72 protein-coding genes and 2 pseudogenes are annotated in these 82,446 nt (G+C 71.8%); 43 read left to right on the top strand and 31 right to left on the bottom strand.

Features of this window, described 5'->3' with window-relative positions; all coding sequences use genetic code 11:
- Together ACILQ5_RS17680 and ACILQ5_RS17675 are read right to left on the bottom strand one after the other, a co-directional pair.
- Nucleotides 1-257, bottom strand: a pseudogene (locus ACILQ5_RS17680) (hypothetical protein); the annotation flags it as partial.
- A gap of 1 nt (nt 258) precedes the next feature.
- A complete protein-coding gene (locus ACILQ5_RS17675) occupies nt 259-672 on the bottom strand; it encodes a RidA family protein (protein ID WP_395659343.1) in 414 nt (137 codons plus the stop codon).
- A 134-nt stretch (nt 673-806) separates the two neighbouring features.
- Here ACILQ5_RS17675 and ACILQ5_RS17670 point away from each other — a divergent pair, with 134 nt between their 5' ends.
- Nucleotides 807-1,901: a response regulator transcription factor gene (locus tag ACILQ5_RS17670; protein ID WP_395659342.1), complete on the top strand. Its 1,095-nt coding sequence runs from the start codon at nt 807-809 to the stop codon at nt 1,899-1,901.
- 45 nt (nt 1,902-1,946) lie between these two features.
- Here the strand turns inward: ACILQ5_RS17670 and ACILQ5_RS17665 are convergent.
- Nucleotides 1,947-2,345: pseudogene (locus ACILQ5_RS17665) on the bottom strand (peptide-methionine (R)-S-oxide reductase).
- Nucleotides 2,346-2,588: 243 nt separating this feature from the next.
- On the opposite strand from ACILQ5_RS17665, the gene ACILQ5_RS17660 reads away from it, so the two are divergent.
- The 8 genes from ACILQ5_RS17660 to ACILQ5_RS17625 all read left to right on the top strand — a co-directional run bounded on the left by ACILQ5_RS17660 (nt 2,589) and on the right by ACILQ5_RS17625 (nt 9,096).
- Complete coding sequence (locus tag ACILQ5_RS17660; RefSeq protein ID WP_395659341.1) at nt 2,589-3,509, top strand: ferredoxin reductase; 921 nt, start codon at nt 2,589-2,591, stop codon at nt 3,507-3,509.
- A gap of 452 nt (nt 3,510-3,961) precedes the next feature.
- Nucleotides 3,962-4,879, top strand: a complete 918-nt coding sequence (locus ACILQ5_RS17655) for a fatty acid desaturase family protein (RefSeq protein WP_395659340.1) — start codon at nt 3,962-3,964, stop codon at nt 4,877-4,879.
- On the top strand, nt 4,858-5,145 hold the full coding sequence (locus tag ACILQ5_RS17650; protein ID WP_395659339.1) for a hypothetical protein: 288 nt from the start codon (nt 4,858-4,860) through the stop codon (nt 5,143-5,145). Before ACILQ5_RS17655 ends, ACILQ5_RS17650 begins: the two co-directional genes overlap by 22 nt.
- 135 nt (nt 5,146-5,280) lie before the next feature.
- A complete protein-coding gene (locus ACILQ5_RS17645; protein ID WP_395659338.1) occupies nt 5,281-6,360 on the top strand; it encodes a DNA polymerase domain-containing protein in 1,080 nt (359 codons plus the stop codon).
- 98 nt (nt 6,361-6,458) lie between these two features.
- Nucleotides 6,459-7,100, top strand: coding sequence for a response regulator transcription factor (locus ACILQ5_RS17640; RefSeq protein WP_395659337.1), 642 nt, complete (start codon nt 6,459-6,461; stop codon nt 7,098-7,100).
- The gene (locus ACILQ5_RS17635) at nt 7,097-7,648 is read left to right on the top strand and encodes a DUF664 domain-containing protein (RefSeq protein WP_395659336.1); all 552 of its coding nucleotides are present in this window, start codon (nt 7,097-7,099) and stop codon (nt 7,646-7,648) included. Before ACILQ5_RS17640 ends, ACILQ5_RS17635 begins: the two co-directional genes overlap by 4 nt.
- Before the next feature lie 318 nt (nt 7,649-7,966).
- A complete protein-coding gene (gene tsaB, locus ACILQ5_RS17630; protein ID WP_395659335.1) occupies nt 7,967-8,605 on the top strand; it encodes a tRNA (adenosine(37)-N6)-threonylcarbamoyltransferase complex dimerization subunit type 1 TsaB in 639 nt (212 codons plus the stop codon).
- Nucleotides 8,602-9,096 carry a GNAT family N-acetyltransferase gene (locus tag ACILQ5_RS17625; RefSeq protein WP_395659334.1) on the top strand — a complete coding sequence of 165 codons (495 nt, stop codon included), beginning with the start codon at nt 8,602-8,604 and terminating at the stop codon, nt 9,094-9,096. The genes tsaB and ACILQ5_RS17625 overlap by 4 nt, the downstream gene beginning before the upstream one ends.
- On the opposite strand, the gene ACILQ5_RS17620 is transcribed toward ACILQ5_RS17625, so the two are convergent.
- Entirely contained in the window at nt 9,084-10,739 is a 1,656-nt protein-coding gene (locus ACILQ5_RS17620; protein WP_395659333.1) for an HAD family acid phosphatase, read from the bottom strand. The genes ACILQ5_RS17625 and ACILQ5_RS17620 overlap by 13 nt on opposite strands.
- Before the next feature lie 83 nt (nt 10,740-10,822).
- On the opposite strand from ACILQ5_RS17620, the gene tsaD reads away from it, so the two are divergent.
- A complete protein-coding gene (gene tsaD / locus ACILQ5_RS17615) occupies nt 10,823-11,866 on the top strand; it encodes a tRNA (adenosine(37)-N6)-threonylcarbamoyltransferase complex transferase subunit TsaD (RefSeq protein ID WP_395659332.1) in 1,044 nt (347 codons plus the stop codon).
- A gap of 81 nt (nt 11,867-11,947) precedes the next feature.
- Complete coding sequence (locus ACILQ5_RS17610; RefSeq protein ID WP_395659345.1) at nt 11,948-12,334, top strand: VOC family protein; 387 nt, start codon at nt 11,948-11,950, stop codon at nt 12,332-12,334.
- A gap of 3 nt (nt 12,335-12,337) precedes the next feature.
- On the opposite strand, the gene ACILQ5_RS17605 is transcribed toward ACILQ5_RS17610, so the two are convergent.
- Together ACILQ5_RS17605 and ACILQ5_RS17600 are read right to left on the bottom strand one after the other, a co-directional pair.
- Entirely contained in the window at nt 12,338-13,480 is a 1,143-nt protein-coding gene (locus ACILQ5_RS17605; protein ID WP_395659331.1) for a hypothetical protein, read from the bottom strand.
- A complete protein-coding gene (locus ACILQ5_RS17600) occupies nt 13,480-14,004 on the bottom strand; it encodes a SigE family RNA polymerase sigma factor (RefSeq protein ID WP_395659330.1) in 525 nt (174 codons plus the stop codon). The genes ACILQ5_RS17605 and ACILQ5_RS17600 overlap by 1 nt, the downstream gene beginning before the upstream one ends.
- A gap of 94 nt (nt 14,005-14,098) precedes the next feature.
- On the opposite strand from ACILQ5_RS17600, the gene ACILQ5_RS17595 reads away from it, so the two are divergent.
- The 3 genes from ACILQ5_RS17595 (at nt 14,099) to ACILQ5_RS17585 (ending at nt 16,637) form a co-directional block, all read left to right on the top strand.
- A complete protein-coding gene (locus tag ACILQ5_RS17595) occupies nt 14,099-15,196 on the top strand; it encodes an S-(hydroxymethyl)mycothiol dehydrogenase (RefSeq protein WP_395659329.1) in 1,098 nt (365 codons plus the stop codon).
- Nucleotides 15,196-15,834, top strand: a complete 639-nt coding sequence (locus ACILQ5_RS17590) for an MBL fold metallo-hydrolase (RefSeq protein WP_395659328.1) — start codon at nt 15,196-15,198, stop codon at nt 15,832-15,834. The genes ACILQ5_RS17595 and ACILQ5_RS17590 overlap by 1 nt, the downstream gene beginning before the upstream one ends.
- Nucleotides 15,835-16,022: 188 nt before the next feature.
- Nucleotides 16,023-16,637, top strand: a complete 615-nt coding sequence (locus ACILQ5_RS17585; protein ID WP_395659327.1) for a hypothetical protein — start codon at nt 16,023-16,025, stop codon at nt 16,635-16,637.
- Between the two features lie 84 nt (nt 16,638-16,721).
- Here the strand turns inward: ACILQ5_RS17585 and ACILQ5_RS17580 are convergent, their stop codons facing one another.
- Nucleotides 16,722-17,906, bottom strand: a complete 1,185-nt coding sequence (locus ACILQ5_RS17580) for a THUMP-like domain-containing protein (protein ID WP_395659326.1) — start codon at nt 17,904-17,906, stop codon at nt 16,722-16,724.
- 198 nt (nt 17,907-18,104) lie between these two features.
- Between ACILQ5_RS17580 and groES the strand changes: the two genes are divergently transcribed.
- From groES to ACILQ5_RS17555, 5 genes are all read left to right on the top strand, one after another.
- Nucleotides 18,105-18,398 (top strand): co-chaperone GroES, encoded by a 294-nt coding sequence (groES, locus tag ACILQ5_RS17575; protein ID WP_183592203.1) that lies wholly within the window; start codon nt 18,105-18,107, stop codon nt 18,396-18,398.
- 85 nt (nt 18,399-18,483) lie between these two features.
- Nucleotides 18,484-20,106 carry a chaperonin GroEL gene (gene groL / locus ACILQ5_RS17570; protein ID WP_395659325.1) on the top strand — a complete coding sequence of 541 codons (1,623 nt, stop codon included), beginning with the start codon at nt 18,484-18,486 and terminating at the stop codon, nt 20,104-20,106.
- Nucleotides 20,107-20,390: 284 nt separating this feature from the next.
- Nucleotides 20,391-21,278 (top strand): GNAT family N-acetyltransferase, encoded by an 888-nt coding sequence (locus tag ACILQ5_RS17565; protein WP_395659324.1) that lies wholly within the window; start codon nt 20,391-20,393, stop codon nt 21,276-21,278.
- Nucleotides 21,279-21,298: 20 nt separating this feature from the next.
- A complete protein-coding gene (gene guaB, locus ACILQ5_RS17560; RefSeq protein ID WP_395659323.1) occupies nt 21,299-22,801 on the top strand; it encodes an IMP dehydrogenase in 1,503 nt (500 codons plus the stop codon).
- 19 nt (nt 22,802-22,820) lie between these two features.
- Nucleotides 22,821-23,927 carry a GuaB3 family IMP dehydrogenase-related protein gene (locus ACILQ5_RS17555; protein WP_395659322.1) on the top strand — a complete coding sequence of 369 codons (1,107 nt, stop codon included), beginning with the start codon at nt 22,821-22,823 and terminating at the stop codon, nt 23,925-23,927.
- Here ACILQ5_RS17555 and ACILQ5_RS17550 read toward each other — a convergent pair.
- Complete coding sequence (locus ACILQ5_RS17550; RefSeq protein WP_395659321.1) at nt 23,917-25,095, bottom strand: CapA family protein; 1,179 nt, start codon at nt 25,093-25,095, stop codon at nt 23,917-23,919. The two genes, ACILQ5_RS17555 and ACILQ5_RS17550, sit on opposite strands and share 11 nt — an antisense overlap.
- A gap of 81 nt (nt 25,096-25,176) precedes the next feature.
- Between ACILQ5_RS17550 and ACILQ5_RS17545 the strand changes: the two genes are divergently transcribed.
- Nucleotides 25,177-26,904, top strand: a complete 1,728-nt coding sequence (locus tag ACILQ5_RS17545) for a glycerol-3-phosphate dehydrogenase/oxidase (protein WP_395659320.1) — start codon at nt 25,177-25,179, stop codon at nt 26,902-26,904.
- 10 nt (nt 26,905-26,914) lie between these two features.
- On the opposite strand, the gene ACILQ5_RS17540 is transcribed toward ACILQ5_RS17545, so the two are convergent.
- Together ACILQ5_RS17540 and ACILQ5_RS17535 are read right to left on the bottom strand one after the other, a co-directional pair.
- Entirely contained in the window at nt 26,915-28,147 is a 1,233-nt protein-coding gene (locus ACILQ5_RS17540; protein ID WP_395659319.1) for an RNA polymerase sigma factor, read from the bottom strand.
- Nucleotides 28,144-28,491 carry a YciI family protein gene (locus tag ACILQ5_RS17535; protein WP_395659318.1) on the bottom strand — a complete coding sequence of 116 codons (348 nt, stop codon included), beginning with the start codon at nt 28,489-28,491 and terminating at the stop codon, nt 28,144-28,146. Before ACILQ5_RS17535 ends, ACILQ5_RS17540 begins: the two co-directional genes overlap by 4 nt.
- Nucleotides 28,492-28,660: 169 nt before the next feature.
- Here ACILQ5_RS17535 and ACILQ5_RS17530 point away from each other — a divergent pair, with 169 nt between their 5' ends.
- From ACILQ5_RS17530 to ACILQ5_RS17520, 3 genes are read left to right on the top strand one after another with little or no spacing between them, the layout of a single operon-like run.
- Entirely contained in the window at nt 28,661-29,788 is a 1,128-nt protein-coding gene (locus tag ACILQ5_RS17530) for a phosphotransferase family protein (RefSeq protein ID WP_395659317.1), read from the top strand.
- Nucleotides 29,788-30,894: a hypothetical protein gene (locus ACILQ5_RS17525; protein ID WP_395659316.1), complete on the top strand. Its 1,107-nt coding sequence runs from the start codon at nt 29,788-29,790 to the stop codon at nt 30,892-30,894. Before ACILQ5_RS17530 ends, ACILQ5_RS17525 begins: the two co-directional genes overlap by 1 nt.
- A gap of 16 nt (nt 30,895-30,910) precedes the next feature.
- On the top strand, nt 30,911-32,353 hold the full coding sequence (locus ACILQ5_RS17520) for an aldehyde dehydrogenase (protein ID WP_395659315.1): 1,443 nt from the start codon (nt 30,911-30,913) through the stop codon (nt 32,351-32,353).
- A 21-nt stretch (nt 32,354-32,374) separates the two neighbouring features.
- On the opposite strand, the gene ACILQ5_RS17515 is transcribed toward ACILQ5_RS17520, so the two are convergent.
- Entirely contained in the window at nt 32,375-33,139 is a 765-nt protein-coding gene (locus tag ACILQ5_RS17515) for a methyltransferase (RefSeq protein WP_395659314.1), read from the bottom strand.
- Between the two features lie 95 nt (nt 33,140-33,234).
- On the opposite strand from ACILQ5_RS17515, the gene ACILQ5_RS17510 reads away from it, so the two are divergent.
- From ACILQ5_RS17510 to ACILQ5_RS17495, 4 genes are all read left to right on the top strand, one after another.
- Complete coding sequence (locus ACILQ5_RS17510) at nt 33,235-34,854, top strand: succinic semialdehyde dehydrogenase (RefSeq protein ID WP_395659313.1); 1,620 nt, start codon at nt 33,235-33,237, stop codon at nt 34,852-34,854.
- Nucleotides 34,851-36,581 carry a GMC family oxidoreductase N-terminal domain-containing protein gene (locus tag ACILQ5_RS17505; RefSeq protein WP_395659312.1) on the top strand — a complete coding sequence of 577 codons (1,731 nt, stop codon included), beginning with the start codon at nt 34,851-34,853 and terminating at the stop codon, nt 36,579-36,581. The genes ACILQ5_RS17510 and ACILQ5_RS17505 overlap by 4 nt, the downstream gene beginning before the upstream one ends.
- Before the next feature lie 304 nt (nt 36,582-36,885).
- Nucleotides 36,886-38,484, top strand: a complete 1,599-nt coding sequence (guaA, locus tag ACILQ5_RS17500; RefSeq protein WP_395659311.1) for a glutamine-hydrolyzing GMP synthase — start codon at nt 36,886-36,888, stop codon at nt 38,482-38,484.
- 148 nt (nt 38,485-38,632) lie between these two features.
- Nucleotides 38,633-39,085 (top strand): SRPBCC domain-containing protein, encoded by a 453-nt coding sequence (locus ACILQ5_RS17495; RefSeq protein WP_395659310.1) that lies wholly within the window; start codon nt 38,633-38,635, stop codon nt 39,083-39,085.
- On the opposite strand, the gene ACILQ5_RS17490 is transcribed toward ACILQ5_RS17495, so the two are convergent.
- The 3 genes from ACILQ5_RS17490 to ACILQ5_RS17480 form a co-directional block, all read right to left on the bottom strand.
- Nucleotides 39,082-39,951, bottom strand: coding sequence for a TIGR03619 family F420-dependent LLM class oxidoreductase (locus tag ACILQ5_RS17490; RefSeq protein WP_395659309.1), 870 nt, complete (start codon nt 39,949-39,951; stop codon nt 39,082-39,084). The two genes, ACILQ5_RS17495 and ACILQ5_RS17490, sit on opposite strands and share 4 nt — an antisense overlap.
- Nucleotides 39,952-40,070: 119 nt before the next feature.
- On the bottom strand, nt 40,071-40,217 hold the full coding sequence (locus ACILQ5_RS17485; RefSeq protein ID WP_395659308.1) for a GPGG-motif small membrane protein: 147 nt from the start codon (nt 40,215-40,217) through the stop codon (nt 40,071-40,073).
- A 53-nt stretch (nt 40,218-40,270) separates the two neighbouring features.
- A complete protein-coding gene (locus ACILQ5_RS17480; protein WP_395659307.1) occupies nt 40,271-40,708 on the bottom strand; it encodes a DUF5709 domain-containing protein in 438 nt (145 codons plus the stop codon).
- Between the two features lie 143 nt (nt 40,709-40,851).
- Between ACILQ5_RS17480 and ACILQ5_RS17475 the strand changes: the two genes are divergently transcribed.
- Genes ACILQ5_RS17475 through ACILQ5_RS17465 form a run of 3 tightly spaced genes read left to right on the top strand, consistent with a single transcriptional unit; the run spans nt 40,852 to nt 45,421 of the window.
- Nucleotides 40,852-43,275 (top strand): phosphoketolase, encoded by a 2,424-nt coding sequence (locus ACILQ5_RS17475; RefSeq protein WP_395659306.1) that lies wholly within the window; start codon nt 40,852-40,854, stop codon nt 43,273-43,275.
- A 1-nt stretch (nt 43,276) separates the two neighbouring features.
- Nucleotides 43,277-44,293: an acetate/propionate family kinase gene (locus ACILQ5_RS17470; protein ID WP_395659305.1), complete on the top strand. Its 1,017-nt coding sequence runs from the start codon at nt 43,277-43,279 to the stop codon at nt 44,291-44,293.
- A gap of 9 nt (nt 44,294-44,302) precedes the next feature.
- Entirely contained in the window at nt 44,303-45,421 is a 1,119-nt protein-coding gene (locus ACILQ5_RS17465) for a substrate-binding domain-containing protein (RefSeq protein ID WP_395659304.1), read from the top strand.
- Nucleotide 45,422: 1 nt separating this feature from the next.
- Here the strand turns inward: ACILQ5_RS17465 and ACILQ5_RS17460 are convergent, their stop codons facing one another.
- The 3 genes from ACILQ5_RS17460 to ACILQ5_RS17450 are packed head-to-tail and all read right to left on the bottom strand — an operon-like array spanning nt 45,423 to nt 52,258.
- Nucleotides 45,423-47,945: a bifunctional FO biosynthesis protein CofGH gene (locus tag ACILQ5_RS17460; protein WP_395659303.1), complete on the bottom strand. Its 2,523-nt coding sequence runs from the start codon at nt 47,943-47,945 to the stop codon at nt 45,423-45,425.
- Between the two features lie 2 nt (nt 47,946-47,947).
- Nucleotides 47,948-50,053: an MMPL family transporter gene (locus ACILQ5_RS17455; RefSeq protein ID WP_395659302.1), complete on the bottom strand. Its 2,106-nt coding sequence runs from the start codon at nt 50,051-50,053 to the stop codon at nt 47,948-47,950.
- 45 nt (nt 50,054-50,098) lie between these two features.
- Nucleotides 50,099-52,258 carry an MMPL family transporter gene (locus ACILQ5_RS17450; RefSeq protein ID WP_395659301.1) on the bottom strand — a complete coding sequence of 720 codons (2,160 nt, stop codon included), beginning with the start codon at nt 52,256-52,258 and terminating at the stop codon, nt 50,099-50,101.
- 728 nt (nt 52,259-52,986) lie between these two features.
- On the opposite strand from ACILQ5_RS17450, the gene ACILQ5_RS17445 reads away from it, so the two are divergent.
- Together ACILQ5_RS17445 and ACILQ5_RS17440 are read left to right on the top strand one after the other, a co-directional pair.
- The gene (locus ACILQ5_RS17445) at nt 52,987-54,225 is read left to right on the top strand and encodes an HNH endonuclease (RefSeq protein ID WP_395659300.1); all 1,239 of its coding nucleotides are present in this window, start codon (nt 52,987-52,989) and stop codon (nt 54,223-54,225) included.
- Between the two features lie 149 nt (nt 54,226-54,374).
- A complete protein-coding gene (locus ACILQ5_RS17440) occupies nt 54,375-55,895 on the top strand; it encodes an acyl-CoA synthetase (RefSeq protein WP_395659299.1) in 1,521 nt (506 codons plus the stop codon).
- Here ACILQ5_RS17440 and ACILQ5_RS17435 read toward each other — a convergent pair.
- From ACILQ5_RS17435 to ACILQ5_RS17385, 11 genes are all read right to left on the bottom strand, one after another.
- Nucleotides 55,886-57,724 (bottom strand): AMP-dependent synthetase/ligase, encoded by a 1,839-nt coding sequence (locus ACILQ5_RS17435; RefSeq protein WP_395659298.1) that lies wholly within the window; start codon nt 57,722-57,724, stop codon nt 55,886-55,888. The two genes, ACILQ5_RS17440 and ACILQ5_RS17435, sit on opposite strands and share 10 nt — an antisense overlap.
- A 23-nt stretch (nt 57,725-57,747) precedes the next feature.
- Complete coding sequence (locus ACILQ5_RS17430) at nt 57,748-58,896, bottom strand: acyl-CoA dehydrogenase family protein (protein WP_395659297.1); 1,149 nt, start codon at nt 58,894-58,896, stop codon at nt 57,748-57,750.
- Nucleotides 58,896-59,930, bottom strand: a complete 1,035-nt coding sequence (locus ACILQ5_RS17425; protein ID WP_395659296.1) for an LLM class F420-dependent oxidoreductase — start codon at nt 59,928-59,930, stop codon at nt 58,896-58,898. The genes ACILQ5_RS17430 and ACILQ5_RS17425 overlap by 1 nt, the downstream gene beginning before the upstream one ends.
- 45 nt (nt 59,931-59,975) lie before the next feature.
- A complete protein-coding gene (locus ACILQ5_RS17420; protein WP_395659295.1) occupies nt 59,976-61,724 on the bottom strand; it encodes an ABC transporter ATP-binding protein in 1,749 nt (582 codons plus the stop codon).
- Nucleotides 61,721-63,445: an ABC transporter ATP-binding protein gene (locus ACILQ5_RS17415; protein WP_395659294.1), complete on the bottom strand. Its 1,725-nt coding sequence runs from the start codon at nt 63,443-63,445 to the stop codon at nt 61,721-61,723. Before ACILQ5_RS17415 ends, ACILQ5_RS17420 begins: the two co-directional genes overlap by 4 nt.
- 80 nt (nt 63,446-63,525) lie before the next feature.
- Nucleotides 63,526-64,446: a hypothetical protein gene (locus ACILQ5_RS17410; protein ID WP_395659293.1), complete on the bottom strand. Its 921-nt coding sequence runs from the start codon at nt 64,444-64,446 to the stop codon at nt 63,526-63,528.
- A complete protein-coding gene (locus ACILQ5_RS17405) occupies nt 64,436-64,573 on the bottom strand; it encodes a hypothetical protein (protein ID WP_395659292.1) in 138 nt (45 codons plus the stop codon). Before ACILQ5_RS17405 ends, ACILQ5_RS17410 begins: the two co-directional genes overlap by 11 nt.
- Nucleotides 64,570-65,121: a YbaK/EbsC family protein gene (locus ACILQ5_RS17400; RefSeq protein WP_395659291.1), complete on the bottom strand. Its 552-nt coding sequence runs from the start codon at nt 65,119-65,121 to the stop codon at nt 64,570-64,572. Before ACILQ5_RS17400 ends, ACILQ5_RS17405 begins: the two co-directional genes overlap by 4 nt.
- Before the next feature lie 54 nt (nt 65,122-65,175).
- Nucleotides 65,176-65,379, bottom strand: a complete 204-nt coding sequence (locus tag ACILQ5_RS17395) for a PspC domain-containing protein (protein ID WP_395659290.1) — start codon at nt 65,377-65,379, stop codon at nt 65,176-65,178.
- The gene (locus ACILQ5_RS17390) at nt 65,376-65,816 is read right to left on the bottom strand and encodes a hypothetical protein (protein WP_395659289.1); all 441 of its coding nucleotides are present in this window, start codon (nt 65,814-65,816) and stop codon (nt 65,376-65,378) included. The genes ACILQ5_RS17395 and ACILQ5_RS17390 overlap by 4 nt, the downstream gene beginning before the upstream one ends.
- Complete coding sequence (locus ACILQ5_RS17385; protein ID WP_395659288.1) at nt 65,813-67,141, bottom strand: PspC domain-containing protein; 1,329 nt, start codon at nt 67,139-67,141, stop codon at nt 65,813-65,815. The genes ACILQ5_RS17390 and ACILQ5_RS17385 overlap by 4 nt, the downstream gene beginning before the upstream one ends.
- 143 nt (nt 67,142-67,284) lie before the next feature.
- Between ACILQ5_RS17385 and ACILQ5_RS17380 the strand changes: the two genes are divergently transcribed.
- The 5 genes from ACILQ5_RS17380 to pcrA are packed head-to-tail and all read left to right on the top strand — an operon-like array spanning nt 67,285 to nt 73,546.
- Nucleotides 67,285-68,592, top strand: coding sequence for a PspC domain-containing protein (locus tag ACILQ5_RS17380; protein ID WP_395659287.1), 1,308 nt, complete (start codon nt 67,285-67,287; stop codon nt 68,590-68,592).
- A complete protein-coding gene (locus ACILQ5_RS17375; RefSeq protein ID WP_395659286.1) occupies nt 68,585-69,247 on the top strand; it encodes a LuxR C-terminal-related transcriptional regulator in 663 nt (220 codons plus the stop codon). The genes ACILQ5_RS17380 and ACILQ5_RS17375 overlap by 8 nt, the downstream gene beginning before the upstream one ends.
- Before the next feature lie 51 nt (nt 69,248-69,298).
- A complete protein-coding gene (locus ACILQ5_RS17370) occupies nt 69,299-70,726 on the top strand; it encodes an APC family permease (RefSeq protein ID WP_395659285.1) in 1,428 nt (475 codons plus the stop codon).
- A gap of 11 nt (nt 70,727-70,737) precedes the next feature.
- Nucleotides 70,738-71,082 (top strand): hypothetical protein, encoded by a 345-nt coding sequence (locus ACILQ5_RS17365; protein ID WP_395659284.1) that lies wholly within the window; start codon nt 70,738-70,740, stop codon nt 71,080-71,082.
- Nucleotides 71,083-71,116: 34 nt separating this feature from the next.
- Nucleotides 71,117-73,546 carry a DNA helicase PcrA gene (gene pcrA, locus ACILQ5_RS17360; RefSeq protein WP_395659283.1) on the top strand — a complete coding sequence of 810 codons (2,430 nt, stop codon included), beginning with the start codon at nt 71,117-71,119 and terminating at the stop codon, nt 73,544-73,546.
- A gap of 90 nt (nt 73,547-73,636) precedes the next feature.
- On the opposite strand, the gene ACILQ5_RS17355 is transcribed toward pcrA, so the two are convergent.
- The gene (locus ACILQ5_RS17355) at nt 73,637-74,695 is read right to left on the bottom strand and encodes a M23 family metallopeptidase (RefSeq protein ID WP_395659282.1); all 1,059 of its coding nucleotides are present in this window, start codon (nt 74,693-74,695) and stop codon (nt 73,637-73,639) included.
- 257 nt (nt 74,696-74,952) lie between these two features.
- Between ACILQ5_RS17355 and ACILQ5_RS17350 the strand changes: the two genes are divergently transcribed.
- The 6 genes from ACILQ5_RS17350 (at nt 74,953) to ACILQ5_RS17325 (ending at nt 81,610) form a co-directional block, all read left to right on the top strand.
- Complete coding sequence (locus ACILQ5_RS17350) at nt 74,953-75,363, top strand: cobalamin B12-binding domain-containing protein (protein WP_395659281.1); 411 nt, start codon at nt 74,953-74,955, stop codon at nt 75,361-75,363.
- 194 nt (nt 75,364-75,557) lie between these two features.
- Complete coding sequence (gene sucC / locus ACILQ5_RS17345; protein WP_395659280.1) at nt 75,558-76,718, top strand: ADP-forming succinate--CoA ligase subunit beta; 1,161 nt, start codon at nt 75,558-75,560, stop codon at nt 76,716-76,718.
- 19 nt (nt 76,719-76,737) lie between these two features.
- Nucleotides 76,738-77,631: a succinate--CoA ligase subunit alpha gene (gene sucD / locus ACILQ5_RS17340; RefSeq protein WP_395659279.1), complete on the top strand. Its 894-nt coding sequence runs from the start codon at nt 76,738-76,740 to the stop codon at nt 77,629-77,631.
- Between the two features lie 195 nt (nt 77,632-77,826).
- Complete coding sequence (locus tag ACILQ5_RS17335; protein WP_395659278.1) at nt 77,827-78,078, top strand: hypothetical protein; 252 nt, start codon at nt 77,827-77,829, stop codon at nt 78,076-78,078.
- Between the two features lie 46 nt (nt 78,079-78,124).
- Nucleotides 78,125-80,788 (top strand): class I SAM-dependent DNA methyltransferase, encoded by a 2,664-nt coding sequence (locus ACILQ5_RS17330; RefSeq protein ID WP_395659277.1) that lies wholly within the window; start codon nt 78,125-78,127, stop codon nt 80,786-80,788.
- Between the two features lie 462 nt (nt 80,789-81,250).
- The gene (locus tag ACILQ5_RS17325; protein WP_395659276.1) at nt 81,251-81,610 is read left to right on the top strand and encodes a DUF2200 domain-containing protein; all 360 of its coding nucleotides are present in this window, start codon (nt 81,251-81,253) and stop codon (nt 81,608-81,610) included.
- An 11-nt stretch (nt 81,611-81,621) separates the two neighbouring features.
- On the opposite strand, the gene ACILQ5_RS17320 is transcribed toward ACILQ5_RS17325, so the two are convergent.
- Nucleotides 81,622-82,317: a hypothetical protein gene (locus ACILQ5_RS17320; protein ID WP_395659275.1), complete on the bottom strand. Its 696-nt coding sequence runs from the start codon at nt 82,315-82,317 to the stop codon at nt 81,622-81,624.
- Between the two features lie 17 nt (nt 82,318-82,334).
- A partial coding sequence (locus ACILQ5_RS17315; protein WP_395659344.1) for an IS3 family transposase occupies nt 82,335-82,446 on the bottom strand: 112 nt, incomplete at its 5' end.

The following is an 82,446-nucleotide window of genomic DNA, read 5'->3' as shown; positions in this document are numbered from 1 at the left end:
GAGGACCGCGCGGTGCGGGCGCCCGCGTCGACGGTGACGCCAGTGAAACCGTGCAGCCGGATCAGGACGACGTCGCCGAGGTCGCGCCCCATGAAGGGGCCGGCGCCGTGGCCGCTGCTCGAAGGGCGACGGAGGCCAGCGGCCGCCGCGGCGCGGACGACCTCGCCGACCTCCTCGGCGGGAGGTGGGACCCGGCGACGGCGCTGCGGGCCGCTGGTCGACCGCGGGGTTCCAGAGTGCCAGGCGGCGTCGTACAAGTCACCAGGCCGTGGACGCGCCCTGCACAGGTCGCGGAGGCTCTCGGCGGAGGAGACGGGGGTGGTGGTCATCGGGCTTCCTGGGTGATGGGGTGATGGGGTGGTGGGGGTGATGGTTCCCGCCGAGGGCGACGAGCGTGCCGGGTGGAGGCAGCTCGGGACCCTCGACGACGGTGGTGACCGGGTGCGCCTGCACGGCGTCGAGCCACTCCTCGAGCACGTCCCGGGCGGCCGAGAACGCCCGGGCGTCGGTCGTGGAGACGCGGAGCTCGACGAGGTCGCGGGGGCTCCGGCCCGCGCGGGCCAGGGTGGCCTCGAGGCGGGCGAGGGCGAGCTCGAGCTGCGCCGGGTAGTCGTCCTCGTGGAGGAGGCGACCCCGGTCGTCGAGCGGCGCGTGCTCGGGGACGGTGGTCATGGGGCAAACCCTTCCGCCGGAACGATGGCGCGCCGATCCCGGGCGTGCAGGGACTTCCGCTGGCGCCCAGGGTGGAGCTGGACCACCCTGAATCTGGATGGGCCGGATGGGTCCTGGAGGGAGGATCTGGTCTCGTGGCGACGAGACTGACGGCGGAGCGGGTGCGCAGCGACGTCGACGTGCTGTCGCGTGCCGGCCTCGACCTCGAGGAGTTCCTCGCCGAGGCCACCGACTCGGTCGGCCGGGCGGTCCCCTGGGTGGCGGCCTGCCTGGGCACGCACGACCCGGACTCCCACCTGCTCACCAGTGCCCGGAAGTACGGCTACCTCAGCGAGGTCAACAGCCACGACCACGAGTTCGGGCTGGTCGAGTACGGCGGCGTCGAGCCGACCGCGTTCACCGAGCTGGCCGCGTCGCCGGTCCCGGCCGCCGGCGTCCACCTGGCCCACGACGGCGACGTCGAGCGGTCGACCCGGATGGACACCTTCATGCGCCCGTTCTTCGGGTTCGGCGACGAGGCGCGCGTGGTCTTCCGCGACGACGGGCGGACCTGGGGCGGGATGGCGCTGTTCCGCGGGCCGGACGACGCGCCGTTCGCCGCCGAGGACGTCGCGTTCCTCGCGACCCTCTCGACGCCGTTCGCACGCGGGGTGCGCGTCGGCATGCTCGCCCGGGTCGCCCGGACGGCGCCGGTCGCCGGTCCGACCGGGCCGGCGGTCGTCATCGTCGGCGCCGACGACCAGGTCCTCCAGATGACGGCCGGCGCGCAGGAGTGGATCGGCCGGATGGCGGTGGTCCCCGCCAGCGCGGACCCCTACAGCCCCGTCTCCGGGCTGGTCGGTGCCGCCCGGCGCTACGCCCGCGGCGAGACGACCACGCCGCCGCGCGCCCGGGTGCGCACCGCGGACGGCCTGTGGCTGGTCCTGCACGCGTCGGCGCTCACCGGGCTCGGTGACCGCGCGGGTGAGGTGGTCGTGACGATCGAGGAGGCGCGACCGCCCGAGATCGTCGCCCTGGTGGTGGCCGCCTTCGGGCTGACCCCGCGCGAGCGCGACGTCACCCAGCTCGTCCTCCAGGGCGTCGACACCAAGGAGATCGGGTCGACGCTCCACCTGTCGGCGTACACCGTCCAGGACCACCTGAGGTCGGTGTTCGAAGAAACCGGCGTCGGTCCCATCGCGGTACTCGCCTCGCCCGGGTCTACTTCGACCAGTACGTGCCGCGGATGAACTCCGAGCTCGGCCCGTCCGGGTGGTTCGCGGGCTGACGGCTGGCTACGGCCGGTCGACGGGCTCCAGCGTCAGGCTGATCGAGTTGATGCAGTAGCGGTCGCCGGTGGGCGTGCCGTAGCCGTCGAAGAACACGTAGCCGAGGTGGAGAGCTGGCGCAGCAGCACCTCCGCCGCTTCATGCCGTGCGGGTGTCCTCGATGTACTCGATCGTGTCGAAGTGATCGGCTGGAGTAGGGCGACGGCCAGCCGCGCGGAGTGGAACTTGTGTCGGACTCGAAGGCTTCGCCTGGCAGATACCTGCGCGGTAGATGCCGGTGTCCTCGGTGTCGGTGTACTCGCCGGTGAACGCGCGCTCGGTGCCCGCCTGGCGCAGGACGGCGTACTCCTCGGGCGAGAGCTGCTCACGCCACTCGGCGTCGGTCTTCTCCACGTCGTAGGCCATGCCCCGATTCTAGGGACGGGGCGAAGGTCACACCCCTTCGGGCGTTGACCGGTTGGGAGAACACGTGTTCACTGACGTGAATGGCCGCCACCATCTCGTGGGAGCGGCTCCGCGGCGCCAGGCAATGACGACCCCCTGCACCCCGGCGAGCTACTACGCCTGGTCAACCCGCTGTGGAGCCAGCGCGAGCTCCGCGGCCGGGTCGAGGAGGTCCGCCCCGAGACCGACGACGCCGCGACGCTCGTGATCCGCCCCGGGTGGGGGTGGCGCTACGACCACCGGCCCGGGCAGTACGTCGGGATCGGCGTGCAGGTCGACGGGCGGTTCCAGTGGCGCTCGTACTCCGTGAGCTCGGCGCCGCGCCGCAGTGGCCGGACGATCGCGATCACGGTGCGGGCCATGCCCGAGGGGAAGCTCTCGTCCCACCTGGTCAACGGGCTCGCCCCCGGCACCATCGTCCGGCTCGCGCTGCCCGAGGGCGACTTCGTCCTGCCCGAGCCCCCGCCGGCGAAGATGCTGTTCCTGGTCGGGGGCAGCGGGGTGACGCCCGTGATGGCGATGCTCCGCACGATGGACCGGCGCTCCCGAGCGGACGGCGGAGCGATGCCCGACGTCGTCATGCACTACTCCTCGCCGACGCCGGAGCGGATGATCTTCCGTGACGAGCTCGACCGGCTCGAGCGCGAGCACGACAGCCTGACCATCCACCGGCTGCACACCGACACCGACGGCATGCTCGACCTCGCCGACCTCGACCACATCTGCCCGGACTGGCGCGAGCGCGAGACCTACGCGTGCGGACCGTCGCCGATGCTGGACGCGATCACCGGGCACTTCGAGCAGGCCGGTCTCGAGGACCACCTGCACCTCGAGCGCTTCTCGCTCGAGCTCGGCGGAGACGGCGGCGAGGGCGGCACCATCACCTTCCGCACCTCCGGCAAGAACATCGAGGTCGACGGTGCGACGACCGTCCTCGAGGCGGGTGAGGAGGCGGGCGTGGGCATGCCCTACGGCTGCCGGATGGGCATCTGCCACACCTGCACGCTGACGCTGGTGAGCGGCAAGGTCCGCGACCTGCGCAACGGCGAGGAGTTCAGCCAGCCCAACGAGCAGGTGCAGACCTGCGTCACCGCCGCCGTCGGCGAGTGCACCCTCGACATCTGACCACCCGGCGGTCGAGGTGCGAGGCCGCCCGCGGCCGAGCCCCGAAACCCCGCAACCAGGAGGAGACCACGACATGGCGATCTCGGACGTCCAGGAGTACACCCACCTCACCGACGAGGAGGTGGAGCAGCTCGGCCGCGAGCTCGACGCGATCCGCGCGGAGATCGAGGAGTCGCGCGGCGACAAGGACGCGGCGTACATCAACCGGTTGATCCGGATCCAGCGGTACCTGGCCGTGGCGGGCCGGATCACCCTCATGGTCGGGACCCAGTCGAGGCGGACGCGCGTGCCCGCAGCGGTCGCCGGCGCCACGCTCCTCGGGCTCCACAAGATCCTCGAGAACATGGAGATCGGCCACAACGTCATGCACGGGCAGTGGGACTGGATGAACGACCCGGAGATCCACTCCTCCAGCTGGGAGTGGGACAGCCCAGCCGGCCGAGCACGCAATCATGAACGACCCGGCGTGGGACTGGATGAACGACCCGGAGATCCACTCCTCCAACTGGGAGTGGGACACCGCCCAGCCGGCCGAGCAGTGGAAGCACAGCCACAACTACGTGCACCACCAGTTCACCAACGTGCTCGGCTACGACAACGACATCGGGTACGGCATCCTCCGCATGGCCCGCGAGCAGAAGTGGTCGCCGGTCAACATCGGGCAGCCCGTCTACAACGCCCTGCTCGCGACCCTGTTCCAGTGGGGCGTCGCCCTGCACGACCTGGACATCGAGCGGATCCGCAAGGGCGAGAAGGACCCGAAGGAGATGAAGCGCCAGCTGCGCCAGATCTTCCGCAAGGGCCGCAACCAGGTGCTCAAGGACTACGTCGTCTACCCGGCGCTGGCCGGCAAGCAGTGGAAGACCGTCATGGTCGCCAACGCGACCGCCAACCTGACCCGGAACCTGTGGTCCTACGTCATCATCTTCTGCGGCCACTTCCCCGACGGCGCGATGCACTTCACCGAGGAGGAGATCGAGGACGAGACCCGGGCGGAGTGGTACCTGCGCCAGATGCTGGGCTCGGCCAACTTCGACGGCGGACCGCTGCTGCACGTCATGTCCGGCAACCTCGGCTTCCAGATCGAGCACCACCTCTTCCCGGACCTGCCGAGCAACCGCTACTCCGAGATCGCGGTCCGGGTGCGGCAGCTGTGCGAGAAGTACGACATCCCGTACACCACCGGACCGCTGCACCGGCAGTACGGCCAGGCGCTGCGCACGATCATCAAGCTGTCGCTGCCCAACGGGATGACCTCGAGCGACCAGCCCGAGCCGCCGTCGCCGGAGCGGTCCCGCCGACGCAGGACCGACGCCGAGCGGCCGCCGCGCCGGAAGGAGCTGGGTGGATGGATGCGCAGCGCCTCCTGACCCGACGGTGGGTCACCCAGTGCGCGCTCAGCCGGATCTGCGGGGTGTGCGGCGAGGCCCTGGGCCGGCCGATCGCGTTCCGTGGCACGCCCCAGGAGGTGGGCCGCAACGCCTTCCACCTCCCGCCGATGCACGTCGCGTGCGCGGCCTCGTTGCGCGACCGTCCGGAGTCGGAGCTGGTGACCACCGCGGGCTTCGAGTTCGTGCGCGCCGCGCGTGAGGACGACGACCGGCGACCTACCTTCCAGCCGAACTCGCTGCTCTGACTGAGTGCTTCCCTCTCCGCCGTCCGGCGACCGCGGGAGACCGCCGTGGTCGTCCTCGAGCCGGTGCCGGTGCCCTGACGTCGTCCCCGGCTGCGGCTAGCGTGGCGCCATGGACGGATCCGGGAGCCTCTGACCATGGCCAAGGCTGCAGCCGCCGAGGTCGACGCAGGCGGGCGCGCGGTGCGCGTCTCGAGCCCGGACCGGGTGATCTACGAGGCCACCGACAGCACGCCCGAGGTCACCAAGCTGATGGTCGCGGAGTACTTCGCGAGCGTGGGCGACGGCCTGATGCGAGCCCTCCGCGACCGCCCGACCGCGCTGGAGCGGTGGACCTCCGGGGTCCGCCCCGGGATGCGGCTGGCGACCGGTCCCCAGGACCGCGACGCCGACGCGTTCTACCAGAAGCGGGTGCCCCAGGGCGCTCCCGACTACCTCGAGACGGTCGAGATCACCTTCCCCTCGGGCCGGACGGCAGAGGAGATCTGCCCGACCGAGATCGCGGTGCCGGTGTGGTGCGCCCACATGGGCACGCTCGTCTTCCACCCCTGGCCGGTGCGCCGCAGCGACGTGGACCGGCCCGACGAGCTGCGCATCGACCTCGATCCGCAGCCGGGCACGTCGTTCACGGACGCGGTCCGGGTCGCCGGCGTCGCGAAGGAGCTGCTCGAGGAGCTGGGGCTGCGGGGCTACCCGAAGACCTCGGGCAACCGCGGCGTCCACGTCTTCGTGCGGATCGAGCCGCGCTGGGAGTTCACCGACGTGCGGCACGCCGCGATCGGCTTCGGCCGCGAGCTGGCCCGGCGCGACGAGGGCGTGACCGTCGACTGGTGGAAGGAGGAGCGGGGCGAGCGGATCTTCGTCGACTTCAACCAGAACAACCGGGACCGGACGATGGGCTCGGCCTACTCGCTGCGCCCGCTCCCCGGCGCCCCGGTCTCGACGCCGGTCACCTGGGAGGAGCTCGCGACGCTCACCGACCCCGGTGGGTTCAACCTGTTCACGGTGCCCGAGCGGGTCGCGGACGGCGACCCGTGGGCGAGCATCGACGACACGGCCTACTCCCTCGAGCCGCTGCTGCGGCTGTGGGAGGAGCTGCCCGGCGGCGAGCTGAACTTCCCGCCCGACTACCCCAAGATGCCGGGCGAGCCGCCGCGGGTGCAGCCGAGCAAGAAGGTCGCCGAGCACTGGGACGAGGACGGCAACCGCGTGGAGTAGCCGCCGGGTGGGGTCGGTCACGACTGGTCCAGCCCGCGTTTGGGCGGCCGCGGAGCCGGGAATTCGGACATGGTCCGATCCCTGACGAGGTGATGAGCATGCCGTCCGCGGCCCGCTGGTCCCGCGCCATCCGTGTGGCCCTGATCTCTGACCACCCCATCGTGCGAGCCGGTGTCCGCAGCCTGCTGGCGCCGTACGCCGACCGCGTCCTGGTCGTCGAGGACGGCACCGACCTCGCCGAGGTCGAGGTCGTCCTCTTCGACGTCCTCGGGCTCAGCCACGGCGACACCGAGCTCGAGAAGGCGCTCAAGGCGCACCCCGACCGGGTGCTCGCCCTGTCCCGCGAGCTCCAGCCGGGCCTCGGCGCTCGCGCACTCGTGATGGGCGCGGCGGCGGTCGTGCCGATCGGCGTCGACGCCGCGGACCTGGTGGCCGCCGTCGAGTCGTTCGCCGCCGGCCACCTGCAGGACGGCTCGCAGGCCGACCTCGACAACCAGGCCGACCTGCGGCGCCAGCTCGGCCGCGACGCGAACCTGTCGCCCCGCGAGCTGGACGTGCTCGGCCTCATCGTGCGCGGCCGGTCGAACGAGGAGGTCGCCGCCGAGCTCTACCTGAGCATCAACTCGGTGAAGTCCTACATCCGCGCCGCCTACGCCAAGATCGGCGTGACCAGTCGCACGCAGGCGGTCGCGTGGGGAGTCGAGCACGGGTTCCCCACCGCTGACATCATCGAGGGGTGACCGAGGACGAGCGGGTGGCCCGCGCGGACGGCGAGCCCGGCAAGCACGGCCCGGCGGGCGCGGACCGCTGGGCGGCGTACCTCGACTGGGTGCGCGACGACATCGCGACGGTGGTGCTGCGGCTCTCGGACGCCGAGCAGCGGACCACCCGGCTGCCGTCCGGGTGGACGCCGCTGGAGCTGCTCAGCCACGTGCTGCACATGGAGCAGCGCTGGTTCGTGTGGGGCTTCCTCGGCGAGGAGGTCGCCGAGCCGTGGGGCGACTGGACGGTCGACGAGCCGTGGGACCCCGAGCAGAACGGGCGCTGGGCGGTCGCGGACGACGTCACGGCCGAGGAGCTGGTGGCCCGGCTCTGGGCGGTCGCCGAGCGCACCCGTGCGGTGCTGCGCGACTTCCCGCTGGACGCGCGGGCATCGCCCGGGGGGCGGTTCGCCGCGGACCCGCCGACGCTCGAGTGGATCTGCTTCCACGTGCTGGCCGAGTACGCCCGGCACGCTGGGCACCTCGACATCGTCGTGGAGCTGGCCGGTCCGCAGGACGAGGGCTGACGCCGCGGCGGGTTGGACGCACAGAAGGCCCGCCCCGCCTTCTCGGGGAACCGAGCGCGCGGAGCGGGCCTGTCGGACCACCGGTGACGCTCCCCCCAGCGCGCCCGCGGATCCCCACGCTCCGCGTCGTGTCCGACCATCTGTGCTTGTCCCGGCGGGCCACTTCCTCGGCTGGTCCTCCGGGTCCGGTGTGTTCCCTCCACCGGTACGGATGACAGTAGGACGTCGATCTCCACATCAGCCCCACACCGGATCAACAAGTCAGCAAGGAATCGGCAAGGAATCGGCAAGCGCATGCCGGCGCGTTAGCCTCGGCGCGTGCTCCTCGCCTTCGACACGGCCACCCCTCTGGTCACCGTCGCCCTGCACGACGGTGACGGCGTCGTCCTCGAGCTGACCGCCGAGCGGACCATGAAGCACGCCGAGCAGCTGGCGCCCCTCGTGGACCGGGCGCTGACCGACGCCGGCCTGGTGCGCCAGGACCTCACCGCGATCGCGGTCGGGGTCGGCCCGGGGCCGTTCACCGGCCTGCGGGTCGGGCTGGTCACCGCGCGCACGCTCGCCTACGTGCTCGAGATCCCCGTGTACGGCGTCTGCTCGCTCGACGTCCTGGCCGTCGAGGCCGTGGCGAGCAGTGCCGTGGACCGCGACTTCGTCGTGGCCACGGACGCGCGCCGCAAGGAGGTCTACCTCGCGTCGTACGACGTGCAGGGGGCGCGCCTGGACGGGCCGCTGGTCGCCCGGCCGGCCGACGTCGGCACCGACGCACCGGCCGTCGGGCCGGGTGCCGAGCTCTACCCCGAGGCGTTCCCGCACCGGGTCGGGCCGTCGGCACCGAGCGCCGGCTGGCTGGCCCGCGCGGTGGCCGAGGAGCTCGTGGAGCTGCGGGACCCCGACCCTCTCTACCTGCGCCGTCCGGACGCCGCCACCCCGCACGCCCCGAAGCGCGTGTCGTGACCGTCCGGCCCGCGACCGCCGCCGACGTGCCGGCGATCGCGGCCCTGGAGCGGGACAACCTCGGTGCCGACGCCTGGTCCGAGGCCCTCGTCGCGGAGGGCGTGGCCGGCCGGCTGCCGACCGTGCACTACCTGGTCGCGGAGGCCGGCACCGGCGCGGCCCGGAGCGTCGTCGGGCACGCCGTCGCGAGCGTCGCCGGGGACATCGCCGAGCTGCAGCGGATCGCGGTCGACCCGGTCCACCGGCGCACCGGCCTGGCGACCGCCCTGCTCGACGCCGTCGTCGCCACCGCCCGGGAGGGGCGCGCCGACCGGCTGCTGCTCGAGGTGCGCGAGGACAACGCCGGCGCGCTGTCCTTCTACGCCGCGCGGGGCTTCGTGGAGGTCGACCGGCGCCGCCGCTACTACCGCGACGGCGCCACGGCGGTCGTCCTCCGCCTCGGGCTGGGCCCCGCCTGCGGCGGCGCCCAGCCGGTCGGTCAGGGCAGGTAGTACGTCGGGTTCGGCAGCTTCACCGCGCGGTCGGACGAGCCGCCGATCAGGTCGCTGAACTGGTCGCCGAAGTTCGCCACGACGTGCAGGCCGAGGTCGTCCTGGACGTGCTTCCGCGTCGACGCCTTGTAGTCGATCGTCGAGCAGGACGCGTCGTTGCCGTCCAGCCCGCAGTCGACGTACGCCGGCGGGGTGTCGGTGCTCGTCCACTTGGTGAAGTAGAACGCCGACTTGAACAGCGGGTTGCCGTCCGCGTCGTGGTAGTACCGCGCCAGGTTGTCGAGCGTCGCGACCCGCTGGGCGTTGTTCCGTCCGGTCAGGCCGACGATCTTGCAGCCCGCCTTCGCCGCGGCCGAGACGACGCCCGGCATCCGCGGCGTCGCCGGGAAGCGGCCCTCCTGGACCCAGGTGTTCTGGAGCGTCGGGTCGAAGTTGAACTTCATCGCCCCGTCCTCCATGTCGTAGGTCCACAGGGTCGTGTCGTCGGCGTCGAAGACCACGGCCGGGTGCTGGCCGCGCCTGACGCCGGTGGCGCAGACGTCGCGGAGCTTGGCCTTCCACCGCTTGGCGATGTTGGTCATCTGGGTGATGTAGGGCGAGGAGTCCTTGGCGGCGATGCCGTTGGTGGCGCCGTAGTAGCCGCGGATCTCGGCCTTGACGTTGTCGATGTTGGGGATGTGGTCCCCGGGGACGGTCAGGCCGCTGGACCCGTCGGGCGCCATGTCGAACTCGGTCGGCAGCGCGAGCTCGCTGTCGCCGGCCGGGGCGCCCTCGACGTCCGGGCTGGGCAGGTAGTACGTCGGGTTGGGCAGCTTCACGCTGTGCAGTGCGTGCCCACCCTGGAGGTCGGAGTACTGGTCGCCGATGTTGAGGACGATCGTCTCGCCGGTCGACTCGATGTGGGCGCGGGTGCCGGCCTTGTACTCGACGGTCGTGCACTTCGCCGGGTCGTCGTTCGGGTCGACGCTCGTGTGGCAGTCCAGGTAGTCCGGCTTCGGCGAGGTGGCGTCGAACTTGGTGAAGAAGTTGTCGGCGTCGAAGGCGTCGTAGCCGACCTTGGTGAGGTTCTGGAGGGTCGCCTCCTCCTGGCTCGCGCCGCGCCCGGTGATGCCGTAGACGTCGTACCCGCGGTCCGCGACCTCCTGGACCAGCGCCGGCATGCCCGGGGTCGCCGGGAACCGGCCCTCCTGCACCCAGGTGTTCTGGAGCGCCGGGTCGAAGTTGAAGTGCATCGCCGCGTCCTCCATGTCGTAGGTCCACAGCGTGGTGTCGTCGGCGTCGAAGACGACGGCCAGGTGGGCCGCGGGCGCGGGGTCGGGCAGCTGGCTGAGGATCGCCTGCTCGATGCCCTGGAGCTCGCTGATGTAGGGCGAGCTGGACTTGTCGGCGATGCCGCCGGTGGCGTTGTAGTACTTCCGGATCGTCGACTTGTCGGAGTCGATGTTCGGGATCTTCTCCCCGTTGGCCGGCGGGGCGGGCGCGGTGCCGTCCGGGTTGAGCGGCTGCACGACGAAGTGGGTGTGCGGGGTGAGCGTGGAGTCGTCGACGGTGCGGGCCTGGGCGGTCGCGGCCGTGCCGACGACCAGCCCGGTCGCGGTCACGGTGGCGAGCGCGCGCAGGACGGTGCGTCCCGAGAATCGCATGGCGGGTGCTCCTGGTGAGGTGCTGGAGGTGCGGTTGACCGGGTCAACCTACGTCTGCTCGTGGCCGGTGTGAAGATGGCCCCATGAGCGAGCCCCTGGTCCTCGGCATCGAGACGTCCTGCGACGAGACGGGCGTCGGGATCGTCCGCGGCCGCACGCTGCTGGCCGACGCCGTGGCGAGCAGCGTGGACGAGCACGCGCGCTTCGGTGGCGTCGTGCCGGAGGTGGCCAGCCGGGCCCACCTCGAGGCGATGGTCCCCACGATCGAGCGGGCCTGCGAGACGGCCGGCATCGCGCTGTACGACGTCGACGCGATCGCCGTGACGAGCGGTCCCGGCCTCGCCGGCGCGCTCATGGTCGGCGTCGCCGCCGCGAAGGCGCTGGCGATCGGCCTGGGCAAGCCGCTGTACGGGGTGAACCACCTCGCCGCCCACGTCGCGGTCGACCAGCTCGAGCACGGCGCACTGCCGGAGCCGTGCCTGGCGATGCTGGTCAGCGGCGGGCACTCCTCGCTGCTGCGGGTCGAGGACGTGACTTCCGGGGTCGAGCCACTCGGTGCGACCATCGACGACGCGGCGGGGGAGGCCTTCGACAAGGTCGCCCGGCTGCTGGGGCTGCCGTTCCCCGGCGGTCCGCACATCGACCGGGCTGCGCGCGAGGGCGACAGCGTCGCGATCGACTTCCCGCGCGGGCTCACCTCGCGCCGCGACCTGGAGCGGCACCGCTTCGACTTCTCCTTCTCCGGGCTCAAGACGGCCGTCGCGCGGTGGGTCGAGGCGCGCGAGCGCTCCGGCGAACCGGTGCCGGTCGGCGACGTGGCCGCGTCCTTCCAGGAGGCGGTCTGCGACGTGCTGACCCGCAAGGCCGTGGACGCCGCGGTCAGCCAGGGCATCGAGGACATCCTCATCGGCGGCGGGGTGGCGGCGAACTCACGGCTGCGGGTGATGGCCGAGGAGCGTGCGGCGGCCCAGGGCATCCGGGTGCGGGTCCCGCGCCCGGGCCTGTGCACCGACAACGGCGCGATGGTCGCGGCCCTGGGCGCCGAGATGGTCGCCCGCGGCCGCACCCCGTCCGCCCTGGACCTGCCGGCCGACTCGTCGCTCCCGGTCACCGAGGTGCTCGTCTGACACCGGCTCGCGAGCCGTGCCGCGGCCCTGTGCGATGCTCGCGGAGACCAGGACCGCCGCAGGGAAGGCCGACCCGTGAAGATGAAGCTCGAGCTCGTCCCGCTGCCGGTCGCCGACGTGGAGCGGTCCATCGCGTTCTACGCCGACCGGCTCGGCTTCACCAAGGACGTCGACGTGCAGCCCGCCGAGGGGGTCCGGGTCGTCCAGCTGACGCCCGAGGGCTCGGGCTGCTCGATCGGCTTCGGCACCGGCCTGGACGTCTACCGGGGCGAGCCCGGCAGCATCCGGGGCCTGCACCTGGTGGTGGAGGACATCGACGAGGCACGGGCCGAGCTGCTCCGCCGCGGTGTCGAGGTGGGCGAGGTCCACGACTTCGGTGGCGGGGTCCGGGGGGCGAGCTTCGCCGACCCCGACGGCAACACCTTCGAGCTGCAGGAGATGGCGTGGCGCAGGGGCGAGACGTTCTAGCGACTACTCCGACAGCACGTACTCGGCGGTGGTCTCGGGGTTGCCCCCCGGTGCCGGCCCGTCGAGCACCTCGGGGTCGCCGTCACCGAGGGGCGGCACCGCCCGCTCGCGCACGAGCTGCCAGTCCTGACCGTCGAGATCGGCCATCGCCACGAGCAGGTGGTCGGCGTCGGCCCACCCGACCCGGCTGACCACGGAGCCCGTGAGGCGCGACGTGAACACCGGCTCCAGGTGGAGGTCGACGACGGTCTCGTCACCGGTCATGTTGTTCTCGTAGACGGCACTGAGCAGGTGCTCCCCGTCCGGCGCGAACCTGGTCGCGTGGACGTCGCAGCTGCGCGCCACGACCAGGCGGGCCTCGGGGTCGTAGAGCCCCGAGCACCCGTACTGGTCGTTCTCGCCCGGGAGGAACGAGACCGCCCAGAGCTTCCCGTCGGGGCTGACGTCGACCACCCTGAACTGCTCGTCCAGCGGCAGGTCGCGCAGCCCGAGGTCGCGGGTCCCGTCGGGCGTGAGCTCGTCCGTCGTCGTGGTGTGGTCGCCGACCAGCAGGTGCTCGGGGTCGAGGACGGCGTCGATGCTGCCGGCCGCCTCGCCGGGCATCGGGATGCCCGGCAACGTCGTCGGCTCCGGCTGGCCGCTGGTCAGCACCCGCACGGTGAAGTCGTCGGCCACCCACGCGACGGCGTCGTCGGCGGCGCTCATCGTGAACGTGTTCGTCTCCACGGGGTACCGCCGGTCGAGCGAGCCGTCGGCGGCGTACACGCTGACGGCGTACGGCCGCTGGGTGGCGACCACGATCCGGCCGTCGGTGAGGACGCCGAGCTGGACCACGTCCTCGTTGTCGAGGTCGACCGGGACGCTGCCACCACCCGACAGCGTGACGACACCGTCGTGCAGCACGGAAGCCCCGGGGCTGACCGGCGACGGCGCCGGCTCCAGGCCGCGCTTCTCGTGGCCGCCGACCAGCAGCGTCGGCACCACGACGACGAGCGCCACGGCGGCCGCCGCCACGGCGGCGGTCGCGGCCCGGCGCCGGCGCCGGATGCGGTGCGCGGTGCCGCGCACGTCGTCGAAGGAGAGTGGCGCTCCGTGGACGTGGTCCGCGCGGCGCTCCAGCTCCCGGACGAAGGTCTCCTCGGTCATCACTCCTCCTCCCCGTCGGTCGGACGGCTGGTCGGGTTCAGCTCCGCCGGCGTCCGCTCGCGCAGCGACGCGAGTGCCCGGCTGGTCTGGGACTTGACGGTGCCGACCGAGATGCCGAGCACCTCGGCGGTCTCGGCCTCGCTCAGCTGCTCGTAGTAGCGCAGCACCACGACCGCGCGGGCCCGGCGGGGGAGCGTCTGCACGACCTCCCACACCGAGGCGCCCAGCCCCTCGTCGTACACGTCGTGCACGGGAGCGGTCTCCGGGACGACGTCGTGGGACTGCTCGCGGCGCTTCCAGGCCCGCCGCCACAGCGAGTTGTTCTCGTTGACCATGATCCGGCGGACGTAGGCGTCCACCGAGCCACGGTCCTGGACGCGGTCCCACGCGAGGTACAGCTTCGCCAGCGACGTCTGCAGCAGGTCCTCGGCCTGGTGCTGGTCGCCGGTGAGCAGGTACGCCGTGCGCAGCAGCCGTCCCTGGCGCGCTTCGAGGTACGCCGTGAAGTCGGTGTCCCGATCCACCGTCGTCACCTCTGCTTCGTCTGTCAGCACACTCCCCAGACGCGGACCCGCGCGGGATGGTTGCAATTCTCGCGTGATCCGCTTGGCTGGCCCCATGCACCAGGTCAAGGGGATCATCGCTCGCGCCCAGGGACAGCCCGTCGAGCTCGTCACCATCAACGTGCCGGACCCCGGTCCGGGGGAGGCGCTGGTGCAGGTGCAGGCCTGCGGGGTGTGCCACACCGACCTGCACTACCGCGAGGGCGGGATCAACGACGAGTTCCCGTTCCTCCTCGGCCACGAGGCCGCCGGGGTGGTCGAGGCCGTCGGGCCGGACGTCACCACGGTGGCGCCGGGCGACTTCGTGATCCTCAACTGGCGCGCGGTCTGCGGCGACTGCCGGGCCTGTCGGCGCGGCCAGCCGTGGTACTGCTTCGCCACCCACAACGCCACCCAGAAGATGACCCTGGCCGACGGACCGGACGCCGGCACGGAGCTGTCGCCGGCACTGGGCATCGGGGCGTTCGCCGAGAAGACGCTGGTCGCCGCCGGGCAGTGCACCAAGGTCGACGCGTCGGCCCGGGCGGCTGCCGTCGGCCTGCTCGGCTGCGGGGTGATGGCCGGCATCGGCGCCGCCATCAACACCGGTGCGGTCACCCGCGGCACCTCGGTGGCCGTGATCGGCTGCGGCGGGGTCGGGGTGGCCGCGGTCGCGGGCTCGGCGCTGGCCGGCGCGAGCCCGATCATCGCCGTCGACATCGACGCGAAGAAGCTGGAGGCGGCGAGGCGGATGGGCGCCACGCACACCGTGGACTCCAGCAGCACCGACCCGGTTGCCGCGATCCAGGAGCTCACCGGCGGCTTCGGCGCCGACGTCGTCATCGAGGCGGTCGGCCGCCCGGAGACGTGGAAGCAGGCGTTCTACGCCCGCGACCTGGCCGGCACGGTGGTCCTGGTCGGCGTGCCGACGCCCGACATGAAGGTCCCCGATCTCCCGCTGATCGACGTGTTCGGCCGGGGCGGGTCGCTGAAGTCCAGCTGGTACGGCGACTGCCTGCCGTCTCGCGACTTCCCGATGCTCGTCGACCTCTACCAGCAGGGTCGGCTCGACCTCGACGCGTTCGTGACCGAGGAGATCGGCATCGGCGACGTCGAGGCGGCGTTCGAGAAGATGCACCAGGGCGGGGTGCTCCGCTCGGTCGTGGTCCTCTGATGGCCGGTCCGGCACGGGTCGACCACGGTGTCACCAGCGGCACCTTCAGCCTCGACGGGCAGACCTTCGACGTCGACAACAACGTCTGGGTCGTCGGGGACGACGACGAGTGCGTGGTGATCGACGCCCCGCACGACGTGGACGGCATCCTCGCCGTGGTGGGCGACCGGCGGGTCAGGGCGATCGTCTGCACCCACGCCCACGACGACCACGTCCGGGTCGCGCCGCAGCTGCGGGAGCGGGTCAACGGCGGTCAGGGAGCGCCGATCATGCTGCACCCCGACGACCGGCCGCTGTGGGAGCTGACCTTCCCCCAGGACGAGCACGGGTACCTCTGGGACCTCGACCTGGCCGACGGCGTGCGCATCGACGTCGGCGGCACGACGCTCACGGTGCTGCACACCCCGGGCCACGCGCCGGGCGCGGTCTGCCTCCACGCCTCCGACCTCGGGTGCGTGTTCACCGGCGACACCCTCTTCCAGGGCGGGCCCGGCGCGACCGGCCGCTCCTTCTCCGACGCGGACCTGATCGTGGAGTCGATCCGGGCCCGGCTGTTCGCGCTGCCCGACGACACGGTGGTGCACACGGGCCACGGCGACGACACGACGATCGGCGCCGAGCGGGCCACGCTGGGCTGACGGCGCCGGGCCGATGTCCCGGCTGCGCCGGGCTCGTGTCCCGGTAGCACCGCGAAGGTCCCCCGATGTCAGGACCTTGCGCCTCTGGGCCGCGGTCCTCCGACTCTGCGGAACCACCGGGACCCGTTCATAGCGTGTGTCACGAAGCGGAGACAACGGAGTTCCCCGCCAGCACGAGGAGGCGCGTGATGCGCTCGGCATTCGACAAGTTCATCTCCTGGACGGGGCTCCTGATGGCCGTCGTCCTGCTCCTGGCCGGTGGCCTGCTGTGGTGGGCCCACACCTTCATCGGCGACCAGGTGAACGACCAGCTGACCATGCAGGGCATCACGATGCCCGAGGGCGACGCCCTCAGCGGTCTGCCCAAGGCTGACGCCGACGCCCTGAAGCCCTACGCCGGCAGCCAGCTCGACACCGGCCCCGAGGCCAAGGCGTTCGCCAACCACTACATCCTCGTCCACATGAACGAGGCCAGCGCGACGGACGCTGCCCCGGACGGCCGCACCTACGAAGAGGTCAGCGGCGAGTACATCACCATGACTCCCGAGCAGCAGGCGACCGAGGAAGGCCAGGCGCTGGCCGGTCTGCGGCAGACCCTGTTCATGGGCAACACCCTGCGCGGCCTGCTCCTCTACGGCTACGCGTTCGCGACCATCGGCACCATCGCCGGCATCGCCGCGATCGTCTCCTTCGTCGGAGCGGCCCTCCTCCTGGTCCTCTTCGGCCTGGGCATCTGGCACGGCCGCAAGGTCGAGAAGGAAGCGAAGGCTGCGGTTCCTGCCGCGGTCCCGCACGCCGTCTGAGCGAACCGGCACCACCAGCACCTCCGGCCCTCCGCGGGAGTCCTCGAGACTCCTGCGGGGGGCCGGCTCCACGTCCGGCTGCGGTCAGAAGGGCCGGACGAGGAGCGTGGTCCCGTGGCCGGCGACCCGGGTCAGCACGATGGTCGCGTCCTGCTCGCCGTGCAGGTCCAGGCGCTTGCGCAGCTGCTCGGGCACCACGTCCACCCCGCGCTTCTTGATCGTCAGCCGACCGACCCCGCGCTCGCGCAGTGCCGCGCGCAGCGCCTTCTCGCGGTACGGGAGCTCCTCGAGCACGGTGTAGCCGCGCGCGAAGGGGGTGCGGAAGGCCTGGTCGGACGTCACGTAGGCGATGTGCTCGTCCACCAGCCCGCCCTGGACCCCGGCGGCCACCGCGGTGACCAGCCCGGCCCGGATCACCGCGCCGTCCGGCTCGTAGAGGTAGCCGCCGACCGCGCGGACCTGCCCGCCCGCCTCGCCGGCTGCCGGGCCGTCCTCGTCGGTCAGGGTCGCCAGGCCGCCCTCGCCGATCACCGTCGCCCGGCGCTCCGTCGTCGCGAGCCGGCCAGACCAGAGCGCCGCCTCCTTGACCTCGCCGTGGTCGCTCACCCACTCCGCCTCGACGCCCGCGGGCACCAGCTCGTGCGGGATCCCGGGCGCGACCTTGACGCAGGAGTCGCGGGTCAGCAGCCCCTCGACGAAGGACCACGGCGGGGTCCAGTCGTCGACGTCGAAGGTGCGCCCCCGCGCCGACCGGCGGGCGGGGTCCGCGAAGGCGACGTCGAACGGCGTCGTGTCCAGCGTCGTGGCGTCGGCGACGCTCACGGCGCCGGGCAGGCCGAGCGCCGCGAGGTTGGCCTGGGCGACGGCGACCCGCACCGGGTCCAGGTCGACCCCGGCGCCGACCAGGCCGGCCCGCGCGGCCGCGATCAGGTCGCCGCCGATGCCGCAGCCGAGGTCGAGCACGGTGCGTGCCGACGAGGCGACCAGCCGGGCCGCACGGTGCTCGGCGACCCGCAGCCGGGTGGCCTGCTCGAGCCCGTCCGGCGTGAAGTACATGCGGTCCGCGAGGTCCCCGAACTTCGCCCGCCCGCGGACCCGCAGCGTCGCCTGGGTGAGGGCGGCCGCGGCGTGCTCGGCCGAGGCCGTCCGCCGGAGCCGCTCGACTGCGGCGAGCGAGTCGTCGCCCGCACCCTCGAGGTCCCGGGCCGCCACGGCGAGCAGCTCCTGGCCGTCGTCGGTCAGCAGCCAGCGGAACGCCTCGAGGTCCATCGCCGAATCCTCCCGCACCGGGGGGTCCCTGGCACTCAGCCGGTGAGAGTGCTAGTTTCTGATCTGGCACTCTCCTCGTGAGTGTGCCAAAGCTTGCGACACGGTGCGGCCCCCGCGACGGCGTACCCGAAACGCAGGCACCAGACGTGCACCACCCAACACACATACGAAGTGCCAGAAAGTGGAGGTTGATCAGAAGTGTCGGTCAACATCAAGCCTCTCGAGGACCGCATCGTCGTCAAGCCGCTCGACGCCGAGCAGACCACGGCCTCGGGCCTGGTCATCCCGGACACCGCCAAGGAGAAGCCCCAGGAGGGCGAGGTCCTGGCCATCGGTCCGGGCCGGATCGACGACAACGGCAACCGGGTCCCGCTCGACGTGAGCGTGGGCGACAAGGTCATCTACAGCAAGTACGGCGGCACCGAGGTCAAGTACGCCGGCGAGGAGTACCTCATCCTTTCCGCGCGCGACGTCTTGGCTGTCGTTTCCTGATTTCCTCCGGGTCGTGTGCCTGAAGACGTGCTCCGGCGCGCTCTCGGGCACACGACCCGGTTCAGTTTCGTGACGTAGGAGAGAAATGCCCAAGATCCTGGAGTTCGACGAGCACGCCCGACGCGCCCTCGAGCGCGGCGTCGACGCGCTCGCCAACACCGTCAAGGTGACGCTCGGCCCCAAGGGCCGCTACGTCGTCCTCGACAAGAAGTGGGGCGCCCCGACCATCACCAACGACGGTGTGACCGTCGCGCGTGAGATCGAGCTGGACGACCCGTTCGAGAACCTCGGTGCGCAGCTGTGCAAGGAGGTCGCGACCAAGACCAACGACGTCGCCGGTGACGGTACGACGACCGCGACCGTCCTGGCCCAGGCGATGGTCCACGAGGGCCTGCGCTCGGTCGCCGCCGGCGCCAACCCGATGGGCCTCAAGCGCGGCATGGACGCCGCGGCCGAGGCCGTCGGCGACGCGCTCAAGGAGGCTGCCCGCGAGGTCGAGTCGGTCGAGGACATGGCGTCGGTCGCCACGATCTCCAGCCGCGACAGCGTGATCGGCGACCTGCTCTCGCAGGCCTTCGACAAGGTCGGCAAGGACGGCGTCATCACCGTCGAGGAGTCCAGCTCGATGGGCACCGAGCTCGAGTTCACCGAGGGGATGCAGTTCGACAAGGGCTACATCTCGGCGTACTTCGTCAGCGACCCGGAGCGCATGGAGGCCGTCCTCGACGACCCGTACATCCTGCTGCACCAGGGCAAGATCTCGGCCGTCTCCGACCTGCTCCCGCTGCTGGAGAAGGTCATCGCCGCGGGCAAGCCGCTCTTCATCCTCGCCGAGGACGTCGAGGGCGAGGCGCTCTCGACGCTGGTCGTCAACAAGATCCGTGGCACCTTCAACGCCGTCGCGGTGAAGAGCCCGGCCTTCGGTGACCGCCGCAAGGCGATGATGCAGGACATCGCGACCCTGACCGGTGGTCAGGTCGTCGCTCCCGAGGTCGGTCTCAAGCTCGACCAGGTCGGCCTCGAGGTCCTCGGCCAGGCCCGTCGCGTCGTGGTCACCAAGGACAACACCACGATCGTGGACGGCGCCGGCGACTCCGCCGAGGTCGCGGGCCGGGTCAACCAGATCAAGGCCGAGATCGAGAGCACCGACTCCGACTGGGACCGCGAGAAGCTCCAGGAGCGCCTCGCGAAGCTCGCCGGCGGCGTGTGCGTGATCAAGGTCGGCGCCGCCACCGAGGTGGAGCTGAAGGAGAAGAAGCACCGCATCGAGGACGCCGTCTCCGCGACCCGCGCCGCGATCGAGGAGGGCATCGTCCCCGGCGGTGGCTCCGCGCTCGTGCACGCGGCCTCGGTCCTCTCCGACGACCTCGGCCTCACCGGCGACGAGGCCCTCGGGGTCCGGATCGTCCGCAAGTCGGTCGACGAGCCGCTGCGCTGGATCGCCGAGAACGGTGGCGAGAACGGCTACGTCGTGACCACCAAGGTCCGCGAGCTCGGTGCCGGCAACGGCTACAACGCCGCGACCGACGAGTACGGCGACCTGGTCGCCCAGGGCGTGCTCGACCCGGTCAAGGTGACCCGCTCCGCGCTGGTCAACGCCACCTCGATCGCGGCCATGCTGCTGACGACCGAGACGCTGATCGTGGAGAAGCCCGAGGAGGAGGAGCCCGCTCCCGCCGCCGGTCACGGCCACGGGCACGGTCACTGACCTCCCGCACCACCCACCACACCCCCGCGGGCCCCGCCGGTTCCGGCGGGGCCCTCGTGCGTCGGGCGGGTCGGGCGGCTCGGGCGGCTCGGGCGGCTCAGTTTCACCAGGGGATGCAGGCGAACCCGCACTTCCCACGGTGGGCACGGCGAGGGAAGTGCCGGTTCACCACGGGACCATGGTGAACCTGCGAGCAGCGGTCCGGCGGCACCGTCACCTCCGCGAAACACGACGGACCTCGTCCGGCAACCTCCCCGGCGCACGCTGGCGCCATGTTGTGGAGAGTGCGCACGACCCTGCCCGACCGCCCGGGGGCGCTCGCCTCGCTGGCCGCGAGCTGCGGGTCCGCCGGGGTCAACATCCTCGGCCTCCAGATCTTCCCGGGCGTCGAGTCGGTGACCGACGAGCTGGTCCTGCGCACCCCGGACGAGTGGGGCGAGCCCGAGATCGCCGAGCTCCTCGGCAGGTCCGGCGGCCACTCGGTGAGCGCGGCGCCGTGCACCGAGGCCGCGCTCATGGACCAGCCGACCCGCTACGTGCAGGCGGCGCGGTCGATCCTGGCCCAGCCGATGTCCTTCCCCGAGGTCGTGGCGCGGCTGTTCGACGCCGAGTCCGACCCCGTCGGCCCGGCCGGATCGGTCCCGGAGCAGGACCTGATGGACATGGTCGTGGGTGACGTGCAGGTCCAGGTCCGCCGGACGGCGCCGTTCACCGCGACCGAGCACGCCCGGGGCTCGGCGCTGGCCGACCTGGTCTCGGACGTCCTCGAGCGGAGCCGCGGCATCGTCGCGGGGGGCAACGGCCGGCGGGTCGGCGAGGGAGCGAGCCCCGACTACGACGTCGACGGCCAGACGGTCACGGCGGTGGTCGACGAGGTCGCGGTCGGCGTGGCCGAGGTGCGCCCCGAGAGCCTGGCAGACGGCGTCCGCGAGGTGGTGCTGCGGGTCGACCCCGGGTGGCAGCGGCGCGGCATCGGCACCCGGCTGCTCGTCGACGCGGCGCGGCTCGCGAGCGGGCTCGGCGCGGCCGAGATCGTGCTGACCACCCGGTCGGACAACCAGGCGGTGCTGCCGATGGTGATGGCGGCCGGACTGCGGGGCCGGATCCGGATGGCGTCGGACACCCTCACCGTCCGGATCCCGGTGCGCGACCTCAAGCCGCTGCGCGCGTGAGCCACCGGTAGGATGCGGGAGTGGAGGTTCCCGAGAAGTTCGCCACCCTGGGCCTGACCTACGACGACGTCCTCCTGCTGCCGGGTCACTCCGACCTCGCGCCGACGGACATCGACATGACGACGCGGCTGACCCGCGAGATCCGTCTCAACGTGCCGCTGGTCAGCGCCGCGATGGACACCGTGACCGAGTCCCGGATGGCGATCGCGATGGCGCGCCAGGGCGGCCTCGGGGTGCTGCACCGCAACCTGTCGATCGAGGACCAGGCCTACCAGGTCGACCTCGTGAAGCGGACCCAGACCGGCATCATCTCCAACCCGGTCACCATCGGCCCCGACGCGACGCTCGAGCAGCTCGACCAGCTCGCGGGGGAGTACCGCATCTCCGGCTTCCCGGTCGTCGACACCGACCACCGGCTGCTCGGCATGATCACCAACCGCGACCTGCGCTTCACCCCGGTCGCGGAGTGGGCGACCACCAAGGTCGACGAGGTGATGACGCCGATGCCGCTCATCACCGGCCCCTCCGACATCAGCCGCGAGGACGCGACCGTCCTGCTGCGCCGGCACAAGCGCGAGCGGCTCCCGCTCGTCGACGCCCAGGGCCACCTCACCGGCCTGATCACCGTCAAGGACTTCGTCAAGGGCGAGCAGTTCCCCAACGCGTCGTACGACGACGCCGGCCGGCTCCTCGTGGGTGCGGCGATCGGCTACTTCGGTGACGCCTGGCAGCGCGCCGGCACCCTCATCGAGACCGGGGTCGACGTGCTGGTCGCCGACACCGCCCACGGCGACGTCCGGATGCTCCTCGACATGGTCCAGCGGCTCAAGACCGACCCGGCGACCCGCCACGTCCAGGTCGTCGGCGGCAACGTCGCCACCCGGGACGGCGCACAGGCGTTCGTCGAGGCCGGTGCCGACGCGGTCAAGGTGGGGGTCGGACCCGGCTCGATCTGCACCACCCGGGTCGTGACCGGGGTCGGCGTGCCCCAGGTGACCGCGGTCTACGAGGCGGCGCTGGCCTGCCGGGCCGCCGGCGTCCCGGTCATCGCCGACGGCGGCCTCAAGCACTCCGGCGAGATCGCGAAGGCGATCGTCGCCGGGGCCGACACCGTCATGGTCGGCTCGCTGCTCGCCGGCTGCGAGGAGTCGCCCGGCGACCTGGTCTTCGTCAACGGCAAGCAGTTCAAGTCCTACCGCGGCATGGGCTCGCTCGGGGCGATGTCGAGCCGGGGGAAGAAGTCCTACTCCAAGGACCGCTACTTCCAGGCCGAGGTCGAGAGCGACGACAAGATCGTCCCCGAGGGCATCGAGGGCCAAGTCGCCTACCGCGGCCCGCTCTCCGCGGTCGCCCACCAGCTCATCGGCGGCCTCAACCAGTCCATGTTCTACGTCGGCGCCCGCACGATCCCCGAGCTGCAGGAGAAGGGCCGGTTCGTCCGGATCACCCAGGCCTCGCTCCAGGAGAGCCACCCGCACGGCGTGCAGATGACCGTGGAGGCACCCAACTACTCCGGTCGGTGACGCTCGCTAGGCTGCTCCGGTGACGGACATCGAGATCGGCCGGGCCAAGCGTGCGCGTCGCGCCTACTCCTTCGACGACATCGCGATCGTGCCCTCGCGGCGCACCCGCGACCCGGAGGAGATCAGCACCGCCTGGCAGATCGACGCCTACCGCTTCGACATCCCGGTGCTCGCGGCGCCGATGGACTCGGTGATGTCACCGACGACCGCGATCGCCCTGGGCCGGTTCGGGGGGCTCGGGGTGCTCAACCTCGAAGGCCTCTGGACCCGTTACGAGGACCCGGACCCGCTGCTGGAGGAGGTGGCCGGCCTCCACGGCGACGACGCCACCCGGCGGCTCCAGGAGATCTACTGCGAGCCGGTGCGGGCCGAGCTCATCAGCGAGCGGCTCCGTGAGATCCGGGAGTCCGGGGTGACCGTCGCCGCCTCGCTGTCGCCGCAGCGGACCAAGGAGTTCGCCAAGACCGTGGTGGACGCCGGCGTCGACATGTTCGTGATCCGCGGGACGACGGTCTCGGCCGAGCACGTCTCGTCGCAGGCCGAGCCGCTCAACCTCAAGGAGTTCATCTACGAGCTCGACGTGCCGGTCATCGTCGGCGGCTGCGCGACCCACCAGGCCGCGCTGCACCTGATGCGCACCGGTGCGGCCGGCGTGCTCGTCGGCTTCGGCGGGGGAGCGGCCCACACGACCCGGACCGTGCTCGGTGTCGCCGTCCCGATGGCGTCGGCGGTCGCCGACGTCGCGGCCGCCCGGCGTGACTACCTCGACGAGTCCGGGGGCCGCTACGTCCACGTGATCGCGGACGGCTCGATCGGCAAGTCCGGGGACGTCGCCAAGGCGATCGCCTGCGGCGCCGACGCCGTCATGGTCGGCTCGCCGTTCGCCCGCGCGACCGACGCACCGGGCCGCGGCCTGCACTGGGGCTCCGAGGCGCACCACCGGGAGCTGCCGCGCGGCGAGCGGGTCCGCTTCGAGACCGTGGGCACGATCGAGGAGATCCTGTTCGGCCCCTCGCGGGTCGCCGACGGCACCATGAACCTGATCGGGGCGCTGCGCCGGTCGATGGCGACCACCGGCTACACCGAGCTCAAGGAGTTCCAGCGGGTCGAGGTCGTCATCGGGTGACGAGCGGCTCCTCCACCAACCCGGCGTTGTGCCCGAGCAGGTTCACGTCCTGCCGGATCGAGGCCAGCCCGGCGCCGGTGGCCGGCCGGATCCGGATCGGGTCACCCGGCGTGTAGTGGTTCCACTGGGTGGGGACGTAGGCCGGCCGGACCACCCGGAAGCCGCCGTCCGGCTGCTCCGCGAGCTCGAAGTCGATGGTGATGCCCTCGTAGGTGTCGGCCATCGTCGCCTCGTTCTGGGCGACCTGGTTGCCCATGCCGTAGACGACCCACTTGCCGTTGACCTTGGTGATCGGCTGGACGACGTGCGCGTGCTCGCCGAGCACCAGGTCGATGTCCGGCGAGGCGGTGAGCTGCTCGGCGAGCGCGACCTGGCTGGCGTCGGGCGTGTGGACGTACTCGGTGCCCCAGTGCACGTGCGCGATCACCACGTCGGCGCCCGCCTCGCGGGCCGCGTGGGCCTGGGCGATCAGGTTGTCGGCGTCCCACATCGACACCGCGAACGCCTCGTCCGCGGGCGGGACGAAGCCGTTGAGGCCCCAGGTGCCGGCCACGATCCCGACCGTGACGCCGGACTCGGTCGTGAGGATCACCGGCTTCCTGCGCTCCTGGGGCGTGCGGAAGGTGCCGACGTGGGCGACACCCTGGGCGTCGAGGAGGTCCGCGGTCGTCACGACGCCGTCGAACCCCTGGTCCCAGCTGTGGTTGGATGCCGTCGTGCACGCGTCCCAGCCCATGCTGGCGATCCACGGGCCGATCGAGCGCGGGGCCGCGAAGACCGGGTAGGACTCCGGCTCCTGCCCGGGTGCGGCGAACGGGACCTCGGAGTGGCAGATCGCCAGGTCGGCGCCCTCGATGGTCGGCTTCAGCGCCGCGAACATCGGGTCCCAGTCGTAGGCGTCCCCCGACCCGGTGCGGCGCGCGTCCTCCGCGGCGCTGAACCAGACCGTGTTGTGCCAGAGCAGGTCGCCGCCCATGACGATCGACACGGTCCTGGCCGGCGCCGGCTCCTCGCTGGTCGGTGCGGACCCCGCCGTGGTGGGGGTGCCGGAGGACGCCGGTGCGGGGCCGCCGGGCGGCAGCCGCTCCGCGCCGGGCGCCTCGCTCGAGCCGCACCCGGCGACGAGGGCGACCAGCAGCACCGCCGGTGCCCACGCGTTCCCTCTCACCCGGACATTCAACCGTGCCGGGGGTCCGCGGATCCTCGCATCCCCCGGATCCGGTGTGCACCGGTGCGACAGACTGTCGTCATGGTCGTGTCCAGTGTGCTCAGCCCGCAGGCGCGCGACGACGCCCTGACCGCGATGCAGGGCCCCCCGGGCCGTGCCGACCTCGACGTGCTCGTCGTGGGCGGCGGCATCGTCGGCGTCGGGACCGCGCTCGACGCCGTCAGCCGGGGCCTCAGCACCGGCCTGGTCGAGCAGCGCGACCTCGCCAGCGGGACCTCCAGCCGCAGCAGCAAGCTCGTCCACGGTGGCCTGCGCTACCTCGAGATGATGGACTTCGCCCTGGTCCGCGAGGCGCTCCAGGAGCGCGGGCTGCTGCTCACCCGCCTCGCGCCACACCTGGTGCGGCCGGTGCCGTTCCTCTACCCACTGACCCACCGCGTCTGGGAGCGTGCCTACATCGGTGCCGGCCTCAGCATGTACGACGGCATGGCGATGCTCGGCAAGTACGACATGGGGCTGCCGCACCACCAGCACCTCACCCTGCGTGGCGTCCAGCGGATCGCCCCCGACTTCGACCCGGCCTCGCTCACGGGTGCGATCAAGTACTGGGACTGCCAGGTCGACGACGCCCGGCTGGTGCTCACCATCGCCCGCACCGCCGCCGCCCACGGCGCACACGTGGCCACGCGCGTGCGGGTGACCGGGTTCCTCCGCGAGGGCGACCGCGTCGTCGGCGTCCGCGCCCGGGACCTGGAGCAGGACCGTGACCTCGAGATCCGGGCCAGGGTCGTGGTCAACGCGGCCGGCGTGTGGACCGACGAGATCCAGGACCTCGCGGGCGGACACGGTGCGCTGCGCGTGCAGGCGTCGAAGGGCATCCACCTGGTCGTGCCGCGCGACCGGATCCGCTCCGAGGCGGGCTTCATCATGCGCACCGAGAAGTCGGTGCTCTTCGTCATCCCGTGGGAGCGGCACTGGATCATCGGCACCACCGACACGCCGTGGGACCTGGACAAGGCGCACCCGGCCGCGTCGCGGGCCGACATCGACTACCTCCTCGGCCACGTCAACGCCATCCTGCGCGAGCCGCTCGACCACGAGGACGTCGAGGGCGTGTACGCCGGGCTCCGGCCACTGCTCTCCGGGGAGTCCGAGCCGACCTCGCGGATCTCGCGCGAGCACACCGTCGTGATGCCGGTGCCCGGGCTGGTCATGATCGCCGGCGGCAAGCTGACGACGTACCGCGTGATGGGGCGCGACGCCGTGGACGCCGCCGCCGACACGCTCCGCTCCACCTACCACCTCGCCGTGCGGGACTCGATCACCGACCGGGTGCCGCTGCTCGGCGCCGCGGGCTGGGAGACCCGCCGCAACCAGCGGGTGCTGCTGGCCCGGCGCTCCGGCCTCGACGTCGCGCGCATCGACCACCTCCTCGGCCGGTACGGCGACCAGCTCGACGACCTGCTCGCGCTGATGGAGTCGCGGCCGACCCTGGCCGAGCCGGTCGAGGGCGCCGAGGACCACCTCGGGGCCGAGATCGTCTACGCGGTCACCCACGAGGGGGCGCGGCACCTCGACGACGTGCTGACCCGCCGGACCCGGATCTCGATCGAGACCTTCGACCGCGGTGTCTCCGCCGCGCCGGGCGTCGCGGCCCTGATGGCCGAGCAGCTCGGCTGGGACGCCGCGCGGACGGCCGACGAGGTCGACCACTACCTGCGCCGGGTCGAGGCCGAGCGCCAGTCGCAGCTGATGCTCACCGACCAGGAGGCCGACGAGGCCCGGGTGACGGTGCGCGACATCGTGTGAGGCGGCCGGCTCAGCCGGGTTCGGGCAGGCGCCGCGCGGGGTCGTTGAGGGGGAGCCGGTCGGCGAGCGCGTCGGCGGCGGCCGCCTCGTCGTCGCGGCCGAGCCGACGCAGCAGCACCGCCCGCGTGGCGTGCCACCACGGGTACGCCGCCAGGCCGTCGATCGCGTCCACCGCGGCGAGCCCGGCGGCGGCGCCGTCCCGCTCGGCGAGCGCGGCCGCCCGGTTGAGCCGGACCACCGGTCCGGGGTCGATCCGCAGGAGCACGTCGTACCAGGACACGACCGCCGCCCAGTCGGTCCGGTCGTAGGAGGGGGCGAGCGCGTGGCAGGCGGCGATCGCCGCCTGGACGACGTAGCGGTCCGGCCGGTCGGGGGTCCTGCGGAGGCCTTCACCCACGAGCCGGACGCCCTCGTCGATCTCGTCGGCGTCCCAGCGGGTGCGGTCCTGGTCGGCGAGCAGCACGGCGCGGCCGTCGGGGCCGACGCGGGTCGCCCGCCGGGAGTCCTGGAGCAGCATCAGCGCCAGCAGGCCGACCGCCCCGGCGTCGTCGGGCTGGAGGCGGACCAGCAGCCGGGCCAGGCGGACGGCCTGGTCGACCAGGTCGTCGCGGACCAGGTCCGGACCGTCGGTCGCGGCGTAGCCCTCGTTGAAGAGCAGGTAGGTGGTGGCCAGGACCGCTGCCCACCGCTCGGGGAGCTCGTGGTCGGGCGGCACGCGGTAGGGGATGCGGGCGAGCTTGATCTTCTGTCGGGCCCGGGTCAGCCGTTTGGCCATCGATGCCTCGCTGACCAGGAGGGCGCGGGCGACCTCCGCGGTGGTGAGCCCGCAAAGGGTGCGCAGCGACAGGGCGACCTGGGTGGTGGGCGCGAGGCTGGGGTGGCAGCACGTGAAGACCAGGCGCAGCAGGTCGTCCTGGACCACGGACCCGGTGACGGGCTCGTCGTCGGGACCGAGGAGCATCGCGGCTGCCTCCTTGGGCTGGCGACCCGCCTCGCGGCGGATCAGGTCGATGGCGCGCCGGCGGGCGGTCAGGCGCAGCCAGGCGACCGGGTTCTCCGGGACGCCGTCGCGGGCCCAGGTCTCCAGTGCCCGCAGCGACGCGTCCTGCACGGCGTCCTCGGCGAGCGCGAGGTCCCCGGTGTAGCGCACCAGGGTGGCGAGGACGTCGCGCCCCGACTCGCGCACCAGCGCGGCCAGGACGCGACGCGCCTCGTCCCCGTCCGACGGTTGCTGCGAGGTCACCCCCCGAAGTCGATGACGGGCCGGACCTCGACGGCGCCGTCCCAGGAGCCCGGGATGGTGGCCGCCCAGGCGATCGCCTCGTCGAGGTCGGCGCACTCGAGGAGGTAGAACCCGGTCAGCGCCTCCTTGGTCTCGGCGTAGGGCCCGTCGGTAGTCGAGACCTCGCCCCCCTTGGCCGTGGTGCGGACCGTCGTGGCGGTCGGCGTCGGGTAGAGGGCCGCCCCGCCCCGGATGACGGCGGCCGCCGCCGCACCGAACTCGTTGTACTCCTGCATGGCGCCGGCGTGCTCGGGCCGGGTCCAGTCGACGTCACGGCTGTAGATGATGGCTGCGTACTGCGGCATGGTGATCTCCTCGTGCGGGCCGGCCCGGTGCCGGCTCTCACTGTAGAGACGAACGGGTCCCGGCCCGCAGGACATCGCCGGCAAGGATTTCCTGCGGACCGCACCCCCGTTGACAACTAGAACACGTTCCAATGATGCTGAGACCGACGTCACAGCACCAGGAGGGAACGTGACCCAGGCGCCCCCACCGGCCGACATGAAGATGCAGCGCTCCAGCAGGGACGCCAGCACCCTGCCCGACCGGCTGGCCGCGTGGCTGGCGACCGTGCTCCCCGAGGGTCCCGACCCGGTCGTGACGCTGCACAGCGGCGTGGACTCCAACGGCATGTCGTCGGAGACGCTCATCCTCGACGCGGAGTGGACCGAGGACGGCGAGCGGCGCCGCGGTGAGTACGTCGCGCGGGTCGCACCGGCCGCCCACGACCTCCCGGTCTTCCCCGACTACGCCCTCCAGGACCAGTACGACGCCATGCGGCTGGTCGGCGAGCTGACCGACGTCCCGGTCCCGACCGTGCGCTGGATGGAGCCGACCGGCGAGGTGCTGGGGACGCCGTTCTTCCTCATGGACCGGGTCGACGGCGTGGTCCCGCAGGACGTGCTGCCCTACAACTTCGGCGACAACTGGCTGCACGACGCCAGCCCGGAGGACCAGCGTCGGCTCCAGGACCACAGCGTCGCGGTGCTGGCACGGCTGCACGCCATCCCCGACGCCGCGACGACCTTCGCGTTCCTCGAGCCGCCGCACGAGGGTGCGACCCTGCTCGAGCGCAACCTCGCCCGCACCCGCGCCTGGTACGACTTCGCGGTCCCCGACATCGGCCGGTCGCCGACCGTCGAGCGGGCCCTGGCCTGGCTCGAGGCCAACGTCCCCGAGACCGACGAGGCGGTGCTGGCCTGGGGCGACTCGCGCATCGGCAACATGATGTACCGCGACTTCGAGCCCGTGGCGGTGCTCGACTGGGAGATGGCGGCGATCGGGCCGCGCGAGCTCGACGTGTCCTGGATCGTGTTCGCCCACCAGGTGTTCGAGGCGATCACCGGGATGCTGGAGCTGCCGGGCATGCCGCACTTCCTGCGCGAGGAGGACGTCGTCGCCGAGTACGAGCGCGTCGCCGGCACCGAGCTCGGCGACCTGCGCTGGTACCACGTCTACAACGGCGTGCAGTGGGCGATCGTCTTCATGCGCACCGGGGCCCGGCAGATCCACTTCGGCGAGATCGAGGCGCCCGAGGACCTCGAGTCGCTCTTCCACCACAAGCCGCTGCTCGACCGGCTCCTCGAGGAAGTGGGGGCGTAGTGCCCGGCATCATCCCGCTCGACGAGTTCCCGCTGCACCAGGCGCCGCTGCCCCTGGCCTACGCCAACAGCAGCGACCGGAACTTCTACGACCGCTGGTACTTCAACGCCCACGACCGCACCGGCGACATCATGCTCATCACCGGCATGGGCTACTACCCGAACCTCGGCACCAAGGACGCGTTCGTCCTCGTGGCCCGCAACGGGCAGCAGACCGCGGTCCACCTCTCCGACCTCATGGACCAGGACCGGCTCCACCCGCACGTGGGCCGCTACCGGGTCGAGGTCCCGGACCCGCTCCACCAGGTCCGCGTGGTCCTCGAGGAGACCGACGGCCTGGCCCTCGACCTGACCTGGGAGGGCACCTGCCCGGTGGTCCAGGAGCAGCCGCACGTGCTGCGCTCGGGCAGCCGGGTCACCCTCGACGCCCAGCGGTTCGCCCAGCTCGGGAGCTGGAGCGGCACGATCGCGATCGACGGCGAGGAGATCGCGGTCGACCCGGCGACCTGGCTGGGCAGCCGCGACCGCTCCTGGGGCATCCGCCCGGTCGGCGAGGCGGAGCCCCCGGGTGCGCCGGCGGACCCGCCGTTCGAGGGCATGTGGTGGCTCTACGTGCCGGTGCAGTTCGAGGAGTACGCCGTCGTCGTGATCATCCAGGAGAGCCCGGACGGGTTCCGGACCCTCAACGACTGCACGCGCGTGTGGAAGGACGGCCGACTCGAGCAGCTCGGCTGGCCGGTCGTCGACGTCCACTACGCCTCCGGCACCCGCACCCCGACCGGGGCGACGATCCGCTGCGCGACCCCCGAGGGCAAGCCGCTCGTCATGGAGGTCGAGTCGCGGCTCGCCGTACCCCTCCACGTCGGCGGCGGCTACGGCGGCGACCCCGACTGGATCCACGGCACCTGGAAGGGCGAGGACTTCGCCGAGCGGGTCACCTACGACATGGCCGACGACGCCGTCCGGGGCCGCTTCATGTTCGGGTGCGTCGACCACGTCGGCCGCGCCCTGATCGACGGCCAGGAGGGGTTCGGCCTCTTCGAGCACTTCTGCATCGGCCGGCACGACCCGTCCGGCTTCACCGACTTCTTCACCCTCGCACCGTGACCACAGGAGACCAGGCATGACGCTCGACCGCACCGCGTTCTTCATCGACGGCGACTGGGCCGCCCCCGCCGGCGGGGACACCATCGAGGTCGTCTCGCCCCACACCGAGGAGGTGATCGCGACCGTCCCGGAGGGCAGCACCGCCGACGTCGACGCCGCGGTCGCCGCCGCCCGTCGCGCCTTCGACCAGGGCCCGTGGCCCCGGATGTCGCCGGAGGAGCGGATCGAGGTCGTCCAGAACTTCTCGAACCTCTACGCCGGCCGGCTCGGCGAGATGGCCGAGCTGATCTCGGCCGAGATGGGCGCGCCGCTGTCCTTCTCGAACCTCGCCCAGGCGCCCGCGCCGTGGATGCAGATCGAGGCGTTCCTGGGCATCGCTCGCGCCTTCCCGTGGGAGGAGACCCGCACCGGCGTGCTCGGCACCGACGTCGTCGTGCGCCGTGAGCCGGTCGGCGTCGTGGCCGCGATCCCGCCGTGGAACGTCCCCCAGTTCACGATCATGTCGAAGCTGGTGCCGGCGCTGCTCTCGGGCTGCACGATCGTCGTCAAGCCGGCTCCCGAGACCCCGCTCGACCCTTACCTGATGGCCGAGCTGCTGGTCGAGGCCGGCGTGCCGAACGGCGTCGTCAACATCGTCACGGCCGGCCGCGAGGTGGGAGCGCACCTGGTGGCCCACGCGGGCGTCGACAAGGTCGCGTTCACCGGCTCGACCGCCGCCGGCCGCAAGATCGCCGCGGTCTGCGGCGAGCAGCTCAAGCGGGTCTCGCTCGAGCTCGGCGGCAAGTCCGCTGCGATCGTCCTCGACGACGCCGACCTCGCCGCGACGATGGAGGGGCTGAAGTTCGCCTCGCTGATGAACTCCGGTCAGGCGTGCGTCGCCCAGACCCGCATCCTGGCGTCCCGCAGCAACTACGACACCGTCGTCGACGCGCTCGCCGAGACCGTGGCGGGCATGCAGGTCGGTGACCCGATGGACCCGGCCACCGAGATCGGCCCCATGGTCGCCCAGCGGCAGCAGGAGCGGGTCGAGAAGTACATCGCGCTCGGCCAGGAGGAGGGCGCCCGGGTCGTCGTCGGCGGCAACGGCCGCCCCGACGGTCTGGACAACGGCTGGTACGTCCGCCCGACCGTCTTCGCCGACGTCGACAACCGGATGCGGATCGCGCAGGAGGAGATCTTCGGCCCGGTGCTGTCGGTGATCCCCTACGACGACGTCGACGACGCGGTCCGGATCGCCAACGACTCCGAGTACGGCCTGGCCGGGACGGTCTGGACCGGTGACGTGGACGCCGGGCTGGACGTGGCCCGCCGGGTCCGCACCGGGACCTACGGCGTCAACACCTACACGATGGACTTCGCCGCGCCGTTCGGCGGCTACAAGTCCTCCGGGATCGGCCGCGAGTTCGGGCCCGAGGGCCTCGCGCACTACACCGAGCTGAAGTCGATCTACAAGCCCTGAGGGGGACGCGAGGGGCGGGGCTCAGGACCCGTAGACCAGGTGGCTGAGTGCGGCCACCTGGCGGTAGGGGTCGATCCCGCTGACCGCCTGCTCGGCGGCGACCCGCTCGGCGAGGTCGTCGCCGGGCGGCGCGTCGCCCGGCAGGTGGTCGCTGAAGACCCGCACGCCCCACCACGCCGTGCGTCGCAGGCCCAGCGGTCCGCACACCTCGTCCAGCCCTGCGGGCGTGTGCGCCCGGGCGGTGATCCCGAGGCGGTTGGTGTAGCCGGTCGCGGCGAGCGCCGGCGCCACGTCCGCCCAGGCGCCGAGCAGGCCGGGTCGCATCGCGAGCGCCAGCCCGTTGCGCACCAGCAGGCTGAGCCGCCCGCCCGCGGCGAGGGCGCCCGCCAGCGCCTCGAGCATCGGGCGGTCATCGTCGAGGTACATCAGCACGCCGTGGCAGAGCACCAGGTCGAAGGAGCCGAGCCCGGCCGCGGCCTCACCGGGTCCCTCGACCAGGTGCACCCGCCGGCGTACGTCGTCGGGCTCGGTCGCGAGCGCCGACCGGAACCGGTCGAGCAGCACCGGTGAGAGGTCGACGCCGGTCACCTCGTGACCGAGGCGGGCGAGCCGGAGCGCCTGGGTGCCCTGGCCGCAGCCGACGTCGAGGACCCGGCCCGCCGCGGGCAGCCCGGCGAGCACCTCGTCGAGCTGGGCGGCGACCTGCGCCTGGCGCACCGCGTCCCGCGCCCGGCCGAGCTGGTCGACCCACTGGTCGACGCCCGCCGCGAACCGGTCCTCCGCCACGACGACCCTCCTTGACATCCATTGCCGTTGTGTAAAACATCACGGAAACCTACTGGAAGGTAGTACGCGAGACGCGGGTCACATACCCTCGGTCCATGAGCGCCCAGAACCCTGCCGCCGGCGGCCCGACCGTCGACGGACCGCACGACCCCGAGCACGACCCGCGCGCGTCGTACGCCCTCGAGCCGGACTACACCGCGGCCCTCACGGCCCGCGTGCTGTCCACCTCGGGCCGCAGCGCCGAGGTCCGGTCGCCGATGGACGACGCCCCGCTGGCCCACATCCCGCAGTCGACCGACGAGGACGTCGCCGAGGCGTTCGCCCGCGCCCGGCGGGCGCAGGTGGCCTGGTCGCGCACCTCGCTGGACCACCGCTCCACGCTGCTGCTGCGGCTGCACGACCTGATCCTCGACCGCCAGGACGAGATCATCGACCTGATCCAGCTCGAGTCCGGCAAGGCGCGCAAGCACGCCTTCGACGAGCCGCTGCACGTGGCGCTCACGGCCCGTTACTACGCCCGGACCGCGCACCAGCACCTCGACACCCGCCGCAAGATCGGGGTGGTGCCGGGCCTGACCCGGGTCGAGGTCAACCGGATCCCCAAGGGCGTCGTCGGCATCATCTCGCCGTGGAACTACCCGTTCACGATGGCGCTGTGCGACGGCCTCCCGGCGCTGCTGGCCGGCAACGCGGTGGTCGCCAAGCCGGACCACCAGACGATGCTCTCGGCGCTGCTCGCCGTGGAGCTGCTCGAGCAGGCCGGCTTCCCGAAGGACCTGTGGCAGGTCGTCGCCGGCCCGGGCACCCACATCGGCCCGGAGATGATCGAGCGCGCCGACTACATCTGCTTCACCGGCTCGACCGCCACCGGCCGGATCATCGCGAAGGGCTGCGCCGACCGGCTGATCGGCTGCTCGCTCGAGCTCGGCGGCAAGAACCCGCTGCTCGTGCTGCGCGACGCGGACCTCGAGCGGGCCGCCGAGGGCGCGGTGCGCGCGTCGTTCTCGAACTCCGGCCAGCTGTGCGTCTCGATGGAGCGGCTCTTCGTCGCCGACCAGGTCTACGACCGGTTCGTCGAGCGCTTCGTCGCGCGCACCCAGGCACTGACCCTCGGGGCCACCCTGGAGTGGGGCAACGACATGGGCCCGCTGATCTCCCAGCAGCAGCTCGACACCGTCACCGCCCACGTGGACGACGCGGTCGCCAAGGGCGCCCGGGTGCTGACCGGCGGCAAGGCGCGGCCCGACCTGGCGCCGTACTTCTACGAGCCCACGATCCTCGAGAACGTCAGCCCCGACATGACCTGCTTCGGCAACGAGACGTTCGGCCCGGTCGTGTCGCTCTACCGGTTCCACGACGAGGCCGACGCGATCGCGCGCGCCAACGACGGCCAGTACGGCCTGAACGCCTCCATCTACAGCCGCGACGGCGACCGCGCCCGCGCGATCGCGCGGATGATCAAGTGCGGCACCGTCAACATCAACGAGGCGTTCGCGGCCACCTTCGCGAGCCTGGACGCCCCGATGGGCGGGATGCGCGAGTCCGGGATGGGCCGCCGCCAGGGCGGCGAGGGCATCCTGCGCTACACCGAGACGCAGTCCGTCGCGACGCAGCGGCTGCTCCGCTTCGCCCCGCAGTTCGGGATGTCGGACGAGGCCTACGCCAAGGTGATGACCTCCAACCTCCGCCTGATGAAGAAGCTGGGACGCCCATGACCGTGACCGACACCTCCGGCTTCGACTACGACGTCCTCGTCGTCGGCTCGGGCTTCGGCGGCTCGGTCACCGCCCTGCGCCTCACGGAGAAGGGCTACCGCGTCGGGGTGATCGAGGCGGGCGCCCGGTTCAGCGACGACGACTTCCCCGAGACGTCCTTCGAGGCGACGCGCTACCTCTTCCGCCCGGAGATCGGCTGCTACGGCATCCAGCGCATCGACGCGCTCCGCGACTGCCTGATCGTCTCCGGCGCCGGGGTCGGCGGCGGGTCGCTCGTCTACGCGAACACCCTCTACGAGCCGCTGCCGGCCTTCTACGAGGACCCGCAGTGGAGCCACATCACCGACTGGCGCGAGGAGCTCGCTCCCTACTACGACCAGGCCAAGCGGATGCTCGGCGTGGTCGAGAACCCGCTGCGCACCCCCTCGGACGAGGTGATGGAGAAGGTCGCCGTCGAGATGGGCGTCGGCGACACCTTCCACCCCACCCCGGTCGGTGTCTTCTTCGGCGGCCCGGGTGCCGGCATGGGCCAGACCGTCGACGACCCGTTCTTCGGCGGCGCCGGCCCCGCCCGGCGTACCTGCACCGCGTGCGGCTCCTGCATGACCGGCTGCCGGCACAACGCGAAGAACACGCTGGTCAAGAACTACCTCTACCTCGCCGAGCAGAACGGCGCCACGGTGCTGCCGCTGACCACGGTGACCCGGGTGCGACCGCGGGACGGCGGCGGCTACGAGGTGCACGTGCGCTACACCAAGGCGAAGATCAAGCGCCGGATCGCCCGTCGGGTGCTGACCGCCGAGCAGGTGGTCTTCTCGGCGTCCGCGCTCGGCACCCAGCGGCTGCTGCACCGGATGCGCGACGAGGGGCACCTGCCCGACATCTCCGACCGGCTGGGTCACCTGGCGCGGACGAACTCGGAGTCGATCGGCGGCGTGGTCGCGCCGGACATCTCGACCGACTACAGCCAGGGCATCGCGATCACCTCGAGCTTCCACCCCGACCCCTCGACCCACATCGAGCCGGTCCGCTACGGACCGGGCAGCAACCTGATGGGGCTGCTGCAGTCGGTGCTGACCGACGGTGACGGCGACGAGCCGCGCTGGCGCACCTGGCTGAAGGAGATGTGGCGGCAGCGGCGGAACGTGGCCGACCTCTACGACATGAAGCACTGGTCCGAGCGCACCGTCATCGCGCTGGTGATGCAGAGCCTCGACAACTCGATCACGACCTACACCAAGCGGATCCCGGGCACCCGCAAGCGCTACGTCACCTCCAAGCAGGGCCACGGGGAGCCCAACCCGACCTGGATCCCGGCCGGCAACGAGGCGATCCGCCTGATGGCGAAGACCATGGGCGGGTTCCCGGGCGGCGCGATCGGCGACGCCTTCAACAAGCCGCTCACCGCGCACTTCATCGGTGGCTGCGCGATCGGGGAGTCCCCGGAGACCGGCGTCATCGACGCCTACCAGCGCGTCTACGGCTACCCCGGGCTGCACATCGCCGACGGGTCGGCGGTCACCGCGAACCTCGGCGTGAACCCCTCGCTCACGATCACCGCGCAGGCGGAGCGGGCGATGTCGTTCTGGCCCAACAAGGGCGAGCCCGACCCGCGGCCCGCACCCGGCTCGGCGTACCGCCGGATCGACCCGGTGGCGCCCCGCGCGCCGGTCGTCCCCGACTCGGCACCGGGTGCGCTGCGGCTGCCGATCGTGGGCGTCAGCTGAGCCGGTCGGAGACCGTCGAGAAAAACTCTCGGAGACCGTGACCGAACCCGTAACCGCCGTCTGCACCTCTCGTTGAGCCAGCGGACCCGGTCAACACGCTCCCTCCCACCGCCGGGTCCCCTGTCCAGGCTCTGTCCAGCAGATGCGTGGACGGTCAGGGCCCGGCCATCCCTCCCTCCCCGGCCGGGCCCTGATGCGTGTTCGGGGTCGCCCGTCTCCTGGCGCACCTGACGTTCCTGCTGTCTTCCGGGCAGGAACGCGACACGGATGTCAGGTACGGCGGCCGCCTCGCTAGGCTCGGCGCATGACGCAGCCTGCCGAGCACGATCTGGTCCTGGTGGTCGACTTCGGTGCTCAGTACGCCCAGCTGATCGCCCGCCGCGTCCGCGAGGCGCGGGTCTACTCCGAGATCGTGCCGCACACGATGCCGGTGGCCGAGATGCTGGCCCGCAACCCGAAGGCGATCATCCTCTCCGGCGGCCCGTCGTCGGTGTACGACGAGGGCGCACCCAGCATCGACCCGGCGATGTTCACGTCCGGCACCCCGGTGTTCGGCATGTGCTACGGCTTCCAGCTGATGGCCCGCGGCCTCGGCGGCGAGGTCGCGCACACCGGGTCGAGCGAGTACGGCCGCACCGCCCTCGAGGTCACCGCGCCCGGCACGCTGCTCGCCGACATCCCCGCCCGGCACACGGTCTGGATGTCCCACGGTGACTCGGTGACCGCGGCACCGGAGGGCTTCACCGTGCTGGCATCGACGGCCAAGACACCGGTGGCGGCGTTCGAGGACGTCGGCCGGCAGCTGGCCGGCGTGCAGTGGCACCCCGAGGTGCTGCACACCGAGCACGGCCAGAAGGTGCTCGAGCACTTCCTCGTCCAGATCGCGGGCTGCCGGCAGACCTGGACCATGGTCAACATCGTCGAGGAGCAGATCGAGTCGATCCGCGCCCAGATCGGCGACCGCGGCCAGGCGATCTGCGGGCTCTCCGGGGGCGTCGACTCCGCCGTGGCGGCGGCGATCGTCCAGCGTGCGATCGGCGACCGGCTCACCTGCGTGTACGTCGACCACGGGTTGATGCGGCAGGGCGAGACCGAGCAGGTCGAGCGTGACTTCGTGGCGGCCACCGGCGTCGACCTCAAGGTCGTCGACGCCGAGAAGCAGTTCCTCGACGCGCTGGCCGGGGTCTCGGACCCGGAGGAGAAGCGCAAGATCATCGGCCGGGAGTTCATCCGGGTCTTCGAGGCCGCGGAGGCCGACATCCTGGCCCCGAAGATCGAGCAGAGCGCGGTCGCCGGCGAGGACGGCGGCAAGGTCGCCTTCCTGGTCCAGGGGACCCTCTACCCGGACGTGGTCGAGTCCGGCGGGGGAGCGGGCACCTCCAACATCAAGTCCCACCACAACGTCGGCGGGCTCCCCGACGACCTCGAGTTCGAGCTGGTCGAGCCGCTGCGCACCCTGTTCAAGGACGAGGTCCGGCTGGTCGGCGAGCAGCTCGGGCTGCCGGCCGAGATCGTCTGGCGCCAGCCGTTCCCCGGCCCGGGACTCGGCATCCGGATCATCGGCGAGGTCACCCGCGAGCGCCTCGACATCCTGCGCGAGGCCGACGCGATCGCCCGCGAGGAGCTGACCCGCGCCGGCCTGGACCGCGACATCTGGCAGTTCCCCGTCGTGCTGCTGGCCGACGTCCGCAGCGTCGGCGTCCAGGGCGACCACCGTACCTACGGCCACCCGGTCGTGCTGCGACCGGTCACCTCCGAGGACGCGATGACCGCCGACTGGGCGCGGCTGCCCTACGACGTCCTCGAGCAGATCTCGACGCGGATCACCAACGAGGTCCGGGAGGTCAACCGGGTCACGGTCGACATCACCTCCAAGCCGCCGGGCACGATCGAGTGGGAGTGACCCGGGTCACACCGCAGATCTGTGAAAGGCGGGACATCACCCCCTGGGGTGAATAGAGTCTGCATCGAAGAACCGCTGGTGACCCGAGACGCCGGCGGTTCTTCGCTTTCCCGGAGGCATCGCCGGCCGGGTTGGGTACCTGGGTGGCATGTCGACCAACACGCGCCGCATCTCCGCCACGCCCCAGCAGGTGTGGGACGTCCTCGCCGACGGCTGGCTCTACCCGCTCTGGGTGGTGGGCGCCTCGCGGATGCGCGAGGTCGACGACCACTGGCCCGAGGCCGGCGCCGAGCTGCACCACTCGGTCGGGACCTGGCCGTTGCTGGTCGACGACAGCACCGAGGTCCTCGAGGTGGTCCCGGAGCACCTGCTGGTCCTGCACGCACGGGCCTGGCCGACCGGTGCGGCCCGGGTGACGATCCGTCTGGGTGCCGTCGGCACCGAGACCGACGTGACCATCGAGGAGGACGCGGCCGAGGGTCCCGCCCGGCTGGTCCCGAAGGTGCTGCGGGACGTGCCGCTCGCCTGGCGGAACGTGGAGACGCTGCGCCGGCTGGCCTACATCGCCGAGCGGCGGGTCGCCGGCGCGCGCACCGGCTAGGCCCCGCCGAGCGGCGCCATCACGTCCTGCGCGAACCGCTCCAGGGCGTCGACCTTCTGCTCCACCGAGCACTCCAGGCCGTGGTAGTACGCCCACGGCATCGTCCAGCAGTCGGTGACCCCACCGGCCTCGGCGCGCTCGAACTGCTCGGGCAGGAACGCGTCGCTCAGCGCCACGACGACCGAGAAGTCGCCCTCGGCACCGAGCTCCCGTCGTACGTCGGCGAGCCGGGTCGCGTGCGCCACCGCCTCGTCGGTGGAGTAGATGTCGCCGACCCACCCGTCGTGCCGGGCGGCCCGGCGGAACGCGACCTCCGAGAGTCCGCCGACCAGGATCGGGATCCGCTCGGTCGGCGTGGGCTCCATGACCAGTCGGGGCGCGGAGTAGAACTCGCCCTCGAACTCCGTCCAGCCCGGCTTCCACAGCTCGGCCATCAGCGCCAGCGCCTCGTCGGTGCGCCGCCCGCGGGTGCGGAAGTCCTGTCCCAGCAGGTCGAACTCCTCGCGGCACCACCCGATCCCGACGCCGAGCGCCACCCGGTTGCCCGACAGCACGGCGGCGGTGCCGACGCTCTTGGCGACCTGGAACGGGCTGCGGATCGCCGGCACGTAGATCGAGGTGAGGAACCGCAGCCGGGTCGTGACCGCGGCGAGCGACCCGATGAGCACCCACGGGTCGGGCCACGGCGCCTCGTGGGTCCAGCGGCGCCCGCCGTCGGCGGTGTAGGGGTACGGCGTCGCCAGCTCCTCGAGGTCGACGACGTGGTCCGGCACCGCCATCGAGTGGTAGCCGAGCTCGTCGGCCGCCCGGGCGAGGACGGGGAGGTGGTCGACCGGCTGGAAGGCCGTGCTGATCGAGAACCGCACGGGCCCACCCTAGCGCCGAACTAGAACGTGTTCTCGAAGCGCGGGTCCCCGGACGACGAGACCCGCGGGTCGGCCGACGCTCGGTCGCCGTCCCGCGGGTCGTCGCAGCCGGTGCTGGGCTACTTGGTGAACAGGCTGACGCCACCGGGCCCGACGAGCAGGCCGACGATGATCAGCACGACCCCCCAGAGGATCTGTCCCTTGAACAGCTGGAAGATGCCCGCCACCACCAGGATGACGGCCAGGATCCACAGCAGGAATGCCATGCGTTGGTACCTCCCTCTCGATTCCGAGGGTTTCTACCCGTTTCGGTGCGGGTTCACTCGTCGGTGAAGTCCTCGACGATGTGAACCGCAGCCTCCTCCGCCGAGGCGCCCGCGCCGTCGATCCCGACGTCCTCGCCCACCAGGTCGCTCTCGGTGTCCTCGCCGATGCCCTCGTTGGTGTCGACGAGCCGGCCCGCCCGGCGGTCGCCCACCTCGCCGTCGTCCAAGAAGTCGTCGTCCTCGTCGGCGTAGGGGTCCTTGTCGGGCTCCTCCTGGCCGAGCCGCTGGTCGATCGTCTCGCGGTGCTCCTCCTCCCACGGCGTGTTGCCGTAGCCCTGGCCGGCGGAGTAGCGCTCGGGCGGGGAGTAGCCGCGGTCCAGCTCGTCGGCGACGTCGGGGTCCGGGAGGTCCTCGAGGTTCGACGGCTGGTCCTCGTCGTCGACGCTGTAGTCGCCGTAGATCTCCTGGTCGCCATCACCCTGCGTGGTCATCGGTCCTCCTTCTGGGATGCCGTCCACGCTACTGCGGACGCCCCGACCCCGTACCCGGCGGGCCCCACCCGAATCGGGGGAGATTCGCCGACGGGGCCCCGCAGCCCTTGCACGTCCGGGGGGCGAGTGGGAACCGTGGGGCCATGGACCCCGCGACGAGCACTGCCACGGACTCCCAGTTCGCGACCCTCGACCGCTGGTGGCGAGCGGCGAACTACCTCTCGGTCGGCCAGATCTACCTGATGGGCAACCCGCTGCTGCGCGAGCCGCTGGTCGCCGACCACGTGAAGCCCCGCCTCCTCGGGCACTGGGGCACCACCCCGGGCCTCAACTTCGTCTACGCCCACCTCAACCGGGCGATCATGGCGCGCGACCAGCGGATGATCTTCGTGACCGGGCCCGGGCACGGCGGCCCCGGCGTGGTCGCCTCGTCCTACCTCGAGGGCACCTACTCCGAGATCTACCCCGAGATCGGCCTCGACGAGCCGGGGCTCCAGCGGCTGTTCACCCAGTTCTCCTTCCCCGGCGGCATCCCCAGCCACGCGGCGCCGGAGACGCCGGGGTCGATCCACGAGGGCGGCGAGCTCGGCTACGCCCTCTCCCACGCGTACGGCGCCGCGTTCGACAACCCCGACCTCGTGGTCGCCGCGGTCGTCGGTGACGGCGAGGCCGAGACCGGCCCGCTCGCGACCAGCTGGCACTCGACGAAGTTCGTCGACCCCCGACGCGACGGCGCCGTGCTGCCGGTCCTGCACCTCAACGGCTACAAGATCGCGAACCCGACGGTGCTGGCGCGGATCCCCGAGGAGGAGCTGGTCAGCCTGCTGCGCGGCTACGGCCACGCACCGCGCGTGGTCGCCGGCTCGGACCCGGCCCAGATGCACGCCGACTTCGCCGCGGCCCTCGACGCCTGCCTCGACGAGATCGCCGACATCCAGGGGGAGGCGCGGGCGTCCTCGACGCCGGTGCCCCGCCGGCCGTGGCCGATGATCGTGCTGCGCTCGCCCAAGGGCTGGACCGGCCCGAAGGAGGTCGACGGGCAACGGATGGAGGGCTACTGGCGCTCCCACCAGGTGCCGTTCGCGAACGCCCGCTCCGACGACAGCCACCGCCAGGTGCTCGAGGAGTGGATGCGCAGCTACGACCCGGACTCGCTCTTCGACGAGTCCGGTGCCCCGGCGCCGGACATCGCGGCCCTGCACCCGGCGGGCGAGCTGAGGATGAGCGCGTCGCCGCACGCGAACGGCGGCCTGCTGCTCACCCCGCTGCGGCTGCCGGACTTCCGCGACTACGCCGTCGACGTCCCCGACCCCGGGACCGGTGCGGTCGAGGCCACGCGGGTGATGGGGAGCTTCCTGCGCGACGTGATGGCGCGGAACATGGAGAACTTCCGGCTGTTCTCGCCCGACGAGAACTCCTCCAACCGGCTCCAGGACGTCATGGAGGTGACCGACCGGGCGTGGAACGCCGAGATCGAGCCTTACGACGACCACCTGGCGCCGGACGGGCGGATCATGGAGATCCTCTCCGAGCACACCTGCCAGGGCTGGCTCGAGGGCTACCTGCTGACCGGCCGGCACGGCTTCTTCTCCTGCTACGAGGCGTTCATCCACCTCGTCGACTCGATGTTCAACCAGCACGCGAAGTGGCTGGAGTCGACGCGGCGGATCGAGTGGCGCCGGCCGGTGGCGTCCCTGAACTACCTGCTCACCTCCCACGTCTGGCGGCAGGACCACAACGGCTTCTCCCACCAGGACCCGGGCTTCATCGACCACGTCGTGAACAAGAAGGCCGACGTGGTGCGGGTCTACCTCCCGCCGGACGCGAACACGCTGCTGTCGGTGACCGACCACTGCCTGCGCAGCAAGCACTACGTGAACGTCGTCGTCGCCGGGAAGCAGCCGGCCCTCCAGTACCTCTCGATGGAGGACGCGGTCGTCCACTGCACGAAGGGGCTGGGCATCTGGGAGTGGGCGTCGAACGACGACGGCGAGGAGGGACCCGACGTCGTGATGGCCTGTGCCGGTGACGTCCCCACGATGGAGACGCTCGCGGCGGTGTCGCTGCTGCGCGAGCACCTGCCCGACCTGCGGATCCGGGTGGTCAACGTCGTCGACCTGATGCGGCTCCAGCCCGCGTCGGAGCACCCGCACGGGCTCTCCGACGCCGACTTCGACGCGCTCTTCACCGCCGACCGGCCGGTCATCTTCGGCTACCACGGCTACCCGTGGCTGATCCACCGGCTCACCTACAAGCGGACCAACCACCACAACATCCACGTGCGCGGCTACAAGGAGGAGGGCACCACCACGACGCCGTTCGACATGACGGTGCTCAACAACCTCGACCGCTTCAACCTGGCGATCGACGTGATCGACCGGGTGCCGCGGCTGGCGGCGTCGTCGGGCGCGGCGCGTGAGGAGTTCAAGAACGCGCTGATCCGGCACCGGCAGTACATCCGCTCCCACGGCGAGGACCTCCCCGAGGTGCGCCAGTGGCAGTGGAGCGCCGAGCCCGGCCCCGAGGTGCGCACCCCGCACCCCGAGCGGTCCGGCCCGGAGGGCTGAGGTGCGGACGCTGGTCGTCAACCCCGGATCGAGCAGCCTGAAGGTCACCCTGGTCGAGGACGGCTCGGTGGTGCCCGACGACGGGGGCCCGTACGACGCGATCGGCGTCCGGTTCGTGCACGGCGGACCCGACCGGACCGAGCCCGTCGTGGTCGACGCGGCCGTCCTGGCGGACCTGGAGCGGGTCTCCGACCTGGCGCCGCTGCACAACCCGCCCGCGCTGGCGGCCGCGCGCGATCTCGGGGAGCAGCACCCCGGGGTGCCGGTGGTCGCCTGCTTCGACACGACCTTCCACACCACGATCCCGGTCGCGGCGTCGACGTACGCGCTGCCACGGGAGTGGAACCGGCGCTGGCAGCTGCGACGCTACGGGTTCCACGGGCTCTCCCACGCCTGGGCGGCGAGCCGGGCGGCGAAGCTGGTCGGGCGGCCGGTCGAGGAGCTCGCGATGGTGACCTGCCACCTCGGCGGCGGCGCCTCCCTGTGCGCGGTGCGTGGCGGGCGCTCGGTCGACACCACGATGGGCTTCACCCCGCTCGAGGGGCTGGTCATGCAGACCCGGAGCGGCTCGGTGGACCCGGGCCTGCTGCTGCACCTGCTGCGCCAGGAAGGGGTGTCGGCCGACGAGCTCTACGACGTCCTCGACCGGGGCTCGGGGCTCAAGGGGCTCTCGGGCACCTCCGGGGACTTCCAGGAGGTGCGCCAGGCCCGCGCGGGCGGTGACGCGGACGCCGACCTGGCATTCGACGTCTACGTGCACCGGCTGGTCCGCGAGACCGGTGCGATGGCGGCCGCGGCCGGCGGGTGCGACGTCCTGGTCTTCACCGGCGGCATCGGCGAGCACGCCCCCGAGCTGCGGTCCGAGGTCGTCGGCAGGCTCGCCCACCTCGGCGTGCGCCTGGACCCGGCGCGCAACGACGCGGTCGGCGGGGACGGCGTGGTCGGCGAGGGCGTCGTGGTGGTCGAGGCCCGGGAGGATCTGGAGATCGACCGGCGGGTGCGTGCCCTTCTCGCCTAGGGTGCTGACGTGCTCCTCCGACCCGGCGTCGTGATCTCGGTGCTGGCCCTCGGGGCCGCACTGGCGGGGTGCGGCGACGGGTCCTCCGACCCGGAGCCGTCCGGGTCGCCCTCGACGCCGGTGTCCTCCGCAGCGACCACCGCGACCAGCCCCACCGCGCCGGCCACCGAGCCCACGGCGGCCGGCGGACGGATCGCGCTCCTCGTCCCGGGTCCGCCGACGATGCGCAGCGAGGCGTTCGACCGGTCCACGTTCGCCGACGCGGTCGCGGAGCGGTGCCCCGACTGCACGGTCGACTTCTACGACGCCCAGGGCGACGACACGCGGCAGACCGAGCAGCTCCAGGCGGCGGTGGACGCCGGGGCACAGGTCGTCGTCCTCGACGCGGTCGAGCCGCTCAGCGTCGTCAACGGGGTCGCCGCCGCGCAGGAGCGCGGCGTGAAGGTGGTCGGGTACGACACGCTCCTCGACGGCCTCGACTCCTACGTCGCCTACGACCGGGACCAGGTGGGCGAGGAGCAGGCCCGGGCGCTCCTCCGCGCGATGCGCGGCCCCGGCAACGTCGTGATGGTCAACGGCTCGCCCGTCGACGGCGGCGCGGCCCAGGTGAAGACCGCGGCCCACCAGGTGCTCGACGGCGGCGACGCCACGGTGGTCGGGGAGTTCGACGCCGACCCGAGCACCCCTCGGGCGACCCGGAAGTGGCTCTCGACCATCTTCACGTTCTTCCCCCCGGACACCCTCGCCGGCGTCTACGCCGCCGACGACGCGGTCGCGGGCGAGGTGGTCCAAGCCCTTCCCGAGGACGCCGACCTGCCCGTCACCGGCGCCGGTGCCACCCTGCCCGGCGTGCGGCGGCTCGTGTCCGGCCGCCAGCTGATGACCGTGTACCGACCGGTGGAACCGGCCGCGGACACCACCGCCCGGGTCGCCGTCGCGGCGCTGGGCGGGGGCGACCCGGGCGAGCCGACCACGACGACCGACGGCGTGCCGACGTACCTGCTCGACCCGGTGCCGATCACCGTCGACGACGTCGAGGACACCGTCGTGGCCGACGGGTTCTGGACCGTCCGCGAGATCTGCCGGCCGCGGCTGCGCGCCGACTGCCGGAAGGCGGGGCTGCTCTGACCTAGCGGGTGCCGTAGGTCGTGGTGCGCTCGCGGACCGGGCGGCCGATGCCGGCGCCGATCTCGACGAGCTCGGCGACGGTCTTGGCGGAGCCGTGCTCGGAGCCGGCCATCCGGGAGATGGTCTCCTCCATCAGCGTGCCGCCGACGTCGTTCGCACCGGCTCGGAGCATGGCGCGCGTGCCGTCGACGCCGAGCTTGACCCAGGAGGTCTGGATGTTGTGGATCCGGCCGTGGAGCAGGATCCGGGCCATCGCGTGCACGGCGAGGTTGTCGCGCAACGTGGGGCCGGGCCTGGCGACGCCGGCGAGGTAGATCGGGGCGGAGGTGTGCACGAAGGGGAGCGGCACGAACTCGGTGAAGCCGCCTGTCTCGTCCTGGATCCTGCTGAGGACGCGGAGGTGGCCGACCCAGTGGCGGGGGTTGTCGACGTGGCCGTACATCATCGTGCTGGTGGTCGGGATGCCGACGCGGTGGGCGGTGGTGACGACCTCGATCCAGGTGCGGGTGGGGAGCTTGCCCTTGGTGAGCACCCAGCGCACGTCGTCGTCGAGGATCTCCGCGGCGGTGCCGGGCAGGGACCCCAGGCCGGCCTCGCGGGCCTTGATGAGGAAGTCCTCGATCGACAGGCCGGTCCGGGCGACCCCGTTGACGACCTCCATCGGGGAGAAGGCGTGCACGTGCATCTCCGGGACCCGCTGCTTGACCGCGGCGACGAGGTCGAAGTACGCCGTGGCGGGGAGCTCGGGGTCGATGCCGCCCTGCATGCAGACCTCGGTCGCGCCGAGGTCCCACGCCTCCTGCGCCCGGTCGGCGACCTCGTCGAGGGACAGGGAGAACGCGTCGGCGTCGGTGCGGCGCTGGGCGAAGGCGCAGAACCGGCAGCCCACGTAGCAGACGTTGGTGAAGTTGATGTTGCGGTTGACCACGTAGGTGACGTCGTCACCGACGGTCTCGCGGCGCAGGTCGTCGGCGAGGCGGCACACCTGCTCCAGCAGGTCGCCCTCGGCGGTCATCAGGGTCAGCGCGTGCTCGTCGGAGAGGTTGCCCGGGTCCGCCTCCGCGGCCTTGAGCGCGGCAACGGCTTCCGACGGCGGTTGAGGTGCGAGCGCAGCGAGCCTCGAGACCCCGTCGGCCGCGTCCTTGACCGAGTCCCAGTCGCCGTAGACGTCCGCGAAGTCCGAGCGCCGGTCCTCGGTCCGGCCCTCGGTGTCGACGCTCGCGTGCAGGTCGGTTCGACCCACGCTGGCGAAGCCGCCGTCCGGCTCCTGCCACGGCAGCCCGGTCGGCTTCACGCCCGGCCGGGCCAGGCCGTCGTCGGTGGCCAGCGCGGCGACGTGCCCGCTGATCCGCGGGTCGAGCCACGGGCTGCCACCCTGGAGGGCCTGCCGGACGTACTCGGGGTGCACGGTGAGCCGGGCCCGCAGGTCGAAGCCGCACTCGGCGGTGATCGCGCGCAGCCGCTCCAGCGAGGGCCAGGGCCGCTCCGGGTTCACATGGTCCGGGGTCAGCGGGGAGACCCCGCCCCAGTCGTCGACCCCGGCGCCGAGCAGCAGCCGGCACTCGTCGAGGTCGACCAGGTTGGGCGGGGCCTGGACCCGGGCCTTGGGCCCGAGCACGATCCGGGTGACCGCGATCGCGGCGCGGTACTCGTCGAGGTCGAGGTCGTCGGTGTGCCGCATCGCGGTGTCGGGCTTGGCCCGGAAGTTCTGGACGATCACCTCCTGCACCGCCCCGAACGCCTTCATCGTGGCCCGGAGCGCGAAGATCGTCTCGGCCCGCTCCTCGAGCGTCTCCCCGATCCCGACCAGCAGGCCGGTCGTGAACGGGATCGAGAGCCGCCCGGCGTCCTCCAGCACCCGCAGCCGGACCGCCGGGTCCTTGTCCGGGGACCCGAAGTGCGCCTCGCCCTTGGTCTCGAACAGCCGGCGCGAGGTGGTCTCCAGCATCATCCCCATCGAGGGGGAGACCGGCTTGAGCCGGTTCATCTCCTCCCACGACATCACGCCCGGGTTCAGGTGGGGCAGCAGCCCGGTCTCCTCCAGCACCCGCACCGCCATCGCCCGCACGTAGGCCAGCGTCGAGTCGTAGCCCTGCTCGTCGAGCCACGCGCGCGCCTCGGGCCAGCGGTCCTCCGGCCGGTCGCCCAGGGTGAACAGCGCCTCCAGGCAGCCCAGCTCCGCGCCCTCGGCGGCGATCGCGAGGATCTCGTCGGGGGAGAGGTACGGCGCCCGCCCGTCGCGTGCTGCCTGGGCCGGGGTCTCCACGAACGTGCAGTAGTGGCACCGGTCGCGGCACAGCCGGGTGACCGGGATGAACACCTTCGGGGAGTAGGTGACGACCCCCGGACGGTCCGCCGCGACCAGACCGGCGTCGCGCACCCGTCCCGCAACCGTCGTCAGCCGGTCCAGGTCCGCCCCGGACGCCGCGAGCAGCACCGTCGCCTCGCCGACGTCGAGGGTGGCGCCGCGCTCCGCGCGGGCCAGCGCTCGCCGTACCTGCTGGGGAGTGGGCCGATCGCTCACCCCTAGAGGCTAGCCGGGACCTCCCGGCCGTCCCCGGCGGGCTCCGACGGGTGGACCGGCGGCCTGCGGTCCAGCGCGCTCGGCCACCAGATCCGGCCACCGAGGTCGAGGTTGATGGCGGTGACGAGGACCGAGCGGACGACCAGGGTGTCGAGGAGGACGCCGATCGCCACGGCGGTCCCGATCTCGCGTGCGAACACCAGGGGCAGCGTGCCGAGCATCGCGAACGTCGCGGCCAGGACCAGGCCCGCCGAGGTGATCACGCCTCCGGTCGTGGAGAGCGCCACGAGCGATCCCTGGCGAGTGCCGCGGGCGGGGGTCTCCTCACGCACCCGGGTCATCAGGAAGATGTTGTAGTCGATCCCCAGCGCGACCAGGAACACGAACGCGAACAGGGGGAAGGCCGAGTCGGTGGTCGGGTAGCCGTAGACCTCGGTGAAGATCAGGGTCGAGATGCCCAGGGCCGCGCCGTACGAGAGCACGACGGTGGCGATCAGGAGCACCGGCGAGAGCAGGGCTCGCAACAGCAGCATCAGGATCAGCAGCACCACGAGCAGCACGAGAGGGGCGATGACGAGGTCGTCGCGGTGCGAGGCCCGCTGGATGTCGGCGTAGATCGCCGACGGCCCGCCGACCAGGGCGCCCGCCCCCGGGACGGCGTGCACCGCGGTGCGGACCTCCGCGACCGTGTCGAACGCCGCCGGCGACGACGCCTCGGCGTCCAGCGGTGCGGTGACCAGGACGACGCCGTCCTTCTCGACGGGCCGGCTGGGTGGGCCCAGGCCGTCGACCCCCTGCAGGGCCTCGACCACGGCGTCGGCCCGGTCGGCCTTCGCGACCACCATCACGGGGCTGCTGGTGTCGGTGAGCTGGTGCTCGGACAGCACGTGCTGCCCCGTGACCGACTCGACCTCGTGCGTGAAGGTGTCGTCGGTCGTGAGCCCGGAGGCGTCCAGCCTGAGCAGCCCGAGCGACACGGTGGCGAGGACGAGGGCCGTGACGACCCACACCCGGCGCGGGTGGCGCGAGATCGAGCTGCCGACCCGGGACCACACGCCCGCGTGGGTGGGCTCCGCCGATCCGAAGGCCGGTCGGCTCGGCCAGAAGACCCAGCGCCCGCAGACCACCAGGAGTGCGGGGAGCACGGTCAGCATGACCACCAGGGTGACGACGACCCCGACCGCGAGGACCGGGCCGAGGCCGGCCGTCGAGTTCATCTCCGCCAGGGTCAGGCACAGCATGCCGACCGCGACCGTCGACGCGCTCGCGATGATCGCCGGGGAGGCGCGGTGCAGCGCGAAGCCCATCGCCTCGTGCCGGTCCTCGTGGTTGCGCAGCTCCTCGCGGTAGCGCGCGACGAGCAGCAGCGCGTAGTCCGTCCCGGCGCCGATGACCAGCACGGTGAGGATGAAGGCGCTCTGGCCGTTCACCGTGAGCCCGGCGTGCTTCGCGAGCTGGTAGACGAGGGCGTTGGACGCGGCGAGGGCCACCAGCGAGGAGAAGATGGGCAGCAGCCAGAGGATCGGGCTGCGGTAGGTGAACAGCAGGATCAGGATGACGATGCCCAGGGTCGCCAGGAGCAGCCGGACGTCGGAGCCGCTGAAGACCGCGGCCTGGTCCGCCGCCTGCCCGCCCCGACCCGTGACGTAGACCTGCCCGCCGTCGAGGGTCGCGATGGCGCGCAGGTCGTCGGCGGCACCCGGGAGCGAGTTCCAGCCGTTGTTGCCGAAGTTGAACGTCACCAGGGTCTGCGCGGCCGTGCCGTCGGCCGACGGGATCGGGCCGACGACCGGGCCCGAGACCCCGTCGACCCCGGAGAACTCGTCCGCCTGGCGCTGCAGGGCCGCCAGGTCGGCCGGGGTCAGCCCCGAGTCCTTCTCGTAGGCCACGACCGTCGGGATGTCGTCGGGGTCCTGGAACGCGTCCAGCTCATGGAGCGCCCGGGTCGACTCGGCGCTCCCCGGGAGCCAGGACCCCGCGTCGTTCACCTCGACGTCCGCCAGCTTGTTGAAGTAGGGCGCGCAGGTCAGGAGGACGATCACCCCGATCGCCAGGACGACCCACTTCGTCCGGCGTCCGGTGAGCGTCCCGGCGATCTGACGGTGCATGGGTCGACTCTTCCAGCCGGGCGGGTCGACCGTCCCCGGATCCGGTCAGCCGACGGGCACCGACTCCTGCTCCTCGGCGGGCTCCTTGGGCTCGATCGGCGGCTTGCGGTCCAGCGCGCTGGGCCACCAGATCTTGCCGCCGAGGTCGAGGTTGATCGCCGTGACGAGGACCGACCGCACGACGATCGTGTCGAGGAGCACGCCGAGCGCGACCGCGACCCCGAGCTCGGAGAGGAAGACGAACGGGATCGAGCCGAGCACGATGAACGTCGCGGCGAGCACGATGCCGGCCGAGGTGATCACGCCGCCGGTCGAGCTGAGCGCGATCAGCGAGCCCTTGCGGGTGCCGTGGGTCGCCGTCTCCTCGCGGACCCGGGTCATCAGGAAGATGTTGTAGTCGATGCCCAGGGCGACCAGGAACACGAAGGCGAACAACGGGAACCCTGGATCGACCTGGACCCCCTCCGGCCAGTGCTCCGTGATGAGCGGCATGAAGTAGTCGAAGACGAGCGCCGACAAGCCCATCGCGGCCCCGAAGGACAGCACGACGGTGGCCATCAGGATCAGCGGTGCCGCGAGTGCCCGCAGCAGGAAGATCAGGATGAGCAGCACCACGAGCAGCACGGTCGGGATGATCAGCTTGTTGTCGTGGTTCGACGCCACCTTGGTGTCGAGGTAGAACGCCGACCCACCACCGACGAGCGCATCCGCGCCGTCGACGGCATGGACCGCGTCACGACTGGCCTGGACCGTGTCGTACGCCGACGGCGAGGACACGTCCGCCTCGATCGGTGCCTCGAAGTAGGACCGGGTGTCGGAGATCGGCTTGGCCTGGGTCGGTGTTCCCAGCCCCTCGACGCCGTCGAGCGCCTGGGCGGCCGCCTCCGCCTGGTCGGTGTTGACGACGACCTGGATGGTGTTGGAGTTGTCGACCAGGCCGTGGGCGGCGAGCACCTTCTGGCCCTTGATCGCGTCGAACTCCTTCGTGTAGGTGTCCTCGGTCGACATGCCACCGGCGTTGATCTTGAGGATCCCGAGGCAGGCGACGAGCAGCACGACGGTGGTGATCATCCAGACCTGGCGGGGCTTCGGGGAGATCCAGGCGCCGACCTTCGACCAGAGACCGGTGGTGTTGGGCTCGGCCGACCCGAAGGCCGGGCGCTTGGGCCAGAACATCCAGCGGCCGAAGATCACCAGCAGCGCCGGCAGCAGCGTGACCATGACCAGGAACGTGACCGCGATGCCGATGGCGTTGACCGGACCGAGGCCGGCGGTCGAGTTGAGCTCGGCGAGCAGCAGGCAGAGCATGCCGACCACGACCGTGGACGCGCTGGCGAAGATCGCGGGGGCAGCCCGGTGCAACGCGAAGGCCATCGCCTCGTGCCGGTCCTCGTGGCGACGGAGCTCTTCTCGATATCTCGCCACGAGCAGGAGGGCGTAGTCGGTGCCCGCACCGATCACCAGGATGCCGAGGATCGCCTGGCTCTGACCGTTGACGGTCAGGTTCGCGTACTTGGCGAGCAGGTAGACCACGCCGCCGGACACGCTGTAGGCGACGACCACGCTGAAGATCGGCAGGATCCACAGGATCGGGCTGCGGTAGGTGAACAGCAGGATCACGATGACGACCAGCAGCGCGCCGAGGATCAGGGTCGTGTCGACGCCGGAGAACACCTCGGCGGCGTCGGCCGCCTGGCCGCCGTACCCGCCGAGGTGCACGGTGACCCCGTCGATCTGCGCGATGTCACGGATCTGGTCGGCCGCGTCGGGGATCGCGTTCCACCCGTCGGAGCCGAAGTTGAAGGTGAGGGAGACGACGGCGACGTCGCCGTCCTCGGAGTAGCCGCCGACGCCGGCCTGCGCGGCCTGGGAGGGCGAGAGCACCGTGCCCTCCACCACGCCGTCGATCTGGCTCATCTCCTGGGCCTGCTTGTCGATCTCGGCCTTGTCGGCGTCGGAGAGGCCGGAGTCCTTGGAGTAGATGATCAGCGTCGGGATGTCGTTGGGGTCGACGGTCGAGGCGAGCTCGTTGGAGACCTCCGTCGACTCCGCGCTGCCGGGCAGCCACGAGGACGCCTCGTTGTTCTGGACGTCCACGAGCTTCGAGGACAAGGACCCGAACACGCCGAGGGCGAGGATCCAGAAGGCGAGCACGATCCACTTGGTGACACGGCCGGTGAGCTTGCCGGCGATCTGACGGTGCATGGGGGTCACTCTTTCAGGCAGCGGGGACACTCGGCATCGGGGTTTTCCCTGACTCCGACCGGTCCAGCATGGCGAACTCATCGGAGGACCGGAAGCGGTTTCCGGTGGGCCGTTCGCGGCCCTCGACAGTCGACGGGTGTCGTCGGCATCTCGCCGTGGTCTGGGGTTGTGACCGACATCGCAGCGAGGCGGGTACGGCGGGCTTCTGGTCGCGGCTGTCTCCCGGCTCGCGGGTGGTGGCACCGGTGGTCGAGCTCGTCGAGACCCCATGAGGTGGGCAGGGCGGTGGCTGTCGGCATCTCGCGGTCCGCTGGGGTTGCGACCGACAGGCAGCGACGACGGATACGGCGGGCTACTGGTTGCGGCTGTCGTCCGGCTCGCGGGTGGTGGCACCGGTGGTCTCTCCCGCGAGCGCCAGCGAGCGTCGTCGAGACCCCGGAAGGCGGGCAGGTCGGTGACTCCCGGCATCTCGCCGTCCGCTGGGGTTGCGACCGACAGGCAGAGAAGGCGGGTACGGCGGACTCCGGGTCACGGTCGCCTCCCGGCTCACGGGTGGTGGCACCGGTGGTCGAGCAGCGAGCGCCAGCGAGCGTCGTCGAGACCCCGGAAGGCAAGGCAGGGCGGTGGCCCAAGCTGTCTCGAATTCTTTACCTTCGAATTTCTCAGATCCCTGTGGATACAGGGGATTCTCGCCTCTGACTGTCGGTGGCGAGTGCTTGAGTAGACCCATGACCAGCACCGCCGCCGAGCTTGGCACCGAGACCCGCGACCGCCGGGTCGAGTCGGTGCTGACCGCGGCGGCGGCGACCCGGGAGGCGATCGCCGACCTCGAGGTCCAGCAGCTGATCCAGGCCACCGACTGGGTCGCCCTGCACCCGGGCGAGGAGGTCGACACCTCGATCGAGTTCGGGATGCGGGACCTGCAGATCGCCGGCGACGGTGCGCCGACCGTCGACGAGGCCGCGGTCGCGGAGTTCGCGCTCGCGGTCGGCAAGACCACCGACGCCGGCCGCCTGTTCCTCGGGGACGCGGTGGAGCTGCGGTACCGGCTCCCGCGGCTGTGGGCGCGGGTGGCGGCGGGTGAGGTGGCGGTGTGGAAGGCCCGGAAGGTCGCCCAGGCCACCACCAGCCTCGCGCCCGACGCCGCGGCGGTCGTGGACCAGCGACTCGCTTGGTGTGCCCACCGGTGCTCGTTCGCCGAGATCGAGCGGCAGGTCGAGAAGGCCCGCGCCGAGCACGACCCCGCCGCCTCCGAGGAACGCCGGGTCGCGGCGTTGGAGAAGCGCCGGTTCGACATCGACCTCGACCACGCCACCCCCGACGGGCTCGTGCACGTCGAGGGCGAGCTCGACGTCGCCGACGCCCTTGCCCTGGAGCAGCAGATCCGGGCGAAGGCCGCGACCTTGGACCTCGAGCTGCCGTTGGACGTCCGGCGGGCCATGGCCGCCGGCCTCCTCGGCACCAGCGACACCGAGGGCGGGCAGGCCCGGGAGGTCGTGGTCTACACCCACCTCCGTCCCGGACAGTCCACCGTCGACGTCGACAACACCCGCTCCTCGATCACGTCGCAGCACCTGAAGGACTGGTGCCAGCAGGCCGGCACCAGGGTCACCGTCCGCCCCGTCATCGACCTGAACGCCGAGCTGTCCACCGACTGCTACGAGCCGACCGAGCTGATGAAGGAACAGATCGTGCTTCGCGACCGGCAGTGCTGCTTCCCCGGCTGCACCCTGCCCGCCCGCAGGTGCGACGCCGAGCACCAGGTCCCCTGGCCCGAAGGCCCCACCGCGTCCTCCAACCTGGCCCCCGCCTGTCGGACCCACCACCGCCTCAAGACCCACGCCGGCTGGGACTACCAACGCACCCCCGGCGTCGGGTTCGTCTGGACCACCCCCATGGGCCGCACCTACCTCAGCCCGTTCGTCACCGAACCACCGCCCGAGCCCGCCGCGCGACATACCCGCTGACCCGCACCCCGCCGACCACGGCCGACGGGGCCACACCCATGCCCGGACCTGGCGGTGCGGTCTTCCTGGGCGGTGACCACGGCCCGGCGACCCGACGGCGCGCACGTCGGACCTCGACCGCGCCCGGCTCCGCGGACTAGCGTCCGAGCATGTATCCCGGGACCTGGGCGCAGCAGACGCCCGACAAGCCTGCACTGGTGATGGCGGGGTCGGGGCGGACGCTGACCTACCGCGAGCTCGACGAGCGGAGCCTCCGGCTCGCCCACGTCCTGCAGGACGCGGGGCTCGCGACCGGGGACGTGGTGGCGCTCCTCTCGGACAACCGGCCGGAGGCGTACGAGGTCTACTGGGCCGCCCTGCGGTCGGGCCTGTACGTCACGGCGGTCAACCACAACCTGTCCGCCGACGAGGTGTCCTACATCGTCCGCGACTGCGGCGCGAAGGCGCTGGTCGTGTCGCCGGCGAAGGCCGACCTGGCAGCCGCGCTGGACGTCGAGGTCGGCACCCGGCTGACCTTCGAGGGCGACTACGAGGAGGCACTGGCCGGCGCGAGCACGGAGCCGCTGGCCGAGCAGCCGCACGGCGAGGACCTGCTCTACTCCTCCGGCACGACCGGCCGGCCGAAGGGGATCAAGCCCCCGCTCCCACCGATCCGGGTGGACGAGCCGGGCTACATCTACGTGAGCGTCTTCGGCGCGCTCTACGGCTTCGACCCCGACACCGTCTACCTCTCGCCCGCGCCGGTCTACCACGCGGCGCCGCTGCGGTTCGGGGGCGTGATCCACGCGCTCGGCGGGACCCTGGTGATGATGGAGCACTTCGACGCCGAGGCCGCGCTGCGGGCGATCCAGGAGCACCGCGTCACCCACACCCAGATGGTGCCGACGATGTTCGTGCGGATGCTCAAGCTCCCGGACGAGGTGCGGACGTCGTACGACGTGGGCTCGCTCCGGGCGGTCGTGCACGCCGCGGCGCCGTGCCCGGTCGAGGTCAAGCGGCAGATGATCGAGTGGCTCGGCCCGATCGTCCACGAGTACTACGCCTCGACCGAGGCGAACGGCGCGACCTTCATCGACTCCGCGACCTGGCTGGCGCACCCCGGCTCGGTCGGGACCGCGCTGATGGGGGTGCTCCACATCTGCGGCGAGGACGGCACCGAGCTCGGCCCCGGCGAGGTCGGGTCGGTCTACTTCGAGCGCGACACCCTGACCTTCCGCTACCACAACGACGAGGAGCGGACCGCGAGCACGCAGCACCCCGCGCACCCGACCTGGACCACCGTCGGCGACCTCGGTTACGTCGACGAGGAGGGCTTCCTCTACCTGACCGACCGCAAGGCGTTCATGATCATCTCCGGCGGGGTGAACATCTACCCGCAGGAGGTCGAGGACCTCTTCAGCCTGCACCCGGCCGTGACCGACATCGCCGTCCTGGGCGTGCCGGACGAGGAGATGGGGGAGCGCGTCGTCGCGTTCGTCCAGCCCGCGCCCGGCGCCGAGCCCGGCGACGCCCTGGCCGCCGAGCTCACGGCGTACGCCCGGGAGCGGATCGCGCACTTCAAGGTGCCGCGCGAGTTCCACTTCCGCGCGGAGCTGCCCCGCACCCCGACCGGCAAGATGGTGAAGGGCAGGCTACGCGAGGAGTACGCCGGGGGCGTCGCTCAGCCGTAGAGGCGGTCCACCACGTCGGCGTACTTCTGGTTCACCACGCGCCGCTTGAGCTTGAGGGTCGGGGTGAGCTCCTCGGACTCCGCCGTCCACTCGACGGGCAGCAGCTCGAAGGACTTGACCTGCTCGGGACGCGAGAGCCGCTCGTTGGCCTCGTCCACGGCCTGCTGCACCATCGCACGGATCTCGGGCTTCTCGGCGAGGTCGGCGAGGTCGGTGAACTCGATGCCCATCTGCTGCGCCATCAGCGGGGCGATCTCGCTGTCGAGGGTGAGCACGGCGACGACGTAGGGCCGGCCGTCGCCGATCGCCATCGCGTGCCCGATCAGCGGCGACTCCTTGAGGTAGGCCTCGATGTTCGACGGCGCGATGTTCTTGCCGGCCGAGGTGATGATCAGCTCCTTCTTCCGGTCGACCACCGAGAAGAAGCCGTCGTCGTCGAGGGTGCCGATGTCACCGGTGTGCACCCAGCCGTCCTCGTCGATGAGCGCCCGGGTGGCCTCCTCCTGGAGGTGGTAGCCGGGGGTGTTGACCGGCCCGCGCACGAGGATCTCGCCGTCCTCGCCGAGCCGGATCTCCATGCCCGGGTTGGCCTGGCCCACGGTGCCCAGCTTGAAGGCGTCCGGACCGTTGGCGGTGACGGCCCCGCAGGTCTCGGTCATGCCGTAGACGTCGTAGACCTTGAGGCCGAGACCGGCCATGAACTTGGCGACGTCGAGCGGCATCGGCGCGGCCGCGGAGCCGGCCCAGGTCACCTGGTCGAGGCCGAGCAGCAGCTTGAGGAACGCCAGGATCTGGCCGTCGGCCTCGACGTAGGCCTGCTCGATCTCCGGCGTCATCGTCCCGCCGACCTCCTGGGCCTCGACCCAGGCCAGGGCGGCGGCCATCGACCGCTCGACCATCTCCCGGTTCGCCGGGTCGGGGTCGGCGGCGAGCTTGGCGGACAGCCCGGTCTTGATCTTCTCCCAGACCCGCGGAACGCCGAAGAACGCCGTCGGGTGCACCTCGCCGAGCGTCGCGAGCAGGTCGGCGGGGTCGCCGATGGCGTGCACGTGGCTGCCCTGGATCTGCGGGCCGTAGAGCCCGAGGACCCGCTCGGCGATGTGCGCCAGCGGCAGGTAGCTGACGGTCCGCTGCGGGTCCATCAGCCCGGCCTTCTCCTGGGTGGAGATCGCTTCGTAGAGGACGTTGTGGTGGGTGAGCACCACGCCCTTGGGGTTCCCGGTGGTGCCCGACGTGTAGAGGATCGTCGCCGGCGCGGACGGGGTCAGCTCGGCGGTGCGCGCGGCCAGCTCCTCGGGGTGGGCCGCGCGGTACGCCGCCCCGGCGGCGACCAGGTCGGCCCAGTCCTCGTCGATCATCACGACCCGGCGGACGCTGTCGACCTCCGCGAGCGCCTTCTCCCAGCGCGCCCGGTGGTCGGCCGTCTCGAGGATGACGACGCTCGGCCGCGACTGGCCGGCGATGAACGCGACCTGCTCGGGCGACAGTGTGTTGTAGATCGACATCGGCGTCGCGGCCGCGTGGACCGCGCCCATGTCGGCGAGGAAGTGCTCGGTGCGGTTGGTCGCCATGATCGCCACGGTGTCCCCGGTGGCGACCCCGATCTCCATCAGCGCGGCGGCGACGTCGAGGGCCTGCACGCGGGTCTCAGCCCACGTCAGGGTGCGCCAGGCCACGCCGCTGGGCGCGTGGTGACGGTCGGAGTAGGCCGGCTGGTCGGCGTGCTCGCGGGCGGTGTCGGCCAGGGCGTCGACGAGGGTGCGTCCCTCGACCTGCTGCTGGATGCGGTCGCGCTCGGCCGCGATCTCGGGGTCCACGACGTGTGTCATGGCTCACAGGGTAGGGGCAAGTCCTAGACGCCGAGGCTGCGTCCGATGATCTCCTTCTGGATCTCGGTGGTGCCGCCGTAGATGGTCTGGATGCGTCCGTCGAGGAAGGCCTTGGCGACGGGGTACTCCAGCATGTAGCCGTAGCCACCGTGCAGCTGCACGGCCTGGTCGGTGATCTTCTTCTGCAGCTCGGTGGTCCACCACTTCGCCATCGACGCGAGCGAGGTGTCGACCTGGCCCGCGTTGAGCCGCTGCACGCAGTCGTTGACGAAGACCCGGGCGATGTGGGCCTCGGTGGCCATCTCGGCGAGCAGGAACCGGTTGTGCTGGAAGCTGCCGATCGGCTTGCCGAACGCCTCGCGGCCCTTCGCGTACTCCAGGGACAGCTGCAGCATCTGCTCGACCGCCGCGACCGCCATCACCGCGATCGAGATCCGCTCCTGGGGGAGGTTCATCATCAGCGAGATGAAGCCGGAGCCCTCCTCGCCGAGGAGGTTCTCCTTCGGTACGACGACGTCGTCGAAGAACAGCTCGGCGGTGTCCTGCGCCTTCATGCCGACCTTGTCCAGGTTGCGGCCGCGCTCGAAGCCCGCCATCCCGCGCTCGACGACGAGCAGGCTGATGCCCTGGTGCCCGGCATCGGGGTCGGTGCGGCAGACCACGATCACCAGGTCGGACAGGATGCCGTTGCTGATGAACGTCTTGGCGCCGTTCAGTACGTAGTGATCGCCCTTGTCGACGGCGCTGGTGCGGATGCCCTGGAGGTCCGATCCGGCGCCCGGCTCGGTCATCGCGATCGCCGAGATCAGCTCGCCGCTGACGAGACCGGGCAGCCAGCGCTGCTTCTGCTCCTCGGTCCCGAGCTGGCTGATGTAGGGGACGATGATGTCGGTGTGCACCGGGAAGCCGGGACCGCTCGCGCCGGCCCGGCACATCTCCTCCGCGACGACCATGTTGTAGCGGAAGTCCTGGACCCCGGCGCCGCCGTACTGCTCGTCGACGTCGAAGCAGAGCAGGCCCTGCTCGCCGGCGGCACGCCACACCTCACGGCTGACCTGGCCGTCCTGCTCCCACTGCGCGTGGTGCGGCACGACCTCCTTCTCGAGGAAGGAGCGGACGGTCTGGCGGAAGTCCTCGTGCTCCTGGTCGAGGATGCTGGGTGCGTCGGGCATCAGGACACCCACTCCTTGACCTGCGCGATGGTGGCGGCCGGGTCGGCCGTGGCCGGGACGACGGACAGCGTGGTCACGCCCGCCTCCGCGAACGCGGCGAGCCGCTCCTTGACGTAGGACTCCGGTCCGACGAAGTTGCCGGCCTCGAGCCACTCCATCGGGACGAGGGCCTCGGCCTCCTTCTTCTTGCCGTCGAGGTAGAGGTCCTGGATCTCCTTGGCCTCCTTCTCGTAGCCGTACTGGCAGGCGAGGTCGTTGTAGAAGTTCTTGCCGCGGGCGCCCATGCCGCCGACGTACAGCGCGTACATCGGCCGCACGAAGTCGAGCAGCGCCTTGGTCTCGGGGCCCTCGCCGACCGCGACCATGCCGCCGGCGCTGATCTCGAGCGGGCCGAGGTCCGCCGAGCGCTTCGCGGCGCCCTTCGCCAGCGCCTCGCCCCAGACCGCGCCGGCCTTCTCCGGGTAGAACAGGTGGGGCAGCCAGCCGTCGGCGACCTCGGCGGTCATCTGGACGTTCCTGTCGCCGAGCGCCGCGACCCACAGCGGGATGCTGGAGCGCTCCGGCCGGGTCAGGAGCTTGAGCGGCTTGCCCAGGCCGAGTCCCTGGTCGGCGGGGAGCGGGAGCGTCACGATGCCCTCGTGGACCAGCGGCTCGCGGCGCAGGCCCATCCGGAGGATCTCGATCACCTCGCGGGTGCGCCCGAGCGGCTTCTCGTAGGGCAGGCCGTGGAAGCCCTCGATGACCTGGGGGCCCGACGCCCCGAGGCCGATCACCGCGCGCCCGCCGGAGACGTTGTCGAGCCCGGCGGCGGTCTGCAGGAGCGCGCCGGGCGTGCGGGAGAACACGTTGAGGATGCCGGCGCCGATCTCGATGGTCTCGGTCTTCGCGGCGAGGTAGCCCATCAGCGTGGGGGAGTCGAACCCGTAGGCCTCGGCGACCCAGACGAGGTCGAGCCCCGCCTTCTCCAGCCCGATGATCTGGTCGGCGGCCTGGCGGGGGTTCCCGTCGTACATGAGGGGCATCGACAGCTTCATGCTGACAGCGTAACTGTCACGGTCGTGGCCCGCGAGGGGTGTCCGTCAGCCCCGCCCGTGCCAGCTGTCCCACAGCGCGGCGTAGGAGCCGCCGGCCGCGACCAGCTCGTCGTGCGAGCCGAGCTCGGAGATCCGGCCGTCCTCGACCACCGCGACCCGGTCGGCGTCGTGGGCGGAGAACAGGCGGTGCGCGATGGCGATGACGGTCCGGCCCTCGAGGACGGCGGCCAGCGACCGCTCGAGGTGGCGCGCCGCGCGAGGGTCGATGAGCGAGGTGGCCTCGTCCAGGACCAGCGTGTGCGGGTCGGCCAGGACCAGCCGGGCCAGCGCGACCTGCTGGGCCTGGGCGGCGCTGACCGCGCGTCCGCCCGAGCCGACGACGGTGTCGAGCCCCTCGGGCAGCGCCTCCACCCAGTCCAGGGCGTCGACCGCGGCGAGCGCCCCGCGCACGTCGGCGTCGGTCGCTCCCGGCCGGGCCAGCGCGAGGTTCTCGCGCAGCGTGCCGACGAACACGTGGTGCTCCTGGGTCACCAGTGCGACGTGGCCACGCAGGTCGCCCAGCGGGAGCTCGGTCAGCCCGACCCCGCCCACGGTGACCGAGCCGGTCCGCGGCGGGTGGATGCCGGCGAGCAGCCGGCCGAGCGTCGACTTGCCCGCGCCGGACGGGCCGACCATCGCGATCCGCTCACCGACCCCGACCGCCAGGTCGACGCCGTGCAGCACGTCGCGCCCGGCGACGTACGAGAAGCGGACGTCGGCGGCGTCGAGCTCCTCGCCGTCGGGCTCGCGCCCGCTCACCTCGCGGTCGTCCGGCACCTGTGCGACCCCGAGCAGCCGGGCCAGCGACGCCGCCCCCAGCTGGAGCTCGTCGAGGATGGAGACGATCCGGTCGACCGGGTCGATGAGCATCTGCACGTAGAGCGTCGCCGTGGTGACCCCGCCGAGGGAGACCTGGCCCTGGGTGTAGAGGTAGCCGCCGAAGAGCAGCGTCGTCACCGTCGGGATCACGTAGGCGATCTCCATGCTGGGGAAGAACACCGTGCGCAGGTAGAGCGTGTACCGCTCCGCGCGGTACGACGCCCCGATGTCCTCGTCGATCGCGCGGACCCGCTCCTCGCCGATCCCCAGGGCCTCGACCGTGCGAGCCCCCTCCACCGTCTCGGTGAGCGTGGCGTTGATCTGCGAGTAGGTCGCGCTCTCGCGCAGGTAGCCGTCCTTGGCGCGCCGGAGGTACCAGCGCAGGCCGACGACCAGGGGCGGCACCCCGAGCAGGCAGGGCAGCGCCACCCACCAGCCCACGCTGAGCGCGGCGACGAACGTGACGATCGCGGTGATCACGGCGATCGTCCACTCCGGCAGCGCCATCCGGACCGACCAGCCGAGCTGGTCGACGTCGCGGCTCGTGCGGGTGAGCAGGTCGCCGGAGCCGGCCGCCTCGACGGTGCCGACGGGGAGGGCCAGGGTGTTGTCGACGAAGTCCTCGCGGAGCTGGGCCAGCACCTGCTCGCCGAGCACCTGGCTCAGGTAGCGGGCGAAGCGGGTCAGCACGGTCTGGAGCACGAGGAACCCGGCCAGCACGGCGACCACCCGGTCGACGTAGCCGACGGTCGTGCCGTCCTCGACGGCCTGCACCAGGTCGCCGAGGAGCTTGGGGGCCGCCAGGGCGGCGAGCGCGGCGAGCACGTGCAGGGTCAGCGCGCCCCAGAGCATCCGCGGGTGCCGGCGGGCCAGCGCCGCGGCGTACCGGCGCACCTCGCGGGTGTCCGCGACCGGCAGGTGGGTCGTGGTGCTCATCGCGACACCACCTCGGGCTGGTCGGCCTCGCGGGTGACGACCCGGCGGTAGGCGGGGTCGCGGTCGAGCAGCTCGGCGTGCGTGCCGGTCGCCACCACCAGGCCGTCGCGGAGGAACGCCACGACGTCGGCGCGGTCGAGCATCAGCGGGCTGCTCGTCGTCACGACGGTCGTCCGGCCCGACCGGTGCCGGTGCAGCCGGGACGCGATCCGGGCCTCGGTGTGGGCGTCGACGGCCGAGGTCGGCTCGACCAGCACCAGGACCTCCGGGTCGACGGCGAGCGCCCGGGCGAGCACCAGGCGCTGCCGCTGCCCGCCCGAGAACGTGCGGCCCCGCTCCGCCACGATCGCGTCGAGCCCGTCGACCAGGGCCTTCAGGATGTCGTCGGCCGAGGCCGTGTCGAGCGCCCCCGCGACGTCGCCGCGGCCGGTGACGTCGAGCCGGTCGCCGAGCCGGCCCGAGAAGAACACGGCGCCGGTGTCGGACACGACGATCCGGCGGCGCACCTCGGCCGGCGGGAGCGCCGTGAGCGGCACGCCGCCCAGCACCACCTCGTCGTCGACCGGCGCGTGGGTCATGCCGAGCCGGTCGGCGAGCTCCGCGGAGTCGTCGGGCTGCTCGCTGACGATGGCGGTGAGCAGCCCGGTGCGGACCCGCAGGCCGGTACGCCGGTCGTGCAGCTCGGCGCCCGGCGGGGGAGCGGCGGCGGGGTGCTCGGGCTCACCGACCTCCGGGTCGAGGGCGAGCACCCGGACCACCCGGGTGGCAGCGACCCGCGCCCGGATGACCTTGTTGGCGAACTCGGTGGCGGTGCGCAGCGGGATCATGAGGAACGCGGAGTAGCCGTAGAAGGCGACCAGCTCGCCTGGGGAGATGGTGCCCTCGGCGGCGTACCGGGCGCCGATCCAGACGACGACGACCACGAACAGGCCGGGGAGGAAGACCTGGAGCGCGTCCAGCACGGACTGGACCCGGGCGACCTGGACACCCGCCTGACGGGTGGTCTGCGACTCGCGGACGTAGCGCTCGTGGAAGACCTGCTCGCCGCCGATCCCCCGGAGCACCCGGAGCCCGCCGACGATGTCGCTGGCGGTGTTCGACAGCTCGCCCATGAGGTGCCGCTGGTGGGCGCTGCGCCGCTGGAGCGGGCCGAGGACCGGTGCCACGCCGAGCATCAGCAGGGGCACGCCGATCAGCACGACCAGGCCGAGGGTCACCGAGGTCTGCAGCAGGATCACGGCCACCAGCACGAACGACACGCAGGCCCCCGAGAAGCGGGCCGAGACGTCCATCACCTGGCCGAGGTGGGCGAGGTCGTTGGTGCCGATGGCGACGACCTCGCCGGTGGAGACCTTGCGCGGGAGCGTGCCGCCGAGGCGGACCGTCTGGCGGGCGACCAGCTGGACGGTCCGGTAGGCGGCGATCAGCCAGTTCGTCACCGCGAACCGGTGCCGCATGATCCCGCTGGCCGCCTGCACCAGCCCGATCCCGAGGAGCACCATGGACCAGGTCAGCAGCGCGGAGGTGTCCTTCGCGGCGACGCCGGCGTCGATCGCCTTGCCGATGACCGCGGGCATCACCGCCTGCGCGCTCATCCAGACGATGCCGAAGAACATCCCGCCGAGCAGGGTCGGCCACTGCATCCGCGCCATCCACAGCAGGAAGCGGGCCGCGGAGCGGTGGTCGGCGGTCCCGGGATGCGGGTGGGGCAGGTGGTGCACCACCACACGCTAGGTAACGGGGCCGTCCGGAGCGAATCGTTTTCGCCCGGCGCGGGGGCGGCGAGCTTCGCGGACCGGGGTCAGCCCACGGTCAGCAGCCGGCCGCAGGAGTCCTTGGCGTAGTGCAGCGCGTTCGCGGCACCGGCGCTGCTCATCCGCAGCGTGATCTGGCCCGGCTTCCCGCCGAGGTGCAGGTTGATCTTGAACGCCGTCGCGCCGCCGGACTCCGCGAAGGCGTGGGCGTCGCAGCGGGTGGGCTTGAGCGGCAGCGCCACCTCCTGCGGCCGGTCGGTGCCGCGCACGGTGACGTCGGGGCGCCACACGTCGCTGCCGACCGGCGAGAGCACGGGCGTGCCGGACACGGTGTCGATGGTGAGGGTGGGTCCGGGCCGCCCGGTCGGCGTGACCAGCAGGGTGAGCGTGCTGTCCGACCCCTCCTTGCCGTCCCACGGCACCTCGTCGGACCAGCGCAGGTCCGCGACCTCGGCGATGGCGAGCTCGAGGCACCGGGCGGACGTGTAGCGGCCGGCGACGTCGGTCGGGTCGGCGACGCGGACCGTCCGGGTGTCGCGGGCGCCCCCCTGGACGTCGTACGTCACCGTGATCGTGCCGCGACCGTCCGGGTGGTCGCACGCGGGACGGGGCGGCAGGTAGAGCGGGAACCCGCGCTCGGACTGGGACGGGATCGGCCGCAGGCGGGTGCCGGGCAGGGTGGTGCGGTAGCGGGGGTCGGAGTAGACGATCCGTCGCGGCCGGATCTCGTGGGCGGTGTCGTTGTCGATCCAGACCTCCATCCGGCCGGCGGCCGCGTCGCGGGAGGACTGCCGCATGTCGGCGACGAGCTTCCCGGTCGGCGGCGGGGGCGGCGGCAGCGCGATCGGGGTGAGGGTGCGGATCGACGGGCTCGGCTCGGGGGCGTCCGCACTCTCGTCGTCGCCGCCGCAGGCAGCCACCAGGAGCGCCAGGGCCCCGAGCGCGGCGGCCACGGTCCTACGCGTCATCACGCACCAGGCGCGAGGGCAGCACCACCAGCAGCAGCACGAGGACGGTCAGGATCGCGCCCGACGCCGCGCCGGTGCCGGTGCGGTCTGACCTCTCGACCTCGGTCTCGTCGCGGCCGTCGGTCATCGGGCCAGCCCCTCGACGACCTCGGCCCCCGGCAGGTCGGCGGCCAGCGGACCGGGGAGCAGCAGCTTCGAACGGCGGACGCCCGAGCCGATCACGGCGACCTCGATGTCGAGCACCCGGGGATCGACGAGCAGCCGCCAGCCCTCGGGCAGGCCGACCGGGGTGATGCCGCCGTACTCCATGCCCGACTCCTCGACGGCCCGGTCCATCGACAGGAACGTCGCCTTGCGGACGTCGAGGGTGCGCCGCACCAGGTTGTTGACGTCGGCGCGGGTGTCGGCGCGCACCAGGCAGGCAGCGACCCGCTCCTCGCCGTCGCGCCGGCCGGCGACCACGACGCAGTTCGCGCCGGTGTCCATGCCCAGGTCGTAGGCCTCGGCCATCGCGGCCGTGTCGGCCACGGCCGGGTCGATCTCGACCACGCCGACGCGACCGGCGTGCGGCCAGCCGCGGAGCGCCGCCGCGACCGGCCCGGCCAGCAGGTCGGGCCGGTCGAGGGCAGGCACGGAGCGGAGGCTGCCCAGGGTCGGCGCGGTCATGGCGGACATCCTGTCACCCGAGGTCCACCTCGAAACCGCACGCGAGGCAGCCCCCGCGGGTCGTCACGCCTCCGGCATCAGGATCCATGCCGCCAGGTAGGCGACCAGGGCGGTGCCGCCGCTGAACACGACGGCGAGGACGGCGAGCAGCCGGACCACCGTCGGGTCGACGCCGAGGTGGTCGGCGAGCCCGGAGCACACCCCGGCGATCATCCGGTCGTCGCGGCGACGGACCAGGCGTCGGGTCTGGGGGGCGGTGGTGTTCATCGGGTCTCCTCGGTGTCGTTCCCCGTGGACTCGGGGATGTCGGTGGTGGTGTCGGTGGTGGTGTCGGTGGTGGTGTCGGTCGTGGTGTCGCCGGTCTCCGGGACCGGAGCGGCCTCGCGGGCCTCGGCGGCGGGCGCATCGACGGGTGTGGCGGCGGGCGCGGCGGTGGTGGTCCCGACCCAGCCGGACTGGCGGGTGGACCACCGGCGGCTGCCGGTCAGGGCCAGGGCGACGAGGCCGCCGAGCCCGGCCAGCACCCACGGGACCGGCAGCAGCCAGCGCACGTCACCGCCGCCGACGACGTCGCCCTCGATCAGGGCCCAGACGCCGACGATCCCGAGGAAGGCGATCCCCATGACCAGGTGGCCGACGTTGACGGGGTGCCGTCCGGACTGTCGCTCGGACCGCTGCTCGGCCGGTCGTTCGATCGTGCTCATCGCTGGCTCACCTCGATCTCGCCGACACCCAGGTGGGTGTCGAGGACGATGTGGGGCTCGTTGCCGTCGGCAGGGAGTCCCGTGGACGCGTTCTCGTTGACGTCGATCCCGCCGTGCTCGACCCCGAAGAGGGTCACGTGGCCCGGGCCGTCGACATCGGCGAAGACGCGGGCGCCCAGGTCGGCGGGCAGGATGACCTCGATGCGGCCCACACCGCCCTCGAGCTCGATCCGGCGACCGTCCAGGGCCGTCACGTCGGTGACCTGGCTCAGGTCGAGCACCTGCTCGCCGGCGTCGAGCCAGTAGCGGTCCTGGACGGCGGACGCCGCGGCCGGGGTCACCCGGACCTGGTCGCCGTCCCAGCGGTCCGCCGCCGTCGTCGCGGCCAGCACGCCCGCGGCCACCAGGCCGACCAGGATGATGCCGCCGGCGCGGCCGAAGAAGGCGCCGACGACGAGGAGCACGCCGCAGATCGCCACGGCGAGCGCGGGGTAGGCGGACGGCGCCACGTCGGCCCCGGCCAGGTCGACGATCCCCAGCACGCCCTCACCGAGCGCGATCAGCGCGAGGGCGAACCAGAACAGGATCGGGCCGCGCTTGCGCGGGTTCGGCGGACGTACGTAGGTCGTCGGCGGGACGTAGGGCCGGTAGTAGGCCGTGGGCGGGGGGACCGGGCTGGTCGCCGCAGGGGGCACGGTGCCGGTCGCCGCCGGCGCCGGACCGGTCGCCGGACCGGTCGCCGGGCCGGCGGGGTACGCCGGGCCGGCGGTCGGGCCGTGGGTCGGGCCGTACGGCGGGGCGTAGGTCTGCCCGTAGGTCTGCCCGGGAGTCTGGCCGTAGGCCGGCGGGTACGCCGGCGGGGCCGGCGGGGTCGGCGGCGTGCTGTTGCGGGTCAGCAGCCACAGCGCGACCAGCGCCACCAGGGCGATCGGCCACGGGAACCAGAAGGCCCCCCACGAGTCGCCGACCAGCGCGAGCGCGGCGACCGCGCCGACGATGACCAGCGCGACGGTGCGGCTGCGGTCGTCGAGGTGCAGCGGAGCACGCTCGGCGCCGTCCTCGGGCACCAGCAGCCAGCAGGCGCCGTACAGGATCAGGCCGGCGCCGCCGAAGAAGGCGAGGACCACGAAGGCGACCCGCAGGACGAGCGGGTCGACGTCGAGGTGCCGGGCCAGCCCGCCGGCGACGCCCGCGACCTTGCGGTCGGTGCGGGAGCGGCGGAGGCGGCCGAGGTCACGGACCTCCTCGCCGGTGACCCGGGGGCCGGTGTGGCCGGGATCTGGCGGCGGAGGGCCGGAGGGTGCTTCAGGCGGGGTCGTGGTCATGTCACCAGCCTGTCCCTGCCCGGGCGCCGGGACCATCGGGGACGCCCCTGATCCTCGGTCCCCGGCCCCCGGCGGTGGTCAGGGTCGACTCGGGGTCTGCCCTCATGGTGGGGGAGCTCGCGCGGTGGGACGATGGACGTGACATGAGCAGCCCCCACCCCGCCGTCGACGCGCCGGTCCCGCTCGGCGGACGGCGTGCGGCGCGCGACACCCAGGAGCCGATCTTCGGCGGCGTGGCCGCCGGGCTCGCGCGGCACCTCGGCGTGCCCGTGCTCTGGGTCCGCGCCGGGTTCGTGCTCGCCGCCTTCTTCGGTGGGCTCGGCGTGGTCCTGTACGCCGGGCTGTGGTGGATGCTCCCGGCCGACACCCACTTCGAGGCGGCGCCCCCTGGCATCGAGAGCGCGACCCGCGGGGGCCGGCGCCCGAGCCGGATCCGCCGGTTGGGCGACCTCGGCCCGGTGATCGCCCTGGCCGCGCTCGGGTTCGGCGCGATCCTGCTCCTGGAGGCCGTGCTCGGTCGCGGCGCCGTGTTCTGGCCGATGGTCATCGGCATCATCGGGATCGGTTTGCTCTGGCGGCAGGCCGACGAGGCCCAGCGGGAGCGCTGGCTGGACAGCAGCGGGCGGGTCGACCTGTTCCGGGTCGTGTTCGGGCGCGGCGGGTGGGCGTCCTACGTCCGGGTCGCGGCCGGCGTCCTGCTCATCCTGCTCGCGCTCGTCCTCTACTCGGTCCACGGCGGCTCGCTGTCGATGGCGCGCGACATCACCGTCGCCGCGATCCTCACCATCGTCGGGCTCGGCATCGTGATCGGGCCGTGGGTCTACCGGCTCGCCGCGGACCTCAGCGACGAGCGCGCCGAGCGGGTCCGCACCCAGGAGCGTGCCGACGTCGCCGCCCACCTGCACGACTCGGTGCTGCAGACCCTGGCGCTGATCCAGAAGAACGCCGACGACGGGGCCACGGTCGCCCGCCTGGCCCGGGCCCAGGAACGCGACCTGCGGGCCTGGCTCTACGCCGGCGAGTCCACCGACGAGCGCACCGTCGCCAGTGCCCTGCGCGGCATCGCGGCCCGCGTCGAGGACGAGTACGGCGTCACCATCGACGTCGTCACGGTCGGCGACTGCGATCTCGACGAGGCACTCCGACCGCTCGTCCAGGCGGCCGGTGAGGCCGTCACCAACGCCGCCAAGCACGCCGGGGCGGGCCGCTTCGACGTGTACGCCGAGGTCACCGCCGGCGCGGTCGACGTGTTCGTCCGCGACCGCGGACGGGGCTTCGACCCGGTGGCCGTCCCGGCGGACCGCTACGGCGTCCGGCACAGCATCGTGGACCGCATGCAACGTCACGGGGGGACGGCCGAGGTCCGGTCGGCACCCGGTGAGGGCACCGAGGTCCGGCTGCACCTCGCCCGCGCTGCGGGCGAGCGTCCTGAGGAGGAGAGTCATGAGTGAGCCGGTCAGCGTCGTCATCGTCGACGACCACGCGATGTTCCGCCGCGGCGTGCGCGCCGAGCTCGAGAGCGTCGGCCGCGGGATGGTGGACGTGCGGGCCGAGGCCGCCGACGTCGACGAGGCGGTGGCGGCGGTCACCGCGGAGCGGCCGGCCGTCGTCCTCCTCGACGTGCACCTGCCCGGCGGTGGCGGTGTCGAGGTGATGCGGAGGGTCTCCGTCGCCGGCAGCGCGCCCGAGACCCGGTACCTCGCGCTCAGCGTCTCCGACGCGGCCGAGGACGTGATCGGCACCATCCGGGGTGGTGCGCGCGGCTACGTCACCAAGACGATCACCGGCCCCGAGCTGGTGCAGGCCATCCAGCGGGTGTCCGAGGGCGACGCGGTCTTCTCGCCGCGGCTGGCCGGCTTCGTGCTCGACGCGTTCTCCGGGTCGATCGCGGTGGCCGCGGTGGACGAGGACCTGGACCGGCTCACCGAGCGGGAGCGCGAGGTGATGCGACTCATCGCACGTGGCTACTCCTACAAGGAGGTGGCCAAGGAGCTGTTCATCTCGATCAAGACCGTCGAGACCCACATGTCCAGCGTGCTGCGCAAGCTCCAGCTGTCCTCCCGGCACGAGCTCACGCGCTGGGCGTCGGACCGGCGGCTGCTGTGACCAGCGCCTGACCTCGGTTTCCGGCCCGACCTCCAGGGGTACTCGGCCGGAATGACCGCGACGGACGAACGGACCTCCGAGCCCGACACCGGCCTCAAACGATCGATCACCGGACGACAGCTCTTCTTCTACACGCTGGGCGACGTCCTGGGCTCGGGCATCTACGTGCTCATCGGCCTGGTCGCCGCCGCGGTCGGCGGCGCGTTCTGGATCGCCTTCGCCATCGGCGTCGCGATCGCCGCGATCACCGGCAGTGCCTACGCCGAGCTGGTGACCAAGTACCCCCGTGCCGCCGGCGCTGCCCTCTACGTCAACAAGGCGTTCGGCAGCAAGGCGCTGGCGTTCCTCGTGACCGTGTCGTTCCTGTCGGCGAGCTTCGCCGCCGCCGGGTCGCTCGCCAGCGGGTTCGCGCAGTACTTCGCCGAGCTGTGGCCCGGCCCGCCCAGTCTCCTGGTGATGCTCGTGTTCCTGGCCGTGCTGTCGGTGGTCAACTTCATCGGCATCACCGAGTCGGTCGTCGTCAACATGGTGATGGCCTTCGTGGAGATCGCGGGTCTGCTCATCATTATGGTGTGCGGCATCTGGTTCGTCGGCCAGGGTGATGCCCACTTCGGGACGCTGCTGGACTTCAGCACCGACGGCAACCCGGCGCTCGCCGTGCTGGCCGGCGTCGCCCTGTCGTTCTTCGCGATGACGGGCTTCGAGAACACCGCGAACGTCGCCGAGGAGACCGTCGACCCCCAGCGGTCGTTCCCGCGCGCCCTCATCGGCGGCATGCTCGTCGCGGGCGCCGTCTACGTCCTGGTGTCGGTCACGGCGGCCCTCACGGTCGACACCTCGACCCTCGCCGGATCGGACGCCGCCCTCCTCGAGGTCGTCAAGGAGGGCATCCTGCCCCTGCCGACCGGGTTCATGACGAACCTGTTCGCCGTGATCGCGATGATCGCGATCACCAACACGACCCTCGTCGCGGTCGTCACCCAGCCCCGCATCCTCTACGGCATGGCCAACGAGGACGTCGTCCCGTCCGTCTTCGGACGGCTGCACGCCGGCCGCCGGAGCCCGTGGGTCGGCCTGCTCTTCAGCGGTGCGGTCGTCGCGGCGCTGGTCGTCGTCGGAACGGCGCTGACCGAGGCCGGCTCCGGGCTCGACCTGGTCGCCCGGCTCGCGACCGTCACCGTGCTCTTCCTGCTGTTCATCTACGCGTTGGTGATCATCTCGGCGCTCAAGCTGCGCGGGCAGGACGAGGACGAGTGCACTTTCCACGCCAGCACCCCGCTGCTCGTGCTGGGGCTGGTCGGCAACGTCGCGATCCTGTGCTGGTCGGTCTACGACGACCCGACCTCGCTGCTGTGGTGCGCCGGGCTCGTCGCCGTGGGCGTCGTCCTCTTCGTCGTGGAGCGGGTCTTCGGCGACCGTGAGGGTGGAGACGTCGACCGGACCGGTCCCGCCCCGGACGGGGTGACCTCGGCGCCCTAGGATCTCGGACCATGGAGTTCCTGGAGCACCTGCTGCTCGTCGTCCACATCATCGGCTTCGCCGCGCTGCTCGGCGGCCTGCTCGTCCAGGCCCGGAGCCCGGAGAAGTCCGTCAACTCCCTGATGCGCGACGGCATCGGCACGGCGTTCGTGGCCGGGCTGCTGCTCGTCGGGGTGATCGAGAGCGACGAGGGCGACCTCGACCACACCAAGATCGCGGTCAAGGGCGTCGTCGCCCTGCTCATCCTGGTGCTCGTGATGGCGAACCTGCGCAAGCCCCGCATCTCGCAGGGCCTGTGGGCGCTCCTCCTGCTGCTGACCGTGGGCAACATCTGCGTCGCGGTCTTCTGGACCTGAGCCGTCGGCGCCCGCCCGTAGGCTGGGCACCGAGATGAGCAGCTCGATCCCCCTGCCCGGCCTGGAGTCCGTCGCCCCCGCCGAGCCACGTACCTCCCGCAGCGGCCCGACCGCCGACGAGCTCCTCGAGGGCCTCAACGAGCCGCAACGGGCGGCCGTCGTGCACGAGGGCGCGCCGCTCCTCGTCGTGGCCGGTGCCGGCTCGGGCAAGACCCGGGTGCTGACCCGCCGGATCGCCTGGCTGATCTCCGAGCGGCGCGCCCACCCGGGCTCGATCCTCGCCATCACCTTCACCAACAAGGCCGCGGCCGAGATGAAGGAGCGCGTGGAGGAGCTGGTCGGCAAGCGGGCCCGGATCATGTGGGTCTCGACCTTCCACTCCGCGTGCGTGCGGATCCTCCGCAAGGAGGTCGACAAGCTCGGCTTCAAGTCGAACTTCTCGATCTACGACGCGGCGGACCAGAAGCGGCTGATGACCCTCGTCTGCAACGACCTCGACCTCGACCCGCGCCGCTACCAGCCCGGCGCGATGCTGCACTGGGTGTCCAACCAGAAGAACGAGCTGCGGGACCCCGAGGAGGCGACCAAGGACGCCCGCAACCACCTCGAGGAGACCTACGCGGCGGTCTACACGACCTACCAGCGTCGGCTGCGCGAGGCGAACGCGCTCGACTTCGACGACCTGATCATGTTCACCGTCCACCTGTTCCAGCAGTTCCCGGAGGTCCGCGAGACCTACCGGCGCCGGTTCCGGCACGTGCTGGTCGACGAGTACCAGGACACCAACCACGCGCAGTACGCCCTCATCCACCAGCTGTGCGCGGACCCGATGGACGGCGGGGGCTCGACGGCCGACCCGGAGGCCGAGCGGGTCGAGCCGGCGGAGCTGATGGTGGTCGGTGACGCCGACCAGTCGATCTACGCGTTCCGCGGGGCGAACATCCGCAACATCCTCGACTTCGAGCAGGACTTCCCGAACGCCACCTCGATCCTGCTCGAGCAGAACTACCGCTCCACCCAGACGATCCTCAACGCCGCCAACGCGGTCATCGGCCACAACAAGGGCCGCAAGGAGAAGCGGCTGTGGTCCGACGCCGGCGACGGCGAGCGGATCGTGGGGTACGTCGCGGACGACGAGCACGACGAGGCGCGGTTCGTCTCCGAGGAGATCGACAAGCTCACCGACGAGGGCGCGCACCGGCCCGGCGACGTCGCGGTCTTCTACCGCACCAACGCGCAGTCGCGCGTGTTCGAGGAGGTGTTCATCCGCCTCGGCATGCCCTACAAGGTCGTCGGCGGCGTCCGCTTCTACGAGCGCCGGGAGATCCGGGACGCGCTGGCCTACCTGCGGATGCTCGTGAACCCGGCCGACCAGGTGTCGCTGCGCCGGATCCTCAACACCCCGAAGCGAGGGATCGGCGACCGGGCGGTCGCCTGCGTGAACGCGCTCGCCGAGCGCGACCGGATCACGTTCTGGGAGGCGCTGCGCCGGGCCCAGGACGCCCCCGGGCTCGCGACCCGCTCACTGACCCAGATCCAGGGCTTCGTGGCGCTGGTCGAGGAGCTCCAGTCGATGGTCGAGGGGGGCGAGCGTCCGGACGTCGTCCTCGAGACGACGCTGGCCCGGTCCGGGTACCTCACCGCCCTGGAGGAGAGCGACGACCCGCAGGACGAGACCCGGCTGGAGAACCTCGCCGAGCTAGTCGCCGTCGCCCGCGAGTTCGCCGACGACCCGCAGGCCGGACCGTCGGCGGACCCCGCCGACGTCGAGGCCGGGACCGTCGCGCCGGGGCTCGGCGACTTCCTCGAACGGGTGGCCCTGGTCGCCGACGCGGACCAGATCCCCGACGACGACCCGGACCAGTCGGGCGTGGTGACGCTGATGACCCTGCACACCGCCAAGGGCCTGGAGTTCCCCGTGGTGTTCCTGACCGGTCTCGAGGACGGCGTGTTCCCGCACGCCCGCTCCCTGGGGGACCAGCCCGAGCTCGAGGAGGAGCGGCGCCTCGCCTACGTCGGCGTCACCCGCGCCCGCGAGCGGCTCTACATCTCGCGCGCCGTGGTGCGCTCGGCGTGGGGCGCGCCGTCCCACAACCCCGGCTCGCGGTTCCTCGACGAGCTGCCGGTCGACCTCGTCGACTGGCGCCGCACCGAGGCCGCCCAGACCCGCTGGGGCCGCCCCGACCTGGCGGCCGGGTCGCCGGCCCGGATGGGCGCTCCCACGGCGGCCGGGCGCCGCAACTTCTCGGCCGCCGCCGTCCGTGCCGACGCGGCCGCCCGGGCCAAGCCGGCCCGGGAGATCCCCAGCCTCGAGCCGGGCGACCGGGTCCTGCACGACTCCTTCGGCCTCGGCACCGTCGTGGCGCTCGAGGGCGTGGCGGACAAGGCGGTGGCCTCGATCGACTTCGGCTCCGAGGGCGTCAAGCGGCTGCTGCTCCGCTACGCCCCGGTGGAGAAGCTCTAGCGACGCCGGTGGTCGAGCAGCGAGCGCTGGTGTCGGTGGTCGAGCAGCGAGCGCCAGCGAGCGCCCAGCGAGTCCGCTGACGCGTCCTCGCTACGGGTGCAGCCCGTGGACGACGAGCGCCTCGTAGGGGTCGACCGGGTCGCCGGCGCCGGGGCGCACCTCGAGGTGCAGGTGCGGGCCGGTCGTGTTGCCGGTCGAGCCGACGTAGCCGATCAGGTCACCGCCGTGGACCTCCTGGCCCACCGAGACGTTGAAGGCGTTCTGGTGGCAGTACCAGAGCTCGGTGCCGTCGTCGAGCGTGATGACGGTCTTGTTGCCGTACGCCCCGTCGTACTCCGTCGAGGTCACGACGCCGTTCGCGACGGAGTGGATCGGCGTGCCGGTGGGCGCCGCGAAGTCCAGGCCGGTGTGGTAGTGCGACCACAGGCCGCTGGACTCCCCGAAGGTCGCGGTCAGGTGGTAGGCGCCCGGGTCAACCGGGAGCACCCACTGGTTGAGGCGCAGCCGGGCGGCCTGCTGCTCGGCCTGCTGGGCGAACTCGGCCAGCTTGGCGTCGCGCTGCTTGAGCTGCGCCTCCGCCTGGTCCACCAGGTCCGCGTCGGCCTTGTCGGCGAGGGCGTCGCGGCGGGAGTCGCGGGAGATGGTGTCGCGGTCGACCAGGCTGACGGTGGAGACGTCGCTGGCGCCGCTGAGCGCGCTGGCCTGGCTGAACGGGGCGTCGTCGCTGCTGACCCCGCCGTTGGCGGCGGTCAGGGCACCGCCGGCCGAGAGGGCCAGGGCAGCGACCCCGAGCAGCAGCGGCGGCGAGGGCAGCGCGCGGAACAGCGGTCCGCGGCCGGACGAGGAGTGCCGGCTGGCGACCCGCTTGCCGCGGCTGCGGCCGGAGGACGACCCGTCGGCGAGCCGGAGCTCGGTGGTGTCGGCCTCGACGGCGTGCAGCTCGGCGGTCGGGGTCTCGGTGGGGATGGTCTCGGACGAACTGGGTACGACGACCTCAGCACTGCGCTCGAGCCGGTCGGCCTGGACGGCCGCAGCCCTGGTGGGCTTGGTGGCCCGGCGCTTGCCCGCCACCGTCGCAGGCGCGACAGGGGTCGGGAGGTCCGAGGGACGGCGGCTGTGGCCGCGGCGTTCCGCTCGGTGGTTACCCATGAATAAATGCTCCGCTGGTCGGGGGTTCAGACGGCGAGGCCCGACTGTAACGGAAAGGTCACGGTCTGGGGCAATCATCGTCCGGAACCTGTGGACGATCTTGAGGTATCCGCTTCCCCCGAGAAGGCGGCACTCCGGAGTCATGACCGGTTCTCGCCGCCTGAAACCTCCAACGGAGGAGTCTTTGCCTGGTCACGCAACCGGGCACGCGGGATCCCCGGACGTGGTGAGCATCACGCGTGGGCTAGCCTGCGCGCATGACCGCCAGCACCCCGACCCGACGGATCCGGATCGTGGTCGGGAAGCCCGGCCTCGACGGTCACGACCGGGGCGCGAAGATCGTCGCGCGCGCCCTGCGCGACGCCGGTCACGAGGTGATCTACACGGGCCTGCACCAGACGCCGGAGCAGATCGTCGAGACCGCCATTCAGGAGGACGCGGACCTGATCGGGCTCTCGGTGCTCTCGGGTGCGCACATGACGCTCTTCCGCCGTCTCGTCGAGCTGCTCGCCGAGCGGGACGCCTCCGACATCGTGGTCTTCGGGGGCGGCATCATCCCCGAGGAGGACATCCCGCTGCTGGAGGAGATCGGGGTGGCCAAGGTGTTCACCCCGGGCGCCCCGACGGGGGAGATCACCGGCTGGGTCGCCCGCGAGTTCGCCGAGTAGCACGCCCGCCCCCGTCGGCGGCGCCGCCGGCGAGGGTGCCCCACGTCACGTGGACCCGGCCTCGTCGTACGCCGGAGTGCGGGTCTAGGGTGCCAAGGACACCTCGGGGCGTCCCCTCGGCGGGGAGCCGCGCGCCCGCCCGCCCCGACACGACGGCTCCGACAAGGACGCTCCGACAAGGACATGGTGGATCAGTGGATCTGATGGAGTTTCAGGCGAAGGAGCTCTTCGCCAAGCACGACGTACCGGTGACGACGGGCATCGTCGCCACGACCCCGGAGGAGGCGAGGGCCGCCGCCGAGAAGCTGGGCGTGGTCGTCGTCAAGGCCCAGGTCAAGGCCGGCGGCCGGGGCAAGGCGGGCGGCGTGAAGCTCGCCAAGACGCCCGACGAGGCCGAGGAGCACGCCCGCAACATCCTGGGCATGGAGATCAAGGGCCTCACCGTGCACCGGGTGCTGATCGCACCGGGCGCCAGCATCGAGGAGGAGTACTACTTCTCCTTCCTGCTCGACCGTTCGAACCGGCAGTACCTCTGCATCGCGAGCGTCGAGGGCGGCGTCGAGATCGAGGAGGTCGCGAAGACCAACCCGGACGCGGTCAAGAAGATCTCGATCGACCCCGGCACCGGTGTCGACGAGGCGAAGGCCCGGGCGATCGTCGCCGAGGCCGGGTTCCCCGACGCGCTCGTCGACCAGGCGGTGCAGACCGTGCTCGCGCTCTGGAAGGTCTTCGTCGAGGAGGACGCCACGCTCGTCGAGGTGAACCCGCTCGCGCGGCTCACCGGCGACAAGCTCGAGGCGCTCGACGGCAAGGTGACGCTGGACGCGAACGCCGACTTCCGCCACCCCGACCACGAGGCCTTCGTGCTGCGTGACGAGGAGGACCCGCTCGAGGCCCAGGCGAAGGACAAGGACCTCAACTACGTGAAGCTGGACGGCGCGGTCGGGATCATCGGCAACGGCGCCGGCCTGGTCATGTCGACGCTGGACGTCGTGGCGTACGCCGGCGAGAAGCACGGCGGCGTACGGCCCGCGAACTTCCTCGACATCGGCGGCGGCGCGAACGCGCAGGTGATGGCCGACGGCCTCCACGTGATCCTCGGTGACCAGCAGGTCAAGGCGGTGTTCGTCAACGTCTTTGGCGGCATCACCTCCTGCGACGAGGTCGCCAAGGGGATCGTCGGCGCGCTCGAGATCCTCGGGGACGAGGCCACCAAGCCGCTGGTCGTCCGCCTCGACGGCAACAACGTCGACGAGGGCCGCCGCATCCTCACCGAAGCCAACCACCCGCTCGTGACCATGGTCGACACCATGGACGGTGCGGCCGACAAGGTCGCCGAGCTGGCGAACGCCTGAGACCGGAGAACCAGAAGAGATGTCGATCTACCTGAACAAGGACTCCAAGATCATCGTCCAGGGCATGACGGGCGGGATGGGGTCCAAGCACACCAGCCTGATGGTCGAGGCCGGGTCCACCATCGTGGGCGGTGTCAACGCCCGCAAGGCCGGCACCACCGTCGAGCTCGGCGGCCAGGACCTCCCGGTCTTCGGGACCGTCGCCGAGGCGATGGCCGAGACCGGTGCCGACGTGTCGGTCGTCTTCGTGCCGCCGGCGTTCACCAAGGACGCCTGCATCGAGGCCGTCGACGCCGGCATCGGCCTGCTCGTGGTCATCACCGAGGGCGTGCCGGTGCAGGACACCGCCGAGGTGTGGGCCTACCTCCACAGCGACGCCAACGTCGCCGGCACCCGGATGATCGGGCCCAACTGTCCCGGCATCATCACGCCCGGCGAGTCCCTCGCCGGCATCACCCCGGCGACGATCGCGGGCACCGGACCGATCGGCCTGGTGTCGAAGTCCGGCACGCTGACCTACCAGATGATGTACGAGCTGAAGGACTACGGCTTCTCGACCGCCATCGGCATCGGCGGGGACCCGATCGTCGGGACGTCCCACATCGACGCCCTCGAGGCGTTCGAGGCGGACCCCGACACCAAGGCGATCGTGATGATCGGCGAGATCGGCGGCGACGCCGAGGAGCGGGCCGCGGCCTACATCAAGGAGCACGTCACCAAGCCGGTCGTCGGGTACGTCGCCGGCTTCACCGCCCCCGAGGGCAAGACGATGGGCCACGCCGGCGCGATCGTGTCCGGCTCCTCGGGCACCGCCCAGCACAAGAAGGAGGCCCTCGAGGCCGTCGGGGTCAAGGTCGGCAAGACGCCGTCCGAGACCGCCGACCTGATGCGCGAGGTCCTCGCGAGCCTCTGAGCCGCACCCGCCGTACGACGACGGCCCCGGACGCCTGGCGTCCGGGGCCGTGTGTTGTCCACAGGCGGCCCGACGACTGTGGAATCTGTGGGGGATCCGCGCTCCCTCTCCACAGGTAGGAATTGCCTCTCGCGCCGGTGGCGCCGCGGCGGCGAGGCTGCCCTAGGGTGACGATGAACAGACCGAAAGGGTCCGATGAGCCAGCCAGCGCCCGAGCGCAGCACCGACCAGGCCGCCCGCGAGCGTGCGGCGGCTGAGGTGTCAGACGTGCTGCTCAACATTGAGTATGCGCTCACCCGCGCCAAGAAGGCGCGTGCGACGGTCGACAAGGACGGGGTCGACGTCAATGCCGGCCTGGCACTCGGGGATGCCATCCGGGACCTCGAGCGGGTCCGCAAGCGGCTCACCCAGGACACCTACTACTCCGCAGACACCCGGTTGATCTGAGCGTATGCCGAGCGGGGAAGAGATCCAACGCGCCCTGCGCTCGTTCGTGGAGCGCTGGAGCGCGTACTCCGGGTCAGAGAAGGCTGAGGCGCAGACCTTTCTGAATCAGCTCTTCGAGTGCTACGGGAGCGATCGGCGCGAGCTGGGGGCAGAGTTCGAGTTCTACATCCCGACCACCGGCGGCTTCATGGACCTGCACTGGCCCGGTGTCGCGCTGATCGAGATGAAGGCCCCGACGGTCGCCGTGACGACCGCGCAGAACCAGGTCGAGCGCTACTGGCGCGCTTCGTCGGACCGCGCCAGCAGCCGGCCCGCGGCGCGGTGGATCGTGATCTGCAACTTCCGCGACATCGAGATCTGGGAGTACGGGCGCTACCCCGACGCTCCCGTCGCCCGGTTCGCTCTCGAGGAGCTCCCGGACCGATACGACGCCCTGGCCTTCCTTGCCGGCCCGACCGTCGAGCCGTCCTTCACCGAGCACTATCGGGAGCTGACCAAGGAGGCCGCGAGGGTCGTCTCGGAGGTCTTCACCTCGCTGGTCGACCGCTCGGCGGCACCACCGAACGAGCTCCAGCGCTTCATCCTCCAATCGGTCTGGTGCATGTTCGCCGAAGACCTCACGATGCTCGACGGCTACCCGTTCCAGGCGACACTGAACGAGATCCGGGACCAGCCCGAGCGGTCGGCCGCGGAGCTGGGTCACCTGTTCCGGGTCCTGAACCAGAAGAGCAAGCACAACCGGATCGGGCGGCTTGCGGGGGTTCAGTACGTCAACGGCGAGCTGTTCGCCCAGCCGGCCGAGGTGGGCCTGAACCGGGTCGAGGTCGAGCTGCTGCTCCAGGCCACCGCCTTCGACTGGCGCAAGGTGAACCCGACCATCTTCGGTTCGCTCCTCGAGGGTGTCCTCGGTCGGGAGCGTCGTTGGGAGCTCGGGGCGCACTACACCCACGAGGTCGACATCATGAAGATCGTCACCCCGACGATCATTCGACCCTGGCGAGAGCGTCTCGACGCGGCAGTGACCCCACAACAAGCCCGGGACGTCCTCGAGGAGCTCTGCGCCTTCCGCGTGCTCGACCCGGCCTGTGGCTGCGGCAACTTCCTCTACGTCGCCTACCGTGAGCTACGGGCCTTGGAGTCCGAGCTGAAGCAGCGGATCCGCCACCTCGCGAACGAGACCGGGTTGCCGGTCCCCGATGGTCCGGAACCCTTCTTCCCGCTCCGGAACATGCAGGGCATCGACATCGAGAGCCGCGCCGTGATGATCACCCGGGTCACGCTGTGGATGGGGCACCGGCAGATGGTCGACATGTACGGCGAGGCCGAGCCGGTGCTCCCGCTGCAGGACCTGTCCACCATCAGGCAGGCAGATGCCCTCCGCGTGCCCTGGCCGGAGACGGACTGCATCATCGGCAACCCGCCGTTCCTCGGTTCGCAGCACATTCGCGGCAACTTCGGGGACGACTATGTGAGTTGGCTCCAGCTAGAGTTTGGAGTTGGCGTCAAGGACTTCTGCACGTATTGGTTTCGGCGGGCCGCCGACCACCTTCGTGCAGACCAACGTGCTGGGTTAGTAGGGACCAATTCGATAGCTCAGAACCGGGCGCGGACGGCTTCTCTCGACTATGTGGTCGACCGTGGAGGAGTCCTTACCGATGCAATCTCGAGCCAACGGTGGCCGGGCGACGCGAAGGTCCACGTGAGCTTGGTCAATTGGGTAGCGAGCCCATCTGCGGGCGTCGGTCCCTTCGTACTAAATGGGCAATACGTAGACAAGATCTCGACCCACCTGACAAGTGTCGGTGCGGACGACTGGGAGCCACGGGCGCTTCACGAGAATCTTGGTCGATGCTTCCAGGGACCGATTCCAGTTGGGGCTGGGTTCGTAATCGAGGAATCTGTGGCCCGCCAGATGTTGGAGATCAACTCTGAGTATCGAGAGGTCATCCGTCCCTACTTGACATCCTCGGACATTGCGGAGGCGCCAGGGTCGGTGCCGCGGCGCTGGATCATCGACTTCGCTCAGAAATCACTCCAGGATGCGGGGCGATTCCCGAACGCCTTGCGCATTGTGCGCGACCAGGTACGACCGTTCCGGGAGACAGTCAATCGGGAAGGACATCGGTTGCGCTGGTGGCAATTCGGCGAACCTCGAGTGGGACTGCGACGAGCTGTAGCTGGTCGAGCGCGTTACGTCGCGGCTGGCCGACATGGGAAGCGTCTGTTGCTGGCTTGGGCGGATACTTGGACGTTGGCCTCCGACGCGACCAATTCCTTCGCTTTCGATGATGACTACTCGATGGGCATCCTTGCCGCTCGAGCTCACGGAGCCTGGGCGTGGGCACAGTCGTCGACACTCAAAGGCGACCTCCGGTACACGCCGTCGTCGGTCTTCTTGACGTTCCCGTGGCCCGATCCAGTGAGCGAGGTGCAGCGCGACCGTGTGGCCGAGGCCGCGCGGCTCTTGCTCGCCCGCCGGTCCGAGATCTGCCTCGCCGAGAACATCGGACTGACCAAGCTGTACAACGCCGTCGACGACGGCGCCTGGACCGACCTCAAGGATCTCCACCGTCAGCTGGATGTGGCTGTCGCCGATTGCTACGGCTGGCCGGCGTCCGTTGCCCAGGACGACCGCGAGATCGTGCGCAGGCTCACCGAGCTCAACCGGGAGATCAGCGAGGGACGGCGCGAGTACGCGCCCTTCTCGTGAATTCCCCTAGCTAGGTGAGGCGATTGCGGCGGTCCGGCCGGCTCGGGCTGCCCACGGGGTGGGAGAGTCGTCCTCGTGACACGCCGGTGCCTGCCTCCCGCGACGCGGCCGCCCTCCTGCGGGGTGCCCTGGGTCTCGGCGCACCCAGGGAGCGAGACTCAGCTGATCGGCTCGATGGCGACCGCGGGCGAGGCCGACGCCTTCAGCGACATCGATCTTCGGTGGAACCTCCCGGCCCGTCCGCCGGCCGGGCTTCCGACTGGTGTTCGTGCGCTTCCGGGGTTGGCCGCTGTGTGGGCGGGAGGCCCTGGAGATCAACTCCGAGGACCCGGCCTCGCTGGACGTTCCCGACGCCGACCCCTGGCTCCCTGGTGTCGCTGACCTGGTGACCCGGATCCGCCGGCTCGCGCGGGACGTGCTCGCGGGTGACGCGGGCCATGGGCTCGGGACTAGGGTCGAGCCGTGAGCCGGATCTTCACCGTCCCCGTCGCCTCGGTGTACCCGCACTACGTCGCCAAGGCGGAGAAGAAGGGTCGCACCAAGGACGAGGTCGACCAGGTCATCTGCTGGATCACCGCCTTCGACGGGCCCACCCTCGAGGGCCACCTCGCGGACGGGACGACGTTCGAGGACTTCTTCGCGCAGGCCCACCTCAACTCGAACGCCGCGCTGATCACGGGCGTCGTGTGCGGCGTGCGCGTCGAGTCGGTCGACGACCCCTTGATGCAGAAGATCCGCTACCTCGACAAGCTCGTCGACGAGCTCGCCCGGGGCAAGGCGATGGAGAAGATCCTGCGCGTCGCTCCGGACCCCCCGGCCTGAACCGGAAGCCATTACCCGGTCAGGCCGAGATCTCGTTCGATGGTGTCGATGGCTTGTTGGAGGGCGTGGTCGCGGATGAGCTCTTCGGCTTCGTCGGGGTCGATGGGGTGGGTGCCGGTGGCGTCGATGTGTCGGTAGAGGCCGTGTGGGGTGCGCCAGACGTAGTCGTGTGGCCCGAGTTGTCGAACTGTGTAGGGCAGGTGGGTCTTGGCGCGGTGGTCGGTGCGGCCCAGGGGTGCGGCGTTGTGGTCGCCGGTCTGCCCGTCGGGGCCGTCGCGGTCGTAGGGGACGGGGTGGTCCAGGTCGAGGTTGCGGGCGACGCGGGTGGCGTGGGGGAACACGTCGCCGATGGTGCGCAGGTGGACGCGTTCCTTGACCGACTCGGGGTGCTCGTAGGCGGTGACCCGGGTCCGGTCGGTGAGGTCGATGACGGGCTTGAGCTCGATGTCGGCACCGGCGACCAGTCCGGCCAGGCGCTCGAGGAGCAGCGGCCCGAGCTCCTCGACCCGGGCCACTCCCCACCGGTGCAGGGCGGCCTCGTGGAGGTGGACGTGGGCGATCACCCGCGGCCGCTGACGCGCCGGCCGGCCGGGGGCCGGGTCGGGGGCCGGGTCGGGGGTGGTGAGGAGGTCCAGGACGCGTTCGGGGTGGGCCATCCAGCCGAAGGCCTCGGCGCGGAGCTCGTCGCGGGTGGGGTGAAGCGTCACGGCTTCTCTGCCGCCCCCTATACGGGTAGCGACTCTCGGTTGAGGGCAGCGTAGTAGTCCTGCTCGTACTCGACTGGGGTGAGCCAGTTGAGGGATCCGTGCAGGCGTCGGTGGTTGTACCAGTCGACC

This window comes from Nocardioides sp., from assembly GCF_044226305.1.
In the GTDB taxonomy this organism is placed as follows: Bacteria; Actinomycetota; Actinomycetes; order Propionibacteriales; family Nocardioidaceae; genus Nocardioides.
Note: the sequence above shows the minus strand (reverse complement) of the source record. Positions and strands in the feature narration are given on the sequence as shown.

Excerpts from the sequence above, each read along its gene's own strand:
- ACILQ5_RS17675 (WP_395659343.1), bottom strand. The coding sequence starts at position 672 with ATGACCACCGTCCCCGAGCACGCGCCGCTCGACGACCGGGGTCGCCTC.
- ACILQ5_RS17655 (WP_395659340.1), top strand. The coding sequence starts at position 3,962 with ATGAACGACCCGGCGTGGGACTGGATGAACGACCCGGAGATCCACTCC.
- ACILQ5_RS17650 (WP_395659339.1), top strand. The coding sequence starts at position 4,858 with ATGGATGCGCAGCGCCTCCTGACCCGACGGTGGGTCACCCAGTGCGCG.
- ACILQ5_RS17645 (WP_395659338.1), top strand. The coding sequence starts at position 5,281 with ATGGCCAAGGCTGCAGCCGCCGAGGTCGACGCAGGCGGGCGCGCGGTG.
- ACILQ5_RS17640 (WP_395659337.1), top strand. The coding sequence starts at position 6,459 with ATGCCGTCCGCGGCCCGCTGGTCCCGCGCCATCCGTGTGGCCCTGATC.
- ACILQ5_RS17620 (WP_395659333.1), bottom strand. The coding sequence starts at position 10,739 with ATGCGATTCTCGGGACGCACCGTCCTGCGCGCGCTCGCCACCGTGACC.
- tsaD (WP_395659332.1), top strand. The coding sequence starts at position 10,823 with ATGAGCGAGCCCCTGGTCCTCGGCATCGAGACGTCCTGCGACGAGACG.
- ACILQ5_RS17610 (WP_395659345.1), top strand. The coding sequence starts at position 11,948 with ATGAAGCTCGAGCTCGTCCCGCTGCCGGTCGCCGACGTGGAGCGGTCC.
- ACILQ5_RS17605 (WP_395659331.1), bottom strand. The coding sequence starts at position 13,480 with ATGACCGAGGAGACCTTCGTCCGGGAGCTGGAGCGCCGCGCGGACCAC.
- ACILQ5_RS17595 (WP_395659329.1), top strand. The coding sequence starts at position 14,099 with ATGCACCAGGTCAAGGGGATCATCGCTCGCGCCCAGGGACAGCCCGTC.
- ACILQ5_RS17590 (WP_395659328.1), top strand. The coding sequence starts at position 15,196 with ATGGCCGGTCCGGCACGGGTCGACCACGGTGTCACCAGCGGCACCTTC.
- ACILQ5_RS17585 (WP_395659327.1), top strand. The coding sequence starts at position 16,023 with ATGCGCTCGGCATTCGACAAGTTCATCTCCTGGACGGGGCTCCTGATG.
- ACILQ5_RS17580 (WP_395659326.1), bottom strand. The coding sequence starts at position 17,906 with ATGGACCTCGAGGCGTTCCGCTGGCTGCTGACCGACGACGGCCAGGAG.
- groL (WP_395659325.1), top strand. The coding sequence starts at position 18,484 with ATGCCCAAGATCCTGGAGTTCGACGAGCACGCCCGACGCGCCCTCGAG.
- ACILQ5_RS17545 (WP_395659320.1), top strand. The coding sequence starts at position 25,177 with ATGGTCGTGTCCAGTGTGCTCAGCCCGCAGGCGCGCGACGACGCCCTG.
- ACILQ5_RS17535 (WP_395659318.1), bottom strand. The coding sequence starts at position 28,491 with ATGCCGCAGTACGCAGCCATCATCTACAGCCGTGACGTCGACTGGACC.
- ACILQ5_RS17520 (WP_395659315.1), top strand. The coding sequence starts at position 30,911 with ATGACGCTCGACCGCACCGCGTTCTTCATCGACGGCGACTGGGCCGCC.
- ACILQ5_RS17510 (WP_395659313.1), top strand. The coding sequence starts at position 33,235 with ATGAGCGCCCAGAACCCTGCCGCCGGCGGCCCGACCGTCGACGGACCG.
- ACILQ5_RS17505 (WP_395659312.1), top strand. The coding sequence starts at position 34,851 with ATGACCGTGACCGACACCTCCGGCTTCGACTACGACGTCCTCGTCGTC.
- guaA (WP_395659311.1), top strand. The coding sequence starts at position 36,886 with ATGACGCAGCCTGCCGAGCACGATCTGGTCCTGGTGGTCGACTTCGGT.
- ACILQ5_RS17495 (WP_395659310.1), top strand. The coding sequence starts at position 38,633 with ATGTCGACCAACACGCGCCGCATCTCCGCCACGCCCCAGCAGGTGTGG.
- ACILQ5_RS17485 (WP_395659308.1), bottom strand. The coding sequence starts at position 40,217 with ATGGCATTCCTGCTGTGGATCCTGGCCGTCATCCTGGTGGTGGCGGGC.
- ACILQ5_RS17480 (WP_395659307.1), bottom strand. The coding sequence starts at position 40,708 with ATGACCACGCAGGGTGATGGCGACCAGGAGATCTACGGCGACTACAGC.
- ACILQ5_RS17475 (WP_395659306.1), top strand. The coding sequence starts at position 40,852 with ATGGACCCCGCGACGAGCACTGCCACGGACTCCCAGTTCGCGACCCTC.
- ACILQ5_RS17455 (WP_395659302.1), bottom strand. The coding sequence starts at position 50,053 with ATGCACCGTCAGATCGCCGGGACGCTCACCGGACGCCGGACGAAGTGG.
- ACILQ5_RS17450 (WP_395659301.1), bottom strand. The coding sequence starts at position 52,258 with ATGCACCGTCAGATCGCCGGCAAGCTCACCGGCCGTGTCACCAAGTGG.
- ACILQ5_RS17445 (WP_395659300.1), top strand. The coding sequence starts at position 52,987 with ATGACCAGCACCGCCGCCGAGCTTGGCACCGAGACCCGCGACCGCCGG.
- ACILQ5_RS17440 (WP_395659299.1), top strand. The coding sequence starts at position 54,375 with ATGTATCCCGGGACCTGGGCGCAGCAGACGCCCGACAAGCCTGCACTG.
- ACILQ5_RS17435 (WP_395659298.1), bottom strand. The coding sequence starts at position 57,724 with ATGACACACGTCGTGGACCCCGAGATCGCGGCCGAGCGCGACCGCATC.
- ACILQ5_RS17430 (WP_395659297.1), bottom strand. The coding sequence starts at position 58,896 with ATGCCCGACGCACCCAGCATCCTCGACCAGGAGCACGAGGACTTCCGC.
- ACILQ5_RS17425 (WP_395659296.1), bottom strand. The coding sequence starts at position 59,930 with ATGAAGCTGTCGATGCCCCTCATGTACGACGGGAACCCCCGCCAGGCC.
- ACILQ5_RS17420 (WP_395659295.1), bottom strand. The coding sequence starts at position 61,724 with ATGAGCACCACGACCCACCTGCCGGTCGCGGACACCCGCGAGGTGCGC.
- ACILQ5_RS17410 (WP_395659293.1), bottom strand. The coding sequence starts at position 64,446 with ATGACGCGTAGGACCGTGGCCGCCGCGCTCGGGGCCCTGGCGCTCCTG.
- ACILQ5_RS17405 (WP_395659292.1), bottom strand. The coding sequence starts at position 64,573 with ATGACCGACGGCCGCGACGAGACCGAGGTCGAGAGGTCAGACCGCACC.
- ACILQ5_RS17400 (WP_395659291.1), bottom strand. The coding sequence starts at position 65,121 with ATGTCCGCCATGACCGCGCCGACCCTGGGCAGCCTCCGCTCCGTGCCT.
- ACILQ5_RS17395 (WP_395659290.1), bottom strand. The coding sequence starts at position 65,379 with ATGAACACCACCGCCCCCCAGACCCGACGCCTGGTCCGTCGCCGCGAC.
- ACILQ5_RS17390 (WP_395659289.1), bottom strand. The coding sequence starts at position 65,816 with ATGAGCACGATCGAACGACCGGCCGAGCAGCGGTCCGAGCGACAGTCC.
- ACILQ5_RS17385 (WP_395659288.1), bottom strand. The coding sequence starts at position 67,141 with ATGACCACGACCCCGCCTGAAGCACCCTCCGGCCCTCCGCCGCCAGAT.
- ACILQ5_RS17380 (WP_395659287.1), top strand. The coding sequence starts at position 67,285 with ATGAGCAGCCCCCACCCCGCCGTCGACGCGCCGGTCCCGCTCGGCGGA.
- ACILQ5_RS17375 (WP_395659286.1), top strand. The coding sequence starts at position 68,585 with ATGAGTGAGCCGGTCAGCGTCGTCATCGTCGACGACCACGCGATGTTC.
- ACILQ5_RS17370 (WP_395659285.1), top strand. The coding sequence starts at position 69,299 with ATGACCGCGACGGACGAACGGACCTCCGAGCCCGACACCGGCCTCAAA.
- ACILQ5_RS17365 (WP_395659284.1), top strand. The coding sequence starts at position 70,738 with ATGGAGTTCCTGGAGCACCTGCTGCTCGTCGTCCACATCATCGGCTTC.
- pcrA (WP_395659283.1), top strand. The coding sequence starts at position 71,117 with ATGAGCAGCTCGATCCCCCTGCCCGGCCTGGAGTCCGTCGCCCCCGCC.
- ACILQ5_RS17355 (WP_395659282.1), bottom strand. The coding sequence starts at position 74,695 with ATGGGTAACCACCGAGCGGAACGCCGCGGCCACAGCCGCCGTCCCTCG.
- ACILQ5_RS17350 (WP_395659281.1), top strand. The coding sequence starts at position 74,953 with ATGACCGCCAGCACCCCGACCCGACGGATCCGGATCGTGGTCGGGAAG.
- sucD (WP_395659279.1), top strand. The coding sequence starts at position 76,738 with ATGTCGATCTACCTGAACAAGGACTCCAAGATCATCGTCCAGGGCATG.
- ACILQ5_RS17335 (WP_395659278.1), top strand. The coding sequence starts at position 77,827 with ATGAGCCAGCCAGCGCCCGAGCGCAGCACCGACCAGGCCGCCCGCGAG.